At 39.5% G+C, this 115,343-nt stretch carries 83 protein-coding genes, 2 tRNA genes and 6 pseudogenes (1 of these 91 running past the window's edge); 22 read left to right on the top strand and 69 right to left on the bottom strand.

The window, feature by feature from the left end; all coding sequences use genetic code 11:
• From SH603_RS01455 to serS, 3 genes are all read right to left on the bottom strand, one after another.
• Positions 1-706: the 5' portion of an amino acid ABC transporter ATP-binding protein gene (locus tag SH603_RS01455; protein WP_003665372.1), read on the bottom strand. 38 nt of this gene lie to the left of the window's left edge; the window shows 706 of its 744 coding nt (coding positions 1-706); its start codon is at positions 704-706; its stop codon lies off the left edge, out of view.
• A gap of 1 nt (position 707) precedes the next feature.
• The gene (locus SH603_RS01450; protein ID WP_144226491.1) at positions 708-2,171 is read right to left on the bottom strand and encodes an ABC transporter substrate-binding protein/permease; all 1,464 of its coding nucleotides are present in this window, start codon (positions 2,169-2,171) and stop codon (positions 708-710) included.
• Positions 2,172-2,437: 266 nt separating this feature from the next.
• The gene (gene serS / locus SH603_RS01445; protein ID WP_169470882.1) at positions 2,438-3,745 is read right to left on the bottom strand and encodes a serine--tRNA ligase; all 1,308 of its coding nucleotides are present in this window, start codon (positions 3,743-3,745) and stop codon (positions 2,438-2,440) included.
• Between the two features lie 1,667 nt (positions 3,746-5,412).
• On the opposite strand from serS, the gene SH603_RS01440 reads away from it, so the two are divergent.
• Positions 5,413-7,161: an IS1182 family transposase gene (locus SH603_RS01440; protein WP_321533999.1), complete on the top strand. Its 1,749-nt coding sequence runs from the start codon at positions 5,413-5,415 to the stop codon at positions 7,159-7,161.
• On the opposite strand, the gene SH603_RS01435 is transcribed toward SH603_RS01440, so the two are convergent.
• From SH603_RS01435 to SH603_RS01425, 3 genes are read right to left on the bottom strand one after another with little or no spacing between them, the layout of a single operon-like run.
• Positions 7,112-8,044: an FAD:protein FMN transferase gene (locus SH603_RS01435; protein WP_169470883.1), complete on the bottom strand. Its 933-nt coding sequence runs from the start codon at positions 8,042-8,044 to the stop codon at positions 7,112-7,114. The genes SH603_RS01440 and SH603_RS01435 overlap by 50 nt on opposite strands.
• 2 nt (positions 8,045-8,046) lie before the next feature.
• Complete coding sequence (locus SH603_RS01430) at positions 8,047-9,294, bottom strand: NAD(P)H-dependent oxidoreductase (RefSeq protein ID WP_321533998.1); 1,248 nt, start codon at positions 9,292-9,294, stop codon at positions 8,047-8,049.
• Positions 9,294-9,866, bottom strand: a complete 573-nt coding sequence (locus tag SH603_RS01425) for an NADPH-dependent FMN reductase (RefSeq protein ID WP_169470885.1) — start codon at positions 9,864-9,866, stop codon at positions 9,294-9,296. Before SH603_RS01425 ends, SH603_RS01430 begins: the two co-directional genes overlap by 1 nt.
• 257 nt (positions 9,867-10,123) lie before the next feature.
• On the opposite strand from SH603_RS01425, the gene rlmD reads away from it, so the two are divergent.
• From rlmD to carB, 6 genes and pseudogenes are all read left to right on the top strand, one after another.
• On the top strand, positions 10,124-11,530 hold the full coding sequence (gene rlmD / locus SH603_RS01420; protein WP_169478245.1) for a 23S rRNA (uracil(1939)-C(5))-methyltransferase RlmD: 1,407 nt from the start codon (positions 10,124-10,126) through the stop codon (positions 11,528-11,530).
• A gap of 142 nt (positions 11,531-11,672) precedes the next feature.
• On the top strand, positions 11,673-12,683 hold the full coding sequence (locus tag SH603_RS01415; RefSeq protein WP_169473459.1) for a LacI family DNA-binding transcriptional regulator: 1,011 nt from the start codon (positions 11,673-11,675) through the stop codon (positions 12,681-12,683).
• Between the two features lie 157 nt (positions 12,684-12,840).
• On the top strand, positions 12,841-14,214 hold the full coding sequence (locus SH603_RS01410; RefSeq protein ID WP_169478243.1) for an SLC45 family MFS transporter: 1,374 nt from the start codon (positions 12,841-12,843) through the stop codon (positions 14,212-14,214).
• A 175-nt stretch (positions 14,215-14,389) separates the two neighbouring features.
• A pseudogene (locus SH603_RS01405) lies at positions 14,390-15,522 on the top strand (IS30 family transposase).
• A gap of 366 nt (positions 15,523-15,888) precedes the next feature.
• Positions 15,889-16,977, top strand: coding sequence for a glutamine-hydrolyzing carbamoyl-phosphate synthase small subunit (carA, locus tag SH603_RS01400; RefSeq protein WP_321533997.1), 1,089 nt, complete (start codon positions 15,889-15,891; stop codon positions 16,975-16,977).
• Positions 16,970-20,140 (top strand): carbamoyl-phosphate synthase large subunit, encoded by a 3,171-nt coding sequence (gene carB / locus SH603_RS01395; protein ID WP_321533996.1) that lies wholly within the window; start codon positions 16,970-16,972, stop codon positions 20,138-20,140. Before carA ends, carB begins: the two co-directional genes overlap by 8 nt.
• An 80-nt stretch (positions 20,141-20,220) precedes the next feature.
• Here the strand turns inward: carB and SH603_RS01390 are convergent.
• The 5 genes and pseudogenes from SH603_RS01390 to SH603_RS01370 all read right to left on the bottom strand — a co-directional run bounded on the left by SH603_RS01390 (position 20,221) and on the right by SH603_RS01370 (position 28,592).
• Positions 20,221-21,539 (bottom strand): annotated as a pseudogene (locus SH603_RS01390) (SLC45 family MFS transporter).
• An 84-nt stretch (positions 21,540-21,623) separates the two neighbouring features.
• On the bottom strand, positions 21,624-23,306 hold the full coding sequence (locus SH603_RS01385) for an alpha-glucosidase (protein WP_321533995.1): 1,683 nt from the start codon (positions 23,304-23,306) through the stop codon (positions 21,624-21,626).
• 188 nt (positions 23,307-23,494) lie between these two features.
• Positions 23,495-25,435 carry a fibrinogen-binding adhesin SdrG C-terminal domain-containing protein gene (locus SH603_RS01380; protein WP_321533994.1) on the bottom strand — a complete coding sequence of 647 codons (1,941 nt, stop codon included), beginning with the start codon at positions 25,433-25,435 and terminating at the stop codon, positions 23,495-23,497.
• Between the two features lie 111 nt (positions 25,436-25,546).
• Positions 25,547-27,049, bottom strand: a complete 1,503-nt coding sequence (locus tag SH603_RS01375) for a glycosyltransferase (protein ID WP_169472608.1) — start codon at positions 27,047-27,049, stop codon at positions 25,547-25,549.
• A gap of 1 nt (position 27,050) precedes the next feature.
• Positions 27,051-28,592 carry a glycosyltransferase gene (locus SH603_RS01370; protein WP_169471496.1) on the bottom strand — a complete coding sequence of 514 codons (1,542 nt, stop codon included), beginning with the start codon at positions 28,590-28,592 and terminating at the stop codon, positions 27,051-27,053.
• 138 nt (positions 28,593-28,730) lie between these two features.
• Between SH603_RS01370 and SH603_RS01365 the strand changes: the two genes are divergently transcribed.
• Complete coding sequence (locus SH603_RS01365; protein ID WP_003665350.1) at positions 28,731-29,135, top strand: hypothetical protein; 405 nt, start codon at positions 28,731-28,733, stop codon at positions 29,133-29,135.
• A 65-nt stretch (positions 29,136-29,200) separates the two neighbouring features.
• On the opposite strand, the gene SH603_RS01360 is transcribed toward SH603_RS01365, so the two are convergent.
• A complete protein-coding gene (locus SH603_RS01360) occupies positions 29,201-29,842 on the bottom strand; it encodes a TetR/AcrR family transcriptional regulator (protein WP_109884254.1) in 642 nt (213 codons plus the stop codon).
• Between the two features lie 711 nt (positions 29,843-30,553).
• On the opposite strand from SH603_RS01360, the gene SH603_RS01355 reads away from it, so the two are divergent.
• The gene (locus SH603_RS01355; protein ID WP_066035595.1) at positions 30,554-30,940 is read left to right on the top strand and encodes a hypothetical protein; all 387 of its coding nucleotides are present in this window, start codon (positions 30,554-30,556) and stop codon (positions 30,938-30,940) included.
• A 94-nt stretch (positions 30,941-31,034) separates the two neighbouring features.
• On the opposite strand, the gene pyrR is transcribed toward SH603_RS01355, so the two are convergent.
• From pyrR to SH603_RS01340, 3 genes are all read right to left on the bottom strand, one after another.
• Positions 31,035-31,571 (bottom strand): bifunctional pyr operon transcriptional regulator/uracil phosphoribosyltransferase PyrR, encoded by a 537-nt coding sequence (pyrR, locus tag SH603_RS01350; protein ID WP_113897020.1) that lies wholly within the window; start codon positions 31,569-31,571, stop codon positions 31,035-31,037.
• A 172-nt stretch (positions 31,572-31,743) separates the two neighbouring features.
• A complete protein-coding gene (locus tag SH603_RS01345) occupies positions 31,744-32,436 on the bottom strand; it encodes an immunoglobulin-like domain-containing protein (RefSeq protein ID WP_321533993.1) in 693 nt (230 codons plus the stop codon).
• 109 nt (positions 32,437-32,545) lie between these two features.
• Positions 32,546-33,844 (bottom strand): adenylosuccinate synthase, encoded by a 1,299-nt coding sequence (locus SH603_RS01340; protein ID WP_003665344.1) that lies wholly within the window; start codon positions 33,842-33,844, stop codon positions 32,546-32,548.
• Positions 33,845-34,038: 194 nt separating this feature from the next.
• Here SH603_RS01340 and SH603_RS01335 point away from each other — a divergent pair, with 194 nt between their 5' ends.
• Complete coding sequence (locus SH603_RS01335) at positions 34,039-35,013, top strand: GMP reductase (RefSeq protein ID WP_169471594.1); 975 nt, start codon at positions 34,039-34,041, stop codon at positions 35,011-35,013.
• A gap of 59 nt (positions 35,014-35,072) precedes the next feature.
• On the opposite strand, the gene SH603_RS01330 is transcribed toward SH603_RS01335, so the two are convergent.
• The gene (locus tag SH603_RS01330; protein ID WP_321533992.1) at positions 35,073-36,422 is read right to left on the bottom strand and encodes an FAD-dependent oxidoreductase; all 1,350 of its coding nucleotides are present in this window, start codon (positions 36,420-36,422) and stop codon (positions 35,073-35,075) included.
• A gap of 267 nt (positions 36,423-36,689) precedes the next feature.
• Here SH603_RS01330 and SH603_RS01325 point away from each other — a divergent pair, with 267 nt between their 5' ends.
• Entirely contained in the window at positions 36,690-37,187 is a 498-nt protein-coding gene (locus tag SH603_RS01325; protein WP_321533991.1) for an ECF transporter S component, read from the top strand.
• 52 nt (positions 37,188-37,239) lie between these two features.
• Here the strand turns inward: SH603_RS01325 and SH603_RS01320 are convergent.
• Both SH603_RS01320 and SH603_RS01315 read right to left on the bottom strand, forming a co-directional pair.
• Positions 37,240-39,028, bottom strand: a pseudogene (locus SH603_RS01320) (glycerophosphoryl diester phosphodiesterase membrane domain-containing protein).
• Positions 39,029-39,166: 138 nt separating this feature from the next.
• On the bottom strand, positions 39,167-40,033 hold the full coding sequence (locus tag SH603_RS01315; RefSeq protein WP_066035753.1) for an aldo/keto reductase: 867 nt from the start codon (positions 40,031-40,033) through the stop codon (positions 39,167-39,169).
• 117 nt (positions 40,034-40,150) lie between these two features.
• Between SH603_RS01315 and SH603_RS01310 the strand changes: the two genes are divergently transcribed.
• The gene (locus SH603_RS01310) at positions 40,151-40,879 is read left to right on the top strand and encodes a gamma-glutamyl-gamma-aminobutyrate hydrolase family protein (protein ID WP_065533524.1); all 729 of its coding nucleotides are present in this window, start codon (positions 40,151-40,153) and stop codon (positions 40,877-40,879) included.
• A gap of 133 nt (positions 40,880-41,012) precedes the next feature.
• Here the strand turns inward: SH603_RS01310 and SH603_RS01305 are convergent, their stop codons facing one another.
• The 14 genes from SH603_RS01305 to cls form a co-directional block, all read right to left on the bottom strand.
• Complete coding sequence (locus tag SH603_RS01305) at positions 41,013-42,353, bottom strand: glutamate--cysteine ligase (RefSeq protein WP_321533990.1); 1,341 nt, start codon at positions 42,351-42,353, stop codon at positions 41,013-41,015.
• A gap of 151 nt (positions 42,354-42,504) precedes the next feature.
• Positions 42,505-43,686, bottom strand: coding sequence for a chloride channel protein (locus SH603_RS01300; protein WP_321533989.1), 1,182 nt, complete (start codon positions 43,684-43,686; stop codon positions 42,505-42,507).
• A gap of 2 nt (positions 43,687-43,688) precedes the next feature.
• On the bottom strand, positions 43,689-44,936 hold the full coding sequence (locus tag SH603_RS01295; protein WP_318635930.1) for a HAMP domain-containing sensor histidine kinase: 1,248 nt from the start codon (positions 44,934-44,936) through the stop codon (positions 43,689-43,691).
• A gap of 11 nt (positions 44,937-44,947) precedes the next feature.
• Complete coding sequence (locus SH603_RS01290) at positions 44,948-45,613, bottom strand: response regulator transcription factor (RefSeq protein ID WP_321533988.1); 666 nt, start codon at positions 45,611-45,613, stop codon at positions 44,948-44,950.
• 1 nt (position 45,614) lies between these two features.
• The gene (locus SH603_RS01285; protein WP_086135987.1) at positions 45,615-46,235 is read right to left on the bottom strand and encodes a GTP pyrophosphokinase; all 621 of its coding nucleotides are present in this window, start codon (positions 46,233-46,235) and stop codon (positions 45,615-45,617) included.
• An 87-nt stretch (positions 46,236-46,322) separates the two neighbouring features.
• On the bottom strand, positions 46,323-46,808 hold the full coding sequence (locus SH603_RS01280; RefSeq protein WP_321533987.1) for an Lreu_0056 family protein: 486 nt from the start codon (positions 46,806-46,808) through the stop codon (positions 46,323-46,325).
• A 78-nt stretch (positions 46,809-46,886) separates the two neighbouring features.
• Positions 46,887-47,549, bottom strand: a complete 663-nt coding sequence (gene pgmB / locus SH603_RS01275) for a beta-phosphoglucomutase (RefSeq protein ID WP_169471875.1) — start codon at positions 47,547-47,549, stop codon at positions 46,887-46,889.
• A gap of 18 nt (positions 47,550-47,567) precedes the next feature.
• The gene (locus tag SH603_RS01270; RefSeq protein ID WP_169471876.1) at positions 47,568-49,820 is read right to left on the bottom strand and encodes a glycoside hydrolase family 65 protein; all 2,253 of its coding nucleotides are present in this window, start codon (positions 49,818-49,820) and stop codon (positions 47,568-47,570) included.
• A gap of 87 nt (positions 49,821-49,907) precedes the next feature.
• Entirely contained in the window at positions 49,908-51,257 is a 1,350-nt protein-coding gene (locus SH603_RS01265) for an SLC45 family MFS transporter (RefSeq protein ID WP_003670259.1), read from the bottom strand.
• A 311-nt stretch (positions 51,258-51,568) separates the two neighbouring features.
• Positions 51,569-52,747, bottom strand: a complete 1,179-nt coding sequence (locus SH603_RS01260) for an acetyl-CoA C-acetyltransferase (protein ID WP_321533986.1) — start codon at positions 52,745-52,747, stop codon at positions 51,569-51,571.
• Positions 52,748-52,810: 63 nt separating this feature from the next.
• Positions 52,811-53,746, bottom strand: a complete 936-nt coding sequence (locus tag SH603_RS01255) for a LacI family DNA-binding transcriptional regulator (protein ID WP_169471879.1) — start codon at positions 53,744-53,746, stop codon at positions 52,811-52,813.
• Positions 53,747-57,925 carry a helicase-exonuclease AddAB subunit AddA gene (gene addA, locus SH603_RS01250; RefSeq protein ID WP_321533985.1) on the bottom strand — a complete coding sequence of 1,393 codons (4,179 nt, stop codon included), beginning with the start codon at positions 57,923-57,925 and terminating at the stop codon, positions 53,747-53,749.
• A complete protein-coding gene (locus SH603_RS01245) occupies positions 57,925-61,707 on the bottom strand; it encodes a PD-(D/E)XK nuclease family protein (RefSeq protein WP_321533984.1) in 3,783 nt (1,260 codons plus the stop codon). The genes addA and SH603_RS01245 overlap by 1 nt, the downstream gene beginning before the upstream one ends.
• Positions 61,708-61,837: 130 nt before the next feature.
• Positions 61,838-63,301: a cardiolipin synthase gene (gene cls / locus SH603_RS01240; protein WP_169471882.1), complete on the bottom strand. Its 1,464-nt coding sequence runs from the start codon at positions 63,299-63,301 to the stop codon at positions 61,838-61,840.
• 141 nt (positions 63,302-63,442) lie between these two features.
• On the opposite strand from cls, the gene SH603_RS01235 reads away from it, so the two are divergent.
• Complete coding sequence (locus SH603_RS01235) at positions 63,443-64,027, top strand: GNAT family N-acetyltransferase (protein ID WP_169472600.1); 585 nt, start codon at positions 63,443-63,445, stop codon at positions 64,025-64,027.
• 83 nt (positions 64,028-64,110) lie between these two features.
• Here SH603_RS01235 and SH603_RS01230 read toward each other — a convergent pair whose 3' ends face one another.
• Together SH603_RS01230 and SH603_RS01225 are read right to left on the bottom strand one after the other, a co-directional pair.
• Positions 64,111-66,054 (bottom strand): hypothetical protein, encoded by a 1,944-nt coding sequence (locus SH603_RS01230; RefSeq protein WP_321533983.1) that lies wholly within the window; start codon positions 66,052-66,054, stop codon positions 64,111-64,113.
• Positions 66,055-66,831: 777 nt separating this feature from the next.
• Entirely contained in the window at positions 66,832-67,029 is a 198-nt protein-coding gene (locus SH603_RS01225; RefSeq protein ID WP_225437170.1) for a hypothetical protein, read from the bottom strand.
• Positions 67,030-67,839: 810 nt separating this feature from the next.
• On the opposite strand from SH603_RS01225, the gene menC reads away from it, so the two are divergent.
• The gene (gene menC / locus SH603_RS01220; protein ID WP_169473793.1) at positions 67,840-68,943 is read left to right on the top strand and encodes an o-succinylbenzoate synthase; all 1,104 of its coding nucleotides are present in this window, start codon (positions 67,840-67,842) and stop codon (positions 68,941-68,943) included.
• Positions 68,944-69,013: 70 nt separating this feature from the next.
• On the opposite strand, the gene SH603_RS01215 is transcribed toward menC, so the two are convergent.
• Together SH603_RS01215 and SH603_RS01210 are read right to left on the bottom strand one after the other, a co-directional pair.
• Positions 69,014-71,251, bottom strand: a complete 2,238-nt coding sequence (locus tag SH603_RS01215; RefSeq protein WP_321533982.1) for an ATP-dependent Clp protease ATP-binding subunit — start codon at positions 71,249-71,251, stop codon at positions 69,014-69,016.
• Between the two features lie 117 nt (positions 71,252-71,368).
• On the bottom strand, positions 71,369-71,590 hold the full coding sequence (locus tag SH603_RS01210) for a transcriptional regulator (protein WP_169471885.1): 222 nt from the start codon (positions 71,588-71,590) through the stop codon (positions 71,369-71,371).
• Positions 71,591-72,096: 506 nt separating this feature from the next.
• On the opposite strand from SH603_RS01210, the gene SH603_RS01205 reads away from it, so the two are divergent.
• From SH603_RS01205 to SH603_RS01190, 4 genes are all read left to right on the top strand, one after another.
• Complete coding sequence (locus tag SH603_RS01205) at positions 72,097-73,284, top strand: aminotransferase class I/II-fold pyridoxal phosphate-dependent enzyme (protein WP_321533981.1); 1,188 nt, start codon at positions 72,097-72,099, stop codon at positions 73,282-73,284.
• Position 73,285: 1 nt separating this feature from the next.
• Positions 73,286-74,281 (top strand): D-2-hydroxyacid dehydrogenase, encoded by a 996-nt coding sequence (locus SH603_RS01200; protein ID WP_321533980.1) that lies wholly within the window; start codon positions 73,286-73,288, stop codon positions 74,279-74,281.
• 67 nt (positions 74,282-74,348) lie between these two features.
• Positions 74,349-74,777, top strand: a complete 429-nt coding sequence (locus SH603_RS01195; RefSeq protein WP_169471888.1) for an OsmC family protein — start codon at positions 74,349-74,351, stop codon at positions 74,775-74,777.
• Between the two features lie 484 nt (positions 74,778-75,261).
• Complete coding sequence (locus tag SH603_RS01190) at positions 75,262-76,392, top strand: IS30 family transposase (RefSeq protein WP_013923736.1); 1,131 nt, start codon at positions 75,262-75,264, stop codon at positions 76,390-76,392.
• A gap of 85 nt (positions 76,393-76,477) precedes the next feature.
• Here the strand turns inward: SH603_RS01190 and SH603_RS01185 are convergent, their stop codons facing one another.
• From SH603_RS01185 to yycF, 11 genes and pseudogenes are all read right to left on the bottom strand, one after another.
• On the bottom strand, positions 76,478-76,696 hold the full coding sequence (locus tag SH603_RS01185; RefSeq protein WP_019253754.1) for a hypothetical protein: 219 nt from the start codon (positions 76,694-76,696) through the stop codon (positions 76,478-76,480).
• A gap of 143 nt (positions 76,697-76,839) precedes the next feature.
• Entirely contained in the window at positions 76,840-77,319 is a 480-nt protein-coding gene (gene rlmH / locus SH603_RS01180; RefSeq protein WP_169471303.1) for a 23S rRNA (pseudouridine(1915)-N(3))-methyltransferase RlmH, read from the bottom strand.
• 468 nt (positions 77,320-77,787) lie between these two features.
• Positions 77,788-78,779, bottom strand: a pseudogene (gene trpX, locus SH603_RS01175) (tryptophan ABC transporter substrate-binding protein).
• 308 nt (positions 78,780-79,087) lie between these two features.
• Positions 79,088-79,585 carry a phosphatidylglycerophosphatase A gene (locus SH603_RS01170; protein ID WP_011953352.1) on the bottom strand — a complete coding sequence of 166 codons (498 nt, stop codon included), beginning with the start codon at positions 79,583-79,585 and terminating at the stop codon, positions 79,088-79,090.
• Positions 79,586-79,688: 103 nt separating this feature from the next.
• Complete coding sequence (locus tag SH603_RS01165; RefSeq protein WP_321533979.1) at positions 79,689-80,966, bottom strand: S1C family serine protease; 1,278 nt, start codon at positions 80,964-80,966, stop codon at positions 79,689-79,691.
• Positions 80,967-81,052: 86 nt separating this feature from the next.
• Positions 81,053-81,976 carry an IS30 family transposase gene (locus SH603_RS01160; protein WP_321533978.1) on the bottom strand — a complete coding sequence of 308 codons (924 nt, stop codon included), beginning with the start codon at positions 81,974-81,976 and terminating at the stop codon, positions 81,053-81,055.
• A 160-nt stretch (positions 81,977-82,136) separates the two neighbouring features.
• Positions 82,137-82,943 (bottom strand): MBL fold metallo-hydrolase, encoded by an 807-nt coding sequence (locus SH603_RS01155; RefSeq protein ID WP_169471081.1) that lies wholly within the window; start codon positions 82,941-82,943, stop codon positions 82,137-82,139.
• Positions 82,944-82,960: 17 nt separating this feature from the next.
• Entirely contained in the window at positions 82,961-83,803 is an 843-nt protein-coding gene (locus tag SH603_RS01150; protein WP_169471080.1) for a two-component system regulatory protein YycI, read from the bottom strand.
• Positions 83,804-83,815: 12 nt separating this feature from the next.
• The gene (locus tag SH603_RS01145; protein ID WP_169471079.1) at positions 83,816-85,111 is read right to left on the bottom strand and encodes a YycH family regulatory protein; all 1,296 of its coding nucleotides are present in this window, start codon (positions 85,109-85,111) and stop codon (positions 83,816-83,818) included.
• Positions 85,089-86,954, bottom strand: coding sequence for a cell wall metabolism sensor histidine kinase WalK (gene walK / locus SH603_RS01140; protein ID WP_169473425.1), 1,866 nt, complete (start codon positions 86,952-86,954; stop codon positions 85,089-85,091). The genes SH603_RS01145 and walK overlap by 23 nt, the downstream gene beginning before the upstream one ends.
• A gap of 13 nt (positions 86,955-86,967) precedes the next feature.
• Positions 86,968-87,675, bottom strand: a complete 708-nt coding sequence (yycF, locus tag SH603_RS01135; protein ID WP_011953351.1) for a response regulator YycF — start codon at positions 87,673-87,675, stop codon at positions 86,968-86,970.
• A 175-nt stretch (positions 87,676-87,850) separates the two neighbouring features.
• On the opposite strand from yycF, the gene SH603_RS01130 reads away from it, so the two are divergent.
• A tRNA-Lys gene (locus SH603_RS01130) sits at positions 87,851-87,923 on the top strand.
• A gap of 95 nt (positions 87,924-88,018) precedes the next feature.
• On the opposite strand, the pseudogene SH603_RS01125 reads toward SH603_RS01130, so the two are convergent.
• A pseudogene (locus tag SH603_RS01125) lies at positions 88,019-89,548 on the bottom strand (ABC transporter ATP-binding protein); the annotation flags it as partial.
• An 89-nt stretch (positions 89,549-89,637) separates the two neighbouring features.
• Between SH603_RS01125 and SH603_RS01120 the strand changes: the two are divergent.
• Positions 89,638-90,603: an IS30 family transposase gene (locus SH603_RS01120; protein ID WP_321533977.1), complete on the top strand. Its 966-nt coding sequence runs from the start codon at positions 89,638-89,640 to the stop codon at positions 90,601-90,603.
• 18 nt (positions 90,604-90,621) lie between these two features.
• Here the strand turns inward: SH603_RS01120 and SH603_RS01115 are convergent.
• Positions 90,622-90,816: pseudogene (locus SH603_RS01115) on the bottom strand (multidrug ABC transporter permease); the annotation flags it as partial.
• An 87-nt stretch (positions 90,817-90,903) separates the two neighbouring features.
• The gene (locus tag SH603_RS01110; RefSeq protein ID WP_169471076.1) at positions 90,904-91,338 is read right to left on the bottom strand and encodes a MarR family winged helix-turn-helix transcriptional regulator; all 435 of its coding nucleotides are present in this window, start codon (positions 91,336-91,338) and stop codon (positions 90,904-90,906) included.
• 149 nt (positions 91,339-91,487) lie between these two features.
• Between SH603_RS01110 and SH603_RS01105 the strand changes: the two genes are divergently transcribed.
• Positions 91,488-91,560: transfer RNA gene (locus SH603_RS01105), tRNA-Lys, on the top strand.
• 350 nt (positions 91,561-91,910) lie between these two features.
• The gene (locus SH603_RS01100; RefSeq protein ID WP_169471075.1) at positions 91,911-92,468 is read left to right on the top strand and encodes a helix-turn-helix domain-containing protein; all 558 of its coding nucleotides are present in this window, start codon (positions 91,911-91,913) and stop codon (positions 92,466-92,468) included.
• A 28-nt stretch (positions 92,469-92,496) separates the two neighbouring features.
• Here the strand turns inward: SH603_RS01100 and SH603_RS01095 are convergent, their stop codons facing one another.
• From SH603_RS01095 to dnaA, 19 genes are all read right to left on the bottom strand, one after another.
• Positions 92,497-93,381, bottom strand: a complete 885-nt coding sequence (locus tag SH603_RS01095; RefSeq protein WP_169471074.1) for a PPK2 family polyphosphate kinase — start codon at positions 93,379-93,381, stop codon at positions 92,497-92,499.
• Between the two features lie 176 nt (positions 93,382-93,557).
• A complete protein-coding gene (locus SH603_RS01090) occupies positions 93,558-93,884 on the bottom strand; it encodes a hypothetical protein (RefSeq protein WP_065533488.1) in 327 nt (108 codons plus the stop codon).
• Positions 93,885-93,896: 12 nt separating this feature from the next.
• Complete coding sequence (locus SH603_RS01085; RefSeq protein ID WP_169471073.1) at positions 93,897-95,099, bottom strand: MDR family MFS transporter; 1,203 nt, start codon at positions 95,097-95,099, stop codon at positions 93,897-93,899.
• A gap of 161 nt (positions 95,100-95,260) precedes the next feature.
• Positions 95,261-96,391 (bottom strand): IS30 family transposase, encoded by a 1,131-nt coding sequence (locus SH603_RS01080; protein ID WP_013923736.1) that lies wholly within the window; start codon positions 96,389-96,391, stop codon positions 95,261-95,263.
• Between the two features lie 120 nt (positions 96,392-96,511).
• On the bottom strand, positions 96,512-97,903 hold the full coding sequence (gene dnaB / locus SH603_RS01075) for a replicative DNA helicase (RefSeq protein WP_003665244.1): 1,392 nt from the start codon (positions 97,901-97,903) through the stop codon (positions 96,512-96,514).
• 33 nt (positions 97,904-97,936) lie between these two features.
• A complete protein-coding gene (gene rplI, locus SH603_RS01070; RefSeq protein WP_169471072.1) occupies positions 97,937-98,389 on the bottom strand; it encodes a 50S ribosomal protein L9 in 453 nt (150 codons plus the stop codon).
• A gap of 5 nt (positions 98,390-98,394) precedes the next feature.
• The gene (locus SH603_RS01065; RefSeq protein WP_321533976.1) at positions 98,395-100,413 is read right to left on the bottom strand and encodes a DHH family phosphoesterase; all 2,019 of its coding nucleotides are present in this window, start codon (positions 100,411-100,413) and stop codon (positions 98,395-98,397) included.
• A gap of 249 nt (positions 100,414-100,662) precedes the next feature.
• Complete coding sequence (locus tag SH603_RS01060) at positions 100,663-101,949, bottom strand: ISL3 family transposase (RefSeq protein ID WP_321533655.1); 1,287 nt, start codon at positions 101,947-101,949, stop codon at positions 100,663-100,665.
• Positions 101,950-102,036: 87 nt separating this feature from the next.
• Positions 102,037-103,002, bottom strand: a complete 966-nt coding sequence (locus SH603_RS01055; protein WP_321533975.1) for an IS30 family transposase — start codon at positions 103,000-103,002, stop codon at positions 102,037-102,039.
• 225 nt (positions 103,003-103,227) lie between these two features.
• On the bottom strand, positions 103,228-103,464 hold the full coding sequence (gene rpsR / locus SH603_RS01050) for a 30S ribosomal protein S18 (protein WP_169473429.1): 237 nt from the start codon (positions 103,462-103,464) through the stop codon (positions 103,228-103,230).
• Positions 103,465-103,497: 33 nt separating this feature from the next.
• Complete coding sequence (gene ssb / locus SH603_RS01045; protein WP_065533485.1) at positions 103,498-104,061, bottom strand: single-stranded DNA-binding protein; 564 nt, start codon at positions 104,059-104,061, stop codon at positions 103,498-103,500.
• Positions 104,062-104,098: 37 nt separating this feature from the next.
• Entirely contained in the window at positions 104,099-104,395 is a 297-nt protein-coding gene (rpsF, locus tag SH603_RS01040; protein ID WP_003665235.1) for a 30S ribosomal protein S6, read from the bottom strand.
• 202 nt (positions 104,396-104,597) lie between these two features.
• Positions 104,598-107,102: a DNA gyrase subunit A gene (gene gyrA / locus SH603_RS01035; RefSeq protein ID WP_153705861.1), complete on the bottom strand. Its 2,505-nt coding sequence runs from the start codon at positions 107,100-107,102 to the stop codon at positions 104,598-104,600.
• 42 nt (positions 107,103-107,144) lie between these two features.
• The gene (gene gyrB / locus SH603_RS01030) at positions 107,145-109,064 is read right to left on the bottom strand and encodes a DNA topoisomerase (ATP-hydrolyzing) subunit B (protein WP_419182126.1); all 1,920 of its coding nucleotides are present in this window, start codon (positions 109,062-109,064) and stop codon (positions 107,145-107,147) included.
• Positions 109,065-109,090: 26 nt separating this feature from the next.
• On the bottom strand, positions 109,091-110,215 hold the full coding sequence (gene recF / locus SH603_RS01025; RefSeq protein ID WP_169473433.1) for a DNA replication/repair protein RecF: 1,125 nt from the start codon (positions 110,213-110,215) through the stop codon (positions 109,091-109,093).
• An 8-nt stretch (positions 110,216-110,223) separates the two neighbouring features.
• The gene (gene yaaA, locus SH603_RS01020; protein WP_169473435.1) at positions 110,224-110,445 is read right to left on the bottom strand and encodes a S4 domain-containing protein YaaA; all 222 of its coding nucleotides are present in this window, start codon (positions 110,443-110,445) and stop codon (positions 110,224-110,226) included.
• Positions 110,446-110,709: 264 nt separating this feature from the next.
• Positions 110,710-112,092 carry a group II intron reverse transcriptase/maturase gene (ltrA, locus tag SH603_RS01015; RefSeq protein ID WP_321533904.1) on the bottom strand — a complete coding sequence of 461 codons (1,383 nt, stop codon included), beginning with the start codon at positions 112,090-112,092 and terminating at the stop codon, positions 110,710-110,712.
• A 510-nt stretch (positions 112,093-112,602) separates the two neighbouring features.
• A complete protein-coding gene (gene dnaN / locus SH603_RS01010) occupies positions 112,603-113,745 on the bottom strand; it encodes a DNA polymerase III subunit beta (protein WP_321533973.1) in 1,143 nt (380 codons plus the stop codon).
• Positions 113,746-113,920: 175 nt separating this feature from the next.
• Positions 113,921-115,243 carry a chromosomal replication initiator protein DnaA gene (gene dnaA, locus SH603_RS01005; protein ID WP_321533972.1) on the bottom strand — a complete coding sequence of 441 codons (1,323 nt, stop codon included), beginning with the start codon at positions 115,241-115,243 and terminating at the stop codon, positions 113,921-113,923.
• Positions 115,244-115,343 lie beyond the last annotated feature (100 nt).

Genomic DNA, 115,343 nt, shown 5'->3' with positions numbered 1-115,343 from the left:
CTGGATGTTGTGGATTATCAAAAATCTCTTCTGGAGTGCCTTGTTCCCGAATATCACCATTATGGAAGAAGACCACCCGATCAGCAACCTGCTTAGCAAATCCCATTTCGTGAGTTACCACGATCATGGTCATTCCCTCTTGCGCTAACCGTTTCATTACTTCCAAAACATCCCCTACCATTTCAGGGTCAAGGGCGCTCGTTGGTTCATCAAAGAGCATTACATCCGGTTTCATTGCAAGGGCACGGGCGATGGCTACCCGTTGCTTTTGACCTCCAGACAGCTTGGTTGGATCTGCCCCTGCTTTATCGGCTAGCCCAACTAAGTCAAGATAGTGCATCGCGTCCTTTTCTGCCTCTTCCTTGGTCATCTTGCCAAGTTGAACAGGTGCCAAAGTGATATTCTCCAAAACATTCATATTTGGAAAGAGATTAAAGTGCTGAAAAACCATCCCGATATTTTCCCGAACCTTATTAATATTTACTTGCGGATCAGCAATATCGTAGCCATCAATATAAATATGGCCGCTATTTGGTTCTTCAAGCTTATTAATGCAACGAAGAAAGGTACTTTTTCCCGATCCTGATGGTCCAATCATGCAAACCACCTCATTGGGTTTTACGTCCAAGCTAATACCTTTCAGCACTTCATTACTTCCATAACTTTTGTGCAGATTTTTTACTTGTACTTTATAGTTTTTATCCATATTAACCCATCCTCTTTTGTACGTAGTTTGATAACCAAGTCAACAGGGTAATGATAATGATATACATCGTTCCAATGATTAACCACATCTTAAATCCTTCCATATTCTGGGAAATGATAACAGTCCCCGTTTGCGTAAGTTCCATTACACCAATTGCGGAAAGAATTGAGGTGTCTTTCAAGGTAATAATAAACTGGTTAACTAACGAAGGAATCATTAACTTAAATCCTTGGGGAGCGATAACTTTAATCAAGGCTTTGCTATATGGCAACCCTAAGCTCCGTGCTGCTTCCCACTGTCCAATATTAACGGATTCAAATCCACCTTTAACAATGGCCCCAATATAAGCCCCTTCGTTAAAAGTCAAGGTTAGGATCCCCGCCAAGAATAATGGAACTTTATGGCCAATAACATTCGGAATCCCCATGTAAATAAAGAAGGCCAAAACAATCATTGGAATACCACGGAAGATATAAATCAGGGTGCTAGAAACAGCATTGGCAAATTTGTTTTGTGCAATACCTAATACACCTAGAATTACCCCAAAAATCATCGCAAAAATAATGCCGACAACGGTTAATTCAATTGTCATCCATAACCCACGAAGCAAGGCAGGATAATTGGCGCGGATTAATCCCAGGATTGTCCGATCAGTCGCATTGTCCTTCGTTGTTTTGTCACTCTTAGTATATTTATCAATGATTTGATCCATTTGGCCAGTATCTTTTAGCCACTTAATCCCGTCATTCATCTTTTTCTGTAATTCTAAGTTCTTGCCCTTTTGGTATCCAACGGCAACTGGTTGTGCATCAATTGGCTTCTTTGTCACAACCTTAAGTGGAACACCTTCTTTAATTCCGTATTCAAGAACAGGGCCATCATCAAAAGTAGCTGCTGTGTTCCCAGTCTTCACATCATTCCACATCGTATTTGAAGAATCAAAGTAGCGGATTTTGTAACCGTATTTCTTTTGGTTGTTCTTCAAAAATAATGCCGCACTCGTTCCTGACTTTGCCGAAACTGTTTTGCCTTTTAATTGGCTCATCGACTTAATATTGCTATCTTTTGCAACAGCCATAACAACCCCACTAGTATAGTAAGGTGTTGAAAAATCATACTTTTCTTTTCGTTCATCAGTAACGCTCATTCCGGCAATTACTGCATCAACTTGTCCTGCTTCAAGAGCTTGTAAGTCACCATTAAAGCTCATTGGCTTCAGTTCATACTTAAAATGCTCATGCTTAGCAATTTTCTTAAGCATTTCAATTTCAATCCCAGGATTCTTTCCTGAGTACCCACCTTTACTATCTTGAATTTCAAAGGGTTCAAAGGTGTTATTAGTTGCAAACGTATAAGTCGGTTCGGCAGCAGATACCTGCTGAGGTTCGACCATTTGCCACCCCACTACAATTCCAAGAACTGCAACAATGGTGATGATCATATTTTTTATCTTGCTGCTATGCATCTGCACCGACTCCTTTTTAATTAAATTTTAACGTTGATACTACTTTATCATCGCCAGAAAATAAAATAAATATTCTTCATTAAAGTTTGTGTTTATCTAAGATGTCAGCGTTTTAAACAATGATTTTTAAAGATAACAACCAACAAAAAGTTAATTTTATTAAGTCTATTTTATTCGTTTTCGATCTTTTCTAAGACTTTTTTAATCAAAAAAGAAGCTCAGATTTAGCACTCCAAACTTCTTTAGCGAAAAATATTCTTCTATTCTTATTTATTAACTTTATTACGGAAAGGAACCGCATTTTCCTTAGTAATCTTAGTAACACCATGCATGTATGGTACTAATACTTCTGGAATTGTTACGGAGCCATCAGCATTTTGATAGTTTTCCAAGATAGCTGCCACTGTCCGCCCAACGGCTAAACCAGAACCGTTAAGCGTGTGAACATATTGTAATTTACCATCCTCATCCCGGTATTGGGTGTGCATCCGCCGTGCCTGAAAGTCCAAGCAGTTTGAACAACTCGAAACTTCACGATACTTATTTTGTGCTGGCATCCACAATTCAAGGTCATGTGTTTCAGATGCCGTAAAGCTCATGTCACCAGTAGTTAAGGTAATAACATGGTATGGCAAGTTTAACTTCTTCAAGATGTTCTCAGCGTTAGCAGTCATCTTTTCAAGTTCATCCCATGAGTTTTCTGGCTTAGTATACTTAACCATTTCTACCTTATTAAATTGGTGCATCCGGATCAATCCCCGAGTATCACGACCCGCTGCTCCCGCTTCAGAACGGAATGATGGTGTTAAAGCAGTAACGTAAACTGGTAATTCTTCAGTCGGAATAACTTCACCACGGTAGTAATTAGTTAACGGAACTTCGGCAGTTGGGATCAAAGTCATATCCTCGCCGTTAACCTGGTAAACTCCCTCTTTGAACTTAGGAAATTGACCAGTACCGTACATTGACTCAGCATTAACAATGTATGGCGGCAAGACTTCGGTATATCCTTCCTTCATGTGCTCGTCAAGCATGAAGTTGTAAACTGCCCGTTCAAGCTGAGCACCAAGACCCAAGTAGTAGACAAAACGCGCACCAGAAACCTTACCAGCGCGATCAAAGTCTAAAATACCAAGATTTTCACCGATATCCCAGTGATGCTTAGGTTCAAAATCAAAGTCCCGCACCTTCCCTACTTTCCGCAATTCAACGGCACCGTCTTCCGTTAAGCTAACCGGAACACCGTCATGAGGAACGTTCGGGAGGTGAGCCATCTTATTATGAAGTTCTGCATCATTTGCTTCAACTTCAGCGTCTAGTTCCTTGATCTTATCACCAAGTTCACGAGTTTCCTTAATGGCAGTATCGGCAGATTCACCATTTCGCTTAGCTTCCCCAATCTTCTTTGACGCTTCATTACGTTGCGCCTTCATTGTTTCGGTTTGTTGAAGCAATTCACGCCGCTTCTTATCTAGCGCAATAACTTCATCAATTTCTTCTGGTTTTATACCACGCGTAGCCAACTTTTCCTTATAAAAATCAGGTTCTTGACGAATCTTTTTAATATCTAACATCGTATTTCCTCCTAATTATATAAAAAAGAGCCATTCCATCCTTTATATTTTGGGACGAAATGGCTCTAGTTCCGCGGTACCACCCAAGTTTGACTATCTTTAGTCACCCTTCGAAGTAGATAACGGCTACTATCCGTGCAGAATTACCTGCCCACATATTTTTGCACCGGAGTTTCGGTTGACAGCTTCCACCACCCGCTGCTTCTCTGAATAACCTACTTGAAATGCACTCGTGTTTTCTATTCTGCAATTATCTTATTACACTTTCTCTAATTTATCAATCGAATTTTTATTTAAAACAAAAAAGGATTTTCACTTCTGAAAATCCTTTTTTGGTTAGTTTACGCACAACTAACTTTGGTGATAAGTCCACCATTCAACATTTAAAACCTACCACCAAGCGGCTTACATTACAGTAGGCTAGCACATTTACCATACTGTTGTAATTTCTGTGCCGACTTTTGAGGCATCACTATACTATCTGTACTGTTGAATCATTGTTTAGCACAATTGTCATGAACAATAAAAAACTTTTTGGTAGCAAATACACTTATATGATAAAACTAAACTGTTATCTGCTTATTGCTGTTGGCGTAGACAATAAGACTTTTAAGTTATCTGGGGGAGATATTGCTACTAATGCTTAAAGTTAAGTATTCGGGGGTTTCTTATAAGCATTATCATTCTACCGTTTGACAAATTTATCTAAACAGTGTTCAGCTATTTTATGATACCTGCTATATAAGGCTATAAACCTTATACCTATTAGGGAGTAGTAGTCGCAACAAACAATGCACAAAAATTGTTGCTTAACACTTAATAACTAGACTTTACCACTATCCAGTCAAGTGACAGCTACCATTATAATTAGCCTACGTAGGCATCGGGGGTCGCCTCTTTAAGGTTATTATAATAGCCTATATCCGCCAGTTTAAAAAGAGATTATCCCAAGCCACCTGGCACATACTTACCACTATCTTTTGGAGTAAGTTAAGTCATTCAATAAACCATTTTATAAATAAAAGGTAAAGTACTCCTCAAGATAAATAGTAACCATCAAGATCACTACCAGGTGGCATTTCATCTGTAGCTGTCGACCAGATGAATGGTGGCACCTGCTGGCAAGTTACAACCAATCATTTATTAAACAAGTGGCTAAACTAGCAATTTTTAAGAACTTCATTTTATTAAAAAGCTGATAATTAAATGATAATTAATCATTTGTCTTGTTGAAACAACATTTTAATAATAACTTTCAATTGTCATTCTACACTCTTAGTAACTTTTTTCAACTGATTTATCACCAGAAAATTTACTTTCTTAATAAAATTCAACATTCAATGCTATTATATCAACCGTTGAGGAGGATTAAAGCAGCATACCCTCTTTTTTATTCACTTCTTATAAATGAAATAATGATCATATGTACCAATCTCCTCCGTCTTTCTTTATCGTTTGACCATTACCAACCTGTCAAGTACGCAAAAAAGGGACTGTGACATAAGTCCCTTAGTTAAGAAGAGGCCGGGAAAAAAACTCCTAGTTGAAAATAAAAATCCGTACAATGAATTCTACAAAGATTCATTGTACGGATTTTTATGTACACAGGAAATCGTTCCTGATATGATGTAATTACCCCTAAAAACAAACAAAGAGGAGCGATTTTCATGTATCAAAATTATATCACAGGGCAAACAGAATTCGTACTAAATTATGATTATAATGTTCCATCAAGACATATTGTACGTATGATTGATGCTTTTGTAGATTCGATTCCACAAGAAATTTTATTGGATGACAAAGTAGCGACTACCGGTCGCCCACTTTCTCATCCAGCGATTATGCTTAAAATTTTATTATTTGCCTATTCACGTCAAACTTATTCTGGTCGGAAAATTGAGTTGATGCTTGAAGAGAATTTACCAATGCGTTGGTTGGCACGTGATCATACCTATAGTTACCATACAATTAATAATTTTCGCCAAAGTCAACACGCTAATAATTTAATCAAACGTTCTTTTGTGTACTTTACGATGGCATTAAAGGATCACGGACTAATTCAAAGTGATGCTTTCTTTATTGATGGGACAAAGCTTGAGGCAGATGCCAATAAGTATTCATTTACTTGGCGTCGAGCTGTTGAAAAATATCATGCAAAATTAAAAGAAAAAACAATCAAACTTTACGAAGATTTAGTCGAAAAACGGGTAGTTAAAGCGATGAGTCCAGAACTAGTGGAAACCGCTAATGGAATGGCTCTTATGGCTGAAAATATTGATGATAAAATCAGTGAATTGAATGAAGAAATAGCTCAAGAACCTAAAGTAATCAAGGGTGGTTCAGTTAAGAAACGACGACGCCGTTTCTTAAAAAAGATTCGTCGACAATTAAAAGAAGACTTTATACCTCGTGCTAATAAGTATGAAGAAGCAGAAGATATTTTTAAGGGCCGCAATAGCTTTTCAAAAACAGATCATGATGCCACATTCATGTGTATGAAAGAAGATCCAATGAAAAACCGAGAATTGAAACCTGGATACAACTTACAAATCGCTACCCACAATCAATTTGTTCTTGATTATGCCTTATATTCTAATCCGACAGATACTAGAACATTAGTACCATTTCTTGCTCAATTTCATTCTTTAGATTTCTTTGATCATATCGTGGCTGATGCAGGGTATGGTAGTGAATATAATTACACGACAATTATTGATCAGTTTGAAAAACAGCCTGTTATTCCATATACGACTTACCAAAAGGAACAGAAACGAAAATACAAAACTGATCCAACTAAATCACAAAACTGGCAATATAATGCCGAAGATGATTATTACATTGACCATCTAGGAGTTCGTTTTAGTTTTTATCGTTACAGTCGAAGAATTGATAAATATGGATTTAAACGTGATTTTAAACTTTATCGGGCAGATAAACATCAATTATCAGTACAATTAGATCAATTAGCGAAAACACCAAGTGGACGTCAACGCTATATGCAAGTTAATCCAACTTGGAATTACTATAAAGCTAAAGTTAAAGCAACCCTCTCAAGTGACGAAGGTAAGGCAATTTATCGTCGACGTAAGTACGACGTTGAACCCGTTTTCGGTCACATGAAGAGGGATTTTGGCGTACGCCGAACACATTTACGTGGGCAACGCGCTGTGGAAAATGACACCGGATTTACACTAATGGCTATGAATTTAACAAAATTGGGAAAGTTAGTAGCTCAAGCAGGGACAAAATTAATTGAAAAAGGAAAAATCCGAACCATAATTTCTGGAAAATCAAAAATTATGGTTCGGATTTTAATATTCAGAGGAAGGAATTTAATAGTTAATTCCCAGCCTCACTTAAATGAAATCAATTTTTATTCAGCCCAACATTTACCATTGATTCATCATTATGAATAAAGATAGCACCACGGTTGTCAGGACGCGTTTCCCAGCCCGCAATTGGTTCGCCATTGAAGAAAAGTCGCTTAGCCTCAATTTCACCCATTACCGATTGATCAGTAAAAACAGTCACGCTGCTCAAATCAGTCTCTAACGGGTATCCAGTCAGAGGATCTAGTAAATGGTGATAACGACGGCCATTTTTGATCAAAAATCGTTCATAAATCCCAGATGTAACTGCCGAACAAGCAGGCTCGCGAACAGTTGCCAGATTTTCACCACGATGTAATTGCGGATCCTGCACACCGATGATCCACTGCCCATCATCCCGCCGTGGCGACTTACCAACAAATAAGAGATTTCCCCCTAAGTCGATAATTCCCGCGGGAACTCCAGCTTCAATCCAAAGATCCCGAATACGGTCCGCAATATAGCCCTTCGCAATTCCGCCAAGGTCTAATTCCATCCCCGGCTCTTCTAAATATACCGTCCGTGCTTCTCGGTTCAGCAATACTTTATAAGGGTCGATCAACTTCAACCGCTCTTTGATCTCAGCATCACTTGGCACGTGCGCCCCTGCAAAACCGATTTTCCATAATTTTACTAACGGGCCAATCAAAGCGTTAAAGCCAAAGTTTTCACGACTATATTTCACTGCCAGCTCAATGAGGTCAAAAGTCGTTGGCGATACCATTTTCGGAGTTTTCCCTGCACCATGGTTCACCGACATCACTTCTGATTCATTACGGTTAACCGTTAATTGGTCCTCATAGTGGTCAATTAGGTCCATTGATTTCTTTAACAATGAAAAATATTTGTTGCCAAAAATCGTTAAATTTATGCGAGTTCCGAGAGCGTGATGAGTCATCACATGCCGCTGCGCCATCAATTCATTATTCATAACTAGTTTTCGGATGCACCTGTTGTAGCATCTGCCTCATCATCATTTGCGTCTACGCTGCCTGCATCTGATACGCCTGTTGTAGCGTCCGCATCAGTATCGTCGTTTGCTGCTGGTGCTGGGGTTGCAACCACTTCACTAGCATTGTCGGTGTTATCATCACTTGATTCTGAAGCACCTGTTGATGCATCAACGCTGTCAGCTTCTTCACTGTTGTCATTAGCATCTTCATGCTTAGATGCACCAGTGTTACCATCAGTACTCCATGCTCCATTTTCGAAGAGGTTAAGAATGTATTCTACACTACCAGTAAATTCGATGGTTCCAAGGTAATGACCATTAACATCACGTAAAGCGTAGTATTGGATCAATGAACGGTGACCATTCATCCATAATGGACGGGTAACAACATCTTTCTTACCTTCGCGGAAACTATTAATGATGCTCATTACAGCAGGTACAGCCAATGGTGGATGACATTCTTGAACAGTTTCACCAAGGGAAGCTACATTACGAACGTGTTCCCGGTTTGGCTTATCAGAGAACCATGCGAAATGGTCAGTACTGTCGATTAGGTCAATTTCAAATGGAATTGTACTGAAGATTTGTTGAACTTCTTTTAATGTCAACCGACCAGTTGGGAAGTTAATGTATGCTTCACTGATCGTTGGTTGTTTAACGGACATATCCAGTCCCTCCTTATTTGCATTTTCAAAGATTTGAATGTATTCCACAAAATGAGTAAAGCAGTCTTCAAGGTTATCTCGTGCTTCGGCATTAATTAACCGACCGTCTTTGGAGAAGGAATGACTAGCATTACCAATCAGAACTTCATTTCCTGGTAATAGGTTAGCGTCACAATCAGGAGAAACCAGAATTTGACGCATTTGAACTTGAGATCTTGCAGAAGCTTGGCGTCCATAAGATACCCCGACAACCATGACTGGCTTGTGTTTTAATACATCAGTCTTGTAAGAAAGCCATTCTACTGTACTCTTTAAGGCCGCTGGAATCCCATGGTCATATTCAGGAGTTGAGAAAATAACTCCGTCTGCAGCCTTAACTTTTTGCTTTAACTTCCATACCTCTGTTTGTTCAGAAAGAGGAGTGTCAACGCTAAATGGCGGTAATTGGCTAATCTCAGCAATTTCAATATCAGCCATTTGGCGGAAGTGCTTTTTCATGTAGCAAAGTAAAATCCGGTTATAGGAAAAATCAGCATTAGTTCCAACTAGAGCAAGAATTTTCATTACTTCTTCGCCTCCTTCTTTTCAGTAACCATGCGATTGATTGCCTTAGCATAGTGTTTGAATTCACGCATACATTTTTCTAAGAAATGAATAGTCGTTTCGTTAGTAATGTCGCCATCTTTATCAATGATATGAGCAGCATCACTCATAAAGAACTCTTCGTTTTGGAAAATATAAGCATTAACACCTGGTGAAATTAAGATGTCTCGTAATTGAACTTGGGAACGGGATGAGCCTTGATCATAGGTAGATGCCCCGATGATCATGACCGGCTTATTTTCTAAGGGGTGAACTTCATAGGAAAGCCATTCGATTACACTCTTCAAAGCAGAGGTAACAGAGTGGTTATATTCTGGGCTGGCGATAATAACAGCATCGGCGCTTGAAACACGACGATCAATATCAGCAACAACCTCAGGAATCTTTCCCTTATAATTTTCATTAAACATTGGCACTTGACGAATATCAATCACATCAATATCATCATCACTAAAATGACGGGCAATAAATTCTAATAACATCCGGTTGTATGAATGATTAGCATTTGACCCGGCAATTGCAGCAATTTTCAAACGTGTCACTTCCTTTAAGCTATTTATGCAACATTTCACATTGTTATTCTACTATATTTTACTCAATCAAAAAACATATTATTAGTAATATGCACGCTTAATTAACTATTTCTGCAACAATTGGTTATAAGTTTGGCTAAGTTATCATTTTAAAAAATTAATTACGCGATTTTTCATCCCCCGACATATTTATCCAGTGGTATTTGGAGATGTGCTAAAATATTAAACACATTGAATTAATAGAACGGAGAAATAATATGACACAAACTAAACAACATGAACAAGATGTTGATGTATGGGTTGGGAAGCGATTCCCACTCACGATTCGTCGCCTAGGCGTTAACGGACACGGAATCGGCTACTATAAGCACAAGGTATGTTTTGTCCCTGGTGCCCTGCCAAATGAAGTCGTGGTCGCGGAAGTTACACGCGTTCTGCCACGCTACCTTGAAGCTAAAATTCACCGGATTCGGAAAAAGAGTCGGGATCGGATAACACCACGGGATGAGTACGCTGATATTGCTGGTGGTTTTGAACTTGAAAATCTCGCTTACCAACAACAATTAAAGTTTAAACGGCAAGTAATCATTGATAGTCTCGAAAAGTTTCAACCATACGGCTACCGTAATTACGATGTTCGCCCAACTATTGCAGCCCCTGAAGAATACGGTTACCGTAACAAGGCCCAATTCCAGGTGCGGATGGTCAACGGCAAAGTGGCAGCCGGGCTTTACCAGCCAAACAGTCATACCCTCGTTAATATGGAGACTTGTGCTGTTCAAATGCCCCGCACAATGGAGACAGTTCGAGCAGTTACGCAGATGATCGAAGACTTGCAAATCCCAGTTTATGATGAAAAGCACAATAGCGGTATCATCAAGACCTTAGCAGTCCGTGAATCATGGTCAACTGGGGAAGTCCAATTAACCTTCATTACTAATTCTGCTAAACTTCCTCACAAACGCGAATTGCTTGAACGCATTGAAAAAGAACTACCAGCAGTTGTTTCAGTCATGCAAAACGTTAACCCAGGTGATACACCCTTAGTTTGGGGTGATAAAATGATCCACCTGGCTGGAAAAGATTCAATTCTTGAAAGCTTGATGGGACTTGATTTTAAACTCTCGGCACGCTCATTCTTACAACTAAATCCTGAACAAACAGAGGTATTGTACGAAGAAGCTTCTAAGGCCCTTGAACTAGACAAAGATGATACCTTAATTGATGCATACGCCGGGATCGGAACAATCGGTCTTTCCCTTGCATCGCGGGTAAAAGCTGTTCGCGGAATGGAAATTATCCCCGAAGCAGTTGCCGATGCTAACGAAAATGCCAAGTTAAATAATATTACTAACGCTAAATATGAAGTTGGCAAAGCAGAAGAAGTTCTTCCCCGCTGGCAAAAAGAGGGACTCAACTTTGATGCCCTTGTTGTTGACCCTCCACGAACTGGGTTAGATGACCAATTAATCAAGCAAATCTTAAAAGTTAAGCCGCGTAAGTTTGCCTACGTTTCATGTGACATGGCTTCTCTTGCCCGCAACCTACGACGATTAACTAGCGTCTATCACGTTGACTACATTCAACCAATTGACATGATGCCCCAAACGGCCCGTTGTGAAGCAGTCGTGAAATTATCATTGCGAAACGGAAATAAGGAATAGCTATGTAGGCTGGAAGAAAACTAATTTTTCTTTCGGCCTACTTTTGTTTTAAATAATGATCAAGCTCCATTGAAAACGTTTACAAAAAATCGCAATTTCATTATAATAGATTTAATAAGAAAACAATAAAGGAAGCCCGCCTATGAAGCCAACAATTAAAGATATTGCTCAACGGGCCCACGTTTCAACGGCCACTGTTTCTCGTGTTTTATCCAAAAAAGCGAAATCCTACCGTCCCGAAACTGCGGCTAAGATTGAAGCAATCGCTAAAGAACTAGGATACAAGAAAAACCTCGCAGCGGCTGAATTAGCTGCCAACAGCAGTATGTTAATTGCCGTCATCTTAAATAATACTCAAACGAATTTCTCAGATGATATCATCGCTGCTATTCAAGCGGAAACGGACAAAGCAGGATACCAAATGTTTATTCTTTACGCCGGGAATCATGATGCTCGACTGCTTAATCAAGCAATTAGCGTTGCCCTCGAACGACACGTTGCCGGTATTCTGCTAGTCGCAACCTCCCTCGATGAACAAGCCGCTCGCACCTTACGAGAAAGCAATACTCCTTGCCGGTTAGTATCGGTCTATGACGAAGATGATCCCCGGTATACTGGATTTAAATTTACAAGCTCAAATAACGAGGAAATTGGTTATTCAGCCGCTAACTATTTAATTGAACACGGACACTCCCGAATTGGATTAGCCGGCATTGATCGTTCTTCAACTGGGAAGCAGCGCCTTCACGGCTACCAACGGGCAATGACTGAACACGGCTTAATTCCTCATATGGAATGGGTTGAATATGGCGATTACAGTTTTGGTCCTCAACAAAACATGCTCAAAACACTAATAACTAAGGACCTCGATGCGATCATCACAGCTAGTGATATGGTGGCCGTGGGTATGATCAGAGAGGCTCATTTGCTAGGCCCTGATATTCCGAAAGACCTATCATTTATCAGTATCGATGGGACTTTTCTCTGTGACATTACCATCCCAACTATTACAAGCGTAACTCAGGACTTTTATCAAATGGGACTCATCGCAGTTAGGAGCCTATTGAACGATGATGACTCACAATTTATCCCAATCCATATCACACCGCGAAATAGCGTAAGACTCCTAGGCAAAAAATCATTAGAATATTAGAAAGTCGCGATTTTAATTGAAACAAACCGCGACTTTTTACCATTTTTTTGCAAGCGGTTGCACAAAAAGAATAAGTTTGTTATATTAATCGTGTAAGAGCTTACATCAGCTCGAGTTGCAATTATTTGATACATTTTTTCGTTAGGAGTTGTTTTTCATGAGTCAAGATGAGTCTGTTGTACTTAACAAAGACCAAGAAACTTCGACGAGTGGATTGCCAATTTTACCAAAGAGTACCATCTGGATGATTAACTTTGGTTTCCTTGGGGTTCAAATCGCCTTTACGTTACAAGGTTCACAAATGAGCCGGATCTTCCAAACAATTGGTGCTAATCCTAATAATTTGGGATGGTTCTTCTTACTTCCACCACTTGCAGGATTGATCGTGCAGCCAATCATTGGTTATTATTCTGACCGAACATGGGCGCCAAAACTTGGTGGTCGGCGTCTCCCCTACCTGTTAATCGGGATGGTCATTGCCGTCATCGTTATGATTTTACTGCCTAATTCAGGAAGTTTTGGATTTGGATACGGTTCGTTAGCAGCCCTCTGGTTTGGGGCTATTACCGTTGCCTTCCTTGATCTTTCATCAAATATGGCGATGCAGCCATTTAAGATGATGGTTGGTGATATGGTTAACGATGATCAAAAGAGTTATGCATACGGGATTCAAAGTTTAATCTGTAATACCGGTGCCGTTTTAGCAGCCATTTTCCCATTCCTTTTGACATGGTGGGGTGTATCAAACACTGCTAAAAAGGGTGTTGTTCCTCAATCAGTTGTAATTTCGTTCTACGTTGGCGCTGTTATTTTAGTCATCACCTGTCTCTTTACTATCTTCCGGGTTCACGAATATGATCCCGCAACTTATGCTCGTTACCATGGCATTTCAGAGGAAGATAATAAAAAAGGCGGAAACTGGTTTACCCTCTTAAAGCATGCTCCACGGGTATTTTGGAATGTCGCATTAGTTCAATTCTTCTGCTGGTTCTCTTTCCAATACCTTTCAACTTATGCTGTTGGGGCCATCGCTAAGAATGTTTGGTTAACAACGGATGCTTCTTCTGCTGCCTACCAAGCTGCTGGTAACTGGTACGGTGTTATGACTGCGGTTCAATCAATCGCGGCAGTTGTATGGTCATATGTTTTGGCTAAAGTTCCTAATAATCACCACAAAGCTGGCTATGCTTTCAGTCTTTTACTCGGGGCTATTGGGTACACATCAATCTTCTTTATCCATTCACAAAATGCCCTTATCTTCTCCTTCGTTTTGATTGGAATTGCCTGGGCTTCAATGAATACCTACCCGTTAACAATGGTTACAAATGCCTTATCTGGTAAACACATGGGTACCTACCTTGGACTATTTAATGGTTCAATCTGTGTACCACAAATGGTTGCCTCACTACTAAGTTTTGGTCTCTTCCCATTACTCGGCAGTTCCCAAGTCAACATGATGCTTGTTACTGGTATTTCTGCCCTCTTAGGTGCAATTTCAGTTCTCTTTATCAAAGAAACTTACCAAGCTTAATTATTCTAAATAAAATAGAGTTTGCAGACAATATTTGCAGACTCTACTTTTATTTTAAAGGTGGATTATAGAATGAAGTTAGCCACCCAGTTGGTGGTAAATAAAAAACGCCATTCGGCGTGACATCAGGTATCATATTAAGTGAACCAAACCTATATGAAAGGATGTCCGTCAAATGACGCACTTAAATGATACCATGTCTACTAGTTTATTGACTACTCATAAAAAGAATGCTCATCTTACTAAAGAAGAACGTGTGATGATTGCGACTTTAAAGTCGCAAGGACTTTCCAATCGCGCAATTGGTCGCCAATTAGGAGTTAATCATCAAACAATTAATAACGAGCTCAACCGTGGTACGGTCCGCCAACTTCGTCGTCAAAAATCTAATGGTAAGATTTACGAATATTCTTACTACATCTATAGTTATGAAGCTGGTCAGGCCACATATCTTGAACATCACCGCCATTCTGGTCGTCGTCGCTTATATTATTCTTCAAAGCAATTTTTACGATTAGCTGATCAGCTAATGCTTGGTGAGTTTGACGACCACCATTACTCCCCACAAGCGGTTATTTATAAGGCTCGAGATTTAATGAATGATGGCACCCTGATCCCAAAGTCGGTTGTAACTTTATATCAATGGATTAATGAGGGTGTGCTTCGTACGTCCAATTTAGACCTCTTTGAAAAACCTAAACGTAAGCATCATCGAACTCATCCGCAAGCTAAAAGGTGCTTAGGGCCTAATATTGCTCAACGACCTCAAACTGCGGACCAACGGTCCGAAATTGGCCATTGGGAACTAGATACAGTTCAGGGACAGAAAAACGGTAATGACAGTGTTGTACTAGTAATGACTGATCGCCTTTCACGAGTTAATATCACGAGTAAAATTGCTGGTAAAACTGCGCATGCAGTAAATCAGTTCTTTATAAATTTACGCCAGAAAATGGGCACAGATGCTTACTATCGCATCTTTAAGACAATAACCTCTGACAACGGTTCAGAATTTAGTGAGTTAACACAAGTTCACGATCATGTTTTCTATGCTGATCCGTATTCCCCCCTTGGGAACGTGGATCCAATGAGATCAATAACCGGTTTCTCCGCAAGGAGATTACCAAAGGTGAAGCTATAAATAACTATAGTAGTGCTCAGATCATAGCGACTAATGATTGGATGAATCACTATCCACGAGCTATGTTTAATGGACATTCGTCAATGGATATCTATCGTAAGGCCTTCTACCAAGAGATATCACAGCTCCATCAACCAATAATCAATTGGTCAGTATTATTTATTTGAGTCCAGTGGCTAACTTATTCTTGAAATTTAGGCTTTTATTTTAAATAAGATTTGTTATAATACCTAAAAGTCTTTATGCAATTTTTCGTTTATAATAAACACATTTTTGCATAAAAATACATTAAAAACTTGACAAAAGTATAAATTTACAGTAGTTTAGTATCAATCATTATCCTTTAATTTGGTCCCGTGAGGCTAACAAGGGCAGCGTTGTATTACTAACATTGAATTATACATATATATTCAATTTTTCGTATACGCTTAAGCCCATCACCAATGGTTTAAGCGTTTTTTATTAAATTTTTTTACAACGTGCAACTAGTTTATGTGATCAGTGGAAGGGTTTTGTAAGAAAGGATGAAACTCATGAAACGATATTTAATTCTAGAAGATGGTACTGTTTATACCGGCGAGGGTTTTGGCGCTATCAAGGCAACTCTTGGTGAGGTCGTCTTCACAACAGGGATGGTCGGCTACCAAGAAGCAATTACCGACCAATCTTTTGCCCATCAAATTTTAGTCTTTACCAATCCTCTCATCGGTAACTATGGGATTAATAGTGAAGACAACGAAACATTGCATCCCCAAATCAAGGGTGTAGTTTGTCATCATGTCGCACGTGTTCCCAGCAACTGGCGCATGACTGACTCACTCCCTAACTTCTTAGCAAAACACCAAATTCCTGGCCTTCAAGGAATTGATACACGTGAACTAGTCCGTAAGCTTCGTCAATATGGTACATTACGCGGAATCATGACCGATAATATTACCGATGTCAAAGATAAGCTTGAACAGTTAAAGCAAACTTCGCCAACCCATAACATTATTAGTAAAGTATCTACTAAAGAATCCTACGCTAATCCAGGAACTAAGCGAACTGTTGTTGTTCTTGACTTCGGGATGAAAAATAGCATTCTCCGTGAATTAAATAAAAGAGACTGCAATGCGATCGTCCTTCCTTATAACGCCTCGATCAGCGAAATAATGGCATTCAATCCAGACGGTATCCTTCTTTCCAACGGGCCTGGTGATCCGCTTGAAATGACAAACGCAGCTGCAACCGTCACGGAATTAGAAAAACATCTTCCCATCTTCGGCATTTGCATGGGCCATCAAATCTTTGCTCTAGCTAATGGTGCCAAAACTTATAAGATGAAATTTGGTCACCGTGGTTTTAACCATCCCGTCCGTAATCTCCAAACAGGAAAAATTGCATTTACCTCCCAAAATCATGGTTTTGCGGTTGATCCATCCTCCATTGATGATACCGACCTCCAAATCACCCACCTTGAAGTGAACGATGGCACGGTTGAAGGACTCCAACATTCAAAGTATCCAGCATTTTCCGTTCAGTTCCACCCAGACGCTGCGCCAGGCCCCCACGATGCTGAACAGCTTTTTGATAAATTCATGGCATTAATTGACAGTAATAAGGAGGTCCTCGCCTATGCCTAAACGAACTGATATTCATAAAATTCTCGTCATCGGGTCTGGTCCTATTATTATTGGTCAAGCAGCTGAATTTGATTATTCCGGCACGCAGGCTTGTCTCGCCCTCCGCGAAGAAGGATACGAAACTGTTCTTGTTAATTCTAATCCAGCAACAATCATGACCGATAAGGAAATTGCAGATCATGTCTACATCGAACCATTAACGGTTGACTCCCTCTCTCGCATTATCCGTCAAGAATATCCTGATGCAATTTTACCAACCCTTGGCGGACAAATTGGCCTCAACTTAGCTGTCTCCTTATCTAAAACTGGTCTCCTCGATGAATTAGGAATTGAACTTCTCGGAACTAAGCTGGATTCGATTGATGAAGCAGAAGACCGAGAAAAATTTAAGGAATTAATGAATGAGCTTGGTGAACCTGTTCCCGCTTCGCAGACAGTTAATACTGTTGATGAAGCAGTCGAATTCGCACACCAATGTGGATATCCAGTAATCGTCCGTCCCGCCTTTACCATGGGTGGTACAGGTGGTGGGATCTGCCATAATGATGCAGAAATGCGTACTGTTGCCAAAAATGGCTTGGAATTATCCCCTGCCACCCAATGTTTAATTGAAAAATCAATCGCGGGTTATAAGGAAATCGAGTTTGAAGTAATGCGGGATGCAGCTGACAATGTAATGGTCGTTTGCTGCATGGAAAACTTTGATCCGGTGGGAATTCATACTGGTGACTCCATCGTATTTGCCCCTAACCAGACCCTTAGCGACCGTGAATACCAGATGCTCCGTGATTGCGCGCTCAAGCTAATTCGTGCCCTCAAAATCGAAGGGGGATGTAACGTCCAACTGGCTCTTGATCCGCAAAGTTTCCAGTATAACGTTATCGAAGTTAATCCGCGGGTTTCCCGTTCATCTGCCCTTGCTTCCAAGGCAACTGGTTATCCAATCGCTAAAATGGCTGCTAAAATTGCGGTTGGCCTTATCCTCGATGAAATTAAGAATCCCGTTACCAAGACGACTTTTGCTGAATTTGAACCGGCACTTGACTATGTTGTCTGCAAAATTCCCCGCTGGCCGTTTGATAAATTCGCTCAAGCTGATCGACACCTGGGCAGTCAGATGAAAGCCACCGGAGAAGTAATGGCAATTGGTCGGACGGCTGAAGAAGCCCTCCATAAGGCTGTCCGCTCACTTGAAATTGATGAAAAAGACCTCTTTTCAGCAGAGGCACACCATGCGCCAACAGATATACTGGAAAAGAAGTTACGTTATCCCCAAGATGATCGGTTATTTTATTTAGCAGAAGCATTTCGGCGTGGGTACTCCCTTCAGCAAACTCATGACTTAACTAAGATTTCCCCTTATTTCCTCGATATCGTCAAACACTTGGTGGAACTCGAAGACGATCTTAGCACCAAACCATTTGATGCAGAAACACTGATGACAGGCAAAAAATATGGTTTTAGCGATGCAACAATTGCCCACCTTTGGTATACTTCCTCACAAGAAGTTCGGGATTTCCGAAAACAAAATGGAGTTCTCTCCGTATATAAGATGATCGATACCTGTGCTGCTGAATTTGCTTCTTCAACCCCTTATTTCTACAGTGCATATGACCATGAAAACGAAAGTCAACGAACAAAAAAACCATCGATCCTTGTCATTGGCTCAGGGCCAATCCGGATTGGTCAAGGAGTCGAGTTTGACTACGCGACCGTTCACAGCGTTAAGGCAATTCAACGGGCTGGCTACGAAGCAATTGTCATTAATTCTAATCCAGAAACTGTTTCAACAGATTTCTCGGTTTCCGATAAACTCTATTTCGAGCCCCTCACGCTTGAAGATGTCCTAAACGTGGTTGATCTCGAACAACCAGTAGGCGTGATTGTTCAATTCGGTGGACAAACGGCGATTAATTTAGCAGAAGGTCTTGTTAAAAACGGGGTTAATATTCTTGGAACAACCGTTGAAGATCTTGATGCCGCGGAAGATCGAGAAGTATTCGATAAAGTTATTACTGATCTAAATCTTAAGCAGCCAATCGGTTTAACCGCGACTACTCACTCTGCCGTTATCAAAGCGGCTGAAAAAATCGGCTATCCCGTTCTCGTTCGTCCAAGTTATGTTCTCGGTGGGAAGGCCATGGAGACTGTTTATAATCAAGAAGAACTGGACCAATACCTTCAACAAAACGCCTCCATTACTGCTGATCACCCCATTTTAATCGATGCTTACCTTGAAGGACGGGAATGTGAAGTAGACGCAATTTGTGATGGGAAGGACGTCCTTATCCCCGGAATAATGGAACATATTGAACACGCGGGCGTTCATTCGGGAGATTCAATGGCAGTTTATCCCCCACAACATTTTGATGATGACATTAAACAGCAAATCGTTACTGCCACCGAAAAATTAGCAGTTGCGCTTAAATGTATCGGCATTATGAACATCCAATTTATTGTTCATAATCATGAGGTGTACATCCTTGAAGTTAATCCGCGCGCTAGTCGGACAGTGCCATTCCTCAGCAAAATTACAGGGATCGAAATGGCCCAAGTTGCTACCAGAGTTATCCTTGGACAGTCCCTTGCTGATCAAGGCTTTACTAACGGGCTTTACCCAGAGCCACAAACTATTCATGTTAAAGCTCCCGTCTTTAGTTTTAACAAGCTAGCGAATGTTGATTCTTACCTCAGTCCAGAAATGAAATCGACAGGCGAAGTGATGGGGACAGATACCACCTATGCAAAAGCACTTCATAAAGCCTTTTCTGGAGCACACGTTCAAGTCCCTAACAATGGCAAAATTCTCTTTACGATTGAAAATGGGGATGAAGAAGACATTCTCCCACTAGCAAAACGGTTTGCTCAGATTGGCTACCAAGTTTTCACTACCCCGCAAACAGCATCATACTTTAAGGATAACGGAATTCACATCCATCAAGAAATATCCAATATCGATGAACTCAACCGCCTCTTAAAATCCGGGCAGATCGACCTCGTTATCAACACCATGCGCCACGATTACGAACAAGATTCACTTGGTTTTCAGATCCGCCAAAGTACAATCGCGCAAAACGTACCACTCATGACTTCACTTGATACGGTTAATGCGTTGCTGCACGTTAAAGAAGATCAATCTTTGGAAGCCATCACAATTAAATAGATAATAAAAGCGAGACCGGATAAATTTCTAGTCCCGCTTTTATTTTAACTATTTTATATTAAGGAGAGATTTAATTAGCGCTACACTTCTTTAACAGTTACCCCTTCATGAATTGCTTGGACAGCTAAAGCCCCAATAAGAAGGGAGATGCCACCAAGCAAAAGCATCATTGGTTGATTGTGACCAACAAGTGGGAAAAGGAAGAAGCTACATAACGATGCAACAATTTGCGGTACACAGATTCCAACATTGAAGAGTCCGAGGTAGGCACCTTCATTTTTACCATTCAAAGATGAAGTAAGGAGGGTAAATGGAATCGTGTTGATACTGAAGTTACCAATTCCAAACATGATCATTGCAATGATTGAAGTAGTCTTAGTTGTTACAAAGGTCATCCAAATTAATCCTAAGCCACCAACAATCATTCCAAACGTGTACCACTTCTTCCGTGAGCCAGCCTTAGCATGAGCATAAATTAATCCCCAAACAATGCCAGCAATACTGTAAACGGCAGTTAAAATACCGTACCAGTTACCAGCAGCCTGATAACCGGCAGAAGTTACATCAGACGTATGCCAAATATTACGAGCACAGGTTCCAGTTGTGTATGTCCAAACATACATAATCGCAAACCAACTAAATAATTGAACCAGGTTGATTTCCCAGAAAGCGCGCGGTGCCGTCTTAATCAATTCCCAAAGGCTGACTGATTTGTTTTGCTCTTCTGGATCAATGTGGTGGTATTTTGCATATGTTTCCGGATCATATTCCTTAACATTAAAGACCGTCCATAATCCCGTAAATAGAAGAACCGCCGCTGCACAAAGGTATGACCAGATAACAGTGTTTGGCACAACTCCTCGTTTAGCAGTATTTGACATCCCGAACATCGTAAAGATAAATGGTAAGATCGTTGCTAAAATTCCCCCACCATTGGAAAAGACTTGTTGCCAGGACCAAGCAAAGTTCTTCTGCTTGTTATTAACCATGTCACCAACAATCATCCGTGATGGCTGCATACAAATATTACTAAATAAGTCCATCAAACATACCGCCGTCGCAGCATAAATCATCGCAGCCATTGAACCATAGCCGAAACCAAGGGAACCGGAGAATGGTAACATGATCAAAACTAATGCCGCAATCGGTGTCCCAAATAATAGGTAGGGCAACCGGCGACCAAAGCGATTCCAGGTTCGATCTGACATCTTCCCCATAATCGGTTGTACAATCATCCCCATTAATGGTGGAAAAATGAAGAAGAAACCTAGGTTGTTAGGATTTGCCCCAATCGTTTGACAAATCCGACTCATCTGAGAACTCTGCAGTGAGAAAGCCATGTTTATTCCCAGAAAAGCAAATGTAATCGCAAATAGCTCTTTTTTGGCAAGTCTGGCATCCCTGTATCCAGATCAACCTGCTTCGTTTCAACTTTTTGTTTCGAATTCGAAAGTGATTTATCCCATGATTATTCATCCCCACTCTAGTATTGATAAACCTTAGCTTCGTATGGCCGGATAGTATCATTTTGATCATCCTCATAATTACTAATTAGTAACTTCGCATCAGCTGGCACATTATAATGGCGGTTAACAGTCTCATCAGTATAGTTCAAGATTATCAACAAAGTAGTGTCATCATCTTGGCGTGTGTATGCAAAGACCTGTTCATCATCTTCATTACCAGGAACTAACGCATACTTTCCATTAGTAATTACCGGCATTGTGTGTCGTAGTTCAATCAATTTTTGATAGTAATAGAAAATTGAATTCTTATCAGCTAATGCATTTTTGACATTAATCTGCTTGTAATTTGGATTAACCTTTTCCCATGGAGTATGATCGGAAAAGCCTGCATACTCGCTATCATCCCATTGCATTGGTGTCCGCGCATTATCACGTGAATGGATCGCAATGTACTTCATCATCGTCTCGCCATCAAGCAAATGCTGGTCATCAACAAGTTGGTGGTAGGCATTAATCGATTCAAGGTCGACGTAATCTTCAAGCTTTGGGAAATAGGCGTTAGTCATGCCAATTTCTTCCCTTTCATAAATGTATGGCGTTCCTTGCATCATATGGGTCATGGTTGCTAACATCTTGGCAGATTTAACTCGATAATCTTCGGTCTGGTCATTACCAAACCGTGATACAACCCGTGGCTGGTCATGGTTGTTCCAATAAAGGGAGTTCCAAGCCTTGCCATACAATTTTTCTTGCCACTTCGTTAAGTTTGCCCGCAAATCTTTAAGGCTCGTCTTGCGATCATCCCACTTACCAAGGGCTGGATTAGGGTTGCTATCAAGGCCCATGTGTTCAAATTGGAAAATCATATTTAATTCTTTATTATCAAGGCTGGCATACTTCTCGGCATCTTCCGGTGTAGCGCCCGGTGTTTCACCAACTGTCACCATCTTATGCTTACTCATAACATTCTTATTCATTTCTTGTAAGAATTCATGAATGCGATGACCATTTGATACTAACGGTTCAACATTGGCGTATTTCTCGTCTTCGTTCTTGTTAGCATCAGGCAATCCATCCGGCTTAGAAATTAGGTTAATAACGTCCATCCGAAAACCATCGACACCCTTGGCAGCCCACCAGTTCATCATGTCATAAACAGAGTGCCGAACTTTCGGATTTTCCCAATTTAGATCTGGTTGTTCTGGAGCAAAAAGATGAAGGTAATATTGGCCGGATTCATCATCATATTTCCAAGCAGCACCAGAGAAGTAGGAACCCCAATTATTTGGCTCTTCACCCTTCTTACCGTCACGCCAAATATAATAATCACGATATGGATTGTCTTTGCCCTTTCGTGATTCCTTAAACCAGTCATGTTGGTCAGAAGTATGGTTAACTACTAAGTCCATGACCAATTTCATTCCACGTTCATGAACGCAATCGATCAATTCTTGAAAATCATCCATGTTGCCAAGAGTCGGGTTAATTGCTTCATAGTTGCTGATATCATAACCATTATCAAATTGTGGTGACTCATAAATGGGGTTCAACCAAATGACATCGACGCCTAATTCCTTAATGTAATCGAGACGATCAATTATTCCACGAAGGTCACCGACACCATCATGATTGGTATCTTGAAAACTTTTTGGATAAATTTGATAAACAACCGATTTATTCCACCAATGATTGTTTTCCATAAAATAAAACCTCTCTCCATAAAACTACTATAATTTTCACTTTAAATATTAATGTAAACGTTTACTTAACTCCAATTAAATATTAACACCTATATTTTTAATTGCAAGCATTTTATGTAAACGATTACATTTTGACAAAAATAAAATGCCAGGATAATCTCTCCTGACACTTTATTTTGCTATTAGAATCACCGCAAATGACGCAACGAATGATTCGACCGGGTTGTATTTTGAAAACGACTGTGCCGGCGAGGTGGTCGTCGTCCGGGCATTGGTAATGGTGCTGCGCTTGTCTCCTCTTCACTAACTTTAATTTCAACAACAGGCTCAGGGGTTGCGGATTCTTCAGATAATGCCTGAGTAGGTTCTGCTCCTAATTTTTCGGGTGGTGTAGTAAACTCCTCTTCCTCATCTGAAGATTCAGTTTCTTCTGTTAGATCTTCTTTAGTCTCTGCTGGTGCCGCTTGCGGAGCGATGTCAAAGGAGATCGATAATTCATCCCCACCAACTGCTGCACTGACTGTAGAAGCTTCCGCCTGATTTTCTTCTTGTTCAGTAGCAACAAGCGACTCCTCTTCCTCATCTGAATTAAATGAAATTATATAAGCTGATGAGTCAGATTCTTCTTCAACGGCTGCATCATCTGGAACTGAAACTGCACTTTGCGGGGAATCTTCTTGGGGTTCAACTTGCTCTTCTGCAGCAACATCATTAGTCGGGATATCTTCCTGATTTTCTTCGATTGGCATTTCCTCTTCTTCCGCTTGAAAACTAGCAAACTGTTCCTGATTATCAGAAGCAAAAGGAACGTCACCATCTTCCTCCACTCCTTCAACTGCTGAAGGTTCAAGAGGTTCTTCCACATTGACAAAAGGTTCTTCTTGCTTCAAGTCTTCTGTTGTGATCGCTGCCGCCTCTACTAATTTCTCCTTAGAAATAGCATGGCCACTTGCGACCATCGAAGTTCCAGTAGCTGCTGCAGCCGTAGAATTACTCATATAAACATTTTGCTGGTCCATCCCAAATAAACGAGCCCGCAATCGTACTGTTCCATCAAGTTCATCATTATATTGGCCGACTACCCTAATAATATAGGAATCATTAGTCTGATCCGCACCAAAATTCAAACGCATCTTGTTATCAGCAAAGGACATTGTATAAGGTGTCTCGACAAGGTGATCCCCTTCCACTACTGGGAATTGATTAGAAATATCCCGTAGTCGTTGAAGGTTTACCCCATATGATTGAGGCAACTTTAATCCCCGTGAATTACGATAAATCTCAATCCGCATTGTTGACGGCTTTACTACGGCATTAGATAACTCTTCTACTAGGTCACTCGTGTTAAAGACAATATAGGCATGATTAAGGTCTTTTTGTGCCAGATTAACATAGATAATGTCCTCAAAGAGCTGCTGATCCTTATCAAAATTCATCATCCGGCTAGAAATCCCGAGAAACATATCGTTAGCAAGGTCTGGATAGTCGATATCAATCGTAAAGTCTTTTCGGTAATCATCAACACTTATAAAACATTCCAAGCCAAATTCGTTCTCTGGAGTTGTGAGTGGATCAATTGCTAATTCTCCCTCTAATCCACCAATTATTTGTCGATGCTCGGTTACGTAATTGGTAAAAGTATAGACAAGTTCGTGCTTATCACGGTCATAGGCCCCCATCGCAATAACAACCCCATCTTGATCACTAAAGTCAGGAACTGGTTTTTTAGGATAACCATTAGGCGCAACCATCAAATTTGATGATAGTTGAACAGTAAATTGATCGGCTGGTCGGACATCTTTAGCAACCGTAAAACTAACACGCCACTTGACGGTATCTTCCCGGGTCGGATCGAGGAAAAAGTCTGATTGGGTATTAATTTTGACATTATGTAAAATATGACCATCTTCATAAAATGATCCAAATTCAACTTGATCATGCTTTAATTGTTCATGGTCTTGACTTAGATCCTCGTCCACAGTATGATATGCCGTTGCTGATTGTTGATTTTCATCAGGTACGCTTTGTGCGATCGCCATTAGTATTTCGCATAAGTTAGCCTTAAAGAAACCGGCACGTAAATTAAGAAGTCCATAGTAAAAATTCATTGCTTGATAATTATCCATCATTCCGCCCTCATTTTCCGTCTATAGATTATCAATAGATAACGACCAAAGGCTTCAAAAACATTTGATTATTTTCTGCTTTTCGTCTTCTGAATATATTATAACCAATTTTGACTAAATAGCTGATAGTTGTTGCCATTGCTTCCAAATTTTTTCTTCTGCCAATTTATCTAGATTGTCATAGGCACCAGTACTCAAGCTTTGCAGTTCATCTTGATCTTGTAATAATTTGACGACGGTTTGAATGAACTGTCCCTGATTATTCAAAGGAATGATCTCACCATTTTTACCTGAAATTACCATTTCACGTGGTCCATAAAGGTAATCATAAGAAACAACTGGTACCCCATGATTCAAGGCCTCGCCCATCGCTAATGGCTGTGCATCGATTCGACTTGCATCGACAAATAATTGAGCTTGATCATATGCCTCATCTAATGATATCTGGTAACCAGCAAACTCAATCGCCTTATCTAATCCAAGGCTTTTAACCTGCTTTTTATAGTTGTCCATATCTTCACTAGTGCCATAACCATAGAAAGTTAGCTTACTTTCAGGAACTTGATGATGAATCTGCGCAAACATATTGATTAGTTGACTAGTTTGCTTATCTTCTGCCAGTCGCCCAACATAAATCAACTGTCCTGGTGTCCGATCAGCTTCATTAATCCGTGCATAGTTAGCAAGAACGGGGGCCCCATTAATCACATAGATTGGCACAGTATTGTGAATTTGTTGCTGGAGAATCTCAGCTTGCTTAGCAGTCATGACGATTACCCCATCCCACTTGTCCGCATCCGTAGTAACAGGGTCTTGTAGCATAACATTTAAGGAACCATTTATTAAGTCCTGGCCATCATTAACCTGGTTCATCGGAAGCCACAAGAATTTCTTTGCTTTTGTCATCATTGATTGAACCGGTTTGATCGCAACTGCTGGTCGATCAGCAATAAATACATTGTCCTCACCATTCGCCTTATTCAATTCATCTAAAAAGAAGATAAAGAGGTCCTCTAAAGAATCAAAGAAGCGATCCTGTCCCTGATAATTACGTAAAACATTCAGAGAATTGATCGGGGTATTTTCAACTGATTTTACAAAATACCGTTCAAGATACGTTTCTCCATTGGGGCGGTAATAACGTGCATAGTATTCCTGTCCATCTTCACCAAAGAATTCGTCAGCTGCCTTAAAGCCACGAATATCATATTGTTGGCGAAGAGTCATATTACCAGCAAGATCAAAGTAATCAACATGGTTAACTTGCCCAATCGTTCCAGCCGCAAAGTGAACTTCGCAAACAAGGCGGTCACCATCTTTTACTTCGCGATAGTTATTTCCGGTTCCTACTTGATAGTTAATTGGTAAAGGCAAATCCTCAGTATGGAGCTTTTCGCCTTGGTAATCAGTCGTGTTTGCAAAAAAATCATACATATTAACAATTTGGTCGTTGGTTAAACCAAATTTTTTGATGGTATCATGAAGAACGAGGTCGAAGTCACGAGTCACCAACTTAGCTTCTCCACCATGCTTTTTAAATAGGGCTAGTCGTTTTAATTCAGCATGTTCAACACTGGAATTGCTACTTAACAAGTATTGGTTTACAAAAAAGTACACTTTACTCTTCCCCCTTTTCCTTCATGTCAGCAACTAATTCATTCCATAACTTCATCACGTTTGGTTCAGAATAACGTTCACTATCAGCATAAGCATTTTCACTCATCTGCGCTAACCGCTCTTGATCTTGCAATAAGCGAACGATCGCTTGAGCCAGTCCATCAATATCACCGTTCTTGGTCAGTAATCCATCCTGTTGATCAATAACGACATCTGAAGGACCATATTTTATGTCATTAGCAATAATCGGCAACCCATGGGACTGAGCCTCCACTAATGATAGCGGTAGCCCTTCAGCCCGACTTGGCAAAATGAGTAATTGCGCATCTTCGTAAACCGAATTGACGTCATCCGTATACCCATGGAAGGTCACAGAACTATTAATTGCTTCCTCTTTGACAATTTTATTGAGCGTCTTATCAAAATCATCATTAGCATAACCCCAAAAATCGAGTTTGGCATCCGGAACAGCGGCTAATACTTGTGGCCATGCTTTTAATAGGTGGTCTTGCTGTTTTTCAGGAGACAAGCGAGCAACCATGACAACTTGTTTCTTCGTTCGTTTTTTAAAAGGAACGTGACGCTTATTAATAACCGCCGCAGGTACAATCGGACCGGGAATCCGGTATATCTTCACGCCAAACTTGCCAAACCGGTCTTGAAGATCTTCTTGTTGTTGCGGAGTTAATGCAATGACTCCATCCCAATCTTGGAGGTGCTTAAGTCCCCAATCATAGTTATAATTAAGGGTAGAATGAAGCATATCATCAGGATTATTGACATGGTCATTATGCAATTGAAGGACCCGAAAGACCCGGTGCTTCATGTGCAAAACCGCCCAGCCTAGTTCATACACTCGGTCAACGACAAAGCCAACCGGACCTTCACCACAGATTTGCTTGTCAGTAACCAACTCATCGAGGAAAAACCGGGTTAACTGATCAAAGCCACTGAATTGGTAGTCACGACCATGGTAATTAAAGAGATGGTATGTTTTAATTTCCTTTCCCCGCTTATCCTGCTGGTGGGCTAGCTGGATTGCTAAGGTTCCGTCTGGACGGTAATAGTTTTCCGTTGCCATTTTTCCATCCCAGTCATAAAGTTGTTCGACCGAGATAAAACCGCGGCTGTCAAACCAACTAACTTTGAGAAGCTTTCCATAATGATCAAAATATTGAATATTAATTACCCGCCGATCAGTATCACTGCGCCGACGGATATAGAGAATACGTTTGCCATTTTGATAATAATTATAATTGATCCCATCGGCCTTGCGATCCCAATGGGGGTTAACTGGAATATCTTTAATCCGAATATTCCTTTGCGGGACCTCACAAGCCTCTTGAAAATAATCAAACAAGTTAATAAAGTTACGATCATCAATCCCTGCTTCTGCTGTTACCAAGTGTAATTCATTGGAATATTGCCGAGTAACAATTTTAGCCGGTTGATGATATTTTTCAAACAGATGCAGACGCTTAATTTGCGCATGCTCAATTCCTGATTTGTTTCGTTGGATATTATCGTTTAGGAAAAAAAGCATCCTTGATTTCCCCTTTCATGGTTATCACTTTGAGTTTACCATATAATTGTTAACATTCCTTGAAAGCCTGATAGAGACGTTTCCTATCCCTCACTCAATGTGTTAATATTATTATTTATAGAAAGAAGTGGACGAGATATGCAAAACCCATTTGGTAATAACAATAATGATAACCAAAATCCGTTTAACTTAAACAATCTCCCCCTCCCACCAAATTACGCTAAAATCGTTAATGACCAGGGGGATATCCGAATAGCCAAAGTTGGCTTTTCATGGACAACTCTTTGGTTCGGGCCACTACCAGCTCTTTTTCGGGCTGACTACTATAACTTTATTTTAATGATTGTATTAACCCTCGATTATGCTTTGGTAGCCCTTTTCTTTGGACTTAATGCCCTGCTCCAATTCCCATGGCCTTCTGTTTTCTTTGGCTTTTTCTATAATATGATGTACTTCCGACACCTATTTACTAAGGGTTATCGACCAGCTGACCAGCGTTCACGGGAACTGCTTACCCGGGCACGTTATTGGAAGGGCAATTAATTTAAAAAGAATTTTTGATAATAAAAAATGAGGAGACCGAGAAAAAATTTTCGGCTCCTCATTTTCTAGTTTAAATAAGATTTATAAATTTGAATCAATTCAACTGGTGATTTTGTTTGAATCAAGCCTGCAATTGACTTAATTTCATTAATGCTTAAAGAGTCTGGTGCGGCACCCCAAAGCATTAACAAATTAACAATTGTATTGATATAGAGGGTTTTTATAAATGAGAATGGCAATGGCGACTTCACATTAGCTTCTTTAATATTTATATCCCCAAACAAATATGGAACTCGCGCATCAAATTCATTATTTGCTACTTCAACAATCATTTGATAAAACTGCATATCTCCATTTGAGGAAAGCAAATTTGACAACGCATGCTTATTTTCATTACAAAAAGCCAACGTATGATTAAATGCCACTTCTGCTAATTCCTTAATTTCGTCTGCACCTGGTAAATGCTTGACATCTTTTAGCTCTTCACGATCAATTACAAGCGCTTCTTTCAGGCCTTCCAATAGATCATTCTCAATTTCATGAAGAAGATCCTGCTTATTTTGATAATAATTGTAGAAGGTTTTCTTACTGATTTCAGCGCTATTTACAATATCATTAGTAGTACATTCTGATAACTTTTTAGTATCTAAAACAGTAATAAATCCTTCCTTAATTCTATTTAACGTATTAATTTTACGAATATCCATCTTTTTTCTCCTATATAAACTCCAAACTATATTATCTTAATATAAACGATTAGTAAAAATATAGTAAAATAACACCCTTGTTAGAACAAAGTATATTCTTGGTATCACTTGTACACAGTGAGTGCATAATCTCGTAAAACTATTAACTATTGATAAATTACTTGATAAAATATCAACGAATTGAAGCTTTAACATCAAAAGCAATTCGTGAAGAAATCAATTTTATTGCTTAATGACTTCTAGAATATCCTTAACTTTTTCTCATTTTAATAAGGACAAAATCTAAATAAACTCCCAAGACTAAATTGTTCTTTCTTCTAGGGTGGTGCCAATAATTGTTTTTAGTTGTTCGCCTCAATTAGACTTAACATTTTACTAGTAGCAGATAATGTGCGATATCAGCTGCTATTATTCTCTAAACTAATGCGTTCAATGATTTGTGCAGTCATTAAGCGTTTTTTCTATTCCTCTAATTATTTTCAGCTCGCTCACGTCGCGTTAACCAAAATAAGATTGCAAACCAGTTTGGCATTAGATGTCCTGCACGATTAATACTAAACTTACTAATCCAATCATACCGCATTAATAAAAATATTGTAATTACAACGAAAAGGATAAATAGAATTATATCAGCAAAAACTTACATGATTTGTTCTGTTTCTAAGTATGATATACTATTTCCTAAACAAATGTTCGATTAGAGGCTTTTATATGCGAAATATAATTCTTAATCCAACGAAGCGCCAAGTTCACAAGATCAATAAGCGGATCGAAAAAGTTTATCGTCCGCGACAGAAACAAGCATTAATAGTATTCACTACCAATATCGGTCACCATCCAATCTACAAGATTAGTCTTGATACATTTCCTGCACTGGGGACAGGGATTTCAATGACCATGGTTAGTGAGATTCCAGTAGATAATATTAGTAAAGAACAATACATCCTTCTTCTCTATGCCCTTTATTCTCACTGGAAAAACTTACCATTAGTATTTCGAGGATTTACTCCCAAACAAGTCCGGTGGTTTCAGAAAAAATTTGGTACCCGGGTATTTAATGAGCATTCAACGGTGGATTGGTGGCGGAAGATAAGATAAACAGTGCAGTACATTAATGGCCTCCAGCGTCTGGTAAAACCGAACGATAGAGGCCTGTTGTTACTTACGGGGGCTTTTCGTGGCTCCCTTTCTTTTAATTATGCTCAATTGTTACATCTTCATGGCCATCATATTCTTCAACTGCTACATGGACAGTTTCATTCATTGCAGTCGGAATATTCTTCCCGACAAAATCTGGCCGAATTGGTAATTCACGGTGTCCCCGATCAACAAGGACCGCTAGTGAAATTCGATTTGGCCGTCCCATATCCATCAAAGCATCTAAGGCCGCCCGAACTGTCCGTCCAGTGAAGAGCACATCATCAACCAAAATAACATGTTTGTTAGTAATATCAATATCTAATTGATCAGTTTTTACGGTTGGTTCTTGAGTATAGTCTGCTACATGACGGTCATCACGGTAAAGAGAGACGTCAAGTGCTGCCACGGGAATTTCTACATTTTCCAACTGATTTAGTCGCTTGGCGAGGCGCTTTGCTAAATATACTCCTCGCGTCTTAATTCCAACAAATACTAAGTTATCGACACCCTTATTTTGTTCGATAATCTCATAAGTAATCCGGGTCAATGCACGTTGCATACTTGAGCCGTCTAAGATCTCATGAGCCATCATGTCACTTCCTTAATTAATTTAAAATCTTTCAAAAGAATAAGACCCTCCGCTAATCTAAGGAAGGATCCAGCATTTACTTGAGTTTTCCCATCATCCCTAACAACTCAACGGGAAATCTCGCTAATTATTATTCCCATTTTAAGGGTCTATCTTGCCGCTGTCAAACTCACTAATTAGCAAATTCATCTAGCCACTTCTGGACTTCTTGGCTAATATTTCCCCAGATTTCTTGAAAATCACCCTTATTCTTTAAGTTATTTACAATTTTCGTCCCATTATCTGGGTTTTCCCGTACTTCATTAACGGTTTCATTAACTTGGTTTAAATCTTGTTTCATGCTGTTGCTTTGCACTTGATTTTGCAAGTCTTGAGTCTGGCTTTGAATCTTATTAAGGCGACTTTCTAATGCTTGTTGATCGTGGTCTTTTTGGTATTGTTGAGTTGCCCCTTTAAGTTCTGCCACTTGGTTAGCAGCTTGCCGGTTATGAGAGCTGATCGCCCACCATGCACATAAGATAACTACGATTACGATAATAACCCATAACCATCCCCGTCTTGACTTTTGGGGCGTTGCAGTTTCCTGAGTTGCATTCTGTGTCCGCATCGGTTGAATATTTAGGGTGATGCTTACCTGAGTACTTTGTCCGTTATTATCCATTACACTTAACATCACAGGGTATTCTCCTGCTTTGTTAACATCCACTTGGGTTAGGTTCATCATGACCTTACTTGTTAGATCTTGGCCCGTTTCATCAGATGCTTGCACACCCAACTCATGCATTATATCAGCTTGATTTAAAGGATGGTTAAGTGGCCAATTCAAATAATGTTTTTCTACTGTTAGTGTTGGCTGTGTCATCATCTTGCCCCCTATAACGTTTATTTGCCTCGATTATACCATAGAGGGAACCAGGAAAATAAAAAGCTTCCAATGCTTAAAGATTATTCAAACATTAGAAGCTTTCATCTATTTATTTATGTGCTAATTCCCAAGGGTCTTTAACGATGATTGTTTGAATCCGATCAGCACCAACGGAAACAGTTGCAAGTGGGGATTCTGATAATTCACTTACCCGCTTCAAGTAATTCTGCGCATTAATTGGTAAGTCTTCAAACTTCTTCGCACCAGTAATATCTTCGTCCCATCCTGGAAGTTCTTCATAAACTGGTTCACAACGTTCAAGTTCCTTCAAACTAGCTGGGTAGTAATCAATTTGCTTACCATCAAGTTTGTATGAGGTACAAATCTTAACGGTCTTCAAACCAGTCAAAACATCAAGCAAGTTAAGGCTAAGGCAACTAATTCCTGAAACCCGCCGTGCATGACGCATTGCGACACTATCAAACCAACCAACGCGCCGTGGCCGACCCGTAACCGTTCCGTATTCATGACCAGTTTCACGAATCTGGTCACCGATCTCATCAGTTAATTCGGTTGGGAACGGACCAGCACCAACCCGCGTCGAGTAAGCCTTGCAAATCCCAACAACAGTTTCAATTTTGTTAGGGCCAACACCAACACCTGTACATACTCCTCCCGCAATTGGGTTAGAAGCAGTAACATATGGGTAGGTTCCTTGGTCAACATCAAGCATAACCCCTTGTGCTCCTTCAAAGAGAACCTTCTTATCTTGATCAAGGGCATCATTGACAATTTGAGCTGTGTCAGTAACGTATTGCTTTAATTCTTGACCGTATTCGTAGTAACTTTCGAAAATGTCATCAAAGTTAATTGGGTCAACATGGTATAACTTAGTGAATAATTCGTTCTTTTCAGCCAAGTTACGTTCAAGCTTTTCTTTAAAGGTGTCCTTTTCGAGCAGGTCGCACATCCGGATACCAACCCGTGAAACCTTATCCATGTAGGTAGGGCCGATCCCATTCTTGGTTGTACCCACCTTGTGATCACCCTTTGCCTCTTCTTGACACTTATCAAGAAGAATGTGGTATGGGAAGGTAATATGTGAACGACTAGAAATCCGTAAACCAGAAATGTCGATCCCGTTGTCTTGAAGATAATGCAATTCCTTTAATAATGCTGGTGGATTAATAACCACTCCATTTCCAATTACTGCTAACTTGTCTTTAGCAAAAATCCCAGATGGCACTAGACGGAGGGCAAACTTCTTACCATCAAATGCAATTGTATGACCTGCATTATTACCACCTTGTGAACGAACCACCACGTCCGCTTCTTGGCTTAGGTAATCGGTCATCTTACCCTTTCCTTCATCGCCCCATTGACTACCAACAATAACAACTGATGACATTTATTTTCACCTCATAGTTATATTTTCTAAAATTAACGTTTTTACTTCGCTATTTTACCGGATTAAGTTCTTGGCGTCAACAGTTTATCGAACTATTTTTTGATATAGTTCAATAAATGTACGCTATTTTCATTGACGCTTCATATATTTTAGCGCATAATAATTACGGTAATTTTTTTAAAGGAGCTGCCCTAATGAAAACATTCGATTATGATGATATTCAATTAGTCCCAAACAAATGTGTGATCAAGAGCCGTAAGGAGGCAGATACAAGCATCAAGTTTGGCCCGCACACATTCAAGATCCCTGTTGTACCCGCAAACATGGAAAGCGTCATTGATGAAGATTTGGCGATTTGGCTTGCCCAAAATGACTATTATTATGTGATGCACCGCTTTAATCCAGAAACACGAGCAGCTTTCGTTAAAATGATGCACGAAAAAGGATTATTTGCTTCGATTTCGGTCGGGATTAAGGATGATGAGTACAAGTTTATTGATCAGCTAAAATCCGAACAATTAAATCCAGAGTACATTACGATTGATGTTGCTCACGGTCATTCAGATTTTGTAATCAAAATGATCGAATACATCAAAGAAAAGCTCCCAGATACCTTTGTAACCGCGGGGAACGTTGCAACTCCCGAAGCTGTTCGCGACCTCGAAAATGCAGGGGCAGATGCCACTAAGGTTGGGGTTGGCCCCGGTAAAGCTTGCATCACTAAGCTAAAGACTGGTTTCGGTACTGGCGGCTGGCAATTATCGGCTATTCGTTGGTGTGCTAAAGCCGCGCGAAAACCAATCATCGCTGACGGTGGTATTAGACATAATGGGGACATTGCTAAGTCTGTTCGTTTTGGCGCTTCAATGGTGATGATTGGTTCAATGCTTGCCGGTCACCTCGAATCACCAGGACATGTCATCACCATTGATGGAAAACAATATAAGCAATACTGGGGGTCTGCATCGGAGGTTCAAAAAGGTGCTTATCGAAATGTTGAAGGAAAGCAAATGCTCGTTCCTTACCGTGGCTCCATCAAAGACACCCTAAACGAAATGCAGGAAGATCTACAATCAGCTATTTCTTATTCGGGTGGTCGCGACCTTGAAGCTATTCGGAAGGTTGATTATATGATTGTAAAAGATTCAATTATGAACGGCGATTTTTAAAAATAACGAGGCTCAGAGAAAAAACTTTTTGTTCTTTCCGAGCCTCGTCTTTTTTACAATTATTTTTCTAATTCAGCCTGCTTCTTTACCGCCGCTTGACCAAGAATATTTACATAGTTAAACGGACGATCGAAGTGTGGCTGGAATAGCATATCAACAAATGCTAAATAATCAATCGTGTGCTTATCCTGGATACATAAGGAAATGATGTTAGCAGATTGAGAAACATCATGCTTACTCATAAACTGTCCACCAAGAATTTGCCGAGTCTTCTTATCCCACACCAATGTCATTAATACAGGAGTTGTTGTCGGCATAAATTCTGGACGGTAGTTGTCTTCAACTGTCACCGCAGCTGCATCAAAGCCCGCTTCTTTGGCATTCTCCAAAGTTAAGCCAGATGATACCATCGTTGTTCCATATAAGTTTAAGCCAGAACTAGATTGGGTTCCCATATCGCGCATTGTATTGCCAAAGAGATTTGTTCCGACAATTGTTCCTTGCCGAATAGCGTTAGTAGCTAATGGAATGTATGCATCCTTGCCAGTTGGGTTATAGTGAACAGCCGTTGAATCTCCGGCAGCATAAATATCTGGATCAGATGATTGCATATATTCATTCGTAATGATTGCCCCATTATCATGCATCTTCACTTTACCCTTTAAGAGGTCAGTATTCGGACGGAATCCAACACAGAGAATAGCAATATCTGCATCATAGTTGCCCTTATTTGTCTTAACGGTTACACCATTTTCATGATTTTCAAATCCGGTTACTCGTTGGTCAAAGGCAAAACTAGCTCCGTGATCTACAAATTCTTGTTGAATCCGATCAGTGTACTCGCGGTCAAAGTATTTATGAAGCATCCGTGGTGAACCATCAATCAATGTAACATCCTTATTTTGACGAGTGTAAGCTTCTACTAATTCAACTCCAATGTAACCTCCACCAATTACAACAATCCGTTGCGCATCTTTAGCAACGTTGAACAATTCTTTAGCATGGTGGTAGTTCTTGCACAAATAAACATTAGGGCCATCTACACCTTCAATTGGTGGGATTACTGGCCAAGAACCAGTAGTATCAACTAACTTGTCATAATGGTCAGTCTTTGTTTCGCCTGTCACAAGGTTTGTCACTGTAACCGTCTTAGTCTTAGGATCAATATCAGTTACATTATGTTGCATATGAACTGTTGCCCCCATGGCAGCAAGTTGTTTGGGACTTGAGTAGAACATTGCATCTGGGTCACCAACATCACCACTCAGGTAAACCGCAATCCCACATGAGAGGAATGAAACATTGTCATTACGTTCATAAATTGTGACTTCTGTTTCTGGATGATTTTGTAAAATTTGAGTGGCAGTAATTGTCCCTGCATGCGTACAACCAACAATAATAACCTTCATAACACACACCTCATATCATGTTCTGATTTTCACAATTAATTATACGCATAATTTTCATTTAATCAATATATAAAATAGGAATATTGATTATCAATTGAAAACCAATTATCATCTTTATTACATAATGTTTAAATACAATTACTATTGCATAAGATGTTAAGGTATCTTTTATTTGTATCAATAGATAAATAACGACATGCTTTTCTCTGAAATTTTTTAAAAATTATTGTAAAATTACTCATAATTGACTATGTTAGGAGTTTTAATATGGAATCTACTTTTCGGTTGCGCCGCTCAATTATTGCTGCAATGTTACTAGCACTAACTCTTGTTCTCGGACGCTTCTTTCTTATCCCTATTCCATGGACACATGGTAACGTCAACTTATGTGATGCTGGTGTATTCATTGCTGCCATGCTTTTAGGACCAGGAGCAGGAACAATTGTCGGCGGCTTTGGCGGAATGTTCCTTGACCTTATTTCCGGCTTTCCGCAAGATGCCTTATTTTCCTTTGCGGCTCATGGTTTAGAAGGATTTATCAGTGGCTGGATTTATAAAAAATATGGCAACTCCACCTGGGGCAAATGGACCGCAGTCTTAGCCGGATCAATTGTAATGATTGCAATCTACTTTATCTGCAATACCGTTATGTACCATGTAATCACCGGTTTTTTGAGTTTAGGTTCAAACTTTATCCAAGGAATGATTGGTGGAATAGTGGCGTTAATTGTTATTAGGCAACTAAAGAAGCATCATGTTGGATAAAAAACACTCGAGAACAGCTAAGCCACTAAGGCGATTAGTTCTCGAGTGTTTTTTACGGTTCAATTCCCCCACTTGTGGGAACGACAATGATATAGTTTAAAATTCGATTAGCATAACTTTGCCTACCAGTAAAATCTTTAATTGCCACATTTAATTCCCCCTAAATTATCGGTAATTATCCCATCAGCATGGTTATACATAGTCTGTTTCATTAAATCTGTGTCATTAACTGTCCATGCATATACCGGTTTATGTTGCCACTGGGCTTGAGTAATGAAGTCCTGATTTAATGTTGAATATTCCATCGAAAACCCGTCAGCAACTCCCTGGGGATTACCCAAATTATAGGGTCGAATATACAAAACTGTTAGCCGTGGATTAATCTTTTTTAGCTTATTCACAGCACTGTAGTCGAGCGAGTGAACTTGGTCATGATCTTGCAAAATCCTTTTCCCATACCGGCGATTAAAATTCTGGAGCATCTGCTTTGAATCATGTGGTGTTGTTTTTATCTCAATCAGAAGTTTCTGATGATGTTTCTCAGCCGCTGCTAAATATTGATCAAAACTCGCAACCTTAGCATGATAGCCATTTTCGCGTGCAGTTAGTCGTGTTAATTGCTTCAATGTTAGTTCATGAGGTGTTTTGTTTACTCCTGTTAGGTCTTTAAGATTCTCATCATGCATCACAACAAACTGGTGATCCTTTGTTTCATGCAAATCCATTTCAATATAATCAGGCTTAAGTTTACTTGTTTTTTCCATTGCTGGAATAGTATTTTGCACCCCGTTTTTTTCAGCAACTCCCCGATGCGAGATAGTTATTGGGCGTTTAATCCCCGTCCCCATCATGTAAAAAGTATTATTTGCAAGAGTCGCCAAGCCGATTACAAGGAAAACAAGCATAAAGGAAGTAAGCAATCCTCGTGATGGATGTTCAGGAGTTGTCGCTAGTTCACTAATGCTAGTTAACGGGTTAACGACTACCAGTAAGATAATCGTTCCTGCCCATACTGCTAATACCTCACCACCAAGCTGTAAGATCGACAAGTTAAAGATAGCAGTAATCAAAGATAATTTCCCGGGTAATAAATCCAAAACAACCTGAAGAATGTAAATCATGAGGTAAAAAACAACCGTTATACTACCTACAATTATTGTCATCAGCACAATTTGAATTAAAAACTTCAACCATCTTAGCTTACTTGTCATTTGCCAGCTTTGAGACATAGCAGCTCTTAACCGTAAATGTTGATAAGCCATTAATGGCATTGTCAATATTAAACGAATACCGATCATTGTCATTAAAAGATAGAACAAGGTCAATCCACCAATAAGCCATGCATTACGGGTAAGATAATCAACAATAAACTGAGGAACTTGAATTTTCGCCAGCAGGGGAGTTCGAAAGATAATATCTGTAAATGGAATAATAAGTAAGAAGTAACCTAATAATAAAATTAACGATCCAAAATTTAGTAACGATAAAGTTTCTTTTGTTTGCCTAAACATTCGGCGCCAGCTAAACTCTGGCAAGCCAATTTCACGAAAGCCCGTCAACAAGAGCATAAATTTGCCATAAATGATTACCATTAGACATATTAATTCAATTAAAAGGCTCACTACAACTAATGGATGGTGGGTCAGAATAATTACAATATTTTGATATGAAATAAACGGAATTTCTCCTGCCTGCAGGACAAAGGTAGTTATCCAGCGAAAAAAGGGAATTACCAGAAACTGGTTTACAATATCAAGACCGCCAAATAATATTAAATATTCAAGCCAATTTTTCCTGAACTGGCAAGAGTATTGACGAAAAGCGCGATAAGCATTTTTCATTTTCAAATTCTCCTCGTTATTAGCTAAAAGAAATTATATCAAAAAAGCCTCTTCCGTGAAGGTTCGAGACTTTTTAGCATACTATTTTAATTCGACTGGATACCCAATACTACTGCATCAATTTCATATTTCTTATCATTAAAAATCAACCTCATCTGGATCAGCACATTGACCGCCAAGATTTGGCAATAAACTAATCTTGCGCATATCCTCATCCGTTAATTCGAAATTAAATATATTTTGGTTACTTATCATCCGTTCTTTATGGACAGATTTCGGTAATGGAAGAATCCCCTGTTGGAGAACCCAACGTAAGCAGACTTGCGCTGGCGTCTTTTGATACTTATCAGCGATTTGAATCATTGTTGGATTAGTTAATACTTTAGCACCTTGACCACCTAAAGGAGCCCACGCCTCAACTAAGATATTGTGTGCTTGTAAGTATTTAACTTCTTCTGTATGTGGCCAACCCGGATGAACTTCAATTTGATCAACTGCTGGCGCTACTTTGGCCGTTTTCATTAATTCCGCAATATGGTGAGGCATAAAATTGCTTACCCCAATTGCCCGAATTTTGCCTTCATTGTAAAGGTCTTCCATTGCGCGCCACGTTTCAGCATTAATCTTGGCAGCATCATCGCCAAACTGCTTTTCATTGGCGGGCCAGTGAATTAAGTAAAGGTCTAAATAGTCCATCTGTAAACGATCAAGCGTCTCTTGAAAAGCCTTCTTCGTTTGTTCATAGCCACGATTAGCATTCCATAACTTGCTAGTTACAAAAAGGTCTTCACGCTTAATTCCTGAATCCTTAATACCCTTCCCTACTGCTTCTTCGTTTCCGTAAACTGCCGCAGTATCAATGTGTCGATAACCAGTTTCAATTGCTTCTTTCACAGCCTGTTCAGCTACATCTGCCGGAGTCCTAAATGTACCATATCCCACGCAGGGAATCTTGACCCCATTATTTAAGTTGAACGTTGAGTTAATATTAGTTAATTCAAGCATCTTTACATTCCTTCTTTCATCTTCTATTATATCTTTTTTATTAAAAATATTGATTGCTATTCCAAATGAATTATGCTTTGATTATAATATCATGAGAACTAAATGAGGAGGGGTTATATGCATCCACGAATTGCTATTCCTGCAGATACATTAACTGAAGCTACAAACATCATTAACGAGCGAAATGCTGCCTTCGCACCTCGCCCATTAATAGAAGCCATTATCAAGTCAGGAGGATTACCCGTTATTCTTCCTAGTGTTGCTGCTTCACTAGCACCATCCTACCTTGATCTTTTTGATGGGATTATCTTTGCTGGAGGAAGTGATGTCGATCCAACCTTTTTCAACGAAGAACCGCACCAAAAATTAGGTTCCACATATCTTAAACGAGATCAATTTGAAATTAGTCTTGCTACAGCTGCGTTTAATGCCGGAAAACCAATGATGGGGATCTGTCGTGGAATGCAGGTACTAAATGTTGCACTTGGTGGGACTTTATACCAAGATCTTTCGGAAAATCCCCATCAAACACTTAAGCATTCTCAAGATGCCCCAGGAAATTTTCCTTCCCACCACGTTAATACAGACAAGGCAAGTCGATTATTTAACTTAGTAGGACCCAGACCATATGTTAATTCACGTCATCATCAATCACTAAATCAGATTGCTGAACCACTTCATGTAACGGCATGGGCTGATGATCAGGTGCCAGAAGCCGTGGAAACCATTAACTCTGATCAAATCTTAGCAGTTCAATGGCATCCAGAAAACATGTTTAAACATTATGATTATTCACGCGCTATTTTTGCTGACTTAATTGCTAGAGCAAAAAAAGCGGTTAAATAAATAGTGGAGGGGCAGTGACATAAGTTAAGTTACTTTCAAAAAAAAGCATAGAATAATAGGCCTCCAACGCCCGGTAAACTCGAACGTTGGAGGCCTATTATTGCTTACTGGAGCTAGCTTCTCGTTGAAAAGGTTACAATGTTAATTCTTTTCGAAGCTCATCAGCAGTATAGATTCGTCCATCTTCAAACCCTTTGAAAGGATGGATTGTTTCCTGTGCCGCTTGTTGGTAACGTTTGGCACGACGCAACGCATACTCAGTGAGTGAGCCATCCTTTACATAGTTTAAGAGTTTAGCACTCGAGGTAGTTAGTGGATTTTCGACCCGATCTTCTAAGTCTTCCAGAACTTCGGAATATTCTGGACCGAGTTGGATTTGATTGGCATACCGCTCTAAACTTTTGAGGACAGCACGAGCTTTGGCCTGATATCTGCAAGTTGCTTGGGGATTTTCCTCGGCCACAACTTCATTCATTTTATCGGCAGTCACCAACATTTCTTCTACTTCGTTTTCTTTTAATGGCGGCTGCATGATCAAGTAACTTGCTAATAAACGAATAAATCTTAGTGTACCAGTCCGAACTCCCACTGAACTGCTAGGATCTAAATCGAGCATTCGTAATTCTAAATACTCAATTCCATGTTCAGGCAACTTTTTTAAATCCGTGTTTCCTTTGAACCTCACCGGACCATGAAATTCGTAATCCGATGTTAAAATCCCTGCTTTAACTCCTTCTTCAATCCGTGCAATGTAACGATCGAGATTAGTAAAATCACCGGTAAATTTGGTCCCAAAACCGTATTGACTTTGCCGCACGCTCCGAATCGGATGAGGCAACTCTTTTCCCGGTTCAAAATAATTTTCTTCAACAATTGGGCTTGCACCATAAAGATATGTAAGAAGCCATCGATATCGAACAAAACCTTGTGCCAAGATAGTATATAAATAGTTCCGCACTTCACGCTCACTATTAAAGCGTTCTGGGAGAGCATTAAGGACTAGCTCAATAATGTGCTGATCAATACTCAAGTTAATATGCGCTCCACAAGGCGTTCCTTGCGAGTATCCATGACGTTTTGCCCATTCCTTCAAATAAGCTTCTTTTTTCGGTCCCATTTTAGCTAACCGCAATTTAGTCTTATCTTTAGGAAGTCGTAGGGGCATGGATAGCGGCCATAATAACTCACCGGGAGCAAGAGCCGATCGCAATGTATTATTGATAACATACAAATAATGCATTGCATCAAGAGAATGTTGGGCAGAAGGAGTTACCATTTCAGCCATTGTTTCTAAAAAATCATTGGTAATCCATGGATTAGTCTTCTCATCCCCAATCGCTGACGGATATGGCTCAAGGCTTAGGTTGCCATCTTCGTCTACTCGTTGCATTTCAATCTCAAGACCCATTGTAAAATCAGAAGTCTTTGCAACAGCTTCATTATCGAATATTAATTGACCAATTCTGCTAAACACATTATCGCCCCATTCTCTAATTGTTTTTTAATAAAGATACACGACTTTTATCATATAAACAACTAGATATTAATAAAACTAAATTTAAATAATCTTTCACGCTTAGCAAGCACTCAATCTTCCTTGTTATACAAAAGATATTAAAGATTTTCTATTCACTAGCAGGAAAAAGTTTAATAATCCTTCCTACTAAGAAGCAAACAAGAATGATTACAGGAGCTAGTTCAATCGGCACTAATAATAACAGTAGGATAATTGTTAATAGTGGTTTTTCTAAAATAAAGGTAAGGCTTGCCGCAATCACAACAATTGCATTTACTCGTACGTCTCCAGGCAACATCATCGCACAGGCAGTTCCTACCGCGACACTCGAAAAGATAGCCGGAAAAATCGTTCCTCCCCGCCATCCCATTGCAAACCCCAAATTACTCATTACGGCTTTTACGAGCGCTACAACTAATAGGAAGGTGATTGAATGATTAAAGGCTTCGTGAGTAAAAGGAACAATTCTAAACTCACCAGAAAATAAAATATCGCTTGTGATCAACGAGCTAACCGCTAAAATTAGCCCAAAAATCCCACCTTGCCAAATCTTATTTATTTTTGCGTTAATTATCAGCGCAGCCCAATTTTCTAAGTGAACAAACAGCCACCCAAAAGCAATCCCGATGATAAGCGTTGGAATACTCGTTAATAAATTGATCCACTCCCAATTAATGATCCGGTGATGAATCCCAAAAACACCTTCTTCAGGAAAAAGCTTAAAAACAATCGCCGCGCCTACTATTCCAATTCCAACTAATCCTGAAATAACAAAGACTCGTTGATATTTATTTTTAAAAAGCTGACTGAATCTAGGGGCACGGGCTAAATCTTGCGTTTGCATTTTACCGTACCAAAGAGAAACTTTCTGGCGCATTGAAGTTGCCCAGCGCATACGGTCACCAAGCCAATTAATCATGCTGCTAGTTAAGACTGTTGTAGAAGCTTCCGGCCCGATGCTTCCTCCTGCTCCAAAGGCCAATAAGCCAAGAATAAAAGACTTCCACCAATTATGATAATTTAATTGCCCCTTCAACCTTACTTGCGTCAGCACTTGTTCAATCGTTAACGGGTAATTACCCCATCGCTCATTCAAGAAACCAATCAAAAATCCCAATGGAATACATACTAAAAACGGATACCATTTACCACCAACTGCCGTATCAAGGTATTGATGCCAAACTAAATCAATTACCCAGTTAACTAAGTTTAAATACGCCGCTGTCAGTATACCAATTATTAGGCTCCAAACAACTGCATATATTCCAATCTTAAGTCGCCAAAATTTCATTCTTACTTTCCTACTTCTTTTAACGTCACGATAAAAGCTAATTTACCATTTGTATACTTCGCTGTAATTTTCCCTTTAAATTGTTTAACAATATATTGAGCCATCGAAAGCCCAATCCCAAAGCCAGCCTTTTTTCCTTGAGTATGCGATTCATCAACCCGGTAAAAACGGTTAAAGAATTTTTTAACATCCAGACTTTTACCATCCTTATAGCTGTTCGCAATCGTAATAACGATATTCTTACTATGATTAGGTGAGGCCACTGTAAAATCAATTTCACCCTGAGGATCACAATACTTATTCGCATTATCAAGCAAAATATTCAGCAGTTCCCGCAGCATATTTTCATCACCGTTTGCCACCAAGCCTTCATCAATTTGTACACGGAACTGTTTTTGGTCGGTTGAAATCACACTCTTGAAACTACTAGCCACATCCCCAGCAATTTGACTTACATTTACTGGTACCATCGTTAATGTCGGTTGTTCTTGCATACGCGCAAGGGACACCAGGTTATTAATTAACTTTGTCAAGCGGGTAACCTGTTGCTTGGTATTTGCTGTCCATTCATTCTCCCCATTGATAATCTCTTGCATTTCATTATTCGCTGAAATAACTGTCAATGGTGTTTTTAGTTCGTGACTAGCATTAGTTATAAATTCTTTTTGCCGCTGCTCTGCCTCAATAATTGGCCGAATTGCACGACGGGAGTAAAGGGTTAAAACAATAGTGTACAGAACTAAAACAATTACCCCTAAGATCAACCCCGTATGCATTAGGGATCGCGTCCGGGCCATGAGAAGCGATTCATCAAGAAAGACAATTACTTTCTCACTGTCGTTATTCCGAATCTTATAAGCATAATTTACCCCTTGATATAGTAACTGTCCGCTATGCACCTTTCTTCTTATAAGCCGGTCTGTCATTGCCCGGGCATCCTGTGGCGTAACCGTTGCAATATGATCATCTCGCACTTCCGTTACTTGATTTTTATTATCGACCAGTACAGCAAAATAACGATATTGATGAAGGCCCTCACGTGAAAATTGAGGTTGACTATTGTCAGTAGTCCGGATCCCTTTTCGAGGAATTTGACCATCATTATTTACTAAAATCGTCAATACCCGTTCAATTTCTTGGTGCGATTGATAGTAAGTGAGGGTACAAATACTGCCAACAATTGTCAAAATCACAAATAATAACGCCGCAGTTGAGATTGCAATAAATTTATAGCGAAAACGTTGAATTATTCCTTGGCCCCCTAGTATACAATCATAAACGGTCCAGTTTTTTCACCACTAATTGTTACTTGAGATTGAATTGCCTGTAATTTTTGCCGTAAATAACAGATATTAATCCAGAGATCTTCTTGATCAGCGGTTTCATTCTCATCCCAAACATGACTGATAAGTTCATTTACTGATAGTTCTTTATTAGCATTCAAAATAAAATACTGAAGTAAACGATTTTCCCGATTCATTAAACTAATCGAATTATGACTTTCAAGCGATTGATCATTTCCATTAAGAGTCAAATCACCAAATTCAAGAACATCTACTTGGTAAGAATCGTCTCGGCGTTGACGGGAGCGCAAACGAGCAAGTAGTTCTTTTAACGAAAATGGCTTAGTCAAGTAATCGTCAGCACCGGCATCAAGACCAGTTACCTTATCATCTTCTTCACCCATTGCCGTTAACATCATAATATATGTGGGATTACCAGTTGCCCTAATTTCTTTTAATGCTTCCAATCCTGATTTAACAGGCATCATGATGTCTAAAATTATGACATCATAAGCATTTTCTTTCGCCTGCTCAACCGCTTCTTGGCCGTTATTAGCAATATCAACTTGATAACCACTCGCTGTCATCGCTGAACTTAATACATGAGATAGCTGCTGTTCATCTTCTGCTACAAGGATTCGCATTTTATTCGCCTTCCTCACTAGAATTAATTAATTGCCGGATTGTTTGCATTTGAACGTCGCACGATGCTAATTGGTCAGCACAACGTTTAAGTTCACGGCCAATTCGCTCTGGATTTTTAATATTATGTTTATATTTCATCTCATGTTCAAGGCTTGCCCATGAGTCCATTGCGATCGTTCGTAACTGAATTTCAACATAAAAATGTCCGGGGTTATTTCCTTCAATATCTTGATATGGAACTGTTTCATCAATAATGACGTGATAGCTCCGATACCCATTTGGCTTTGCATTTGTAATATAATCTTTTTCCTTAATAACCTCACACCAGTCAGCTTGACGTAATTGGTAAAGGCAACGGTCAATATCATCGATGAAATTACAAACAATTCTGATTCCAACTGCATCGCGACATTTTCGTAAGGCCGATTCAGTAGAGACCGGATAGCCTTTTCGCTGGCATTTTTCTGCCATACTCTCGGAAGTCTTCACCCGGGCAATTAAATGTTCATAAAGTTTTGGTTGCTTATCCTGCACTGTTTGCTGATTTAGTTCTTTGATCCGATCAGTTGTGAGGGAAAGAATATTTGACAAAATCTGCTCATATGGGCCATAAATTGACATCACAGTTTCCTCCTTTAATTTGAATATTATACAGTACTCATCACTAAAGAATACCCTGAAAATAGCATTTTTAAGATGCCTTAAATTTTACTCGGTCCGCAATCCTGCTATATAGTTATCTACTTGCTTTTTTTGTGACTTAGTTTGGTAGAATTCTTTTCTTAGTTGCGTCAAGGTTAAGTCCTTTGTTTTTAGTTTTGCATTTCGCTGAGAAGTATATTTTATGATCACCGTTTGGCCTTCAACTTTAAAGAAAATTACCGTTCCATCTTGGTCGTCAGCGGCTACTAAATAGCTATAATCATTTACTCCGGCTGGAACGGTATCAGAAGGCTTAACAATTCCATAAACGAGTTGATTTGCAGCAATATTTTGTTTTAACCAGTCGGGAGATATTGCCAATCCAGCCAAAACCCCAATTTGTTGGTCGGTAAATTTTGGCCGCGGTTGTTGACTTGACTGTGTTTCATCTTGAACTGGCTGAAGGGACGGCCGATTAAAGTTAATCGCAACTACTACCCATAAGCAACTAATTAGAATGATTGTTGTTATTATAACGATTTTTCTTTTCATAAATTTCACATAAAAAAAGGCACACCTAGATTATTCTAAGTACGTCTTTACGGATTGTTAAAAGAGAGAAATTGGATCTTAATTCATTTGCGCTTTAATAGCAGCTAAGGATACGTCGCCAGTCTTATCGAACTTAACATCAGCATCCTGCAAATCAGCACCAAAACCAATTGATAATTCACCAGCACGATTAATTGATTCAATTCCGGCTTGGGCATCTTCAAGTCCTGCTACTTGGTCAGCTGGAAGATCCATTAATTTAGCTGCTTCTTGGTAAATTTCTGGATCTGGCTTACCATGACTTAAGTTTGCTGGATTAACGATTCCTTCAAAGTAATCAGTTAATTGCAAATACTTAAGAACCTTTGGCGCATTTTTAGAAGCAGAAGCTAATACAATGTGGTAACCATTAGCTTTCAATTCATCTAAGAAATCTTTCATTCCTGGAAGAATATCAGCAGGTGTTAGAGTTTCAACTAATTTAATATAGTTATCATTCTTTTCAGTTGCCAAAGCTTCTTTTTCGTCTTGAGTATAGTCATTTTCATGGCCGCCAGCCTTCAAGATTAATTCCAAAGAATCCATCCGACTAACACCCTTTAATGCGTCAGCCAGTTCTGGAGTCCATTCAGTTCCAACCTTGTCAGCTAATTGGTGCCATGCTTGACCGTGAAAACGAGCAGTGTCAGCAATAACACCGTCAAGATCAAATGCAAAACCTTTCAAATCTTCAAACTTCATCTCAAATGCCTCCAAGAATTACTTTAATTCAAGCTTCTTACCGTCAAGATCGATGGTAATTGGGTCACCTGATACAAGATCGATCTTAGTACCATGCTTGTCAACCTTAACCTTCAAGATCCGACCACGGAACATTTGACGGAATTGGTATGAATCCCACTTCTTAGGTAAGAATGGTGCATAGTGCAATTGACCATCACGAACACGCATACCAGCAAATCCTTGAACAATATCAAGCCATGAACCAGTCATTGAAGTGATGTGAAGTCCATCAGAAGTATCGTTGTTGTAGTTATCAAGGTCAAGACGTGCTGAACGTTCATACAATTCAACGGCCTTGTCTTCGTAACCAATATCAGCAGCGATAATTGAGTAAACGGAAGCAGAAAGACTTGATTCGTGAACAGTAAATTGTTCGTAGAAGTCAAAGTTGTTCTTCTTTTCTTCCTTAGTAAAGTCATCGATGAAGTCCCAGAGACCTTGGATAACGTCACCTTGTTTTACGTATGGTGAACGTAAGATCTTATCCCATGACCAGTGTTGGTTAAGTGGTAATTGGTCACTTGGAATTTCAGAAACTGGAGTCAAGTCCTTGTCCATGAAGCCATCGTTTTCTGGGAAGATGTCCTTTTCCTTGTCATAAGGAAGGTACATGTTGTCTACAATGCCCTTCCACTTGCGCTTTTCGTCTTCTGAAACATTAAGCTTCTTAGCTACCTTTTCATCTACTTGGTCTAAGATGTCAAGGGTGTATTGAAGAGTCCAACGACAAAGAAGGTTAGTGTACCAGTCGTTGTTTACGTTGTTATCGTATTCATCAGGACCAGTTACGGCATGAAGCATGTACTTATTCTTGTTTTGGGAGTAGTGCACACGGTCAGCCCAGAAACGAGAAATTTCAGTAAGAACTTCTGCACCTTCGTTAAGAACGTATGACTTGTCGCCAGTGTACTTAGTGTAAAGGTAAATAGCAAAGGCAATGTCCCCGTTACGGTGGATTTCTTCAAAGGTAATTTCCCATTCGTTGTGACATTCGATACCGTTGAAGGTAACCATTGGGAATAATGCACCAGCAAGTCCTTGTTGCTTAGCGTTAACAAAGGCACCATCTAATTGCTTGTAACGGTACATTAATAAGTTACGAGCGACTTCTGGGTCTGCAACCCCAAGGTAAACAGGAATACAGTAAGCTTCAGTATCCCAGTAAGTAGCACCACCGTACTTTTCACCAGTGAATCCCTTTGGACTGATGTTAAGACGGTAATCTTGACCGTAGTAAGTAGAGAAGAGTTGGAAGAGGTTGAAACGAATACCCTGTTGAGCTCCTTCGTCACCTTCAATTTCAACATCAGACTTAACCCAACGATCTGCCCATTCTTTAATATGTGGATCGAGTAAATCGTCAAAACTTTGATTATCAAGTTGGTCGCCTAATACATCCAAGTTCTTTTCAATATCTGCTTGAGAATCGTAATCACGAGAAGTCATTACGATACTACGCTTTTCAAAGTTAACTTCTTTACCAGCAGCTACAGTACCAGCAAATGTGTTGTAAGCGTGCTTTTCGTCAGTACCGTCATCCACGTGGTCAAGGTTAGTCTTTGAAGTAGTCTTCATTCCAACGATGAATTGTGGAGTACCAAAATCATTCTTCTTAGTCATAGAAGTTAATTCAGCATGTTCGCCATCAGCAGACTTGCCTAAAACGTTCCAGAATTGTTCATCGTAGTTAGCGTCTTCGTTGTATACATCAGCATCAATCATGCTGGTAATTTCAACCTTAGCATCACTGTCGCCACGGTTCTTAATGTGGAGACGTTGACCAACTAATTCTTTTTGGGTAACACTAACAAAACGTTCAAAATTGAAGTACATTTCAGTACCACCAATTTCAACAGTAAAGCGTCGTTCTAAAACACCACGCTTCATGTCAAGATCAAGCTTAAAGTCTTTTGGTGTTTGCTTTGCTAAGTCGAGTTGTTCACCATTAACCTTAATGATTAACTTCATGAAGTTGACAGCATTGATCATCTTACCAAAGTACTTAGGATAACCATTCTTCCACCAACCAACACGAGTCTTGTCAGGGAACCAAACTCCCCCGAGGTAGATACCTTCCATGTGGTCACCACTGTAACCTTCTTCAAAGAAGCCGCGCATACCAAGATTTTCATTGGCTAAACTAGTCATTGATTCTTGTAAACGCTTGTCTTGTGGGTCCCATTTGTGAGTAGCAACATGCCAAGGGGCAATATCAAATGTACGTTTCATTGAAATCTCAATTCCTTTCATCTGAAATAAAGGTAGTTTTTAACCTGCCTTTATTATAACTTAATTAATTTTTTTATTAAATAACTCCTATTCAGCATAAGTTTCCTTGATTGTGGCAACTGAAAGAGCACCAAGAGCCATTACAATACCAGCAAGGATAAACATGTGAACTTGTGAGTGTCCAAATAATGGGAATAAAGCAAAACTCAATAATGAAGCAACAATTTGTGGTAAACAAATTGAACCGTTGAATAATCCAAGGTATGTACCCATGTGCTTACCAGTCAATGCGTTTGTAACAATTGTTAATGGGTAAGTGTTCATCGCAGCCCAAGCAATTCCGACAAGGGTGTATGAAACAATCAACGTCCATTGATCATGAACAAAGAACACTGAAATGAACCCAAGAGCACCAAGAAGTAAACTACCACCGTAACCAAGCTTGTGGTACTTGTTCGGCACCTTAGCTAAAACGTATGACCAAATAACAGCAGCGATTGATTGAACAGCCGCAAGCACACCGTACCAGTTACCAGCAGCCTGATAACCAGCAGAGGTAGCATCAACAGTATTCCAAACGTTTTTCGCAATAGCCCCAGCTGAGTATGTCCAGAGGTATTGGAATGCAAACCAGCAGAAGAATTGAACAAGGGTAACTGTCCAGAATGCCTTTGGTGCATGCTTTAAGAGTGTGAACCAATTTCCACCCTCTTTGTTATCATCTTCAGAAATACCATGGTACTTTGCGTAAGTTGCTGGGTCATATTCATGAACCCGGAAAACTGTAAATAAACTAGTAACAACTAACAAGGCTGCCCCAACGTAGAAGGCGATAATAACTGAATCTGGAACAACGCCTCGTTTTGCAGTGTTACGAACCCCAAACCAAGCAGTTAAAATGAATGGGAAAACGGCAGCTAACACAGCACCTGTGTTAGATAAGAAACTTTGAATCCCATAGGCATAACTCTTTTGGTCATCGTTAACCATATCACCAACCATCATCTTAAATGGCTGCATTGCCACATTTGATGAAAGGTCAAGTAAAGCAACAGTAATTGCACCGAACCAAAGGGCAGCAAGCGAACCATACCCGAAACCGAAACTTCCTGAATTAGGAAGCAAAATCATAACGATAACAGCTACAATCATTCCCAATAGTAAGTATGGCAACCGCCGACCACCTAACTTTGGTGCCCATGTACGGTCTGAATAATAACCAATGATTGGTTGAACAATCAAACCAGCTAATGGTGGTAAGATGAAGAACCAGCCAAGGTTGTTAGGGTCGGCCCCAATAGTTTGGAAAATCCGACTCATTTGAGAACTCTGCAGAGTAAAAGCTGTCTGAACACCAAGGAATCCAAAGTTGATCATCCAGATGGTACTCTTTGATAGAGTAGGTAATCCAGCCCCCGTGGACTTTTCTTGACTCATTGCTAACAACTCCTTAACTTATAAAATAGTTCTAAAAGACACTTATGATTATTGTAAGCGTTTCATACATTATTGCAATATTAATAATATCAAATTTAAAATTTTTGTGCAACCGCTTGCGCAAAATTTCGGAAAACGGTTGCAGATTTTTGTAATTTAAAGTTATTACTATTTAATTTCCGCAAAACAGGCCCGTTATAGTTAATTATTTAAAATACATTTAGCTTAATAAAATAAAGCAGGCAAGTAATTGAGAAAAAATTCAAGCTTCCTCAATTACTTGCCTTTTACAATGAAAGTTATTCTTGGTACTAAATTTTCTTAAACAGGACCGCTTCACCCATTCCGCCACCAACACACAGCGAAGCAATGCCAAGTTCATGATTATCCTTATGCATTTCATTAATCATCGTGACAATAATTCGCGCGCCTGAACACCCAACTGGATGGCCTAACGCAATTGCTCCACCCCAAGGATTGACAGTACTAGGATCAAGATGAAGCAAGTCCTGACAAACAAGGGCTTGGGTCGCAAACGCTTCATTAATTTCGTAAGTTTCTACGTCATCTGCCGACATCTGCTGTTTTTTTAAGAGCTTATTGATTGCATAATATGGCCCCAGACCCATTAATGCTGGATCCAGACCAACAACTGCGGATCCTTGCCACTCAGCTAATGGAGTTAACCCTAATCGGTTGACTGCACTTTCAGAAGCAAGAACCAGAGCAGCTCCCCCATCATTAATTCCCGAGGCGTTTCCCGCAGTCACACTTCCGTCAGATTTAAAAGCTGGTTTTAGTTTCGCTAAAACCGCTAGTGAAGTATCTGATCGTGGTGCTTCGTCAACCGTTACAGTCACGGTGGTTCGTTTCTGCTTAACTTCAACTGGCACAATTTCTGAATCGAAATAGCCTGCTTTTTGAGCCTTTACTGCACGTTGGTGACTCAGTAAAGCAAATTCGTCTTGCTGGTGACGAGTAATCTGATACTTATCATTGATATTTTCAGCAGTAATTCCCATTGGATAACCGCCATAAACATCATTTAAAGCATCACTTTGCATTGCATCAAGCAAGGTCCCATTCCCAAATCGATAGCCATTCCGTGCCTTAGGAAGGATATAAGGAGCTTGAGACATACTTTCCATCCCCCCGGCAACAATTACATTAGCCTGTCCTGCGCGAATCAAACTTGCTGCCAGGTCAACACTGGACATTCCCGACGCACAGACGTCATTAATCGTTATTGCCGGAACCTGCTCACCTAATCCAGCGGCCATTGATGCTTGGCGAGCTGGATTTTGTCTAGTCCCTGCTTGGATAACATTCCCCATTAACACTTGGTCAATATCATTTCCACTGAGCTTTGCCTTTTCAACAGCCGCTTTAATTGCAATCGCTCCTAATTCAACTGCAGACTTTGAAGCTAACTGACCGTTAAACTTACCGATTGGTGTTCGCTGAGCAGCAACAATGTAAACCTTCTCCATTCCGATTTCCCTCCATGTAAAAATAAGAGAGGACCGTGGCAAGTAATTCCGTGGTCCTTTCTATCAACTATTTATTTTAAAATCAACAATCCGATACTGCTCTTCTAAATTAAAAAGCAATTTGACCGCTTGCTGACCCAATTTGCGGGGTTGTAAGTCAACTTTCTCTTCTTGATTAATTAACATCCCCATCAACCGACTATTGTTAAAACAAATAGTTGGTAAATTAAATTCTTGTAGTTGCCGTATTAATCGTACCAGCAACAAGTCATCAACACAAACAATTGAATCGATTTGCGGATGTTGTTTAATAAAATCTTTAACTGCAAGTCCGGTTGGCGAATATCGCCAGCTAAGAGCAGGAAGTTGATGATTTTGCATACTCTGCTCATAACCTTGATGTCTATCCTGTTCAAATACCCAATTACTTGCAGATTGAAGAAAGACTGGATGGCTGACCTCCTGATGATCCATCAGATAATCAGTCGCCGCTTGCCCTGCCGCTACGTTATCATTGTCGACAAACCGATCTTGGGCCTTATCCGGGTGACCGATTACCACAAAATTAAGGTTATTTTGGCGCAGGTAATTAGTAATGGGGTCATCTTTAACCGTATAAAGTACTAAAAAGTTATGCACCTTGGACTGTTCGACCATCGATTTTACGCTTTGTAAAAGGTCGGTCGTAGTTGGCGCAATTGCCACAACCATTTCATAGTGAATCGGCTTTAATGCCATGCTAATTCCCCGTAATAAGTCAATATGGAACGGGTTGGCAGGCGCAGTATCACTGGTTACTGGAAAAATAATTCCGACCATGTTCGATTCGCCCCGTGTTAGGTTCTGTGCATTGTAATTTGGTTGATAGCCCAACTCTTTAGCAATCGTCGCTATTCGTTGTCGTGTTTTTTCACTAATTCGTGGATTATGGTTTAAAGCTCGAGAAGCAGTCGAAACCGATACCCCTGCTTTTTGTGCAATATCTTTAATTGTCGCCAACTAATCACCCTCTTTTGTAAATAACACGAACTCTCCTAATTCTAACAGGTAAAGCCCCATTTGGACAACTGGAATCCCTTCCATTAGATTCAAAGCTTCTTTGTAGAGCTCTAATTGTCCCCGATATCGGTCCTTTATCCGTGCCAAATTAAAGTCGCGGTAATCTTTATTAAGGTGATCGGTCTTATAGTCAACTAGAATAATTCCCTCGTCAGTTCTTAAGTAGCCATCAATGATTCCGTGAATTAAAATACGTTCATCATCACTAACATTTACCCCTTTAAATAATTCATGACCATTCATAATCATTGAGAACGGTACTTCGCGATGATAATCTGCCGAATGCTTTAAGATCTTCTGACCAACAGCGGTCTGATAAAAGGCCACTATTCCCTCACGATTGATTCGTGCTGCCACAACCGGATTGATCAATTTTTCTCCTACTAATTTTTGAATTTCTTGATCAACAAATTCAACATTAATTGGACCTTCATCAAGTGGAAGTTTTTGAAAAACAAGGTGCGTTGCTGTTCCGATTTCTGTTGCCACTGGTTCATGAGTAGTCTGTTGGATGAAAGCCGGAACATCAAAGTTATTATTTAAGTAAATCCCTTGCGTCTTTACCTTTTGTTGTTGATCATAATCCCACCGTGCCATATCACGTGTATCAGGATCTTCAAAGACCCGTTTTACATCTGTAACAGATTGGTAAGCAGTTGTTTTAGTAGCGACAAGATGGGGGTAACGATAGCGCAAAATTTGCTCAATCTTTTGTTCAGAAGCATCAGTTGCGACTGTATTGTTCTTTTCCGTTACATTAACACTAGCATTTTTCCCGACTCTTACTAATCCATCGCTAACATCAAGCGCGGTATATGTTTTTGCAATAAAGTGAGGATCAGCCGCCAAACCAGTAACTTTAGTATCAGCGAGAGTGCTTTCTTCTAACGTGACATTTCCACGACTCAATTGTTGCGCATTGAATTCTGGATAACGAGCCAGGGCAAGGCCAACCCAGTCCATAAATGAATTTGCAGTGATCCGTGGCTGCGGGCCAATTAGTAAATTCTTACTCTGATAAGCTTTTTGCCACCGCTGCCATGATCCAGCAAGGCTTTGTGTCCGCATTTCTTCATTAAAGGATCCCGTAATAACTAATCGCTGTTCCGCACGGGTCAGTGCAACATAGAGAACCCGAAGATCTTCTGCCCGTTCGCTGCGCTGAATTTCTTCAATTACTGCTTGCCGTTGTGGCGTATCATAAATGACCCGTTGATCATCCATGTAACGAATCCCTACCCCCGCAGCGGCATCGACAACTGCATTTTCACGAACTACTCCTTTGTTAAAACCATGCGTGGCATCAATTAGAAAGACTACGGGGAATTGCAGCCCTTTGCTTCCGTGAATTGTCATAACATTAACCGTGTTTGCGGTTAACTGTGTCGGTGCTACGCCTAAATCCTTATCATGTTCCTGCATCTTCTCAATAAAACGAATAAATTGATAAAGGCCCTTAAAACTGCTTTGTTCATAGGAGTGCGCACGTTGATAAAGGGCATGGAGGTTTGCTTGCCGTTGGTGGCCACCTGGCATTGCCCCGACGTAATCAAGGTAACCTGTTTGGTCATAGATCTGCCAAATCAAGTCAACAAGGGTTTGTTGCTGGGCTGTTTGTCGAAAGAGACGAAGCAACCCTAAGAAGTGATCTGTTTTTTCATAGAGGGCACTTACCTGTTCAGAAGTAAGGAGCGATTGATGGCGAAGCGCTTTTCGCTGGTAATTACCCATAAATGATTGCAGGGCAGCGTAGTAATCAACAGAGCGATTCTGAAGACGGATAAAAGCTAATTCTTGGTTAGTTAACCCGACAATCGGTGACCGCAGAACTGCAGCTAATGGGATATCCTGTTGCGGATTATCAATTATCTTTAACAAGGACATCATTACTCGCACTTCAGTAGCTTGGAAATAACTTTCAACATCATGAACCGTCAATGGAATATTAAGTTTATTAAACTCTTCCATCAGTGAATTATTGATTGCCTTTGTCCGTTCAAGCAAAACAATATCACCGTACTGAATCGGATGCATCTGCCCATCTTCAGGATGAAAAATTAACTCTTGATTTTCGACCATCTGCTTAATTCGCATCCCAATCATCCGAAATTCTCCAGCTAATTTATCATCCTCGTGTTCAATATCTTCTTTTTCTGGATCAAGGGCATTGGCGTCATACAATAACACTTCTGTTGGTTGAACCTTATTATCTTGATTTTCTTCGTAATAAGTGGCCGCATATTTTAAATGGGCATCTTCGTCGTAATCAATTTCACCGACTTCTCTATCCATCAGTTGTTCGAAAAGGACATTGGTAAAATTCGTCACATTAGTCATCGACCGGAAATTTTCCCCTAAAACAATTGCCTCCCCGTCGTTGCCTTGACGATAGTTTTGATATTTCCCGAGAAATAATGTTGGATCAGCTTCACGGAATCGGTAAATCGATTGCTTAACATCCCCCACCATAAATAGGTTTTTGCGTTCAGGAGATGTCAATTTCATCAAAATACTTTCCTGAAGGCGGTTCGTATCCTGATATTCATCGATCATAATTTCCTGATAATGACTTTGCAGATCTTTGACAAGGGTTTGCCAGTTTGGCTGGTCGTCTGGTGGCGTTAAAATGGCGTACGCGTAGTGCTCCAAATCACTAAATTCAAGGACATGCCGATTCAGCTTAGTTTGTTGGTACCGCCGACGGAAATTAATCGTTACTGCGCTCAATTCTCGTAAAAGTTCCTGGGCATGCGTTGAAATTAATCGAAATTGGTCTTCACGATAATTAAAGAAGCGATCAACTAACTGATCAAATTGCTTTTTTATCCCTGTGCGAGCACTTCCCAGTGATTTATATACTTCTTCAGCTAGCTCATCATCTTTCGGTTTACCACCCATTCGTGCAAATTTAGCATTAGCAAATAAGTCCCGGATAGTATTCCAAGTAGGTGGTTGCAATAAGTCTAAAAGCTCCTGCATCATCTGCTGGTCTTTTTGCAATGAATCAACAGTTTTAGCATCTAATTGACTTTCAGTTGCTTTGCTTAACAAGTCTGTAAATTGATCACGGAAAGTCGTTAGCTCGGTTAGCAGCTCTTCTTTTGCGATCGATTCCTGTGCTTCCTGCCTTCCCAAGTAAATACTTACGGTTTGTTCCCACTGCTTCTTTAGCTGATTACGCTGCTTTTGAATGTCTTTAAATACATCAATCCGTGGATCATCTGCCGCTGGTCGCCCCCGAAAACTACCAAACTTTTGTTGCGCCATCATTTGGCAAACATCACTGACGGTAATACCTCCTAGGGACGAAAGAAGTTGGTGCATCAACTCTTCATCGCTCTTAATAACCTCAGCGGCTTGGTCTAGTCCGTTATCGCTAGCTCTTGTTGATAATTCACGATAATCTTGAATAAACTGATTGAGCTTTTCGATGACCAGGGGCTTTAGCTGTTGTTGATAAAAATTAGATTCTAATAGTGAGCCAGACCCCAAATCATAATTATCTGGTAGTTTTTGGAGCCACTTTTCGGGGTCAGGCTGGGCATTAGCAATTTCATATAACCGTAAAATCAAGTCATCGAGTCCTTGGTCATCACGGTCACTAGAAAAGTTGAGAACTAGTTCGCTAAAGGAAGCTCTTCCTGGAACTTTTTCTTCAGCATTTTTATATAGTTCTTCACTAACTTCATGCCAGACATCTTCTTGAAGTAACAATCGCTCCGTTTCATCAGTTAAGAGCCGAAATTGTGGATCAAGGTCAATCAAGTAGTAGTAGCGCTTTATTAACTTTAAACAAAAAGCATGAATTGTACTGATATCTGCAGCCGCAAGCCGGTTGATTTGATTACTCATCCGGTCACGTAAATCTTTGGGATTAGCTGAATCTTGTACTATTTTCTGCAAGGCTGTCCTGATTTTATCCCGCATATTCTTTGCTGCCGCGTCCGTAAATGTTACAAGCAGCATTCGATCAATGCTTTGCCCTTCTTTAATTAATTCAATTGTCCGATTTACTAGCACAGCCGTTTTTCCTGATCCCGCCGAAGCTGAAACTAGAATATTTTCACCACGGTCATTTATCGCCTTGGATTGAGCAGGCGTTGGTTTAAATCCAGCCATTACTTCTTATCCTCCTCATCATCGTCTTGGATTACATTATCAAATGCTTCTTTTGCTAAATTAGGATTTAGGTCGCGGTAGTTTTGCTGGTCAAGCATATTATCAAACTGAAATACGTCTAAAAAGTCACTATAATCAAGTCCTGTACGACGGTTGCTTCCAGTTAATAACCGGTAAGGATTCAGTTTCAAGTCACCACTCAAAATTTGATTACCCGCATTAATCACAAGTTCCTTATTCATGTTTTGCAGCCAATCAAGTTGCTGCGGCGTAACGAGAAGCGCTTCTTTATTAGCTTTAATTTTTCCATTCTTATATTCTTTAAGGGGGTACAAGAATGCTTGTTTATCTAAGCTCTTATCTAACTCCCGCAATAATTGTGGATCATTCAAGAGGATTCCTTTGTATTGGTGCTCTTTTAATTTCAAATCATCGAGGGAATTTTTCTTTAACTCGGCAGCCTTAATTGTCGGATTATTCAAACGAAGATATAATGCCCCTGCCAGTCGTGGATTACTCGTTTCCAATTCAGTTAAGTTTGCCTGTAACCCGTTAAGGTAGGTTAAAAGTTGGAGAGAGAGTCCATAATAAGCCGAAGTGAGATCAAAAAGATGATTACTCGACTTATAGTCAACGACCGTCAAGAAATTATCGTTTCCTTGCTTAAGATTATCGATTCGGTCAATTCGTCCCCGCAGATAAATATGATGATTATCTTTAAGCGGATAATCAAGAGAGCCAAGGTTGCCCGACTGCTGGTTACCAATTCTTCCAAACTGAACTTCGGTTTTAACTGGCTGTGAGCCGGTATATTCAGCTTGGCGGCATAATGTAATTAACATTGTTTTAACAATGGCGGTTAATTGTTGATATTGGAATTGAGCTTGGGCTGAAGAATTAATGAGACGCAATAAAGTTGGCTGATTCTCTTGAGCTGTAACTAATGCATGATCAATCAGCTGGTCACGTTGCATCTGATTATCTTTGTGGGCAAGGTCTGCAAATAACAAATTATTTTCTCGAATTGTTGTAACAAAAGTCTCCATCGCTTTATGGAAGAAGGTGCCGATACGATCATTAGATAAGGTTAACTCATCTCGTTTTTGCAACCTCAAGCCATACTTAAGGAAATATTCGTACTGATTAATATAAAAATCTTGCAACTGCGAAATCGAGGCATATAATACCCGCCCGCGCTCATCATCGGGTGCCGTTCGGAGATAAAGTGCCTGAGCCAATTTATTTCCCAGGGAATCAATCTTGTTTTGATAATGGAAACCAGCAGCAACTAAAGATAGACGCTGACCTAGTGATATTCCTTCTGCTTGAACTTTAGTATCTGCTGATTGTTGCCATTGCTTAGCTAACTTAACCAACGATTCAGCAACTGTTTGCCATCCAACGGGCATGACCGGTTGCCGATCAATGCCAACCCCTTGCTCATCACGAATTTGCCGGCTAACTTCAACTAACCGGTTTATTGTCGCAAGCGGGGCACTAACAAAATCAATAGCATTCTCTTGTCCGACCTTGCTAGTAGCTAATGGATATTCACGAACCGGTTGACCAAAGTAACGAGCCATATCATACATATATGGCGATACACTGAGTTCCTTATCATCACTATCAGTTTGCGGTGCCGAGAAAATCAACTGTTCCTTAGCATTCATAAAACCAGTATAGTGAACAAATGGCTCGTCAATCAGTTGGTCAATTGCCGTTCCAGGAAGGTATTGGAAATCTTCATCAAGATAAGCACTCAAAATATCCTTATCTTGGTCCGTTAGCAAACCATCACTTTCTTGCATTTCTGGCATCACATCATCAGTCGATCCAATCATAAAAACTACTTTTCGATTTTCGCTTTGGACAATTCCCGTTTCAGAGACTACCACTTGATCTAACGTTGCCGGAATCTGGGAATACTGGGCCGCCGCAAACCCTGCCTGGAGTAATTCACTAAAATCTGCAAGGACCTCACTAGTTCCATCCCGTAGTTCTTGTTGGCCCAAGATTTCCACATATTCTTGGAGAATTTGGCAAAAGGTAGCCCAGACTTGTTGTGGTTGGCGCGCGAGGTCTAAATCCCGGGTACTTTGGTATTGCTGCCAAGCATATAACCGGTCTGTAACTCCCACGGCAGCCAAGAACTGGTATAACGCAGTGGCAAGTTCTTGTCCTGTTTGTGCTTGTTTAAACTGGTCGAAAACTGGCAGTAAGTGGTTTGCAACAAAATCTTTTACAAGGGCTAATTGGTCATTTAATTTTTTTAAACGTGACTGTTCATACTTTGGATCTGTCAGGTTCGTTCCTGGCGCCTGCCATAATTGCTTAATCTTTTCTGGATCATTAGTTGTCCAAGCACTTTTTCCTTCAATTGCCTGCTTAAGGCACCAATTCTCAGTGGCGAAAACAGCTGCTTGGAAATCACTTAGCCCCATCAGATCGCCAGTACCTGCCCGTGGAACAAGTAACCATGTCTTCAGCAATTGGATGATATCTGCTGTTCGATAGCCCCGCTGCGGTAATTCTAATAATGTCGTAAGAAGCGTTACTAGCGGATGGTTATCCATCAAGCGTTCATGGTCATTAAAAATTGGAATATTATGTGCCGCAAAAACTGGTTCAATCATTGTCTGATAACCGTCAAGATGGCGACTAAGAATAAGAAAGTCACGATAACGATATTTACCACTAGCAACTAATTGGCGAATCTGGGTGGCCACATTATTCAATTCAGTCATCCGATTGGTAGTTATCATAAATTGAATATTTTGGGGACAAGAAAGCTCTTCCCGCTCGCTGGGGCCAATTGGCTCGCTTGCATAACGCTTAAAATACGAATCAACTTGTTGTAATTCCGCACCAACACGAGGAGTCGTCGCAAACGCTACATTTTGCAAAACCTTTACTTCTTTTTGATGCATTTGACCAAATTTCCACAAACGGTGAAATTGCATCGCTGAGGAATAAAACAGGTTATTTTTAGGAGGAAGTTCTTGGGGATTTGGATGGTTCTGATCTGGATATCCACGATCAAGAGTTAAAGAAATAGTTGTCGATGCGGCATTCGTAATTAATGCATCTACTACCTGTTGCTCATTTGCAGTAAACTGAGCAAAACGGTCAATAAAGAAGTGCATCTTAGCAACTTCTGGTGATTTTTGAAGGTAAGACACTAATTGCCGGTATAACTCACTATTACCAATGTACTGGTCCCGTAACCGGTCTTCATAAGCATGATATATAATTTCAACATCATGCATTTTAGCGAGCCACGCCTGATTAGCTGCTGGATCATTCGCTGACTTCACCCGGGAAATAATATCGGTTAAGTCATCAGCGGTTATGTTGGCATTTTTTAATTCTTCAAGCTGGGCTGTCATCTTTTGAATAAATCCAGCTTGTTTTACTTCGCTCGCATATAAACGGAGCTCACTTGCCTGTTCTTGAATAACTTGGGAAGTTAGCATCGCCATCCCAATTTTAGAAAGGTGTTGTTTTTGAAATGCTGGAGTATCTCGTAAAAGGTACCAAGCAAGCCGGCTAAACGAAAGTACCTGTACGCGTGAAGAGGCGAACCTGTCACTTCCGCTAAGTCCTTGACGATCACGAAGACCAGCAAGGACATTAATTTCAGTTTCAAACTTAATATGGTTAGGCACCAAATAATAAAAGCTCTCATCAGCTGATGCATTCTTTATCTGGTCAACTAATTGATCAATCAACACTTGCTGATGATCCATCGCTGCTGTCCCTAAAACAAATCCCAGTGTTCTCATAATCTTTAATCCTTTCTATCGCTTAAATTGCTCCTCTAATTTTATCATAAAACGAACATATATTCTTTAGCTAAAAAACGGGATCGAGACAGAAGTCATAAGTGACTTCTGTCTCGATCCCGTTCTATCATTACAAAATTGGGGACAGCAGACGTGACACCGTTTGTTTAACTCTTAACCAGCGCGGTTGCTCAGCAAACATTGCAGGTGTAATTACCCGGCATTCACGAATATCATTAACAAAAATCCGCTCAAGATCGTCTACTGTATTTTGATTATAAATAAAGGCATTAATTTCGAAGTTTAATTTAAAACTCCGAAAGTCAAGGTTAGCAGAGCCGACAGAAGCCATTCGACCATCAATCATCATTGTCTTAGCGTGAAGGAAACCCTTTTGATAGTAATAAATTGTTACACCATGATTAGCAAGCTCACGAGCATAATATTGCGTTGCCCGATATACAAAGGCATGGTCAGGCATTGAAGGAATCATTATCCGTACATCAATTCCTGAATGAGCCGCTACTTTTAACGCATCCAAAATACTATCGTCGGGGATCAAGTAGGGAGTTTGAATCCAAATATGATCTTGCGCTGCATTAATTAGACGTAAATATCCCATTTTAATTTTTTCCAATGGCGCTTCCGGACCGCTAGAGACAGTCTGCAATGCAACATCCCCATGAACTCTAATTGGTTGGAAGTAAGGATGGTAATGCACAATCTTATCTTTACCCTTTTTCATTGATGCATTCCAGTCGCCGATAAACCGTCGCTGAAGGCCATAAACGCCACCGCCGATAATTCGAAGGTGGGTATCACGCCATGGACCAAATTTAGGAACGCGTCCTAAGTATTGGTCCCCAACATTAAAACCACCAACATACCCAATCTCACCATCAATAACAACAATTTTCCGGTGGTCCCGGTAGTTTATCCGAAAATCAAAGAAATTACTTCGGGACATCAGGAATGGGGCTGCATAACCACCGACTTCCCGTAAATGATCATAGAAACTTGGCCAGACTCCCATCGAGCCCCAAGAATCGTAAAGAACTCGCACTTCTACTCCCTCAGCCGCCTTTTGTTCAAGCAGAGTCCGTAATTCATTACCAATTTGATCATTATAAATTGTATAAAACTCAATATGGATACTCTTTTTCGCTGCTGCAATATCATCAAACATTTGCTTAAAAAGCACATTACCATTTGTGAAAATATCAACAGTATTGTGCCGCGTCAAAAACGAATCATCAATACTTTGAAAAAGCATGATGGTCCGTCGATAAATCTGGACGGTTTGATCTTTAGGCTTCGGCATATTGATGAATTGCTGCTTTTGCTTTTCTAGTGCTTGTTTTAATTTTAGCTGCGTTTGTGATTTTATTCTGGCTAATTGTTTATGCGGTAATTTTCGCCCAAAGAAAGAATATAAAATAAAACCAAACCCAGGAATCAGCATTAACACCAACAGCCATGCCCAAGTTGCAGCAATGTCTCGTTTTTCACGGAAAACAGTATAAATGGCTGCAATTTCATTGACGAGAATAACCAGTAGCAAACACCACCAAATAATTGTCCACGTTAATGCCATCGCTTATCCTCCATTCATCTCATTGCTTTTCATTCTAACGCAAACTACTTCTTTCTGAAATATAATCTCGCCTATTTTCTCCGCTGAATAAGGCTAAATGTCGTACAATAGAAATATTATTAATCACAAGGGAGGATACTAATGGCAGAAATATATTTACGCCGCGCCCAGACCCAAGATTTAACGGCGATCATGAAGATAATTGATGATGCAAAGGACCTTCTAAAGAAAAATGGCAGTCCGCAATGGCAAAACGGTTATCCAAATCGAGAAACTTTTGCTCAAGATATTGCAACGCAAACAAACTGGGTATTAATTAATGGTAATAAAGTAGCGGCAACTGCGACTCTTCAGCTTACCCCAGAACCGACCTACCGTAACATTACACAGGGAAAGTGGCAACAACCAGATGAACCTTACGCTACCATTCACCGGGTCGCCATCAGCAGTAATTATCGCGGACAAGGACTTAGTAAGTTGCTCTTTTCTAACTTGCTAACAGTTGGTCAAATGCAAGGAATTAAGAATTTTCGGGTTGACACTCACCGCAATAATAAAGCGATGCAGCACATTGTCGAAAATTTCAACTTTAAAAGACGAGGAATGATTAAAGTTAATGATCAAAATGATCCCGAGCGATTAGCCTATGAACTAAACTTAGGAAGCCATCATAAGCTTACTCGAATCAATAATAATTTTATGCAACCATTGATTGATAAGCTATAGGACGCACAAAAAAATGACAGTTTAAAACAATAAAGAGGTTGGGGAGTTCCCAGCCTCTTTTTGTATTTATTAACCGTTTTGGATTAGTTGTGGCGCTTCTTTGAGCTGTAAGTGATACCAAGTGTACCAAGTAATGCAGTGGCAGCTAAAGCAACAATTGACATAGAAGATTGATTTACCTTTTGTGATGATTCACTCTTCTTAGCAGATGCTTGCTTCTTAGCAACAGTGTCAGCTTTTACAACTGACTTCTCATTGTTGTCTGCTTTAGTGGCTTTATTATCAGCAGTAGAAGCAACCGGTGTTTGTGTACCACTATTTGTAGCAGCAGCAACTGCAGCTGTTTGTGTTACAACTGGAGCTGAACTTTCATTACTCTTAACAGTGTTTTCAGCAGAATGATTTCCTGTAGTGACAACTGGTGCAACTGCAATTGGCGTTTGCGTAGCTGTCTTTACAATCGATGGTGCTGAAACTGGTTGAATGCGTCCAGTAGTTTCAGCTTGTAGACGGTTTGTAGCCGTTGGGAAAGCAACAGTATCAACATTGCCGTCATTAGCTGCTTCCACTGCTGAAGGAAGAACAACAGTATTATTTGCTAACCGAACTTCATTAGCTCTCTTAGCATCTTCACGTTGTTGAATAGCTGCTAATTGAACGTTGAATTGTTCAGCAAGTTTGTTATAAGCAGCCTTGTTTTCAGCCTTTAGTTCAGCAAGAACAGCATCACCATGGGCAATAACTGCTTGGTGTTGATCTTGCAATTGCTTGATTTGTGGGTCAATGCTTGGAACAAGTTCATTAATCTTAGCATCAAGCTTTGCATTTTCAGTTTTCTTGATATTAGCGATCTTAGCGTCACGATCAGTAGCAAGCTTTTGTGCGGCTACTTGATCAGCCTTTACTAAGTTTTGGTAGGCACTGTCTAATTGAGCCTTGTAAGCTTGAAGATCAACAGCTCCAGTAGCCTTAAGAGCAGCATCACGAACACTAGCTGCCTTAGTAACTGCAGCATCATAGTTAGCTTTTACTTGAGCTTTCGCATCATTATATTGTTGTTCAAGCTTATTTAAGTTAGCTTGGTGGGCACTAGCTAATGCATCAAGAGATTGTTGTGCTTGTGCCTTAACATCAGCTAATTTTTGTTGTTCGCTAGCAGTAGCTTTTTGCACATCAGTAGCAGTTGGTGTAACTGTCTTTGTCCCTGGTACTTTATTAACATGATATTGAGCAGTCTTAATAGCATTTAATTGTGCATCTACAGTTGAAGTTCCCCATACATTACGATTTTGAACTTCTTTAGTTAAGTTAGCATCGTGATCAATGTTAAATCCGACATGATCAAATGTTACAGCATATGATGGGTTCTTGCGATCAGAAACACCTGAACCATTCTTAGCAGTCATTTCATCAGTTAGCTTTTGGAAGCCAATTCCCACAGTGCGAACACCAGCGCGAAGAAGATTGACTGCATGTCCACCGATGTGTGTTGGGTTTACCAATTCACCATAGTACATACCCTGCATTGAGTTGTAGAGATTAATAGCATAATTTAGAAGAGTTGGCGTTCCAGCTTGCATAGTAGTTAAGTTTTCATTAACGTCAGTGTAAACTGTCTTACCATTAAATTCGCTTGTTAAACTCTTTTGCAAGTTTTGGGTGGCATTATTAATAATGCTACTATAAGTTGCTTCGGTAGGCATTCCACTGTCTTTAACAGTATGGCTATTATTATTAACATTGTACTTTGTCCGGTTAGCAACAACTTGGTTAGCAATGTTATCAGTAAAGTCAGTACTTACTAAATCAACTGGAGCAACGTTTACAAAGCTATCATTCTTATTAACCGCATTGTAAAATTCACGGTAGTTTTGGAAAACATTGTTACGGAATCCATTTTCCCATGAAAGAGATAATGCCCGTAATACTTGGACTTGGGCAGCTGTTAATCCATCAGCAGAAACTTTTTCTGAATGATCATTTTTAGCATCGTAACTTAATAGACCTGGTTGAAAATCTAATGGCATCTCTGAAATATCATGTGGAGTTGAGTCAGCAGCCTTGTTCGTAATTACTGCACTATCAGGATATTCACCATAGTAAGTATTAGCAAATTCAGGATAAGTATAATCAGATACAGGAATAGCACCATTATAGCCACGAACTTCTAGATGAATTCCGTATTTTGCTACATAATCAGGAACCTTAACATCTGTTTGTGGTTTAGCAACTCGGCCAGTAACAGCAACCTCATTAGTAGTTGCGACTTCATAAGGCTTGTTAGCATTAGCAGTTGCGGTTGCAAGAGATGCTTCAGCATTTTTAACATTTTCTGCATTAGTTGCTTGTTGAGCAGATAGCTTACCTTGGTAAGTATCATTTTCCTTAGCAACAGCTGAGTTGTAATTATTGGCCGCAGCCTGTGCTTGGCTTGTCTGCGTATTAGCTGCATCACTTAAAGTCTTTTGATATTGTGCATTGATATCAGCAACAGCTTGTTGATTTTCAGCAGCTTGACTAACAGCTTGTGCGTACTGTTGATCATTTGCTGCACGTTGAGTGGCTTCGTTTTGTTGTTGTGCGTTAATTTGTTGTTGGTATTCAGCATTAGCAGCTGAAGTTTGCGCCTCAATAGAAGCAGCAGTGGAAGCTTGTGCTTGTGCGATAGCACCGGCTTGTTCTTGTTCTAGAGCAGCATGACTAGCTTTTAATTGATCAATTTGTGCGTTGGTTTGTGCAAGATTCGCAGCATTTGATTGCTCGTTAGCCGTAGCTTGTTGAGCTTCTTTACTATCATTTGCTGATTACAATTGTGCAAGTTGCTGATCAGCGGTTGCTCGAACTTGGTCGTAAGTAACTTGGTCATTACTTACTTGTGCATTGTTTTGACTATTATCAGCGTGTACATCTGTCGTTGAAGTGGTGGTAACGACACCTGCTGTCAAGATTGCCCCCGCAACCAAAGCAGTTGAACGCCAATTATTTGTATTCGAATTTCTCATTTTAATAAACCCCCGTTTATGAAAAAATATTCAAAAGAAAATAAATTATTCATGCAAGGTTTATTGCTTAATGACTTAACAGTTCCTACTATATCAAGGTTTTGAGGGATTACAAGTAGCACAAATTTTCAAACGGTTATTTTCATATTTTAGCTATTCACCCGTTAAATAGCTTTTCTTATCAGCGAAATAACTGTTCATTAATCACTCGAACAAAAATCAATGTATGGAATAGTTCCTTATATATCAACGATTATAAACTAATCAAGCAATCAGCCAACAGCTAATATCATTGGAGTTGTTTTTATATATTTGAACACCACAACTAGTTTCAAAAAAATTTAAAAAATTTTAAAACCGTTCCTGTGATAATTATAGGCCATTAAATCGCCTTTTATTTATCACCCCAAACACCTAAATATCTTCAATTTCCGCCTTACACTTTGATACAAATGTTGCAACAAAAGACATTCGTCAGAAGATGCAACAACTATTTTTAAGCTTTTTGCGTCCTTTTCGTCCCATTATTTAACAAGTGGTAATTTATTAAACCTTTGATATAACAACACTTAAAACACTTACATTTAACAAGAGCATCCTTTAATCGACTCCATTTTTCATATGTTTAGATAAGATGATAAGTCAACTTTATCACTAACCATTTTTTACCCTATTTTAGGAGTTTTTTTGCCTATTTTTACTTTAAATCCTACACCTACTTTTACGAGCATTTTATGCATATTACTATTTACAATTCCTACCCTTTACTCCAAACTAGGGAGTAAAAACTATTTAAGGAGCTGACTCTAAGTGAGAATCACTACTGCTCACCTTTATAAGATAAATCTGCCACTCCAGACTCCATTTATAACGAGTTTCGGCCAAATGATAACTAAAGATTTCACCTTATTAGTATTAAATGATGAAGATGGTTATTCTGGATACGGAGAATGTTCCGCATTTAGTTTTCCTTTTTATACGGAAGAATTCAGAGATAGTGCTTATCTTTTACTCAAAAACACTCTTATTCCAATGATCCTTAATCAGGAACTCACTTCTCCTGCCGAATTGAAGGATCTCTTTACGAGTATTAGGAGAAATAGTATGGCAAAAGCGGCAATCGATACTGCTATGTGGGACTTATACGCCAAAAGAAACCATCAGTCACTCGCAAAATCAATTGGTGGGAATAAAAAAGAGATACTGGCAGGCATTAGTATCGGAATCCAACCTTCTCCCGAGCTTTTAGTTACTAAAGTACGTCAGGCAGTGAAAGCTGGTTATCAGCGTGTAAAAGTCAAAATTAAACCTGGTGCCGATTACCAATATCTGAAATCAGTCCGTAATGAGTTTCCTCATCTAATGTTAATGGCTGATGCTAATTCAGCTTATCGTTTAAGAGATATTGATTGCTTAAAACGTCTCGATGAACTTAACCTCTTAATGATTGAACAACCTCTCGAAGCCGATGATCTCCTCCATCATGCACAACTCCAACAACAGCTAATTACTCCTATTTGTTTGGATGAGAGCATCAATAGTCTTGCTGATGCACAGGCGATGGAGCAGCTAGGAAGTGGTCGAATAATAAATATCAAAATTAGTAAGGTTGGTGGGCTAATTATTGCTAAAAAAATTCAATCATTCGCGCAAGCTCATCAAATAGCCTGCTGGTGCGGAGGAATGCTCGGATCAGGAGTCGCGCGTGCAGTTGATATTGCGGCAGCTACACTTCCAGGTTATACCCTGCCAAATGATATTTCTGCCTCACAGCGTTACTTCGCTCACGACATTATTAATCCTGAAATTAAATTAAACGATGGTAAAATCAATGTGCCAACTATCCCTGGTATTGGCTATGAATTAAACTGGAGCACTATTCACCGTTACTCTATAGAAGAAACAAGTTTTTAAATGTAAAAAACGCACGAACTAACCCCGTTGAGTTAATCCATGCGTTTTTTATTAATTTAATGAAGGAGAATTACTTTTCGTCTTTCTTATCTTCGTCAGAGTTCTTGTCTTCTTCCTTCTTATCGTCTTTTTCTTCATCCTTCTTTTCAGATGGTGAAGTATATTCTTTACTATCGTCTTTTGCGGCATCCTTAGCATCAACAATTACGAGTTGACCATCCTTCATTTCAGCAACAAGGTTCTTTGCATCGAGGTGGTCAAGATAGTAATCAGTTACCTTATCACGGATTTCACGTTCGATAACCCGACGAAGAGGACGAGCACCCATGGCTTCATCGTAACCTTCATCAATAAGGTATTGCTTTGCAGTATCAGTAACCCTAACATTCATGCCCTTCTTAGCCAATGTCCGGTTAACTTCAGCAAGCATTAAGTCAACGATTTGCTTCAAGTCTTCCTTAGTCAAGCTGTGGAATTCAACAATAGCGTCGAACCGGTTTAAGAATTCAGGACGGAAGTAAGTAGTCAACTTCTTAATCAAGTCTTCTTCATCTTCGTTCCGACCCATCTTAACTGGAGCATCGTTGGAATAGCCGGCATTTGATGTAGCAATGATAACAGTATTCTTAAAGTCAATAGTGTTACCTTGTCCATCAGTTAACCGACCATCATCAAGCACTTGAAGCAAGAGGGTGATAACTTGTGGGTTAGCCTTTTCAATTTCATCAAGAAGAATAATTGAATAAGGGTGACGACGAACCTTTTCAGTCAAGGTATTACCGTTGTCTTCGTAACCAACATAACCAGCAGTAGCACCGATCATCTTAGATACGGCTGTCCGGTCAGAGTATTCAGACATATCTAACCGAATAATGTCATCCTTGCTACCAAACATATCAAGGGCTAGTTGCTTAGCAAGTTCAGTCTTACCAACACCAGTAGGTCCAACGAAGAGGAAACTACCAATTGGTGAATCGCCTTCGTCAAATCCAGCACGATTACGACGAATAGCACGAGCAACTGCTTCAACAGCTTTGTCTTGGCCAATAACCTTGCCTTTAAGCCGCTTTTCCATGTCCTTTAAACGTTCAACGTCACTAGCACCAATCTTGGAAACTGGAATACCAGTCATTCGTTCTACAGCCTTAGCAACGTCTTCTGGAGTAGCAGTAACCTTTTCAGATTCAGAGTTTTCACTCAATTGCTTCTTCAAGTCAGCAATCTTTTCCTTAGCATCTTGGGCAGCCTTGTAATCTTCTTTCTTAGCAGCCGCTTTTTGCTTCTTTTCTTCTGCTTCGATATCTTTTTCAATTGCCTTAGCATCACGTGCTGGGTGCTTTGCTGCTAAGTGAGCAGCGGTCATATCGATTAAGTCGATAGCCTTGTCAGGTAATGCGCGTTGTGGCATGTATTGAACAGAGTAATCAACAGCAGCTTGGAGAACGTCATCTGGTAACTTTACATTGTGGTGACGTTCGTACAAGTCACGGATACCTTTAAGGATGGCCAATGTATCAGCTTTGCTTGGAGCATTAACCGTAACAGGATTGAACCGCCGTGCTAATGCAGCATCCTTCATAATAGTGTTCCGGTATTCATCTTGAGTAGTTGCACCGATAACCGTTAGTTCACCACGGGATAATGCTGGCTTAATAATGTCAGACATACCCTTGGAACCACTAGAATCACCAGTTGAACCGGCACCGATAATTTGGTGAATTTCATCGAAGAAGAGGATGATATTTCCAGCCTTCTTGACTTCATCAACCAACTTTTGCATGTTTTCTTCAAAGCTACCACGGTATTGAGTACCTGCTTCAAGGCCAGAAATATCGATACTGATAATTTCCTTGTCCTTGATAGCAGCTGGTACATCGCCGGAAACAATTGCTTGTGCTAATCCTTCAACAACAGCAGTCTTACCAACACCAGCGTCCCCAACTAATACAGGATTGTTCTTTGTCCGCCGGCTTAAAATTTCAGCTGTTTCTTGGATTTCCTTGTTCCGACCAATAACAGGGTCAAGTTCATGTTCACGAGCTTCTTGAGTTAAGTTTCGACCTAACTTGTGTAAGATACTGTCCTTACCTGCGTTAGGTTGAGGGCCAGGTTGCCCACCTTGTTGAGGATTTGCACCGCCTGGCAATTGACCAGTTCTACGATATTCAGCAAATTCTTCTGGTGTTACTTCACGACCATTGATTAGGTAACGCCGATTATCAGAATTGAAACCATTCATGCCACCCATTAATTGATTAAAGATGTCATTCATGTCGTTATCAAATGGATTCATTGGGTTTTGAGCCATATGCAATCCCTCCTCAATTAAATATAATATTTTGTTTTCTAAGTTTCGTAGTCTAAGTATTCTAGAAGTTAAAAGTTAACGCATTTAACTTCCTGTGGCTACAGCAAAGCCACAATCTCATTCGAGGTAATGCTCTTCTAGTTCTTTAAGGACCTTCCACATGCTCTTGTCCTGAGCACGAGCCAAGGCATCAAGATCACGCAGGTTAAGCGAGGTCGAACTAGACTGTGTTTTGTTAAACGATTTGTGTAAAGTCGTGTAGCCGTAACCGGAACGCTTGGAAACTTGATAAATGGTCAAGTGGTTAACTTCCAAATAATGTTTGATGTCGATCCGCATTGCTACCCACTTCCTTTACAATTAATATTATATCATATTTGTGGAGTAAGACAACAAAAAAGACACGAAAAAAATAAAAAAAATTGTAGAATATAAATCTAATATTAAATTAAAGGCGAATTAATAATCACAAACATTTTCACACTTTTTTTATATTTACATTTGTAATCAATAAATAATTTTGTAATTAATAATTTTTCTCAATCAACTCTTGACAAAAATTAAAAAAAAATTAGAATAATTAATAATCAGTTAATCAAAAGGAGGACACAATGATGTGCACTGCGACAATTCACTTGAATCAAGCGTATGTCTTCTGGTTTAGCGCGATTACCGTCCGCTAACCAGCAGTGATTTTATCATTGTGATGTTCCCGGATGACCCCCAAACATCCGAGAGCCTCTTTTATACTCATTCCAATCTGATCAAGAAGCCCTGGATGTTTTTCCTATAGCATTCAGGGCTTCTTTTTTCTAAATCTACATATTATATAGGAGGAATTTATCATGCCAACTACTAAAAAAGAAATTCTCAATCGTCTTAACAATAATTTCGCTAAACTCACTCCTGGCGGGATCCGCGAATTTGATTACCAAGTCAGCGCAATCCCTGGCATCATTAAACTAACATTAGGTGAACCAGACTTTAATGTGCCAGCCGCAATGAAGCAGGCCGCAATCGATAGCATCAATGCCAATGATTCACACTATGCTCCGGGAAATGGGACCTTAGCACTACGCCAAGCAATCGCTCACTTCATGCAAGATCGTTACGAGCTGGAATACGATCCGGAAAACGAAATTGCTGTTACAGTTGGTGCAACAGAGGGAATTTTCGCTTCTCTTTCTACTATTATTAATCCTGGCGATGAAATTATCATTCCAACCCCAACTTTCCCCTTCTACATGGCTGTCACAAAGATTCTGGGTGGGATTCCGATCGAAGTTGATACAAGCAGCGATGATTTTGTTCTCACACCCGCAAGACTCCAAAGCGTACTAGAAGAACATCCTAACGCAAAAGGACTAGTTCTTAACTACCCCTCCAACCCAACTGGTGTTACTTACACCCAAGACCAAATTAAAGCACTAGCCGATACAGTTAAATCAACTAACCTGATTGTAATTGCCGATGAGATTTACTCTGAACTTGTTTACGGGGCTACTCATACTTCAATTGCTAATTCCATCCCCGAACAAACGCTAATTTTAAATGGTGCCTCAAAATCACATGCAATGACTGGTTACCGAATTGGTTTTATCGCTGGGCCGCAAGAATTGATGAAATCAGTCAGTGCCATTCACGCGATGTTAGTAACCGCGGCTTCTAATCCAGCAATGGCCGCTGCAGTAGCCGCATTTGGTACTAACGAAGGAAAAACAGCTACTCAAGAAATGAAAAATGCCTATGAGCAACGACGAGATTTTGTTGTTAATAGCCTCCAAAAATTAGGGTTCGAGCTGATTAATCCCCAAGGAGCCTTCTACGTATTTGCCAAGATTCCTGAACAATATGGTAATGATGACCTTAAATTTGCGACAGATCTTGCCAATGAAGGAAAAGTTGCTGTGATTCCTGGTTCCTTCTTTGGAGCTGGCGGCCAAGGATATGTTCGAATTAGTTACGCAACCAGTATGGAAAATCTAACCGGAGCTCTTGATAACATTGCATCCTTCATTAACAAGGAGAATTAACATGACAAAAATCTTGATGACTAGTGTGCGGGACGATGAACAAACCGCCATTAACGAATACGCAAAAGAACACAATATCGAAATCATCACAACGCCGAAATTGATTGACGATGCTGTTGAATTAACGGTCGATGTTGATGGACTCGTGATTCAGCAACGTAGTAAAGTTCCGGCTGATATTTATGAAAAGCTCCATACCAATGGGCTCAAACAGATTGCAACGCGGACAGCTGGATTTGACATGGTCGACATCAAAAAAGCTAACGAAAATGACCTAGTCGTGACCAATGTACCAGCATATTCACCGCGGAGTGTCGCCGAGTTTGCATTAATGCAGATTTTCCGGTTACTTAGGAAAACTTACCGCTTTGACCACCAAGTCGCCGAAAATGACTTCCGCTGGTTTAGCGATGAACAATCGACTGAAATTCATACTGCCACGATTGGGATTATTGGTGTTGGACGCATTGGCGGAACCCTGGCAAAACTTCTTCATGCATTGGGTGCTACCGTTCTAGGATATGACACGAATCCGCGCACTGACCTCGATGAAATTGTCCAGTTCGTTTCTAAAGAAGAATTACTAAAGCAAGCCGATATTGTTAGTCTCCATGTCGATTTAAACCCAACTTCTAAAGGGTTGTTAACTGCTAACGACTTTGCAATGATGAAACCAACTGCCGGTTTGGTTAATGCTAGCCGTGGTCCAGTCGTTAATACAGCTGATTTAGTTGCGGCCCTTAAAAAAGGAACAATTGCAGCGGCCGCCCTTGACACTTTTGAAGGTGAAGAAACGGTGGCGGCCACAAATCGCCGAGAAAAAGGGCTTGACGATCAGCCGCTTGTTAAAGAATTACACGAAATGGATAATGTCATTCTTACTCCCCACATTGCCTTCTTTACTAATTTAGCTGTCAAAAACATGGTGGATATTTCACTTGATGATGTGATGACAATCCTTAATGGCGAAAAATCACCACATGAAATCACCTTATAATTGAGCACCCTCATTGACCAAAAGTATCGTCTCGATTACACTATGGGTATTAAAGGAGGGAACGGCTATGAGTAAATATAAAGTAACAGCAACTAAGACAACAACGGGAATGCAGGTTTCAGCCAGTACGCGTGGCTTTGAAATTACATTTGATGAACCAGAAAGTACAAATACGGGGATGAATCCAGTAGAAATTCTCCTTGCATCATTTGGTGCCTGCCAGGCAATCACTGCCCAAGCATTAGCTAAAAAACGTAACTTTGATTTACGAGCTTTTTGGGTAACAATCGAGGGTGATCTTGGTCGTGAAGATGTTGCTGATGGTAAGAATGTTCGTAAATTTACTGAGATCCGTTACCAACCACACCTTCGCAGCAGCGAGTCTGATGAAGACATCAAGAAGTTCCTCGCTGACGTTGCCGCAAAGTGTCCCGTGGAAAACACCCTAACTTACGGAACAAAATTTGTTCAAGATGGATTTGTAAAAGTTGATTAGTTAAAAAAACGCCTTGGATTTTTCCAGGGCGTTTTTCTAAATAGGCAACCTATACGAATTCTGTAAATTATTAAAAATAGTACAAATCAGAATATAATAACCATGAGTAAAAGGAGTAGTCTCTATATCTTATAAGTTCAACAGAAAATACTATCAAAGCGTAAACTTTTATTTCTGAATAGTTACCATTATTCTGTGGTTTGTTTCATTCCTTTTCTCATCTCCTCTATTGACCTTTTAGTCCGTGGAGCCTTTCTAATCTATTCATGCATTCTCTACTAGTTTAATCACAAAAAATAGGAGTATTCTAGGCATTCGTCTAAGCTACTCCTATTTATTTTCAAGAAAATTGGTTAATGCTTTTAACTGGTGGATTATAGAATGAAGTTAGCCACCCAGTTGGTGGTAAATAAAAAACGCCATTCGGCGTGACATCAGGTATCATATTAAGTGAACCAAACCTATATGAAAGGATGTCCGTCAAATGACGCACTTAAATGATACCATGTCTACTAGTTTATTGACTACTCATAAAAAGAATGCTCATCTTACTAAAGAAGAACGTGTGATGATTGCGACTTTAAAGTCGCAAGGACTTTCCAATCGCGCAATTGGTCGCCAATTAGGAGTTAATCATCAAACAATTAATAACGAGCTCAACCGTGGTACGGTCCGCCAACTTCGTCGTCAAAAATCTAATGGTAAGATTTACGAATATTCTTACTACATCTATAGTTATGAAGCTGGTCAGGCCACATATCTTGAACATCACCGCCATTCTGGTCGTCGTCGCTTATATTATTCTTCAAAGCAATTTTTACGATTAGCTGATCAGCTAATGCTTGGTGAGTTTGACGACCACCATTACTCCCCACAAGCGGTTATTTATAAGGCTCGAGATTTAATGAATGATGGCACCCTGATCCCAAAGTCGGTTGTAACTTTATATCAATGGATTAATGAGGGTGTGCTTCGTACGTCCAATTTAGACCTCTTTGAAAAACCTAAACGTAAGCATCATCGAACTCATCCGCAAGCTAAAAGGTGCTTAGGGCCTAATATTGCTCAACGACCTCAAACTGCGGACCAACGGTCCGAAATTGGCCATTGGGAACTAGATACAGTTCAGGGACAGAAAAACGGTAATGACAGTGTTGTACTAGTAATGACTGATCGCCTTTCACGAGTTAATATCACGAGTAAAATTGCTGGTAAAACTGCGCATGCAGTAAATCAGTTCTTTATAAATTTACGCCAGAAAATGGGCACAGATGCTTACTATCGCATCTTTAAGACAATAACCTCTGACAACGGTTCAGAATTTAGTGAGTTAACACAAGTTCACGATCATGTTTTCTATGCTGATCCGTATTCCCCTTGGGAACGTGGATCCAATGAGATCAATAACCGGTTTCTCCGCAAGGAGATTACCAAAGGTGAAGCTATAAATAACTATAGTAGTGCTCAGATCATAGCGACTAATGATTGGATGAATCACTATCCACGAGCTATGTTTAATGGACATTCGTCAATGGATATCTATCGTAAGGCCTTCTACCAAGAGATATCACAGCTCCATCAACCAATAATCAATTGGTCAGTATTATTTATTTGAGTCCAGTGGCTAACTTATTCTTGAAATTTAGGATCTTCATTTTAATAGCTTTTTTGAAAAGTTAAAAGAAAAACGAGGACCTGAGCTAATCCCAGTATCCTCGTTTCTTATGATAAAATGACCAATCAATTTTATATTTCGGTCGCTTGACCTGCCACCAAGTTCGTAACTGTTTTGCCCGAAACTGGTAACGTTCAAATTCATCATGCTCAATTCTTTTTTCATTAGGCAATGTCAGCCGTGCTTCATTCACTATCCTTGCACTTGCTTTTCCTTGCATCACTAAAATGCATATTCCTGCCATTGCTCCTAAAAGAATTACTTGATAACCTCGTATGCCTATCTTAAATCAAATCCTTTAATTCTTATGCCATTACACTTCATATTTACTACTATACCATCGTTAACAACGATAAATAATAATCTAAACAAAACTCAAGAAATTCTTTATTTATGATATGGAAGGCCATTGATGATGGTAAAAGCACGATAAATTTGTTCGCTTAAAACTAAACGCATTAATTGATGAGGCAAGGTAAAACGCCCAAACGAGATTTGAGCATCTGCCCGTTTTAATACTGCTGGACTTAAGCCTAACGAACCGCCGATCACAAAAGTAATATCACTGTGACCATAAGTTGTTAATTTATTGATCTCTTTTGCAAACTCTTCAGAAGAACGTTCTTTGCCTTTAATCGCTAAAGCATACACATATTCGCGATCTTTGATTTTATCAAGAATTCGTTCCCCCTCCTTTGCCATTACTTCATCCATTTCTGCTTGGCTTAAAGATTCAGGCGCTTTTTCATCAGGAACCTCAACAATTTCAAATTTACAATAACGTCCAAGTCGTTTAGCATATTCGGCAATTCCCGCCTTAAAATACTTTTCTTTTAACTTACCCACACCAACAATTTTTATATTCAAGATATCCACTACCTTCCACAGTTTATCCACAAAGTTATCCACAGGCCAGTGTAGATTTTTTTACTTTTCCCGAATGTTCGGTTAATTTTTTGTTGAAAAAGCGTTTTCTTAAAAATTACTTATCCACAGTTATCTACAGGAACAATCGTTCAGTAATGATTCTGTAATACCTTGGGCCCGTAAACGTTGTTACAGTGATTATACAAAGAATTCCACTTATCCACAAATACACATTCAACTTGTGGATAAGTTTTGAACAATAAATCTTATTGATATACCAACATTTATAAAATTACTTTAAATTTACTGTTAGTTATCCACTGACTTATCCACAAGCAATTTCACATTATTATTTTAACGTATTTCTAACGATTTACAACACAATCTGTGGTAAATATACCACGGAATGTTACCTAGCGAATGTTAGCTTCTTCAATTTTTCTTATTATTCGGAATTTTCCCACTATCTTACCTAAAGACGGTTCCATGTTGTTCTGCTTCTCGTTGAAAATCTGCTGGAACTTTTATTCCTAACTTACGTGCCTGCTTTAAATTAAGAACCGGTTCTCCATGATGGTAATTATTAACTGCCATCTGTCCTGGTTTTTCACCTTTCAAAATACGTGCTGCCATTTTTCCGGCTACTTTTCCTTGCCCGTACTGGCTAAGACTAATCGAAGCTACTCCACCATCTTTTACCATTGTATCAGCACTCGGGAAAACAGGTTTATTGACCGCATCTGCATTTTTCACCAATACTCCCATTGATCCAGCAATTGTATTGTCACTAGGAACAATAACCGCGTCTACTTTACTCAACATTGTTTGTGAAGTCTGATTAAGTTCATTAGCATTAGCATTCGCAATTGTATAAGTTTTTAAGTTTACATGTAATTTATGCGCTGCTTTTACCATTGTTCGGTACTGACTTTCAGAAGAGGTATCGCTCGATGTGTAGATTACTCCCAGGGTCTTTATGTTTGGTATAAATTTCTTTACTAAGGCAATCTGCTGTTCACTTGGATTTACATCATGAACCCCTGTAACGTTTCCTTCTGGGTGTTTTTCATTCTTTACTAAGCCGGCACCAACCGGATCACCAATTCCCCCATTACAATTGGAATATCCTTTGTCGCATTAGCAAGTGCTTGGCAAGCTGGGGTGGTAATACCAACGACTACTTTCGCATGATCATTCACTAATTTATTTGCCATAGTATTTAAATTTCCCTGATCACCATTGGCATTCTGGTATTCAATTTTGATATTCTTGCCGTTTCGGTATCCTTCTTCTGCTAATCCGACAACGACCCCCTTTTGAATCTGATCTAATGTTGGATGATGCATCATCGTTAAAATTCCTACCACTGGCTTTGTTGTCTGTTGATGAAGCCTTAAAAGTCCAAAATAACCACCAATCACAACAATTCCAATAACAATATAGCCCATAATTCGTTTCATCCCTATCTCCACCTTTCAAAATAAAAAGGAACTCCACGTTTCGGAACTCCCACTATTTATCCAGTGGAATAGAAAAAGCCCGTACGTGGAATCCGTACAGGCCCTTATTTGTACATGATAAAGCAGCCAGTACAGATATAATCTGTGAATAAACCCAGGTCATATCTGTACTACAGCTATCCCTGAGTTACCGGCTTTGCCAACTATGATTTAATTGTAAAGTTTGATAGCTCATTTGTTTTACTCCTCTAAACGAATTACGTTCATTTTAATGATAAATCATTTAAAAGTCAATGAGATTTTTTTAATCAAGCGTATTGGTGGGCAATCTTTCCGCAAACAGCCGCCACAATCGCCGCGAGAATATCGTCAATAAATGTATTTACATGAACCTTATCATGGTCAAATTTGGCAATAATCCCGCTCTTAACCCGGTCAAAGTAACCAAAGTTTGTCGTCCCAATTGTTCCATAAATATTAGCAATTTGTAAAGCTAGGGTTTCATCTACCCCAAACACCCCAGCATCATTTCTTATAATACCTGCTAAAGGTTCATCTACTTTTCCTTCTTCGGTTAACCGATCAAGTTCAAGTGCTACCATTGCACTATTTAATAATTCACGCTTATGCATCGTATCAATTAAAAATTTTTGACATATTTCCAACGTCAAATCTGGTTCAAAGCCCTTTTGTGTCTCATACACAATCTTCGCAAGCTCTTCTAAGTTTACTCCGCGTTCTTCTAAACGATGTACTACAAATTCATATGCTTTTGTATCTGGGTATTTAAACCGTGGATTATTCATTTTACCCACCATCCTTTATATTGATAACTAATATTATACCCTTTTTAATTAAGAGGCTTTTAATGAAAAAAGATCAGGAATGTCCATCCCTAATCTTAATTCATTAATTATTATCTTGTTGCGAGTCATCAGTTGACGTTGTATCAGCACTCTTTGTTAGATGCAAAGTTGCGGTATGTTGTTGACCATCACGGTAGTAAGTGACTTTAGCGGTTTGTCCAACCTTGTATTTATATAGGGCCGCCTTTAATGAACCCGCATCTGTAACTTGGGTATCACCAAGCTTTATAATGACATCATACTTTTTCAATCCAGCAGTATCAGCAACTGAACCACTATTCACATCCATAATCACTACCCCTTTGCTTACGCTTGTTGGTAGTTTTAAGACTGATTGCTGTTGATCAGAAGTAACATTACTAAGATCCACCACACTAATTCCAAGTGATGGACGAGTTATTTTACCATTCTTAATCAACTGGTTAATAATTGTCACAACTTCATTACTTGGAATGGCAAAACCAATTCCTTCAACTGAAGAGCCTTGTGTATCAGAAGCAAGCTTCATCGAATTAATTCCGATAACTTGACCCGCCATATTAATTAATGGACCACCTGAATTACCAGAGTTAATAGCGGCGTCCGTTTGGATAACCGATGTCAAAGTTCCATCAGTACCGGCTTTTAATGTCCGATCTTTTGCAGAAATAATTCCTTTCGTTACTGTATTAGCATATTCACTTCCCATTGGTGAACCAATTGCTAGCACATCCTGACCTGGAACAATCGAATTAGAGTTACCAAAGGATGCAACTGTCTTAACATTTGTAGCGTTAATCTTCAATACAGCTAAGTCGGTTGCAGAATCAGCACCAACTAAATCAGCATTAACTTTTTTACCATTGCTTAGAATTACTTGGAGCGCGTTTGAACCTTTGACAACGTGGTTATTAGTTACAACATAAGCCGAATTGCCACTCTTCTTGTAAATAACTCCTGATCCTTCACTAGCGGTTTCTAATTTATTATCGCTAGACGAATCACTGCTACTGCCGTTACTACTGTTGCCATAACCAAAAATTCCTAGCGTCCCACTTGATTGCTGAATTTTTTGTTTATTAATAACACTAACAACGGCTCCTTGGACGGACTTATAAGCTTGGGACGCTTCCCCGTTTAAGTCCGCCTTATTCTTATTAACCTTCGTACCACCAGACTTATTAGAGCCAGCTGGGACTCGTGTACTTGTTACTTCTTCATGATGTTGTACTAGGTTATTAATTCCTAATGCGATTCCACCACCAATAAGACCAGCAAATAAGCCGACAATAATTACGCCTAGCCACAACCGATCTTTAAAAGCTTGTTTTATCCTATTCATCAATTAAACCCTCCACTAAGTTAAAGAATCACTATCTTCAAGTTACAATTTAAATAGGCAGATTGCAAGAAATAACTTGAACAAAGTTAGTGACGCAGATTACGCAAAAAGATCTCAATTGGTGTGCGCCAGTTTAAACATTTGAGTGGCCTGGAGTTCAAATACCAGTTAATTTGAATTAACTCATCATCAGTGATTTCCTCAATCGGTTGACCTTTGGGGATAAAGCGTCGTAGTACTCGGTTGCGATTCTCATTACTGCCCCGTTCATGTGGAGAATAAGCATGCGCAAAGTAGAGGGGAATCCTGGCCTGCTCTTCAATTAGCTTGTAGTTAGCGAATTCTTTCCCATGGTCAACAGTAAGGGTCTTGAGATTATCTTCTAACTGGTTAGCTAATTCTAAAATGGCCTTGGTCATTGAGGTACTATCTCGTCCCTGAAGCCGTTTAACGATGGTAAGACGACTCTTACGCTCGACAAACGTAGCTATTGCTTGACCTTTACGCTTTCCAGATAAAACTGTATCTGCTTCAAAGTGACCTGAGGTATGACGGTCAATAACTTCAGCGGGACGATCTTCAATGGAACGTCCATGGCTAAAAGTCCCACGGGTTTCTATGGCTCGTCGGCGGCGAATTCCATGGTCAGGTAAATCAGCCACGCCAATATCCAATACTCCTTGATCAATCCAGTTGTAGATGGTCTTGTAGGCGATTCTAACTACATGAGCCACTTGTTCAATCGACCATTTTTGGATCTTAATCTTTTCTTCAATTAATCGCTTGAGGTTAGTCGTTAAGATGGTTTTACGCCCACGATGACTAAGTTTAGCTTCATGATCAGCTTGAACTTTAACTGCGTGATATTCACCAGTCAAACGATGAACCTCATTAAAGATCGTGGTTTTACTGAAGCCAAGGTAATCAGCGATGTATTTAAGGGAGCGGTTTTCATAACGAAGAGTTTCGATGACAACACGGTCTTCAAATGATAAAATAGTGGTGCCCATAAAGGTCCTTCTTTCTAATGGAATGTTGTGGTGACACCATTCCATTAGAAAGAAGGACCTTTATGGGTTTTTATGTCCACTAATATGTTCAACTTAAATTTTACAATCTACCAATATGAAAAATCATTGAATAAAGTCGATAAAAACCGTGATCTCTTTATTATAACGTCATTAACTTGCTTGGTTCTTCTGGTTCAGCATCTTGCAATTTAAAATCATGATCGACGCCAAAGTCATACTGCTCCATCAAACTTGCAACTGTTAAGTGGGCGAGCGAACGCATGTTGTTATGTTGACTACGGTGACCAAGGAAAATCTCTTTGGTTCGCCGCCCAACAACACTCATCAATGCATCGGCACCTTCTTCATTGGAAAGGTGACCCTCATCCCCTAATATCCGCTGTTTTAATGGCCATGAATAAGGACCCATCCGCAACATTTCTGTATCATGATTGCATTCCATTACGTAGGCATCTGCATTTCGGATGGTTCCCTCAACTCGATCAGAAACATAACCAGTATCCGTAATAATACAGAAGGTCTTATTATTGTGGTGAACTTGGTAAAATTGCGGTTGCGCAGCATCATGAGATACCGCAAAACTTTCAATATCCATGTCTCCCAAGTCCTTAACAGTATTTGGTGCAATAATATGCTTTTGTGCTAATGGGATTTTACCAACTTTATCGGCCATTGCCTGCCAGGTACCCTCATTGGCATATACATCCATTCCATAACGGCGTGCCAATACACCAACACCATGCGTATGATCACTGTGTTCATGCGTTACAAAAATTGCATTGACGTCTTTTAATGATCGATCAATCTTCTTCATTAAATTTTCAATCCGCTTCCCACTTAAACCGGCATCAATTAAGATCCGGTGGTTGCGCGTTTCCAAATAAGTTACATTCCCAGTACTCCCGCTCGCAAGTACACTATAACGTAATGGATCCGTTTCTGTCACTTAAAGTCCCTCCTCAATTACTTATTATTTAACGAGTTCGTATTCACACTATCTGGCGTTTCCTTCATAACTGTACTATTAAACGCGTTAACTTGTAATTGTTGAATTGCTCCTGAGTTTTTAGTTTTGATTTCAACAGTCCACGTTGGCACATAGACTGCTTTATCATCAGTAGTAGTGTTAAGGAGCTTAGAATAACTAAGCACCGACCACCTAATGCGGGAGTTATTAGGAATCTGATTATGTTTATACAACCAGGTAATTGCTCGGCGCTGGCTAATCGTATTTGACCGTTGCCGGAGAATTTCAACATCTTGCAAGTAAGTCTGCGTATAACCTGTTATCTCATGGTCAGAGTTTATCCGAAAGCGAATTTGCCCATCATTTGAAAATAGCGGCTTTCCTTCTAGCATCTGCGTATAAACAAGGGTATTTTTGTCCGATAATTCCTTGTTATAACGATAATGATTTCCCAAACTTACCATCTTTTTATTTTTTAGCAGCTGGTCGACACGCCGAATATCATTATTTTTAGTCGTTTTAATTGGCTTATCAAACTCACTAGTCAGTGTTCCTGACGAAAGGCGAAAATTTTGATTACGTAATTTCCCAGCTTCCTGTTCTAGGACTCCGCCATCCGATGATTTTTTCCCAGCAATATAATATCCGGTTTGCTGCTTGTTAGAAAGGTTGCCATAACTAATCGAGTCATTACGCATTTCTTTTAACACTGTTGATTGGCGATTTTGCTGACCATTAGAAACTGTAAATTTAGTTTCTAAGATTAATGAACTTCCAACAAAAATATCAAAAAGCAAAAAGGCAAGGATAAAGATCCATTGAATACGTTTAAAATTCATTCTTTAACCCTCCTACTTTTCTAACTCGGTATATTCAACCCAGTGGCCACGATACTTAATGAAATATGTTGGCACTAACTTTACAACATGACTATCTTTATCAGTTTTCCAAATATACCCGACACGTAAGTCCTTGATGTCACGCATCCGGTTGGTTGCATGTAATTGATTAATCACATCTGCACTTGATGGGAGCTTGACCATCTGGTGATCAATCGGCAATGGCACTTGAAGACTATAAAGACTTAGCCAGAAGCGTTCATTCCCGCCACTTGTGGATTCAAGCGTTACTTCCCCATAACCATCACTATTGAAAATTGGAAAGCTATTAACATAAGCCCGATAGTTTAACCGACGACCATGCTCACTCACCTCATCATAGCGCAAATTATCAAGCGGAATTCCAATTGTCGTCAACTTATTATAGAAGTGTGGGAAAATCTGGCTTGTTGATTCCCGATCGTCCTTACTAAGGTAGTTTTCGTATTTAAGCGTTCCATTTTGGCGATTAAATATCAGCCGACGATTGGTTCCATCCGTATAGGTAGTCTCGTTACCATTCCGATTTGCCGTAATTGTTGTGTGTTGGTTAGTACTCATTAGACTAGCACTAGGGGTATCAATGTTTTGCGCAGTGATTTGATATCCTAATGCTGGTAATTCAAAGGATCGCGGATACATCATTACCGCTACCCCGTTAATAATTTTGTGGTCAACCGGGATCCGATCCATTGACTTTAAAAGTTGCCGAATACGGTTAAATTTTCCTTTCTCTACCCGTACTCGATACACACTATAATAGTGGTCACCAAGTAAGTAAATCTCATGTTGCCCGTTTAATGGGATAACAATATGGTTAATCTGATTAACCCGGTCAGTATCAATTGACTGAGAAAATGTTTCGTTGAAGACTGAGCTTGGTACCTCATCAGGATATGTCAGCATTAACGAGTTCCGCCGTCGTAAATAACTCAGGTAAACATCACTATTATTTTGTTTGACAACATTTGTCCGACCTAATTTCCAATCCTCTAACTCTTTTTTCACACTCAGAATCAAATTAGCTTTGGGGCTATAAAGTTGATTCTGAGTTCCTTTTTCACTTGTCTCAACTGCTTTAGTTGGAAGATAAACATCGCCCATTGATTGCGGTGTATATTGTTGTGATTGGCTATTATTGAAATTTTCGTGTCGTGCTCCCTCAAAAGGAAATGGGTTAGTCCAGACAATCCATGAAATGAATAAACTAAGAAGCACAACAACCGTTAAGGCGATTGCTTGCCAATTACTTTTCAGCTTCTTCATCATCCCAGTCTTCCTCCTCATAAGGTACATATGGCAAGGAAATATAGAATGTTGAACCCTTGCCTTCTACACTATCAACCCAAATTTGTCCACCAAGCATATTGATAACTTCCTTGGAAATAGCTAGTCCCAGACCTGTTCCACCTTGCTTCCGACTTCTTGCCTTATCAACGCGGAAGAATCGATCAAAGATACGTCCAAGATCTTTTCGTGGAATCCCTAGGCCTTGGTCAGAAATGCTTAAAATAACATGATTATGCGTCTCCAGTAAGCGGGTTGTAATTACACCACCATCTGGAGAATACTTAATCGCGTTATTCATAATATTATCAATTACCTGGGTAAACTTATCGGTATCAATCTCAACCCATAAATCTTTCTTAGTAAAGTATCGTTCAATGGTATATTTTTTCTTTTTTGGATCTTCTTCTTTTTTAATAATCATATCGAAACGATCCAAGATATAGTTAAATAACTCATTGATATTTACGTATTCCAGATTGAGCTTCGTTGTCCCTGCATCCATCCGCGATAGACTCAACAAGTCATTGATCATCCGAATCATCCGGTCCGTCTCATCCTGGACAACCTTTAAGAACTTAGGGGCAATTTCTTTATCTTGCCAAGCACCATCACTTAATGCTTCGACATAACTTCTAACACTTGTTAATGGAGTCCGTAACTCATGCGAGACGTTTGAAACGAATTGCTTCCGTTCGCGTTCTTCTTTTTGCTGGCTCGTTACATCATGAAGGACACAGACAAGCCCACTGACAAAGCCAGATTCACGTTGAATTGGTGAGAAGTAGGCGTTTAAGATCAAATTATTGCCAGAGTTTGACATATCAATAATCATCTCACGCTGTTCACCATTTACTAGTTGACGAACGGTATAGTCATGACGAATATCCAACACATCAATAATTGATTTACCAATTAAATCATCTTCATTTTCGACACCTAGTAACTGTAACGCCATATTATTTACAATTGTCACATTCCCTCGACGATCAGTGGCTAAAACCCCATCAGACATATGAGACAAAATGCTATCAAGCCGTCGTCGTTCAGAATCGCTTGACTCCTGTGCCTCTTCAACCCGGACAGAAAGATTATTAACTGCCCCTGCTAATTGTCCTAACTCGTCATTTCCCAATACTTTTACTTGACCAGAATAGTCTCCCCGGGCAATTCGTAATGTTTGTTTCCTCATTTCTTCAATTGGGCGGGTAATTTCCTGGGAAATAATAATTGCCAGGATCAAACTCAAGACAATAGTAATCATTGCCGCGGATAAGTATACCAACGTAATATTATTAATATTAGAGTAGACACTTTCCAGGCTAGCTCGCAGGTAAACAGCTCCCACAACGTTATTATTACTGTTATCCACAAGGGGAATCACATTGACATAGTAGCGCGTGTGATTTGAATTATCGTACAAATTTTCGGTATGCGACCTATTATTTAATAAGGTTGCTTTAATGGCTTGGTCCGTTGTTTTCTGACCAATTGCTCCTCGATTATCAGCGTTGCTTGTTCCCCGCACAATGCTCTTACTATCAACCACCCGGATTTCAGAAATATTATTATTATTAACTTCTGAAAGGATTTGGTTAATTTGTTTGTTTGCTTTTTTAGTATTTGATCGTGATAGTTGCTCTGCTAAAGAATTATCAACGTAAGACGGTAATTCAATGGTTTGCTTAAACGTATTAAGGTTTTGATGCTCTAATTGACGCACAAAAACCGCCCCAACACATTCAAGTGTTAACATCAAAATTAACACGAATACGAGAGCGATTTTAAAGCGAATCGATTGATAAAATTTTAACTTGCTGTTCACAATGGTTCAGCCTCTAATTCTGATCAGGATTTGCTAGGTAATAGCCAACACCACGCCGAGTAATTAACCATTGGGGGTGACTCGGGTTATCTTCAATCTTTTCACGAAGCCGACGAACGGTCACATCAACTGTCCGAACATCCCCAAAATAGTCATAACCCCATACAGTCTGAAGAAGATGTTCACGGTTAATAACTTGTCCAATATGTTGAGCTAGATAGTGTAAAAGCTCAAACTCACGATGCGTTAAATTGATATTTTCGCCCCGCTTAGTTACAGTGTAAGCTTCAGGATGAATCGTAAGGTCGCCAATTTGAATATCGGTATTATTTTCTTCCTCTGCTGGTGCCTTCAGAGTTGCTTGACGCCGTAAATTAGCCTTTACTCGTGCTACTAGTTCGCGGTTGGAGAATGGCTTAGTAACATAATCATCGGCCCCAAGTTCAAGCCCTAGCACTTTATCTAGTTCCGAATCTTTAGCGGTTACCATAATAATCGGCATGGTATGCTTAGCCCGAACCCGCTTGGCCACTTCAAGTCCATCGATCTTCGGCAGCATTAGGTCGAGAATAATTAAATCAGGATTTTCTGCTTCAACTTGTTCTAAAGCCGCTTCGCCATCATAGGCTACGACAACTTCATATCCTTCTTTTTCAAGATTAAATTTGATGATATCAGAAATTGGTTTTTCATCATCAACAACTAAAATTTTTTTTGCCATATCAATGATTCCCTCCATTGGGTTAATTGATTAATTACTTTAAATCTGCTATATATCAGTGCCTCTATTATAGCACAGGGAAAAGTTCCATAAATATTTTCTAAAAACTTATGAAAAACATTTGACATTTGATCAATAACAGGTTAAACTATCTAAGTATTCTGTTAAAGGATATGGGCAGTTAGCTCAGCTGGCAGAGCAACGGACTCTTAATCCGTGGGTCCAGGGTTCGATCCCCTGACTGCCCATCAGAGGTTTACAGCGATTGAGATTTTATCTCAGTCGCTTTTTTCATACTTAAAATAAAGGCTACGAAAATCTTATCTTTTCGCAGTCTTTATTTTTATTTAAACTGATCCTTAACATACTGTGCATATAGTGGTGTTATCTTTAATAATTCCTGATGAGTTCCTGCGCCGGATACTGTTCCATTTTCGATAAAGTAGATTTTATCAGCATCAACAATCGTACTCAAGCGATGGGCAATTACGAGCGTCGTTCTTCCTTGCATTAAGTCTCCCAATGCTTTTTGAACCATCGCCTCTGATTCAGCGTCCAAGCTAGCAGTGGCTTCATCAAGCATTAAGATTTTTGGATCGCGGAGAAAAGCTCGCGCAATCGCTATTCGTTGCCGTTGTCCCCCAGAAAGTTTGATCCCTCGTTCACCAATTTCAGTTTCTAACTGATCTTCCATTTCACTGACAAAACCATCTGCATAAGCCATTCTTAACGCGGCCCAAAGTTCCTCATCTGAGACTTCTCTTCGTAACCCATAAGTTAAATTATCACGAATAGTTCCTGGCATTACCGCGGCATCTTGGCTTACGAGACCAATTTGTTCACGCCACTTGGCTAAGTCTACATTTTCGATATTCTCTTCACCGATCAAAATTTTCCCACCTGTTGGCTGATAGAATCGTTCAATCAATGAGAAAATAGTTGACTTTCCTCCACCAGATGGGCCGGCAAAAGCTACCACTGCATTGGGTTTAGTTTCAAAACTAACATCTCGTAAGACTGGCTTACCTTCCTCATATGCAAAATCAACATTCTCAAATTTCAATGGTGCGCTCGCAATATCTTTTTCAGCTTTATCAGTAACAAATTCTTCTGGTTCAGTTAAGATTTGTTGGATACGCTCCGTGGCTCCGCTAGTCTTTGCCATATTATTAAAGAGCTGACTAATTACAACAACAGGACTAATAATTTGGAAAAGATACATTAAAAACGAAACTAAGGCGCCCATTGTCATTGCACCATTCATAACGCGAATTGCTCCGTAACCAAGAATCCCAAGAAACATTATCATCATAAGCATGTTTGTAATTGGTTGCGTTACTGAGTTAATCAATGCCTCTTTTCTCCCGACATGATATAAATTGTCGATACGACGATTTCCCTTTGCCAGTTCATGTTCTTCACCGTTTGAAGACTTAACTAATCGGACCTCACTCAATACATCGGTGGAATCACTAGCAAATTTTGCTAATTCATCTTGCCGAATCCGACCAATCTTACGCGACTGATTCATCACCGGTAACATGACTAAAATCACTAAAGGAACTGCCACAAACATTAACAATGTCATCCGCCAATCCATTGCTAACATAATAACCAGTGCACCAACAAATTGTAAAAGTGATGTCATTGCATTTGGTAATGTTGAAGCAAGTAAATCCTTCACCTGTGACGTATCATTAACTAACCGGGAACTGATCTCACCTGTTTTAACATCATCAAAATATTTTACAGGCATTTTAAGTAGTTTTTGCCATAATTGTTTCCGTAATTTAGAAACAACATTTTCACCAAAAATTCCTAATAATAACCCCGATAACGCACTTGTAATTAATCCTGCTATAAAAATTACAACTCGCCGTTTGTAAAATTAAGTTAGAAAAATAGAAAAGCCATTTGTGGTAGACTTTTGAATACCCCTAAACAAAAGAAAGGAAACCACAAATGACTTACACCCATCTTACCACAAACGAGCTGACAATCATCGCCCATTCTTTCGTGCAAAAGCTTAAAGCGTACCGAGTGGCCCAAATGATCAAACGTTGCGCCGAAACCGTTTATCGCGTTTATCGTTACCTGGAAACCGGTGCCTCAATTGCTGATTATCAAGATCACTATATGCGCAATAAGCAACGTTGTGGCCGAAAACTTACTCAGTTGTCACTGGCTGAACTCACTTATATCAACGACAAAATTGCCCAGTGGTGGACGCCTGATACCATTATTGGGCGCGCTGAGCGCCCAATTAGTTGTAACCGGCGAACTCTTTACCGGATGTTTGAACGTGGCCAGTTCGGCTTCGATGTCCGTTCCTTGCCGATGCGAGGTAAGCGGCACCCGAATGGCTATGTCGAGCGCCGTGGGAAGGCTGGCCAATTGGGGCGAAGTATTCACGAGCGTGCCAAGGACTTTCCGCACTATGCCACTGAATTTGGGCACCTTGAAGCTGATACCGTCCAAGGCAAAAAGCACCAAGGGGCGGTAATGACCCTGACCGAACGCCAATCGAAGGTCGAAATTGTACTCAATGTGCACGAAAAGACGGCTGATGCGATTAACCAACACTTAAGTCAGTGGCTTCGGAAATTCCCGCGGCACTTCTTCAAATCGATTACCTTTGACAACGGAAAAGAATTCGCCGGCTGGCGCGAGATTGCCAATCAATTTGACTTTCACACTTACTTTGCCGAGGTTGGTGCTCCCAATCAACGAGGGCTGAACGAAAACAACAACGGTCTTTTACGCCGGGATGGCTTAACGAAACAGCTAGATTTCCGCAATCTTCCTGATGAATTGGTAACCCAACTGATGAGTAAGCAAAATAACCTGCCCCGTAAATCACTAGGCTATCGAACTCCATATGAAGTATTCGTGTCTTACGTCACTGATGAGCAACTATTTTCTTTCTAACTTAAATTGACATTTCGGGACTGTTAAAATTGCCAACGTTGGACTAATACTCTTAAAATTATTAATTAGCTTTTGTGCTAGTTGAGGAACAAATAGGTTAGCACCCGTGGAGATAAAGCCTAGTAAGATTCCCACAAAAAGCTTAATATACTGCGGATGTAATTGATTTATTAAACTAAAGAAACTTCGAAAACTAAATTTATTTCTGTTCAAAGCATAAGCCTCCTAACAGTTAAATATCTAACTTTTAATGATGATGAACATTTAAACACATAGGCATCTAACTGTCAAGAGTCTAACTTATTTTTTTAGATTGTTATTAATATTAGTCATCCCTTTAACTATTGCATCAATATCTCTTTCATCGAGGCGGCTAATAATCTGCAAATAAGCTTTATCAAATATTTCTTTAACTTCATTAGTCTTTTCTTCACCTTTTTTGGTAAGAAAAATACGCTTAATTCGTGCTGACTCTTGATCCGCCTTCCGGATAATATACCCGTCGCGTTCAAGATTTTTCACCATACTGGTAACACTAGCATTCCGTAAATGGAAATGGTCACCTAATTCTCGTTGAATAAGACCAACGTGTTTTTCGATATAAAAAAGCGTATGAGCTTGCTGTGGAGTTATATCTAATTCAGGGGCAAGTTCAGTATAAAAATGCTTCATGTTAATCATATAGTTCCGCAATAAACGGTTCATTTGCTCAAATTTATCTTTTTTTAATGCCATGAAATTACTCCCAATTTTAATTTTATTGTTAATTATAACAGTTAGACACCTAATTAAAATATGGATTTGAAAATTTATTAAATAAATTCAGAAAAACACTTGCGAAAATGATCGGAAGTTGATATTATTATTTATGTTGTCAAAGACATGGGCAGTTAGCTCAGCTGGCAGAGCAACGGACTCTTAATCCGTGGGTCCAGGGTTCGATCCCCTGACTGCCCATCATATAAAAAAGATCACCGAGTAATCGGTGGTCTTTTTTTGTTATAAAATTGTAATTACATGTTGTTTAGGACGCTTGGAAATAATTTCAATTGCGCCAAGTGCTTCTAATTCTTCAATGGCTGCCTTAGTCTTTGATTCACTTTCGATTGTTGCTAGGTCATTCGTCTTATCATTAGAAATTCATATATAAATGCTAAAAAATGCATTTTTAATAAACAATCTAATTAATAATATGTTTTTAGTTACTTTAGCATAACCCTTATTATATAGGCATTGCAATAAAACATTGCTAGACTTTTTCCAACTATTTTCGTATTCTTATACCAAAATATAAGGAGCAAATTAATATGTCATTTGGCGAACAAATTCTAAGTCGACGCAAAGAGTTAGGACTAACTCAGCAAAACGTTGCAGATGAATTACACATCACGCGACAAACCCTTTCCAAATGGGAAAACAACAAAAGTTACCCTGATTTAAAATTACTTCTTGCTCTCAGTGAGATATATCATGTCTCTGTTGATTCATTACTTAGAGAGAATAAAGACCTAACTAGTTTCCTAAACCGTGATAAAGCCTCACAAACGTTTAATATTATTCGTGGATTGTTTTGGTTGCTTATAGGATTTTATTTTTGGAGTCCTTCTAATTATTGGTCAAACATTTTAATTCCTATTTTATTTTGTATTCTGCTAGAATATTTATCCTATAAAGAATGTTTTTTCTTGGGAAAATACTGGTATAAGCAAAGTCACTATACTCTTTTAGGGTATATATGGACAGCATTAATAATCATAATTGTAATCTATGGGCTCATTAATAAGCATCTTAATATGTTACTCTATTGTTTTATGTTAGCAATATATTTCTTTTTCCACCAATATATATACCAACCACGTAAATAAAAAGGACGTCATTCAAACGTCCTTTTTATTACTTATCTTCTGCTATTAGTTCTTTTCGTGCTTGGCGTAAGCTCATTTCTTGTTCTGGTGAAACCTCGGGATAAGCTAATGGCAAACTATTAATCTTCTTTGTCAAAATATCAGATACAATTAAACGCGAGTACCACTTATCATCAGCCGGAATAACATACCATGGATTTTCCTTTGTGGCGGTAGCATTAATCGCCTTTTCATATGCCTTTTGGTAATCGTCCCAATATTGACGTTCGCGAATATCAGCTGCAGAAAACTTCCAATTCTTTTCTGGCGTATCAATCCGTGCTAAGAAACGCTTCTTCTGTTCTTCCTTTGATACGTGGAGAAAGAATTTTACAATTAAGTAACCGTTCCGTGTTAGATAACTTTCGTACTGGCGAATGTCTTCATAGCGACTATCAAAGAATTTGTTATTAACATCATGAATAGACTCAATCCCTGGAATATTAGATTGCAAAATTAAAGCAGGATGAACGCGTGAAACAAGAACATCTTCATAATAAGATCGATTGAAAACACCAATATCACCACGCATTGGCAATTCACGATTGATTCGCCATAGATAATCATGACGTAATTCGCGGCCTGTTGGTTGTTTAAAATTAGCCACCTTAAACCCAACTGGATTTACGCCCGCAAAGATATGCGAAATCATACTATCTTTTCCTGCCGCATCCATTGCTTGAAATACTACTAAAACTCCATAATGACGCCGGGCATACATCATCTTTTGCGCATTTTTGATTGACTTTACATTTTTCTTGATCTTCTTTTTAATCTTCTTAAGGTCATCAGCAGAATCTTTTACCTTAGTTGGTGCCGCCTTAATATCAAAGTCTTTTCCAGTGTAACGATATTTCTTGGTTTTCATCAACATTCACCTCATTGCTTTTAGTTTGATTTCAACTACCATCATAGCAAATCTGGCAAACTTTGGTTAATAAAAGCTAATTTTTAAAGATATATAAGCTGCTAAGGCTCTCTGATCACTATATCAGTCTTAGCAGCTTATTTAATTAAATGTAATAATACCAAAAAAGAACCATGAACATTCTAGTCCACAGTTCCCTTATTTATAATATTCTTTTCTGTTGGCTGGTATTTACTACGTTTTAATTTACTAATTTGATGCTCGCGACCATTATTAACAATGAATTCATCAACGGCACCACAATGCTCACAAACTACCACAATTTGGTATCGTTGCGAGTCATCATTATTCGTATCCATCCAATTTCTTTCCGCAATTACTAACGGCTGTTCATGGCACTGATAACAAGAAATTCCTAGTTCACATTCTTCCCTAAAAGGATCTCCTGTTTTTCCTACCATTCCATAACGGTCTTCACCATGTACATTATCAAAATTATTGTAAAACATCTAATCACTTCTTTAATATTCAACTGCTTTTGCCTGTTTTATCTTAATAACAAAGACTACTATTATTTCCATTACAAAAATCGAAATCGCACAAATAATAAAGAGGATATGATAAGAGGTTGCTTCAATCATCAATCCACCAAATAGAGGACCAATTGCCTTTCCTAAAGAAGAAAATGCGTTCAAAATCCCCTGGTACTTTCCCTTAACAGCAACCGGTGAAAGGCTGTTTACAATGGCAGGCATCGTTGGCAGAGCAGTGGCTTCACCAATTGTCAAAACGACCATTGCCGCAACAAACCAGCTATATGAGTGGGCGTAAAGTAAGAGGACAAATGAGAAGCCAATTGTAAACATTCCAATAAATACTTGCGCATATGGCCGATTAACCCAACGATTAAGCCAAGTAATTCCTAATTGGAAAACAACGATTAAGATCCCATTTAATGTCCACAAAAGACTATATTTCGTCATTGAGATTCCTTGATCAGTCATGAAAACTGATAAGTTACTTGCCCATTGTTCATACATTGTCCATATTACAACTAAGGCAATGAAGAAGATCCAGTTAATCCATAAGTTAGCTTGAGGCATCTTAATATTAACTGTCTTGTTCTCTTCTTCAGCTTCCATATCTTCGGTCTTTGCAACTGTTTGTTGACTATCCTTAAAGAAAAAGATAACAACAAGTGAGAACATTGTATAAAGGATTGTGGTAATCAAAAACATTGGTGAAACATTGCCATCTGCATATTGATAAAGCGGACCGACAATAGTAGTTCCAATCACCATTCCCAAGTTATTGGCAAAATACAACATATTAAAGACGTAACGACCATCTCGTCCTGAACGAGTCGCAAAAGAATTAACCATTGTAATGATCCAACCATTAAAGAACCCAATGACTGTTAAAAGAATTCCATATATCGGCCAGCCATTGAAGAAAATCATAATAGCCATTACGATTGTCGTAAGCAATGTCCCGCCAATCATCAATTTTCGCGGGTTAGCTCGATCAAATAGCATTCCACTAATATAACTTCCGACGACATTTGCTCCCGAATAAAAGAGTAAAACAATTCCTGAAACAGTTAATGACTCATGCAACTGATCATGAATATAAATTGTTGTTAATGGCCAGACAAAACTATTCCCAATACTTCCAAGGAACATTCCGAACAAAAGCCATTTTAATTCTACGCCTTGACGGTTCATTGTTTACGCCTCCTCAATTACTATTATACCGTTTATTTTTTTAAAACATTTTTAATGTCTTAAGCGCACTAAAAGGGCTACCTCAGTTTTTACTGAAATGCCCTCTTAGAAATTTAGTTTTTAATTATTCCTAAATTTCAAGAATAAGTTAGCCACTGGACTCAAATAAATAATACTGACCAATTGATTATTGGTTGATGGAGCTGTGATATCTCTTGGTAGAAGGCCTTACGATAGATATCCATTGACGAATGTCCATTAAACATAGCTCGTGGATAGTGATTCATCCAATCATTAGTCGCTATGATCTGAGCACTACTATAGTTATTTATAGCTTCACCTTTGGTAATCTCCTTGCGGAGAAACCGGTTATTGATCTCATTGGATCCACGTTCCCAAGGGGAATACGGATCAGCATAGAAAACATGATCGTGAACTTGTGTTAACTCACTAAATTCTGAACCGTTGTCAGAGGTTATTGTCTTAAAGATGCGATAGTAAGCATCTGTGCCCATTTTCTGGCGTAAATTTATAAAGAACTGATTTACTGCATGCGCAGTTTTACCAGCAATTTTACTCGTGATATTAACTCGTGAAAGGCGATCAGTCATTACTAGTACAACACTGTCATTACCGTTTTTCTGTCCCTGAACTGTATCTAGTTCCCAATGGCCAATTTCGGACCGTTGGTCCGCAGTTTGAGGTCGTTGAGCAATATTAGGCCCTAAGCACCTTTTAGCTTGCGGATGAGTTCGATGATGCTTACGTTTAGGTTTTTCAAAGAGGTCTAAATTGGACGTACGAAGCACACCCTCATTAATCCATTGATATAAAGTTACAACCGACTTTGGGATCAGGGTGCCATCATTCATTAAATCTCGAGCCTTATAAATAACCGCTTGTGGGGAGTAATGGTGGTCGTCAAACTCACCAAGCATTAGCTGATCAGCTAATCGTAAAAATTGCTTTGAAGAATAATATAAGCGACGACGACCAGAATGGCGGTGATGTTCAAGATATGTGGCCTGACCAGCTTCATAACTATAGATGTAGTAAGAATATTCGTAAATTTTACCATTAGATTTTTGACGACGAAGTTGGCGGACCGTACCACGGTTGAGCTCGTTATTAATTGTTTGATGATTAACTCCTAATTGGCGACCAATTGCGCGATTGGAAAGTCCTTGCGACTTTAAAGTCGCAATCATCACACGTTCTTCTTTAGTAAGATGAGCATTCTTTTTATGAGTAGTCAATAAACTAGTAGACATGGTATCATTTAAGTGCGTCATTTGACGGACATCCTTTCATATAGGTTTGGTTCACTTAATATGATACCTGATGTCACGCCGAATGGCGTTTTTTATTTACCACCAACTGGGTGGCTAACTTCATTCTATAATCCACCGTTTTTAATTATTATCTTCAGGGATATAGGAAATCGAAGTGAACTTATTATAAGACTTTGCAAATAATAATTTAACTGTCCCCCGCGGACCACTACGATTCTTTTCGATGATGACTTCAACTTCACTAGCATTTGATCCATCGTCATCCTGATTATTTCCCGGGTTATTATTATCGTCCGAATCTTCATCGTGCTCATAATAGTCATCACGATAAAGGAAACTAACAATATCTGCATCCTGTTCAATCGATCCAGATTCACGAATATCAGATAAAACCGGGCGCTTGTCTTGTCGCTGTTCAACTCCCCGCGACAACTGTGATAGGGCAATAACTGGAACTTCCAATTCCTTTGCCAGTTTCTTTAGTTGTCGAGAAATTTCTGAAACTTCTTGTTGCCGGTTATCAGGATTACTCCCTTCAATCAACTGAAGGTAATCAATTACGATCAATCCTAAGTTGCCTTTTTCCTTTGCTAAGCGTCGACAACGTGCCCGAATTTCTGCTACCTTGATTCCCGGTGTATCGTCAATATAGATACTAGCATTACTCAAGGCACCAGTGGCAATAAACAAACTTTGCCATTCATCTTGCGTAAGCTGTCCGGTCCGTAAGTGGTTAGCGTTAATGTTTCCTTCAGCACAGAGCATCCGGTTTGCTAAAGACTCCGCACCCATTTCAAGACTGAAAATTGCGACTGTATTATCGGTTCTAGTTGCAACGTTTTGAGCAATATTCAAAACAAAGGCAGTCTTCCCAACAGCAGGTCGTGCCGCAATAATCACCAACTCGTCTTTATGAAGGCCAGTCGTCATCTCATCTAATTGAGCATATCCAGTTGAGAGTCCAGTAATCTCTGAATCTTGACTAGAGAGCTCACTGACATGGTTAATTGACTCTTGTAAAACGTCACTAATACTTTTAAAACCAGTTTGACGACTATTTTCCGAAACTGACATAATTTCTTGCTCAGCCCGGTCAAGTTGATCTTCAATCTTGTCATTTCCAGCATAACTATCATTGATAATTTTGGTTGCAGTATTGATCAACCGTCGTGAAATCGCCTTATCATGAACAATTTTTGAGTAATAGACAACGTTAGCAGCCGTCGGAACCGCTGTTGCAAGTTCAGCAATATAAGCAACTCCACCAATATTTTCCGTTTGATTATCCTGATCAAGGACATTTTTCATCGTTAACGGATCGATTGGCTGGTCCGCATCATTTAGTTGGACCATCTTTTCAAAAATAATTTGGTGAGCCTTCCGATAAAAATCTTGCGGCTCAAGATATTCCATCGCATCAGCCAACGCGTTTTTACTTAAAAAAGCAGCTCCAAGAACTGCTTTTTCTGCTTCAATATCGCGTGGCTCTTCTTGCACTGGTGCATTATCCATGACGATACCGCTCCTTAAATCTATTAATCCTCATTACTTTTCAGCAATGTGAACACGAATTTGAGCTTCGACTTCTGGATGAAGTTTGATTGGCACATTTACGTAACCAAGCGCCTTAATTGGAGCCGCCAGCTCAATCTTTCGCTTATCAATTTTAAGGTCAAATTGTTTTTGTAAAGCAGTTGCAATTTGTTTTGTTGAAATTGAACCAAATATCCGGCCATCTGTACCGGCTTTTCCGCTTAATTCAACAACTGTATTATCATCTTCAAGAATCTTCTTCATCCGCTTGGCATCAGCTAATTCTTCAGCAGCATGTTTTTCTTCAGCACGCTGTTGACCCTTTAGTTGGCTCATCGCCGCTTTAGTAGCTTGTTTTGCCAATCCACGCTTAATTAAGTAGTTTTGAGCATAGCCATCTGGAACTTCCTTAATTTGACCACGTTGACCACGGCCTCGTACATCTTGTGTAAAAATAACTTTCATTATGATCACTCCTCTGTATCGTCTTGCTCTTTATCAGTTTTAGTTAGAATATCGACTAACTCTTGCTTAACCTGCGTAATATCTTTATCACTGATTTGTGTAGCAGCATTTGCAAGGTGACCGCCACCCCCCATTTTTTCCATGATTACTTGAACGTTGACGTTTCCCATTGAGCGTGCTGAAATTCCGATCTTGTTATCAGCACGTTCAAAAATTACAAATGAAGCTTCAATTCCACTCATTTGGAGCAACATATCAGCAGCCTGGGCAGCCGTGACAGGATCATAAACCTGTCCTTCTTCACCCGTACATAATGCTATTTTATCATTTATTTCCGCTCTTGAAATCAAATGATTACGCATCATGAAAGTTTCTGGATTTTCTTTCATAAATGATTGAATCATTAAACCATCGGCACCAGCAGAACGCAAGTAACTAGCTGCATCAAAAGTTCGCGTACCAGCACTCTTGGTGAATGATTTTGTATCAACCTGAATTCCTGTTAGCATTGCCGTTGCTTCAAGCTTGTTAAGTCCTTTTCCTTCACGTGGTTGGTACTCAAACATTTCCGTAATTAACTCACAAGTTGATGAAGCATATGGTTCGATATAAACAAGCAATGGATTTTCAGGAAAGTCCTCGCCGCGACGATGGTGGTCAATGATAACAAGTCTGTTTTGCATTTTATCATATAATTCAGGGGCAATGGTAATTCCCCGCTTAGCATGATCAACCATTACTAACAAACTGTTATTTGTCACTTTTTCTAACGCTTCGACTGGTGAAATAATATGGTCCTTAATCGTCTGGTAATTATCAATCTCATGCATCAAACGTTGAATATCAGAGTGTGGATGTTCGTCATCAATCACAATCCAACATTCTTTACCGTTCATTTCCGCAATCCGTCGAATCCCCAAACAGGCACCGATTGAATCCATATCTGGATTGGTGTGGCCCATCACAAATAATTGGTCTGATTGGGCCATTAATTCTTGTAATGCTTGACTGATCATCCGTGCTCGTACCCGGGTTCGTTTCTCCATCGGGTTGGTCTTTCCACCATAGAAACGTGCTTCCTGATCTTGAGCACGAACAACAACTTGGTCTCCACCACGACCTAACGCGAGGTCAAGGTTATTTTGTGCTGTATCAGCAAGTTTTATCAGATCATTTTCGCCATAAGCAATTCCTACGCTAAGAGTAACTGGCGAATTTTGCTTGGATGTATTTTCACGGATAACATCAAGGATCTTGAATTTTTGTTTTTCAAGTTCTTTTAATGAAGCTTGATGTCCAATAATCAAGTAATTATCATCATCAATGATCTTCATCAATAAGTGATTAGCAACTGCCCAATCGCTTATTTGTGAAGTTACGTAATTATGAAGATTAGAGACATCAGAATCACTCATTCCTTGAATCAGCTCATCATAATTATCTAGGTAAATATTACCAATGAAGATTTGTTTGTCCTTATATTGTGCACTAATCTGTTCATATTTTGTAATATCTAATAAATAAACTACCTGTCCGTGATGCTGAACTAAAAATTCAAATTGATGGTCACGCCAAGTTACTACTTGTGTTTGCTTATCATCCGCATGATCTTTTATTAATTCCGCTAATTTTACATCAACATCTGCAATCGGCTTCCCTACAACAATTTCAAGATTAAAATAGCGCGCCATATATGGATTAATCCATTCAACCTCATGACGCTTATTTAACATAATCATTCCTATGGGCATTTCCAGCAATGCTTCTTGTTGCCCACGTTGGACTTTATACGTTAATTCATTTAAATATTCATGAGCATCGACTACTAAATTTCTTAACCACCGAATACTAATAGCTCCACCAATAACTGCAATTACTAAAACAATTAGTCCAATAATCCAGTTATCCATAAACCCTAAAATAAGCCCAATGATTGTTAAAAGCACTATATAGCAGACATTCCAGCGGACGGCTGGGTGTTCAAAATAAAACTCCCAGTTCTCACGACTGAAAATTTTTCGCATGCTAGTCCTCCTAAAAATAGCTTTAAATTATTAATTGGATAAATCTATCATATCACATCAAATACTTAGTCAATAGATTATATCATCTAATGACTATTAATACATAAGAATATTAATATAGCAGTCGAAAAATTCTAGAAAAGATAACAGTAATTTAAACGGCTCTACGTCAAGTAGTGTTGATACGCAAATATGAATTTTCGCCAATTAAATTGGTCTAGTTAGAATCGTCATTCGTGGCGGTTCTTTTTAGTTAGTTTGAATTTGGTGGCCAATAATTAAATAAATCCGCGTTTTAAATGCCGTAAAGTAACGATAACCACAGGCAACTCGTTTGATAGTTTTAATTCGATTATTAATCCCTTCGGTTCGACCATTTGAGAACTTCGTCTCAAAGCCACGCTTAATTCCCTCTTTATAGCGCGCTAAAACTTGACAACGGTGGATTGTATAATGGCTGACACTGTCTGGCCGGAGTTTAAGTAATTGAAAGAAAGTTGTAAAATCACGTTGATTGTAAGCACGCTTCAAGGATTGAATAAAATTATAGGTGGCTCTTAACTCTTGGTCATACGCTAACATTAAGTCTAAGATCATAATGGAATTAACAACGCGATTAAAATAACGTCCTTCGTAATAAACTTTTGTACTTAAATTTTCCCGATCTTGAAGAAATAGCCGCCAATAACGTTTAAGGCGCCGAGCTTGTTTCTGCTCCGCAGAATCACCTTTTCGCAAACGATTGAAGACATGAATTCGCACATGATTCATCGTATCATTAAGGTGTTTGGCAATATGAAAGCGATCATAGATGATTTGAGCACAAGGAAAAACGGTTTTAACTAGTTGATCATAAGCAGCGTTCATATCCATTACCAGATATTTTACCCGGCAACGGGCAGCACGTGTAAACTGTTGATAATGCTTAAATAAACTACGTAATCGCCGATCTTCAAGGAGTTCAAATAAGCAACTCCGATCACCATCAACAGCGATGAAACTCATCTTACCTTTAGCGCTCCGCATTGATTTAAATTCATCAATACATAGTGTTTCCGGTAGATAGTTTAAATTCGGCTTGTATTGATCAGCGAGGTCCAAAAGGACCCGCTGGACCGAAGCTTCACTGATAAACAAATCATGGGCAATATCTTTAATTGTTTGAATTCGCGTTAACCGAAGAATAATTTCACGCCTTAAATCACGACTAATTGTTCGTTGCTTTTCAAAAAGATAACTAGTCGCATTAAATGTTGTATGGCAGTCAGGACATTGAAAACGTTGAGTATTAACAAGCAACATTAATGGTTGAGCCCTAAATTGTCCATATTTGTATTTAGCTTGATAAAAACCATATTTTAAGATTTGTCCACGATTAATAACGCCACAATTTGGACAAGCACGCGGGATATAAGAAAGGGTACAGGATATTTGTGCCACCCGAACGTTTTTAATTGATTTATATTTAAGCCAATGATGAGGAAAATTTAAATGAGGGTCTGTTAAATTGAGGAGAGTCCTTGTATCATTATCCATGGAGGTTACCTTCTTTACTATGTGATTTGGCGATTTCATTGTATCAGAGGGCATGCCTCTTTTTTAGTCCCGAAATGTCAATTTAAGTTAGAAAGAAAATAGTTGCTCATCAGTGACGTAAGACATGAATACTTCATATGGAGTTCGATAGCCTAGTGATTTACGGGGCAGGTTATTTCGCTTACTCATCAGTTGGGTTACCAATTCATCAGGAAGATTGCGGAAATCTAGCTGTTTCGTTAAGCCATCCCGGCGTAAAAGACCGTTGTTGTTTTCGTTCAGCCCTCGTTGATTGGGAGCACCAACCTCAGCAAAGTAAGTGTGAAGGTCAAATTGATTGGCAATCTCGCGCCAGCCGGCGAATTCTTTTCCGTTGTCAAAGGTAATCGATTTGAAGAAGTGCCGCGGGAATTTCCGAAGCCACTGACTTAAGTGTTGGTTAATCGCATCAGCCGTCTTTTCGTGCACATTGAGTACAATTTCGACCTTCGATTGGCGTTCGGTCAGGGTCATTACCGCCCCTTGGTGCTTTTTGCCTTGGACGGTATCAGCTTCAAGGGGCCCAAATTCAGTGGCATAGTGCGGAAAGTCCTTGGCACGCTCGTGAATACTTCGCCCCAATTGGCCAGCCTTCCCACGGCGCTCGACATAGCCATTCGGGTGCCGCTTACCTCGCATCGGCAAGGAACGGACATCGAAGCCGAACTGGCCACGTTCAAACATCCGGTAAAGAGTTCGCCGGTTACAACTAATTGGGCGCTCAGCGCGCCCAATAATGGTATCAGGCGTCCACCCCTGGGCAATTTTGTCGTTGATATAAGTGAGTTCAGCCAGTGACAACTGAGTACGTTTTCGGCCACAACGTTGCTTATTGCGCATATAGTGATCTTGATAATCAGCAATTGAGGCACCGGTTTCCAGGTAACGATAAACGCGATAAACGGTTTCGGCGCAACGTTTGATCATTTGGGCCACTCGGTACGCTTTAAGCTTTTGCACGAAAGAATGGGCGATGATTGTCAGCTCGTTTGTGGTAAGATGGGTGTAAGTCATTTGTGGTTTCCTTTCTTTTGTTTAGGGGTATTCAAAAGTCTACCACAAATGGCTTTTCTATTTTTCTAACTTAATTTTACAAACGGCGAGTTTAAAAACAAAAAATCTAGTATTGGTATAGAAAGTGATATTTCTATATCAACACCAGATATTGTAGAGCCATTTAAAATAATAAAGAGGCTGAGTAAACCTCGGCCTCTTTATTATTTTTTATTCTTGCGGAAACTAGTCTTTTGCAACGAATGGCAAAAGACCCATGATCCGTGCACGCTTGATAGCGATAGTTAATTTACGTTGGTTCTTAGCACTAGTACCAGTAACCCGACGTGGTAAGATCTTACCACGTTCAGAAATGAACCGACGTAATAAATCAGTGTCTTTGTAATCGATGTATTCGATGTGGTTTGCGGCGATGAAGTCGACCTTACGACGACGACGTCCGCCCCGACGTTGTTGTGCCATGAAATTACCCTCCTATTCTGAGTAAAAATTTATTTAGAATGGTAATTCGTCATCAGCTAAATCAATGGATTGACCACCATCATCACTGCTTCCAGGGAACTGGTTGCCAGCATTTTGATTGGAATCGAAACCATTATCCATACTTGGTGACGGATTACTTTGAGGAGCATTATTTCCAGGTTGTGGTTGACTGCCATATTGTGGAGCCTGAGCACCAAACGATTGCTGGTTATTATTAAATGGTTGTTGCACGCCTGATTGGTTCATGCCACCATTTTGACGAGGTTCTAACAATGCAAAGTTATCTACAACAACTTCGGTAACATACACACGGTTACCCTGTTGGTTTTCATAATTCCGGGTTTGAATACGCCCTTCAATTCCAACAAGTGAACCCTTATGCGTAAAGTTACTAAAGTTTTCAGCGGATTTACGCCAAATAACGCAATTGATAAAATCAGCATCACGATCACCATTTTGGTTTCGGAATTGCCGATCAACAGCTAACGTAAATGAAACAACTGCTGTCCCGCTGGTTGTGTACCGCAACTCGGGATCTCTTGTTAAACGCCCAGTTAAGACTGCACGATTAAGCATAGATCTTTCTCCTCTCTTTACTTTATTGACAAATTAATTAAGCATCAAGCTTAACAATCATGTGACGTAGGATATCATCACTGAACTTAGCTAAACGATCAAATTCGTTTAAAGCTTGATCGGAATCAGTAGTTAAGTTTACCACGTGGTAAGTACCTTCAGTGTACTTAGCGATTGGGTAAGCAAAACGACGAGTTGACCAATCCTTTGAATCAGCGATAGTTGCACCATTGTCCGCCAAGATCTTGTCGAATCGGTCTACCAATTCGCTCTTTGCAGATTCTTCGATATCAGGACGAATGATGTAAGTAATTTCATATTTGCGTGTTTCCATGAATGTTACACCTCCTTATGGACTCTGGCTCTTCTCGCTATTTGAGAAGAACAAGGAAAGTAGACGTCATTACGTATACTCACAGACATAAAATATAGCATAAAATTCTATTTAAAACAAGGAACATCTAACAAGAAATCCTAAATGTTGCGGTCACTATAACTATATATACGTAAAATATCTACTTTCCCACTTTATTTTTTTAATTTTCTGTTGGTTGATTTTCTTCTTGTGAGGAATTATTAGTTACTTCTTCAGTCTCCTCATCGACTTCTTTATCCACCTTTGCAATCGTAGCAACACGGGCACCATTATCCATCTTAATTAAGTGAACACCAACAGCAGATCGTCCAGTTTGCGATACACTTTCAATGCCAAAACGAATAATTACTCCCTGGTCGGTAACTAACATGATATCTTCATCACCATTGACAGTCGTTAAACCAACTAATGGACCATTCTTTGCAGTAACATTAACTGTCTTAACGCCTAGTCCGCCTCGTCCTTTAATTGGGTATTCAGAAGCAGACGTTTGCTTTCCAAAACCATTTTCACTAATTACAAGAACCTTGCTATCAGAATTAAGAGGGGCAGCACCAATTACGTAGTCTTCATCTCGTAAGCGAATTCCACGAACTCCAGCTGCGCTTCGTCCCATTGATCGAACAACCGATGATTTAAAGCTAAGCGCATACCCATTATGAGTACCAATAATCATTGGCTGATCCTCACTAATAACTTCTACATCGATCAATTCATCGTTTTCATGAAGGTTGAGCGCCTTCAATCCATTGCTTCGAATATTCTTAAATTCTGTTACTGCTGTTCGTTTAACGGTTCCTAGCTTGGTAGTAAAGAAGAGGTATTTATCATCATCGTTAGTTTCATGTGAAACATTAATAACAGCGCTAATCTTCTCTTTATTATTAATGCCAAGAAGATTAATAATTGGAATTCCTTGAGCAGCCCGACCATATTCAGGAACTTCATACCCCTTCATTGAGTATACTTTTCCTGAATTAGTGAAGAAGAGTAACATATCATGAGTTGAACTAGAAATTAATTGTTCAATAAAGTCATCTTTATGAACTCCCATTCCCTTAACACCACGGCCGCCACGATGCTGAGACTTAAATTCATCAACCGGAAGACGTTTAATGTATCCATTGTGGGTCAAGGCAACGATAATATCTTCTTCTTCAATTAGGTCTTCATCTTCAATATTAGTAATATCACCAACTTGAAGCTCAGTCCGTCGTTCATCCCCAAAACGTTTTTGAATTTCCATCAATTCGTCATAAATGATTTGATTAATCCGTTCGCGATGAGCAAGAATATCCTTGTAATCGGCAATTGCTGCCATTAATTTTTGATATTCATCCTCTATCTTTTCACGTTCTAGGCCAGTCAACCGAACTAACCGCATATCAAGAATAGCTTGTGCCTGCCGATCTGATAAACCATAATTATTCATCAACTCATTTTTCGCTACTTCACTTGTTTGTGAATTACGAATAATATTAATTATCTCATCAATATGGTCTAAAGCGATCCGCAATCCGGCAACAATGTGCGCACGATTCTGGGCTTTCTTTAATTCAAATTCTGTCCGTCGCCGTACAACTGATTCTTGGTGTTCCAGATAATGTTGCAAAATTTGTTTTAAGCTTAAAATCTTTGGAGCACCATTAACAATTGCTAGCATATTGAAGTTAAAAGTTGTTTGCATCAAGGTCATCTTGTAAAGGTTATTCAAGATAACTTCCGCACTAGCATCACGACGAACATCAATTACGATTCGCATTCCGTCACGGTCAGTTTCGTCATTAACATCAGTAATTCCATCGATATCTTTATTTCGAGCTAATTCAGCAATTCGTTCAATTAACTTTGCCTTATTAACCATGTATGGAATTTCGTGAACAATGATCCGTTGCTTACCATTCTTCTGTTCTTCAATATCAACTTTTGCTCGAACAATAATAGTTCCCCGGCCAGTTTCATAAGCTTTACGAATACCGGACTTACCCATTACTACTCCACCAGTTGGAAAGTCGGGACCAGGAATAGCCTTCATTAGTCCTTCCGTTGTAATATCGGGGTTATTCATTAACATATGCAGGCCATTAATAACCTCACCTAAATTATGGGTTGGAATATTAGTAGCCATCCCCACGGCAATCCCTGAGGCACCGTTAACTAATAAATTAGGAAAACGAGCTGGTAATACATCCGGTTCTTTTTCAGTACCATCATAGTTATCATGGAAATCAACGGTATTTTTATTGATATCCCGAAGCATTTCAACTGCAATTTTGCTCATCTTTGCTTCGGTATAACGCATGGCGGCCGCTCCATCACCATCAACTGACCCGAAGTTACCGTGACCATCAACAAGCATGTAACGATAACTAAAGTCTTGAGCCATCCGCACAAGTCCTTCATAAATTGAAGAGTCACCATGTGGGTGGAACTTACCCATTACATCCCCGACAATCCGGGCTGACTTCTTGTAAGGCTTATCGGGAGTAACCCCTAATTCATTCATTCCATATAGAATCCGGCGTTGTACCGGTTTTAATCCATCACGGACGTCTGGAAGCGCACGTGAAACAATAACACTCATTGCATAATCCAAGAATGAGTTTTTCATCTGACTCGTAAGATTTACATCCGTGATCCGATTAGGCATATCTTGTTCAGCCAATGTCGTTCCTCCTTTTTTGCGTTAGCAGTAAACAACAGTTAATTACAGGTCAAGGTTTTCAACGAACTTAGCATTTTGCTCAATAAAGTCGCGCCGTGGTCCGACCTTGGTTCCCATTAGCATTGGGAAAATCTTATCAGCCTGTTCTGCGTCGTCTAGTTTTACTCGTAATAGGTGCCGATTTTCTGGGTCCATTGTTGTTTCCCATAATTGCTCAGCATCCATTTCACCTAGCCCTTTGTAACGTTGAATAACTGGCTTAGGACTTGGCTGCAGTGAGCTTACAACCTGCTCTAGTTCTTCATCAGAGTCAATGTATTTTACAAATTTACCTTGCCGAACTTGATATAGCGGCGGTTGGGCAATATAAACATATCCATGCGTAATCATTGGCTTCATAAAGCGATAGAATAAGGTTAATAATAATGTCCGAATATGGGCACCATCGACATCTGCATCAGTCATGATAATTAATTTATGGTAATTAGCCTTTGTAATATCAAAGTCATCCCCAAAACCTGTTCCAAGAGCGGTAAATAAAGAACGAATTTCGTCATTAGCTAGAACTCGGTCAAGGGTTGCTTTTTCAACATTTAAGATCTTTCCTCGGATAGGAAGAATTGCCTGGGTAAGTCGTGAACGTCCTTGCTTTGCCGAACCACCAGCAGAATCACCCTCGACAATAAATAATTCTGAAATTTCCGGATCCTTACTTGTATTATCAGCTAACTTACCTGGTAAATTGCTAATCTCAAGACCACTCTTTTTACGAGTAACTTCCCGTGCCCGTTTAGCAGCCACTCGTGCTTTGGAAGCGAGTTGACCTTTTTCAATAATTTGTCGCGCTTCGTCTGGGTGTTCTAATAAGAACCGGTTAAATGTTGCCGCAAAGACATGGTCAGTCGCTGTTCGTGCATCTGAATTTCCTAACTTAGTCTTAGTCTGTCCTTCGAATTGCGGATCAGGGTGCTTAATGGAGACAACCGCAGTTAAACCTTCCCGTACGTCATCTCCTGATAAGGTCTCATTCGACTTTAAGACACCTGCTTTGTGGCCGTAGTCATTAATAACGCGTGTAAGAGCCATCTTAAATCCGGTCTCATGAGTTCCACCTTCATAAGTATGAATATTGTTAGTAAAAGTTAGTAAGTTGCTACTATATGAATCTGTATATTGTAAGGAAACTTCAACAGTAATATCATTTTCTTTACCTTCCACGTAAATTGGTGGATCAAATAAAACATTTTGATCTTCATTAAGGTATTCAACATAATGACGAATACCACCTTCATAATGGAATTTTTTCCGTTCATGATCTGCTTGTCGTAAGTCTTCGATCGTGATTTTAAGTCCCTTATTTAAGAAAGCTAACTCTCTTAAACGATCAGTTAAAGTTTTAATATTGTAAGTCGTTGTTTCACGGAAAATTTCTGGATCCGGCTTAAAGTGAACGGTTGTACCATGCTCAGTTTCTGGAAGTCCCTCTTCAATTACCTTCATTGCAGACTTAACGTGACCATGATCAAAATCCATGTAGTAACGTTTACCTTGACGAGCAACTTTAACATCTAATTCAGTAGATAAGGCATTTACAACAGAAGCTCCTACCCCGTGAAGACCTCCAGAAACCTTATATCCACCGCCGCCAAATTTTCCTCCGGCGTGCAGAACAGTAAAGACCGTTTCTAAGGCTGACTTTCCAGTTTCTTTTTGCGTATCAACTGGAATTCCACGACCATTATCCTTAACAGTAATACTGTTATCTGGATTAACTACAACATTAATTTCATCACAGAATCCTGCTAAGGCTTCATCAATTCCGTTATCGACAATTTCCCAAACAAGGTGATGAAGTCCCTGGGCTGAAGTGGAACCAATGTACATTCCGGGACGCTTTCGAACTGCATCCAATCCCTTTAAAACCTGAATTTGACTAGCATCGTATTCGCTAGCCAATTCCATCTTGGTTTCTTTTTGTTGTTCGTTGCTCACTTTACTTCCTCCTTATTCAAAGTGCCGTGTTCAATTTCAAAAATCGTGGGTTCATTAATTAGCTGGCGAGCAACATCACTCAGACTAGTTGTCGTCAAAAATGTTTGAACTTTATTCTGAATGGCTGTTAACAGGTGTGTTTGTCGAATCGTATCTAGTTCCGATAACACATCGTCCAATAATAATAATGGATACTCGCCTGTTTGCTCTTTCATCAAATCAATCTCTGCTAGTTTTACTGATAGTGCTGTCGTTCGCTGTTGCCCTTGCGATCCAAACGCCTGCACATTTTTATCATTTACCAGAAAGCGGATATCATCCCGATGAGGACCATAAATTGTTGTTCCTTGCTCGATTTCACGCTGTTCATTATCCTGATATAACTTAAAAAGTGCCTGATAAGCCTCTTCAACAGTAGTATCATCACTAACCTTTAATTGATTAACGTATTCAAGCCGTAATGATTCCTTATTTAGTGAAATTTCTTGATGCAAATCAGCTGCCCATCCTTCAAGGTGCTTTAAAAAATGTTGACGGGCAATAATTACTTCCGCACCAAAAGCAGCAAGCTGATCAGATAGGACTCCTAAAAGGACGCGATCAGTTTGTTGCTTATATTTTAGTTGCTTTAAATATTTGTTTTTTTGTCGTAAGAGTGTGCGATATTGGCCTGCATTGTAGAGGTATTTGCTACTCATCTGGCTAAACTCTCGATCCATAAAGTGGCGGCGTAAAGCTGGGGAGCCTTTTACCAACGACAAGTCCTCAGGGGCAAATAATATTGCATTTAGTTGACCAACATACTGTGATAATCGCGCCTGTTCTAAATGATTTACCTTTGCCTTTTTTCCTTTACTTGAGAATTGTAATTCAAGTGGAATCTTGCCAATACTTTTCTCTACCGTGCCACTTATTAGGGCCGATTTTTCTTGCCAATTAATAAGTTCATGGTCATTGCTTGTTCGATGACTCTTAGTCAGGGAAAGAACATAGATTGCCTCTAGCATATTCGTTTTACCCTGTGCATTATGACCAATTAAAACGTTCACTCCAGGGTTGAAGTGAACGTTTAGATCCTGATAATTTCGAAAGTGATGTAAATGCAATTCCGTCAGAATCATGCTTATCCCTACTTACTCTTAATAACAAGTAATTGGTGGTCAGGAATTTGAATCTTATCTTCGGGATACAATTTGCGTCCCCGCCGATCATACGGCTCATCATTTACTAATACAGTATTTTCTTTTAGAAACCATTTAGCTGCTCCGCCAGTAGGAATAATCCCCTCTTCTTTGAGTAACTGGCCGAGTGTAATAAATGGACTATCAATCAACACTGACTTTTCTTCCATTTTTTTCACCTACTTTTGAATTCTATTATACCACATTATTCGGCCTAATTTTGCGTTATTAGCCTTTCTGAGCGCATTAACTTATTTTAGCCTTTTTTATCAAAATTCGGTTAAATTTGCTCTATGGTCAAAAATCTGAATATAAACTAGCAATACTTATTAAATTTAATCTATGCCAAAATCGAGTAGGAGATAATTGATTAGTTCAATTATCGACCTCTCACACCACCGTACGTACGGTTCCGTATACGGCGGTTCGACAACTTAATCACATTGAATTGACTGGAGCGTCTTGGACATATTCATAAGTCCGAGTTGTTCCAGTTTTCTATTAGTTAGAGAATAGCTCAAGGTCTTACTATGTGCAGTTCGCCAGTAGCCCTTTCGGGTACTAGCGAAGACATATGCATCATGCTGGGGCAGCCCCAACTTCTGTAAGTTAGTTACCTTAGTTTTAAACTTTTTCCATTGCTTCCAAATATACTGCCTTATTCGGACCCTCAACCACTTGTCAAGGCGTTGAATAAAGTTAGTTAGTTTCCCAATTGAGTAGTACTGAAGCCACCCACGCATTTTTCGATGAATTTCTTCAAACATTCTTGTCAGAGATATTCCACGATTACGTTTAGTTAATAACTTCAGTGCTTTCTTTACTCGTTGTTGCGATTGTTTAGCTGGACGGGCGTAGGCCCCATTGTGGTCTACACCCAACGAAAAGCCAAGAAACTTCAACCGTAGCGGGCTACCGACTTTGGTTTTATCTGGGTTCACTTTAACTTTCAAGCGCTTTTCTAGAAACTGGGTAATGCTTCGCATTACTCGTTCTCCGGCTCGTTGACTTTTAACATAGATGTTACAATCATCCGCATAGCGCACAAAGTGGTGACCACGTCTAGTCAACTCTTCGTCCAACTCATTTAGATAGATGTTCGCCAGTAGTGGTGACAATGGCCCTCCTTGTGGGGTTCCTTTTTCACTCTTAGCGAAAAGCCCATGGTCTAAGACTCCGCTAGTTAGAAACTTACGAATGAGTCTTAGTGTCCATGGGTCATCAATATATTGTTGGAGATACTTAATCATCAAGTCATGATTAACGTTATCAAAATAGGCTTTTAGGTCTAAGTCGACAACTCTTCGATAACCTTGATTATAAAGATCTACTACTTTTGAAATAGCGTCATGGGCCCCACGGTGGGGACGGAAGCCAAAGCTATTATCAGAGAAAATACGCTCAAAGATAGGCGTAAGAATTTGGGCTACAGCTTGTTGAACCATTCGGTCCACCACCGTTGGTATTCCAAGTCTTCTTACTCCACCATTAGGCTTCGGAATTTCTACCCGTTTGACTGGAGCTGGTTTATACTTGCCCTCACGCAAACTAGCGATCAGTTCCGTCTTATTTTCTCTGAGATATGGCAGAAGGTCATTGACTGTCATATCGTCAACGCCTGCTGCTCCTTTATTTCTCTTAACTCGCAAATAAGCCTGATTAAGGTTATTGCGATCCAAGACCAGGTCTTGGATAGTGACACTCATACCTTTACCTTCACCATAACCGGTACTACGCGCCCTTGTGTACTTTCGGTTTTCCAAACCTATCCTCGACAAGCGGTCAGCTTGTTGTTCTGTTTTCTGCGATTGTCGCACCTGATTACACCTCCGATATAAGTTACAAGTTATTGTCGTTCAGTCCTTCATCTGATTATTCAAACTACTATGACCTCGGCTGACTTCTGGCTTACTCAACACTGCATCACTGCACCGCTTGTTTCTGTGGAAATTAAACTTATTCCTCTTGTCGGAAACGTGTAGGCCAGATCTCCCCGGGTAAGAATATTAGCTTTCGTACCATGTCATCGTTAGCTTTACTGAGACCAACTTCGAGTAGTATTGGACTTCAACTTGTCTAGCAGCCTTATCCAGTTAATTCCAGCCTTATAGCTACTTCTTGTTCATCGATGCAGTACTTTGCCTTAGACTTCCTTCAGATTCCACCTCACGGTGGACACCCTTGTCCTCAGCTCATGGTTCCGACTACTACGGCCCATAGCGGACTTTCACCACCTAGCTAATACCCATGCCGGGCGCACTAGAAAAGAGGCTACAAAACAAAACGTTCTGTAGCCTCTTTTTTATAAAACTTATATAAGACCTTTCTTAGAATGTCCGTACTGGCGTAATTAAGTGGACAAAATTTTCTTGATCTTCTGTTGGCACCAAGGTAAATGGTCGCAATGGTGAAGTAAATGAAATCTTGATCGTCGCTTGACCAAAAGAACGCAAGGCATCTTTCATGTAGTTAGGATTGAACGAGATTTCAAGATCATTACCATCAAGAGCAGACGTGACTACCTCTTCTTCAACGGTACCGATATCTGGAGAATCACCACTAATTCGGACAAGATTTTCTGATGGCTTTAGACTTAACTTAACCACATCGTTACGGCTTTCATGAGATAAAAGTGAAGCACGCTCAATTGATGATAAAAATGTCCCAGCTTCTAGTTCAACTGTCGTATCAGCAGTTTGTGGAATTAACTGACTAGTTTCAGGGTAGTTTCCGTCTAGTAATCGAGAATAGAAATGAGTATTACCAAAGATAAACAATACTTGATTTTCAGTTACTTGCATTTGTACATCTTCATGGACATCGCTAATCATTCCAGAAAGTTCTTCCATGCTCTTTCCGGGAATAATCACATCAAAATCTATGCCGTTATCGATATTTTCAAGGACCACTTTCCGTTGTGCAAGTCGGTGACTATCTGTTGCAACAGCTGTTAGAATGCCATCTTTTAACGTCATATGCACCCCGGCAAGGATTGGGCGACTTTCTTGTTTAGATACCGCAATAACAGTTTGACGAATTACTTCTTTAAGGATGTCGTTAGGAAGGGTTACTGATTTGTTAGTTTCAATTTCTGGTAAATGGGGAAAGTTTTCAGCATCTTGGCCATTAATTTGGAACTTAGCTGAACCGGAAGTAATATCTGCTTGAAAACCGCTTGTAACTTCAATAGTTACTTTTTTGTCTGGCAGCTTTTTAACAATATCACTGAAGAAGCGGGCTGGTAATACAATAGCGCCAGTGTCTTCAATTGTTAAATCGTTATCAGCATCATTAGCATTAATAACACTTTCGATAGTGATGTCAGAATTGCTACCAGTTAACACAATGTTGTCTTCGTTTACGACCATCTTTAATCCAGTAAGAATTGGAATTGTGGTTTTAGATGAAATAGCACGTAAAACATTATTTAGTTGACTAATGAATGTAGATCGGTTAATTGTAAAATTCATAGGTTTCAGTCCTTTTGTGTAAGTATATAAATATATTTAATAGTTTAAAATATAGTCGTAGTAGTAGGGCCTGTTAATACTGTGGAAAACTATTTAAACGCCTTTTATTGCGAGTTATCCACCTGTTGATAACTTGTGGATAAGTTTGAGGATAATTATTATACTTATCCACAGCTTATGATCTTAGTTTAGCTTTTAATTTTGTAATATCGTTTTGTAAGTCAGTATCCTTTTTTAGTTCTGCCTCGATTTTATCGATAGCATGTAAAACGGTGGTGTGGTCTTTGCCGCCGAATTCGTTGCCAATTTTTGGCAAAGAGGAATTGGTGAGTTCTCGAGAAAGGTACATGGCGATTTGACGAGGCATAACGATTTGTTTAACTCGCTTTTTACCGAGGATATCTCCCTGAGTTATATTATAAAAATCAGCAACTTGTTTTTGAATTGTAGCGATTGATATTTCGTTTTTGGCAACGCGGTGAAGCCCTTTTAATGCTTGAGATGCCAGACTCGGCGTGATTCGCTCACCGCTTAAATTAGCAAATGCTTGAACCTTTGTTAAGGCTCCTTCTAATTCACGAATGTTTGTATCAATTTGACCGGCAATATAGTTAAGGGTGTCGTTTCCAATATCAATATGATCTTCCTCAACTTTGCTCCGTAAAATGGCAATTCGCGTTTCTAAGTCAGGAGGGGTAATTTCGACAGTAAGTCCCCACCTGAAACGTGATACAAGCCGGTCTTGCAGTTCAGGAATCTCATTTGGAATTCGATCAGATGTCATAACGATTTGTTTTTTACGATCATGAAGGGCATTAAAAGTATTGAAAAATTCTAGTTGAGTCCCCTCTTTGTTAGCTAAAAATTGAATATCATCAATTAATAGGAGATCGAGGTTCCGGTATTCTTCTCTTAGTTGTTCAGTGGTATTATTACGAATAGCATTGATATAATCGTTGGTAAAATCCTCACTCGTCACATATTTGACACGCGAATTTGGATTAACTTGAAGCATATGGTTACCGATCGCTTCCATTAAGTGGGTCTTTCCTAAACCAACCCCCCCATAAATAAAGAGTGGGTTGTAAAGGCTGCCGGGGCTTTCGGCAACGGCAAATGCTGCAGCGTGTGCCATTTTATTTCCTTCTCCAACAACGAATGTTCCAAAGTTGTAATGAGGATTAAGAGGAGTATCCATCTCAAAAGAAGGAGTTGGATCATCTTCTGTTTTTTTATTTGTATAGGTAAACTCTCCCTCTAAAATATAATGCGGCTCAATATTTCGTCCCAGTTCCCGTTGAGCGAATTCTTTAAGCTGCGTATTTAAATTTTTGCGCCAAAAATCGCGGTGCACCGGAGTGGGCACCTCGATTTCCAGTTGATTTTGAGAGAGAGAAATTGCTTTTGCCGGAGCAATCAAAGTGTCAAAGGTAACCGGAGTGGTATCCTGACGAAATGAATTTTGGATCGCTTCCCACAGAGAATCGAGCTCAGTCAAAATAATTTCCTCCTAAAGTATTAAATTACAAACGGTATTTTATCATTACATGGAGAAGTTTTCCACAACCAAGTGGATAATAATAAAAAAGTTTACACAA

It is taken from the genome of Limosilactobacillus reuteri, from assembly GCF_034259105.1.
In the GTDB taxonomy this organism is placed as follows: Bacteria; Bacillota; Bacilli; order Lactobacillales; family Lactobacillaceae; genus Limosilactobacillus; species Limosilactobacillus reuteri_G.
This window is presented reverse-complemented; position numbering and strand designations above follow the sequence as displayed.

Bases quoted from the DNA above. Each gene is read 5' to 3' on its own strand.
- SH603_RS01450 (WP_144226491.1), bottom strand. From the start codon at position 2,171: ATGCATAGCAGCAAGATAAAAAATATGATCATCACCATTGTTGCAGTT.
- serS (WP_169470882.1), bottom strand. From the start codon at position 3,745: ATGTTAGATATTAAAAAGATTCGTCAAGAACCTGATTTTTATAAGGAA.
- SH603_RS01440 (WP_321533999.1), top strand. From the start codon at position 5,413: ATGTATCAAAATTATATCACAGGGCAAACAGAATTCGTACTAAATTAT.
- SH603_RS01435 (WP_169470883.1), bottom strand. From the start codon at position 8,044: ATGAATAATGAATTGATGGCGCAGCGGCATGTGATGACTCATCACGCT.
- SH603_RS01430 (WP_321533998.1), bottom strand. From the start codon at position 9,294: ATGAAAATTCTTGCTCTAGTTGGAACTAATGCTGATTTTTCCTATAAC.
- rlmD (WP_169478245.1), top strand. From the start codon at position 10,124: ATGACACAAACTAAACAACATGAACAAGATGTTGATGTATGGGTTGGG.
- SH603_RS01415 (WP_169473459.1), top strand. From the start codon at position 11,673: ATGAAGCCAACAATTAAAGATATTGCTCAACGGGCCCACGTTTCAACG.
- SH603_RS01410 (WP_169478243.1), top strand. From the start codon at position 12,841: ATGAGTCAAGATGAGTCTGTTGTACTTAACAAAGACCAAGAAACTTCG.
- carA (WP_321533997.1), top strand. From the start codon at position 15,889: ATGAAACGATATTTAATTCTAGAAGATGGTACTGTTTATACCGGCGAG.
- carB (WP_321533996.1), top strand. From the start codon at position 16,970: ATGCCTAAACGAACTGATATTCATAAAATTCTCGTCATCGGGTCTGGT.
- SH603_RS01385 (WP_321533995.1), bottom strand. From the start codon at position 23,306: ATGGAAAACAATCATTGGTGGAATAAATCGGTTGTTTATCAAATTTAT.
- SH603_RS01380 (WP_321533994.1), bottom strand. From the start codon at position 25,435: ATGATGGATAATTATCAAGCAATGAATTTTTACTATGGACTTCTTAAT.
- SH603_RS01370 (WP_169471496.1), bottom strand. From the start codon at position 28,592: ATGCTTTTTTTCCTAAACGATAATATCCAACGAAACAAATCAGGAATT.
- SH603_RS01365 (WP_003665350.1), top strand. From the start codon at position 28,731: ATGCAAAACCCATTTGGTAATAACAATAATGATAACCAAAATCCGTTT.
- SH603_RS01360 (WP_109884254.1), bottom strand. From the start codon at position 29,842: ATGGATATTCGTAAAATTAATACGTTAAATAGAATTAAGGAAGGATTT.
- SH603_RS01355 (WP_066035595.1), top strand. From the start codon at position 30,554: ATGCGAAATATAATTCTTAATCCAACGAAGCGCCAAGTTCACAAGATC.
- pyrR (WP_113897020.1), bottom strand. From the start codon at position 31,571: ATGGCTCATGAGATCTTAGACGGCTCAAGTATGCAACGTGCATTGACC.
- SH603_RS01345 (WP_321533993.1), bottom strand. From the start codon at position 32,436: ATGATGACACAGCCAACACTAACAGTAGAAAAACATTATTTGAATTGG.
- SH603_RS01340 (WP_003665344.1), bottom strand. From the start codon at position 33,844: ATGTCATCAGTTGTTATTGTTGGTAGTCAATGGGGCGATGAAGGAAAG.
- SH603_RS01335 (WP_169471594.1), top strand. From the start codon at position 34,039: ATGAAAACATTCGATTATGATGATATTCAATTAGTCCCAAACAAATGT.
- SH603_RS01330 (WP_321533992.1), bottom strand. From the start codon at position 36,422: ATGAAGGTTATTATTGTTGGTTGTACGCATGCAGGGACAATTACTGCC.
- SH603_RS01325 (WP_321533991.1), top strand. From the start codon at position 36,690: ATGGAATCTACTTTTCGGTTGCGCCGCTCAATTATTGCTGCAATGTTA.
- SH603_RS01315 (WP_066035753.1), bottom strand. From the start codon at position 40,033: ATGCTTGAATTAACTAATATTAACTCAACGTTCAACTTAAATAATGGG.
- SH603_RS01310 (WP_065533524.1), top strand. From the start codon at position 40,151: ATGCATCCACGAATTGCTATTCCTGCAGATACATTAACTGAAGCTACA.
- SH603_RS01300 (WP_321533989.1), bottom strand. From the start codon at position 43,686: ATGAAATTTTGGCGACTTAAGATTGGAATATATGCAGTTGTTTGGAGC.
- SH603_RS01290 (WP_321533988.1), bottom strand. From the start codon at position 45,613: ATGCGAATCCTTGTAGCAGAAGATGAACAGCAGCTATCTCATGTATTA.
- SH603_RS01285 (WP_086135987.1), bottom strand. From the start codon at position 46,235: ATGTCAATTTATGGCCCATATGAGCAGATTTTGTCAAATATTCTTTCC.
- SH603_RS01280 (WP_321533987.1), bottom strand. From the start codon at position 46,808: ATGAAAAGAAAAATCGTTATAATAACAACAATCATTCTAATTAGTTGC.
- pgmB (WP_169471875.1), bottom strand. From the start codon at position 47,549: ATGAAGTTTGAAGATTTGAAAGGTTTTGCATTTGATCTTGACGGTGTT.
- SH603_RS01270 (WP_169471876.1), bottom strand. From the start codon at position 49,820: ATGAAACGTACATTTGATATTGCCCCTTGGCATGTTGCTACTCACAAA.
- SH603_RS01265 (WP_003670259.1), bottom strand. From the start codon at position 51,257: ATGAGTCAAGAAAAGTCCACGGGGGCTGGATTACCTACTCTATCAAAG.
- SH603_RS01260 (WP_321533986.1), bottom strand. From the start codon at position 52,747: ATGGAGAAGGTTTACATTGTTGCTGCTCAGCGAACACCAATCGGTAAG.
- addA (WP_321533985.1), bottom strand. From the start codon at position 57,925: ATGGCTGGATTTAAACCAACGCCTGCTCAATCCAAGGCGATAAATGAC.
- SH603_RS01245 (WP_321533984.1), bottom strand. From the start codon at position 61,707: ATGAGAACACTGGGATTTGTTTTAGGGACAGCAGCGATGGATCATCAG.
- cls (WP_169471882.1), bottom strand. From the start codon at position 63,301: ATGGCATTAACGTGGACAATTATTTGGTGGTGTTTGCTACTGGTTATT.
- SH603_RS01235 (WP_169472600.1), top strand. From the start codon at position 63,443: ATGGCAGAAATATATTTACGCCGCGCCCAGACCCAAGATTTAACGGCG.
- SH603_RS01230 (WP_321533983.1), bottom strand. From the start codon at position 66,054: ATGCCATTAGATTTTCAACCAGGTCTATTAAGTTACGATGCTAAAAAT.
- SH603_RS01225 (WP_225437170.1), bottom strand. From the start codon at position 67,029: ATGAGAAATTCGAATACAAATAATTGGCGTTCAACTGCTTTGGTTGCG.
- SH603_RS01215 (WP_321533982.1), bottom strand. From the start codon at position 71,251: ATGGCTCAAAACCCAATGAATCCATTTGATAACGACATGAATGACATC.
- SH603_RS01210 (WP_169471885.1), bottom strand. From the start codon at position 71,590: ATGCGGATCGACATCAAACATTATTTGGAAGTTAACCACTTGACCATT.
- SH603_RS01205 (WP_321533981.1), top strand. From the start codon at position 72,097: ATGCCAACTACTAAAAAAGAAATTCTCAATCGTCTTAACAATAATTTC.
- SH603_RS01200 (WP_321533980.1), top strand. From the start codon at position 73,286: ATGACAAAAATCTTGATGACTAGTGTGCGGGACGATGAACAAACCGCC.
- SH603_RS01195 (WP_169471888.1), top strand. From the start codon at position 74,349: ATGAGTAAATATAAAGTAACAGCAACTAAGACAACAACGGGAATGCAG.
- SH603_RS01190 (WP_013923736.1), top strand. From the start codon at position 75,262: ATGACGCACTTAAATGATACCATGTCTACTAGTTTATTGACTACTCAT.
- SH603_RS01185 (WP_019253754.1), bottom strand. From the start codon at position 76,696: ATGGCAGGAATATGCATTTTAGTGATGCAAGGAAAAGCAAGTGCAAGG.
- SH603_RS01170 (WP_011953352.1), bottom strand. From the start codon at position 79,585: ATGAATAATCCACGGTTTAAATACCCAGATACAAAAGCATATGAATTT.
- SH603_RS01165 (WP_321533979.1), bottom strand. From the start codon at position 80,966: ATGAATAGGATAAAACAAGCTTTTAAAGATCGGTTGTGGCTAGGCGTA.
- SH603_RS01160 (WP_321533978.1), bottom strand. From the start codon at position 81,976: ATGGGCACCACTATTTTATCATTTGAAGACCGTGTTGTCATCGAAACT.
- SH603_RS01150 (WP_169471080.1), bottom strand. From the start codon at position 83,803: ATGAATTTTAAACGTATTCAATGGATCTTTATCCTTGCCTTTTTGCTT.
- SH603_RS01145 (WP_169471079.1), bottom strand. From the start codon at position 85,111: ATGATGAAGAAGCTGAAAAGTAATTGGCAAGCAATCGCCTTAACGGTT.
- yycF (WP_011953351.1), bottom strand. From the start codon at position 87,675: ATGGCAAAAAAAATTTTAGTTGTTGATGATGAAAAACCAATTTCTGAT.
- SH603_RS01120 (WP_321533977.1), top strand. From the start codon at position 89,638: ATGACTTACACCCATCTTACCACAAACGAGCTGACAATCATCGCCCAT.
- SH603_RS01110 (WP_169471076.1), bottom strand. From the start codon at position 91,338: ATGGCATTAAAAAAAGATAAATTTGAGCAAATGAACCGTTTATTGCGG.
- SH603_RS01100 (WP_169471075.1), top strand. From the start codon at position 91,911: ATGTCATTTGGCGAACAAATTCTAAGTCGACGCAAAGAGTTAGGACTA.
- SH603_RS01095 (WP_169471074.1), bottom strand. From the start codon at position 93,381: ATGTTGATGAAAACCAAGAAATATCGTTACACTGGAAAAGACTTTGAT.
- SH603_RS01090 (WP_065533488.1), bottom strand. From the start codon at position 93,884: ATGTTTTACAATAATTTTGATAATGTACATGGTGAAGACCGTTATGGA.
- SH603_RS01085 (WP_169471073.1), bottom strand. From the start codon at position 95,099: ATGAACCGTCAAGGCGTAGAATTAAAATGGCTTTTGTTCGGAATGTTC.
- SH603_RS01080 (WP_013923736.1), bottom strand. From the start codon at position 96,391: ATGACGCACTTAAATGATACCATGTCTACTAGTTTATTGACTACTCAT.
- dnaB (WP_003665244.1), bottom strand. From the start codon at position 97,903: ATGGATAATGCACCAGTGCAAGAAGAGCCACGCGATATTGAAGCAGAA.
- rplI (WP_169471072.1), bottom strand. From the start codon at position 98,389: ATGAAAGTTATTTTTACACAAGATGTACGAGGCCGTGGTCAACGTGGT.
- SH603_RS01065 (WP_321533976.1), bottom strand. From the start codon at position 100,413: ATGCGAAAAATTTTCAGTCGTGAGAACTGGGAGTTTTATTTTGAACAC.
- SH603_RS01060 (WP_321533655.1), bottom strand. From the start codon at position 101,949: ATGGATAATGATACAAGGACTCTCCTCAATTTAACAGACCCTCATTTA.
- SH603_RS01055 (WP_321533975.1), bottom strand. From the start codon at position 103,002: ATGACTTACACCCATCTTACCACAAACGAGCTGACAATCATCGCCCAT.
- rpsR (WP_169473429.1), bottom strand. From the start codon at position 103,464: ATGGCACAACAACGTCGGGGCGGACGTCGTCGTCGTAAGGTCGACTTC.
- ssb (WP_065533485.1), bottom strand. From the start codon at position 104,061: ATGCTTAATCGTGCAGTCTTAACTGGGCGTTTAACAAGAGATCCCGAG.
- rpsF (WP_003665235.1), bottom strand. From the start codon at position 104,395: ATGGAAACACGCAAATATGAAATTACTTACATCATTCGTCCTGATATC.
- gyrB (WP_419182126.1), bottom strand. From the start codon at position 109,064: ATGGAATTGGCTAGCGAATACGATGCTAGTCAAATTCAGGTTTTAAAG.
- recF (WP_169473433.1), bottom strand. From the start codon at position 110,215: ATGATTCTGACGGAATTGCATTTACATCACTTTCGAAATTATCAGGAT.
- yaaA (WP_169473435.1), bottom strand. From the start codon at position 110,445: ATGGAAGAAAAGTCAGTGTTGATTGATAGTCCATTTATTACACTCGGC.
- dnaN (WP_321533973.1), bottom strand. From the start codon at position 113,745: ATGAATTTTACAATTAACCGATCTACATTCATTAGTCAACTAAATAAT.